The organism is Enterococcus haemoperoxidus ATCC BAA-382 (genome assembly GCF_000407165.1).
Lineage (GTDB): Bacteria > Bacillota > Bacilli > Lactobacillales > Enterococcaceae > Enterococcus_L > Enterococcus_L haemoperoxidus.
On record NZ_KE136479.1, the window covers coordinates 1 to 115,343 of the forward strand.

Sequence of the window (115,343 nt, forward strand, 5' to 3'; positions counted from 1 at the left end):
AGCGAAAGCGAGTCTGAATAGGGCGAATGAGTATGTAGTCGTAGACCCGAAACCATGTGATCTACCCATGGCCAGGTTGAAGGTGTGGTAAAACGCACTGGAGGACCGAACCCACGTACGTTGAAAAGTGCGGGGATGAGCTGTGGGTAGCGGAGAAATTCCAAACGAACTTGGAGATAGCTGGTTCTCTCCGAAATAGCTTTAGGGCTAGCCTCGGAATTAAGAATGATGGAGGTAGAGCACTGTTTGGACTAGGGGCCCATCTCGGGTTACCGAATTCAGATAAACTCCGAATGCCATTCATTTATATCCGGGAGTCAGACTGCGAGTGATAAGATCCGTAGTCGAAAGGGAAACAGCCCAGACCACCAGCTAAGGTCCCAAAATATATGTTAAGTGGAAAAGGATGTGGGGTTGCACAGACAACTAGGATGTTGGCTCAGAAGCAGCCACCATTTAAAGAGTGCGTAATAGCTCACTAGTCGAGTGACCCTGCGCCGAAAATGTACCGGGGCTAAACATATTACCGAAGCTGTGGATTACACCTCTGGTGTAATGGTAGGAGAGCGTTCTAAGGGCGTTGAAGGTCGATCGTGAGGACGGCTGGAGCGCTTAGAAGTGAGAATGCCGGTATGAGTAGCGAAAGACGGGTGAGAATCCCGTCCACCGTATGACTAAGGTTTCCTGGGGAAGGCTCGTCCGCCCAGGGTTAGTCGGGACCTAAGCCGAGGCCGATAGGCGTAGGCGATGGACAACAGGTTGATATTCCTGTACCAGTTGTTTTTGTTTGAGCAATGGAGGGACGCAGGAGGCTAAGGAATGCATGCGACTGGAAGTGCATGTCCAAGCAGTAAGTCTTGAGTAGAGTCAAATGCTTTACTCTATACGGACAAGCTGTGATGGGGAGGGAAATAATAGTACCGAAGTTCCTGATGTCACACTGTCAAGAAAAGCTTCTAGTGAGAAAACAACTGCCCGTACCGTAAACCGACACAGGTAGTCGAGGAGAGTATCCTAAGGTGAGCGAGCGAACTCTCGTTAAGGAACTCGGCAAAATGACCCCGTAACTTCGGGAGAAGGGGTGCTGACTTCGGTCAGCCGCAGTGAATAGGCCCAAGCGACTGTTTATCAAAAACACAGGTCTCTGCAAAATCGAAAGATGAAGTATAGGGGCTGACGCCTGCCCGGTGCTGGAAGGTTAAGAGGATGGGTTAGCTTCGGCGAAGCTCAGAATTGAAGCCCCAGTAAACGGCGGCCGTAACTATAACGGTCCTAAGGTAGCGAAATTCCTTGTCGGGTAAGTTCCGACCCGCACGAAAGGCGTAACGATTTGGGCACTGTCTCAACGAGAGACTCGGTGAAATTTTAGTACCTGTGAAGATGCAGGTTACCCGCGACAGGACGGAAAGACCCCATGGAGCTTTACTGTAGCTTGATATTGAGTGTTTGTACCACATGTACAGGATAGGTAGGAGCCGATGAACCCGGAACGCTAGTTTCGGTGGAGGCGCTGGTGGGATACTACCCTTGTGTTATGAACCCTCTAACCCGCACCACTTATCGTGGTGGGAGACAGTGTCAGGTGGGCAGTTTGACTGGGGCGGTCGCCTCCTAAAGAGTAACGGAGGCGCCCAAAGGTTCCCTCAGAATGGTTGGAAATCATTCGCAGAGTGTAAAGGCAGAAGGGAGCTTGACTGCGAGACTTACAAGTCGAGCAGGGACGAAAGTCGGGCTTAGTGATCCGGTGGTTCCGCATGGAAGGGCCATCGCTCAACGGATAAAAGCTACCCTGGGGATAACAGGCTTATCTCCCCCAAGAGTCCACATCGACGGGGAGGTTTGGCACCTCGATGTCGGCTCGTCGCATCCTGGGGCTGTAGTCGGTCCCAAGGGTTGGGCTGTTCGCCCATTAAAGCGGCACGCGAGCTGGGTTCAGAACGTCGTGAGACAGTTCGGTCCCTATCCGTCGCGGGCGTTGGAAATTTGAGAGGAGCTGTCCTTAGTACGAGAGGACCGGGATGGACTTACCGCTGGTGTACCAGTTGTTCTGCCAAGGGCATTGCTGGGTAGCTATGTAGGGAAGGGATAAACGCTGAAAGCATCTAAGTGTGAAGCCCACCTCAAGATGAGATTTCCCATTTCTTTAAGAAAGTAAGACCCCTGAGAGATGATCAGGTAGATAGGTTGGAAGTGGAAGTGCAGTGATGTACGGAGCGGACCAATACTAATCGGTCGAGGACTTAACCAAAGAAACGAAATAAAAAAGTTTTTCGGACTGTTTGATTACATTACTTCAATCCAGTTTTGAGTGAATAATCACTCAATTGAATAGCAACAACACCCAGTGTGGTGGCGATAGCGAGAAGGATACACCTGTTCCCATGCCGAACACAGAAGTTAAGCTTCTTAGCGCCGATTGTAGTGAAGGGTTTCCCTTTGTGAGAGTAGGACGTCGCCACGCTAAAGTGTTGTCTTGGAGGTTTAGCTCAGCTGGGAGAGCACCTGCCTTACAAGCAGGGGGTCGGCGGTTCGATCCCGTCAACCTCCATTTTTTGAGCCGTTAGCTCAGTTGGTAGAGCATCTGACTTTTAATCAGAGGGTCGCAGGTTCGAGCCCTGCACGGCTCATAGGAATATTTTGCGGGTGTGGCGGAATTGGCAGACGCACTAGATTTAGGATCTAGCGCCTTACGGCGTGGGGGTTCAAGTCCCTTCACCCGCATTTTTAGTCTCGTTTTATTACTAGGCGATTATAACGCCGGCTTAGCTCAGTTGGTAGAGCATCTGATTTGTAATCAGAGGGTCGAGGGTTCAAATCCTTTAGCCGGCATCCAGACTGCGGAAATAGCTCAGTGGTAGAGCACCACCTTGCCAAGGTGGGGGTCGCGGGTTCGAACCCCGTTTTCCGCTTAGCTTGTTCTTTCGCCGGGGTGGCGGAACTGGCAGACGCACAGGACTTAAAATCCTGCGGTGAGTGATCACCGTACCGGTTCGATTCCGGTCCTCGGCATAGAAATGTAGCACCCATAGCTCAACTGGATAGAGTGCTTGACTACGAATCAAGAGGTTAGGGGTTCGACTCCCTTTGGGTGCATTTGTAAATACGGGAAGTAGCTCAGCTTGGTAGAGCACTTGGTTTGGGACCAAGGGGTCGCAGGTTCGAATCCTGTCTTCCCGATTTATTTTGTGGGGCCTTAGCTCAGATGGGAGAGCGCCTGCTTTGCACGCAGGAGGTCAGCGGTTCGATCCCGCTAGGCTCCATTAGTACTTTATTATTTTCGCGGTGTAGCTCAGCTGGCTAGAGCGTCCGGTTCATACCCGGGAGGTCGGGGGTTCGATCCCCTTCGCCGCGATTACTTTTTAAGAGCCAAGGACCTTTAGCTCAGTTGGTTAGAGCAGACGGCTCATAACCGTCCGGTCGTAGGTTCGAGTCCTACAAGGTCCATTGTAGTGACAATTTATTTTATTCCGGAGGATTACCCAAGTCCGGCTGAAGGGAACGGTCTTGAAAACCGTCAGGCGGGTAAAACCGTGCAAGGGTTCGAATCCCTTATCCTCCTTTGTTGATAACCACAGTGTTTTAGCACTAATGCTTATCAATACTTGGCGAACATAGTGAGAGAAGTAACCTTACTAGGGATCACCAAGAATCATCACCTTTCTATAGTCAATAGACTATAATTATCGCGGGGTGGAGCAGTCAGGTAGCTCGTCGGGCTCATAACCCGAAGGTCGTAGGTTCAAATCCTGCCCCCGCAATTGCTTTTTAAAAGCATATGTAATATAGTGATGCAATACATTTATTTTGGTTTGGTAGTTCAGCTGGTTAGAATGCCTGCCTGTCACGCAGGAGGTCGCGGGTTCGAGTCCCGTCCAGACCGTTTTAAAGTATTGCGGGTGTAGTTTAGTGGTAAAACCACAGCCTTCCAAGCTGTTGTCGCGAGTTCGATTCTCGTCACCCGCTTTATGGGCCTATAGCTCAGCTGGTTAGAGCGCACGCCTGATAAGCGTGAGGTCGATGGTTCGAGTCCATTTAGGCCCATTTTTAAATATTTTTCTTGGGGAAGTACTCAAGTGGCTGAAGAGGCGCCCCTGCTAAGGGTGTAGGTCGGGAAACCGGCGCGAGGGTTCAAATCCCTCCTTCTCCGTTTCATAGCGGCCCGTTGGTCAAGCGGTTAAGACACCGCCCTTTCACGGCGGTATCACGGGTTCGATTCCCGTACGGGTCATGTTTTAATATTTATTCCGGAGGATTACCCAAGTCCGGCTGAAGGGAACGGTCTTGAAAACCGTCAGGCGGGTAAAACCGTGCAAGGGTTCGAATCCCTTATCCTCCTTTGTTGATAACCACAGTGTTTTAGCACTAATGCTTATCAATACTTGGCGAACATAGTGAGAGAAGTAACCTTACTAGGGATCACCAAGAATCATCACCTTTCTATAGTCAATAGACTATAATTATCGCGGGGTGGAGCAGTCAGGTAGCTCGTCGGGCTCATAACCCGAAGGTCGTAGGTTCAAATCCTGCCCCCGCAATTGCTTTTTAAAAGCATATGTAATATAGTGATGCAATACATTTATTTTGGTTTGGTAGTTCAGCTGGTTAGAATGCCTGCCTGTCACGCAGGAGGTCGCGGGTTCGAGTCCCGTCCAGACCGTTTTATTAGTTTTTGGCGCAGTAGCTCAGTTGGTAGAGCAACGGATTGAAGCTCCGTGTGTCGGCAGTTCGATTCTGTCTTGCGCCATTTGAAAGAAGAAACATGCGGGTGTAGTTTAGTGGTAAAACCACAGCCTTCCAAGCTGTTGTCGCGAGTTCGATTCTCGTCACCCGCTTTTTTTCTTTAAGGGCCTATAGCTCAGCTGGTTAGAGCGCACGCCTGATAAGCGTGAGGTCGATGGTTCGAGTCCATTTAGGCCCATAATTTTTAAAAGGCCCGTTGGTCAAGCGGTTAAGACACCGCCCTTTCACGGCGGTATCACGGGTTCGATTCCCGTACGGGTCATGCTTTGAAAACATTTAGCTATGTGCTGAATGTTTTTTTATTATTTTTAAAACAAATTTAATGAAAACGTTGACAATGCTATTATAATAGGGTATTCTATGCTTGTACACAACAAGTAAATAGATGGATAGTGATTGTTTAAATACAAGCTAAACCTAATTTTTCCAATGAGGAAGATATTCTTCTTTTTTGGAAAGGTTGGGTTTTTCTTTTTTACAATTAAAGGGGATAAGCGTGAAGAAGGGAGCGAAAAAATGGTTATTCAAAAAATTTTGAATAATAATGTTGTGATTACGTTGGATACAAATGAGCAGGAACAAATCGTGATGGGACGTGGTATTGCTTTTAAAAGAAAAATAGGTGATTTTATTCCAGAAGAACAAGTTGATCAAGTATTTCGGCTAGCAAACCAGGATACTTCTTTGAAATTCCAAGAGTTATTGGAAGAATTACCCTTAGAAGTAATGCAATTATCAGATGAAATTATAACATATGCTAAGACCAAACTGGGTAGACGACTAAATGATACAATCTTTATTTCTCTAACAGATCACCTTCATACGGCTTTAGAGCGTATGAGACAAGGAATTGAAGTGAAGAACTTTCTATTATGGGATATTAAGCGTTTTTTTTCAGATGAATACATCATTGGGAATAAGGCTGTCGAGATGGTTAAAGAGAAGTTTGATGTGCAACTACCAGAAGATGAGGCAGGATTTATTGCTTTACATATAGTCAATGCCGAAATGGATGAAGAAGTTGGAAATGTTTATGAACTAACAAAAATTATGCAAGAAATTACGAATATTGTGAAATATCATTTTAAAATTACTTTTAATGAAGACTCGGTCTATTTTTATCGTTTTAGTACTCATTTAAAATTTTTTGCTTATCGTTTATTAAATCATAAAGAATTACATGATGAAGATGATGGGGAACTATATGAAGTAATTAAAAAAAAGTATCGTAATGCCTACAATTGTGTGAATAAAATTTCTAAATTCTTAACTGAAGGCTATGACTATACTATTTCTAAAGAAGAGAAAATGTATCTGATTATTCACATTGCAAGAGTTATACAGACAAATGGTTAACAAGATTATCAAATCTAAGTATAGATTAGTAATGGAACGAAAGGTGGGGAGAAGAGTGGGAACCGCAAAGCAAGACCCCTTGGATAGTGACATTAAGTTGGCTAAACCTTCAAAAGTAATGGATTGAAAAAAACTAAACTTTGGAGGAACAAAAAATGGGAAAATATCATGATTTAGCAGAGAAAATTGTTAACAATGTAGGCGGAAAGGAAAATATCAATAGCTTGACACACTGTATTACACGCTTACGTTTTAAATTGAAAGACGAATCAAAAGCAAATGACGATGTTTTAAAAAACATGGATGGTGTCGTTACTGTAATGAAAAGCGGTGGACAATATCAAGTAGTAATTGGGAATCATGTCCCAGCTGTGTATGAAGATGTTGTAAGTATTGCTGGAATTTCAGCAGATGCAGAACAAGAATCATCTGGTGGGAATTTATTCAATCGTTTGATCGATATTTTAAGTGGCTGTTTCCAACCGTTCTTGGGAGCATTAGCTGCAGCTGGTATGGTAAAAGGTCTAAATGCTTTACTAGTTTTCTTGAAATTATATTCCGCTACTTCTGGGACATATACAATGTTAAATGGTATTGGCGATGCAATCTTCTATTTCATGCCAGTTATTTTAGGCTATACAGCAGCTAGAAAATTCAATTTAAACCCAATGGTGGGAATTGTTATTGGAGCAGCGCTTTGTTACCCAACTGTTCAAGGGTCTGCTTTACAAGCTGCTTTTGAAGCAACAGCAGGTGCAGGTGCTCCAGCGCCATATAGTCTATTAGGATTACCTGCTTATGACACATTTTTAGGTATTCCATGGGTTGGTGCTGGCTATACAAGTAGTGTTGTACCGATTATATTCATTGTTGCTTTTGCAGCCCAAATTCAAAAACTCTTCAAGAAACTTATTCCTGAAGTTGTTCAAACATTCTTGGTACCTTTCTTTGTACTATTGATTGCTTTACCAGTAGGTTTCTTAGTGATTGGTCCAATCATTAGTATGTTAACAGACTTACTAAGCGCTGGCTTCCAAGCTTTAATGGGCTTCTCACCAGCATTGTATGGTGTTATTCTTGGTTTCTTCTGGCAAGTATTGGTTATTTTCGGTTTGCACTGGAGTGTTGTGCCACTTGCAATCATGCAAATTACTCAAGAAGGAGCAAGCCAAGTATTAGTGGGGTCTTTTGCAGCAAGTTTTGCTCAAACAGCAGTAGTTATGGCAATGTTCTTTAAATTAAAAGATGCAAAAATGAAAGCTCTATGTCCTCCAGCAATCATTTCTGGGATTTTTGGAGTCACTGAACCTGCAATTTATGGTATTACTTTACCAAGAAAAACACCTTTTATTTTTTCAATGATCGGAGCTGCAGTCGGTGGATTGTACTTAATGATCAATGGCGTAACCTCTTATACAATGGGCGGATTGGGAATTTTCGGAGTATTAAACTTTATTAATGGTGACGATGCAAGTGGAATGATTCATTCTTTTGTCGCAATCTTGATTGCTGTCGTTATCGGATTTACATTAACATTCTTTTTCTGGAAAGATGATACAGTATTAGAAGAAATCACTGAAAATAAAAAAGCTCAAAAAGCATTAAAAGAAGCCGTTTTAAGTCCAGTTAAAGGACGTGTTTTACCTTTAAGCAAAGCAAGTGATCAAGCTTTCGCACAAGGTGCTTTAGGTAAAGGTGTTTTGATTGAACCGACAGAAGGCGTAGTTAGAGCACCGTTTGATGGCACAGTTATGACACTATTCCCAACGTTACATGCGATTGGTTTGATATCAGATCAAGGTATGGAATTGCTGATCCATATTGGTATGGACACTGTTCAGCTAGAAGGAACCGGATTTGAAGGAAAAGTGTCCCAAGGTGACAAAGTGAAAAAAGGGCAAGTTTTAGTTACATTTGATATAGAAGCGATTAAAGCAGCTGGCTATAGTGTAGAAACGCCGGTTATTGTTACAAATACTGGTGACTATCTAGATATCGTAGAAACGCAAGAACGCGAAGTAACTTCAAATGATACATTAATTACTGGATTAACTTAAAAATAATAGATAAGAATTGAGCTTGCAGTGAAGCAGGATAGGCTTTGCTGTAAGCTTTTCAAAGAAAGGAATTTTGATATGGCATTTAGAAAAGATTTTTTATGGGGCGGCGCAACAGCTGCCAATCAATGTGAAGGCGGTTATAACGAAGGAGGACGAGGTTTAGCGAACGTGGACTTAGCCCCAGTTGGACCAGATCGTTTCCCAGTAATCACTGGAGAGAAAAAAATGTTTGCATTTGATGATGAACATTTTTACCCAGCTCAAAATGCGATCGACATGTATCACCGTTATAAAGAAGATATCGCATTATTCGGCGAAATGGGCTTTAAGACTTACCGCCTATCAATTGCCTGGAGTCGTATTTTCCCTCTAGGAGACGAAACAGAGCCGAATGAAGAAGGCTTGAAGTTCTATGAAGATTTGTTCAAAGAATGCCGTAAACACAATATAGAGCCCCTTGTAACGATCACTCACTTTGATTGTCCAATGCACTTAGTGGAAAAATATGGTGCGTGGCGTAGTCGCGAGCTTGTTGGTTTTTATGAAAATCTATGTAATGTGATCTTCAACCGTTATAAAGGCTTAGTAAAATATTGGTTGACGTTCAACGAAATCAATATGATCTTACATGCACCATTTATGGGCGCGGGTCTTTACTTTGAAGAAGGCGAAAACAAAGAACAAGTCAAATATCAAGCAGCGCATCATGAATTATTGGCAAGTGCGATCGCAACGAAAATCGCTCATGAAGTCGACCCAGAAAACAAAGTCGGTTGTATGTTAGCAGCTGGTACAAACTATGCATATACATGTAAACCAGAAGATGTCTGGGCAGCACGTAAAGCCGATCGTGAGAATTTCTTCTTTATCGACGTTCAATCACGTGGCGAATACCCAGCGTATGCTCTTAAAGAATTAGAGCGTGAAGGTATCGAATTGCCAATTGAAGACGGTGATTTAGAATTATTGAAAGCACACACAGTAGACTTTATTTCATTCTCATACTACTCATCACGTGTTCAATCAACAGACCCAGCGGTTAATGAACAAACAGCTGGAAATATCTTTGCTTCAGTGAAAAACCCATATTTAGAAGCAAGTGAATGGGGCTGGCAAATCGATCCATTAGGATTACGTACAACAATGAATGATCTATATGATCGTTACCAAAAACCATTGTTTATCGTTGAAAATGGATTAGGTGCCGTCGATACACCAGACGAAAATGGCAACGTGATTGATGATTATCGTATTGACTACCTAGCTGCACACATTCAAGCAATGAAAGATGCGGTAGAGCTTGATGGCGTAGATTTACTCGGTTACACAACATGGGGCTGTATCGATTTAGTGTCAGCTGGAACAGGTGAAATGAAAAAACGTTACGGCTTCATTTATGTAGACCGTGACAATGAAGGGAATGGAACCTTAAAACGTTCGAAGAAAAAATCATTTGACTGGTATAAAAAAGTCATTGCGACTAATGGAGAAGATTTAACGAACGAATAAAATAGGGGGCTATCAAATGAAAAAAGTAGTAAAACTGTTAGGGGTTTTAATGTTAGGGTTATTAGTAGTTTCAGGATGTGGTAATGGTAACGTCAAAAAAGATGATGCATCAACAGCAAAAAAAGCACCGGAAGAATTGACATTGTACATTGTGCGTCATGGTAAAACAATGTTAAATACAACCGATCGAGTTCAAGGTTGGTCAGACGCAGTCTTAACGAAAGCTGGCGAAGACGTTGTAACAGCTGCAGGAGTTGGTTTAAAAGATATCGAATTCCAAAATGCTTATAGTAGTGATAGTGGTCGTGCAATTCAGACAGCAAATTTGATTGTAAAAGAAAACGAAAAATCATCTGATCTAAAAGTCATCACAGATGAGCGTTTAAGAGAATTTAATTTTGGAACTTACGAAGGCGATTTAAATCATACCATGTGGCAAGATATTGCGGATGATCAAGGCGTTACATTAGAAGAGTTTATGAAAAATATGACACCAGAATCATTTGCGAATAGCGTTGCTAAGTTAGATGCTAAAAATGTAGAAGAAGCTAAAGTCAATTGGCCAGCTGAAGATTACAAGACAATCACGACTCGACTTAAAGCAGGTCTTGATGATATCGTTGAAAAAGAAATGAAAAACGAAGGTTCTGGCAATGTCTTGATTGCTTCACACGGATTGAGCATTTCTGCTTTACTCGCTACATTATTTGATGACTATAAGATTCCAGAAGGCGGTTTAAAAAACGCCAGTGTTTGTACTGTAAAATATAAAGATGGGAAATACACGTTAGATAAGATCAATGATCTAAGTTATGTTGAAGCAGGGCAAAAAAAATAAACCAGAAACAGACAACTTCAACTTCATTTAAGCAAAAATTCGATCAAAGAAACATTTTTGATCGAATTTTGTGTATAATAAGAACAAAAAGAAGGAAAAGGGATAAAAATTATGGTGACTATTACAAATTTTCGTGATATCGGTGGTATTAAAAATAAAGCTGGCAAGGAAATTAAAAAAGATGTTTTTTTAAGATCAGGAGAGCTATCTAATTTAACAAAAGATGACGAACAGCGATTAGAAACAATCTATCGTTTAGGCAAAATCATTGATTTAAGAAGTGAAGCTGAAGTTGGAGAAAGGCCAGATATGTCTGTTCCTAAAGCAGAATACATCCATATTGATATTTTGGAAGATATCAAAGATGAAGGCGCGTCGATCGAAGATTTTGTTAAAATCGGATCTCCTGAGAAATCAGCCGCTTATATGGAAAAACTTTATGCTGATATTGCTTTAAATACGACATCACAAAAAGGCTACAATAAGTTTTTTGAAGAAATTTTAGCGTTACCACAAGAAGAAAGTATATTATTCCACTGCTTTGCAGGAAAAGATCGTACAGGAATTGCTGCATTATTAGTTTTAGAAACATTGGATGTACCAAGAGAAGCTATTTATACAGATTATCTGTTAACAAATAATTTAAGAAAAAAAGAAAATGCACAGATTTTAGAACAAGCTAAAAAAGCCCAGTTAGAAGAAGCAAATTTAGAAGCGTTACATGTTGCTTTAAATGTAGATAGTAGCTATCTAGATAATTTTTATCAGACCGTTGAAAAGCAGTATGGAGACGTCTCTGCTTATTTAAAACAAGCAATTGGCATCGATAAAGGAACAAAAGAAGTATTGAACCATCGCTTTGTTTTAGATTAAAACGTATGAGAGGTGAGGAATCAGTTATGACGAAAAATCAACATATTAAACTATTGAATCGCTGTATTGAAATTTCTCAAAAAGCTCGTGAACATGGCAATACGCCTTTTGGGGCTTTATTGGCCGATAAGGAAGGGAATATTCTTTTAGAGCAGGAAAATATCGAAATGACAGAAAATATCTGTACAGGACATGCGGAGACGACCTTAGCGGCAAGAGCTTCACAAAAATATAGCAAAGAATTTTTATGGGAGTGCTCGTTGTATACTACAGCAGAGCCATGTGCGATGTGTACTGGAACGATATACTGGGGAAATATTGGAACCATCGTATATGCAATGACTGAAAAACGTTTACTAGAACTAACTGGTGATAACGAACAAAATCCAACTTTTGACCTCCCTTCAAAAGAAATATTGCGTCATGGTCAAAAAAATATTCAAGTAATTGGCCCGTTTCCTGAAATTGAGCAAGCGGCAGCCGCTGTTCATGAAGGCTATTGGGGTTAATAAAAAAATTCCATTGTGAAAATAGTTATAGGGTGTGGGTCAAAACTGAATATCAGTATTGATCCGCACCTCTACTTTAAATAATTCTATTTTAACTTAAATTAAAATGTCAGAATTTTCAAAAATGTTATTGACTTATTGAAAACTTAAGGCAATAATAGATAAAATCACCTACAAAAAAAGGAGAGGTTATTAAAGTATGATTATCAAACCATCGCTGCCGCAAGAAATGACGATTTTTTTCGATGCAGAGAATCAACCAAATGAAAACGTCCAGATGGGTGTAGTTATTCTACAACCAGGAGAAAAAAGACCATTAGATGGTTTTGCTAGACATGATCAAGATGAATATTCTTATGTAGTTGCTGGTGAAGCTCATACAATTTTAGAAGATGGACAAGATTTAGTTGGAAAACCAGGTGATGCTCAGCTGATCGAAGCAGGTGAAGGACATATCAACTATAACGATGGGGACCAAGCGGCGGTTGTTGTTTGGATGTTAGTTGAACGCACGTAAAACAAACATAAGGGAGAAACGTATGAAAAAAGGAATTAAAGCAATTATCGGTCTAACACTTATGCTGACCATCATTTCGGGATGTTCTGGTGGAAAAGAAGCAACAAAATCACAAGAGACAAAACCATTAAATCTAATGTCACCTTCGGAATTAACCACGTTGGATACATCTGTTATGCTAGATTTTCCAGATGCAATTGTCCAAACCGCAGCGTTTGAAGGTTTATATGCACTAGATGACAAAGATCAACTAATTCCAGCAGCAGCAAAAGAAATGCCAGAAATTTCAGAAGACGGTAAAACCTATAAGATCAAGCTAAGAGAAGAGGCTAAATGGAGTAACGATGATCCAGTGACAGCAGCAGACTTTGAATATGCCTGGAAAAAAATGATTGATCCTAAAAATGGCTTTGTGTATAGTTTCCTAGTAGCAGATACAATTTTAAATGCTGAGGAAATTTCAAAAGGAGAAAAACCAGTTGATGAACTTGGGGTAAAAGCAATAGATGATCAAACACTAGAAATAAAATTAAAAGAAGCGAAACCTTATTTCACATCCGTTCTTGCTTTTCCAACCTTTTTCCCGCAAAATCAAAAATTTGTTGAAAAAATGGGAACGGATTACGGAACAACAAGTGAAAATGTTATTTACAATGGACCATTTACTGTGGCTAACTGGAAGCAAACAGATTTAAGCTGGGATTTAAAGAAAAATGAAAAATACTGGGATCAAGCAAATGTAAAATCAGATAAAATACATTATGAAGTAGTCAAAGAAGCTTCGACAGCATTGAACCTTTTTGAAGATGGGCAGTTGGATGTCGCGACAGTCACTGGTGAATTAGCGAAACAAAACCAAAGTAATCCAAACTATCATTCCTATCCAACAGCAACTATGAATTATATTCGCTTAAACCAAAAACGTAAAGATAAAGAGACACCTTTGAAAAATGAAAACTTAAGAAAAGCCTTAGCACTAGGTATCGATAAAGAGAATTTAGTGAATAATATTATTGCAGATGGATCAAAACCTTTGTATGGAGCGGTTACAGAAGGTTTTGTAAGTAATCCTGAAACAGGTGTAGATTTTAGAGAAGAAGCTGGCGATTTAATGACGTACAACAAAGATGAAGCTTTGAAATATTGGACACTAGCTAAAAAAGAATTAGGCGATAATATTACACTCGATTTAATGGTGACGGATGATGGCTCGTATAAAAAAATGGGAGAAAGTCTTCAAGGGAGCCTAGAAAAACTATTTGAAGGTCTCACAATCAACGTAACAGCATTGCCAACTGAAACAGCATTGAATCTTAGCCGTGAGAGTGATTACGATATGTTCTTGATTTACTGGACACCAGATTATCAAGATCCAATTTCAACACTGAACATGTTACGTACAGGAAATGATCGCAATTACTCAAATGCCAAGTATGATGCGTTGTTGGATGATGCTTCACAAAAATATGCGACTGATTTAGAAAAACGCTGGGAGACTTTGATCACTGCTGAAAAAGTAGGTATTGAAGATACAGCTGGAATGATTATTATCAGCCAAAATCAGCAATCAGTTTTACAAAATGAACAGGTTAAAGGGGTTAATTACCACACTTTTGCAGCACCTTTAACGTTAAAAAACATCTATAAAGAAGCTGAATAATGATAGAGCTAAAAAAGTCTTTCAAATGAAAGGCTTTTTTAGTCATATTAATATCAGAAATTATGTTCCGGTTGTATGATAGTAGTATGCAAAATAAGATAAAATAGAAAGAGCAACGATAAAAAGGAGTGAAGTGTCGTGGTTAAGCAAGAACATAAAAAGCATACGACTAGTAATGAAATGCCATTAAAGAATATAGAAGAAGAAATTCGACAATTTATTTTGAAACAGCGTCCAGATTTAACAGAAGATTCCGCTATTTTATTTCCAGAGCTTTTAAATTATCGTTTAGACTATATAAAGACAATGATTAAAAGTGATTCACAAACAATGGAAAAATTGAATGAGACAATTGTTGAAAATATCAAAAATAATGAAACAATCTCAAATAATTTAAATACGACTGTCGAAAAAAATTTAACATTAGGACAAAAAACAGCTGATAACATTGCTAAATTTGGTGGAAGTTGGCCATTCATTTTCTTATTTATTGCGGTATTAATTATTTGGATCGTCGTTAACTCAACGCAATTGCTTGGAAAACCATTTGATAGCTATCCGTTCATTCTGTTAAATTTAGCCTTATCTTGCTTAGCTGCAATTCAAGCACCAGTCATCATGATGAGTCAAAATCGTCAAGAAACAAGAGATCGAGAACAGGCAAACAATGATTATAAAGTGAATTTGAAAGCCGAAATAGAAGTCAACCTGTTACATGAAAAAATGGATTATTTAATCAATAGCCAATGGCAACACTTAGTTCAGATGCAGCATATGCAAATTGAACTGTTAAGTGAACTGCAAGAACAACTCAATGAATTGAGTGAAAAGAAAAGAGTTGATGCAGAGCGTTAGGGAAAAAGAACAAGTATGATAGGAGGATAACATGAATCAGCACCAAGCAACTGAAAATGAATACAGTAAACTAGTAGATATCTGGGCAAGATCTGTAAGACAAACTCATGATTTTTTGAAAGATGACGATTTTAAAACAATAAAATCTGAATTAGCGACTTATTTTCCTCATTTAGATGTAAGAGTGTGGACGGATGATGAAAAGATTATTGGTTTTTCTGGAGTGGATGGCACTAAATTAGAAATGCTGTTTCTAGATCCTGTATACATTGGAAAAGGATACGGAAAACAGGTAGTGACAAGTCTAGTAAAAGAAAATAATATTCAATTTGTCGACGTCAATGAACAAAATTACTCTGCAAAAGCTTTTTATTTCGCAATGGGGTTTGAAGAATATTCACGAAGTGAAGTGGATGATGCTGGAAGCGCGTATCCAATTTTACATTTAAAAAAAAGTACTAAGGAAAAGTAACGAATTCCTTAGTACTTTTTTCTTTCATACTAAAAATCAAATAGTCAATTTAGAACTTTGTTCGAACATCTTTTCAAGAAAAATTTTCCTTTGTTTGTCATTTAGATTTTTCAGGGAAGATAGTGAAAAATGTTTAACTTTTTTGATACCGGACATTTTTAATACCTGCTTTTTCAGAACAGTACCATAATCTTGTTGAAATAACGTTTTATACCATTTAGGTGCATCTTCTGTTGTGATGATCCAGGCTGATTTATTTTTTAAAAGACCTACGGGGAGATTCCCTTTATAAGTATAAGCAAATCCTTTACTAAACACTTTATCAATAAAACCTTTTAAAATGGCAGGCATGCCGCCCCACCAAATTGGAAATATAAAGATGATGTGGTCAGCCCATAAAATCTGTTCTCGATAAACAGCTGTTTCCTCGTCGAACTGCATATTTCTTCGTTTCTTTGTTTCGTTGAAAACTAATACAGGATCGAAATTTTCTTTATAAAGATCGATAATTTTGACAGTATTTTTTTGTTCAGCTCCTTGCTGGACATGATTCATGATAGAGTGGGTATAGCCTGTTGTATTAGGATAAGCATAGAGAATCAGTATATTCATTTGTAACGCCTCCGGATAATAAATTTAAGGATGCAGGTCTTCAAAGATTGTATCTGAAAATTCTGCTAGTTCTTTTTTCATTTGTTCGTAGTTTGTTTCACATTCTTCATAGGTTTCAGGGATTGGCAATGACTTTATTGAGTCAATGATCAATTGGTAATGTTTGATCGTTGTTTCTAGATCAGTGATCTTGTTCGCCATAAGTTCACGACTACGGTTGTTGCATTCTAAAGAGACGGGCTGATCAAATAATTGCAGTAATTCTTTCATCTCTTTTAAAGAAAAATGAGCATACTTCATAACCGAGATATACTTTAGACGCGCGAATTCATCTTGACCATAAAGCCGATAATTATTTTCCCCACGTTGAGGTTGGATCAATTGTTCTTTCTCATAATATCTGATCGTATCTTCGCTCAAATGGACTTGCTGAGAAATTTCTTTGATGGTTCGTCTTTTTTCCATTGCAATCACCTCAAAACTATCTTAACATTGGAGCATGCTCCAATGTCAATAACCCAAATTAGTTTTTTTGCTCAGTGAGCGTTATGGTTTTACAGATTCCTGATAATGTGTATAATTCTTATAAATAGATCAATATTTTTTTATCTTTATAATGAATAAAATCCTTAAATATGTAAAAATACGAGATAAATAGGTAATAAACCAAATAGAAAAATAATTGCATTTAGATAGTGTCAAAAAAAATAAAAAATGCTTAATTTCCTTATAAACACTGGGGAATGGGCTTTTTTTTTGTTTTAAAGTAGAAAAAAAATAGACATAGGAATGAAAAAAATGACAAATAAAATTCATTTTAATAGCATATTACTTGATATAAGAGATTGAGAGATACTATAATGAACTTAAGTCAGCGTTTTTAGCTGCTTAGATATGGGAGGAGAGAGCATTATGTTTAGTTACACGGATATGATTTTGTCAGTAATGCAACGAGTTGAAGTCTACAATGAGATTTTTAATGCCATTTCTAAGGAAGTACAAGAGAACAGCTGTAGCCAAGCCATTAACAGAAGAGGGAAAGATACGTATTTATTTTGCCGCAGTAATGTTAATCGGTTCTTTGTAGAAGAAGAAAGTTTTAGAAAAAACTTAGTATTTTATGGCGAAAAAGAAGCAACAAAAATCTTGTTAGAAGGCTTAGATGCCTATAAAGAAGGAATCTATTTTTGGTTGGAAGCATTAAACGACAAGTGTGAAGTGATTGATGAAATCAAGTACAAACGTGGTTTGAATAGTACAGAGAGTTCATTTGAATTAATTAATCAAGCATGTAAAGAAGCTTGTGGTGGTATTCAAAGTGCACATAGTGTACATAAAATGTAAATTAGATAGACATCCTATAAATTAGTAGAAAACATCGTTCAGTTGCCCTAATAAGTATCGAAAATTGATATCATCTGGTTTTAATTCCATTCATTTTGTAGTTTTTTTTAATTATTTATTTCAAAATAAATAAAATACCAAGGCAAGTATTCTGTTGGCTTTGGTATTTTTTTCTATATTTTTGTTAAGAATTTTTCTGTCAGTGAATCTAGTGCTTGGTCGATTACTTGAGCGTTCTTAGGATCTCGTTGTAAGAAAATTTGCGAGAAATATTACATACCAATCACTGTTAATGTGATCGCTTGCCCGTCGGCTATTGAAATCATAATTTGAGGTGTAACAACACTTTTACCACGGAGACCTAAACCGATATAAGCCAATTCTATCGTCTGTTTAATGATTGTTCTAATTCGATAATAACCATCTGTTATAAATTTTTTATCCTCATTAAAGCACTTCAATAAAGTATCAAGTTTCTTTTTTCTGTTCATTTTATCCTTCCTTTCTAATTATTGTAGCATTTCTCATAAATATGGATCAAGCATCGAGAGAATGTTATAAATCGCTATTATCTCCAATAAATATTTAAGAAAAACACTAGGAAAAACAATAGGAAACGATATAATACTCACATAATTCTCAAATATTTGTGTTATTTATCAAAAATATGATAAATAAAAGATTATAATTGTATAGACTTGGCAAATAAAATAGATTAAACTTATTTTAGTTTGGTAAGTATATTAATTTTATATTGAATTTATAACTTTTCTGACATTTATGTGGTACGAATATGCGTAATATCGATACAAATGGCTAATCTAATAACGAAATCATAAAGGGGAACTACTATATGTACAACATAGGTTTTGTCTTGCTTGACAACGAAGATGAACAAAAATACATAGATTCACTAAAAAGCACTCAATTAAATGTGTATCCAATCAATAAAAATGAAATTACTGAAAAAATTGGGCATTATGACGGTATTATACTTAACGAACAGAATGCACAAAATATTGGTGTGATTTGCGAACTGCTTCTTCTGTTAAAGAAAAAACAAGATCCTTTTATCTGGGTGATCTCACAACAGAGCAATAAAATGAATCATATTGTTTATTTACAACTGGGTGCTGACGGTATAATCGATCAAGAATGTGACCCAGAAGAGTGTAAGCTTTTGATGTTCAATGCATTCGATAGATATAATCGAGCATATCCGATTGCCGAAGAACCCACAGACAAGATGGTTGATACTCAAAAAATCCAATTACGTCCTTGTAATTATAGTGTCCTTTTAAATGGTGAAGAGATCAATTTAACAAAGTTAGAATTTAAAACGATTGAATTTCTAGAAACAAAAAAGGGTGTGGCAGTTTCTTATGAAGAGATTTACAAAAAAGTTTGGGAGAATGAAGGAAATGATAAGCAATATCGCGTATCAAATTTGATTTTCCATTTAAGACAAAAAATTGAAGAAGATGCTGCGCATCCAAAATATATTAAAACAGTTCGTTCAAAAGGCTATAAGTTAACTGTATAGTTTAATCCCTATTTATAGAATAATCTAATTAGAAAAGTAAGTAGAAATGTCATGGCGGTTGATCTAAAAAAACAAGACAATGACGGTGACAAAAAACAAAATATGTTTTCTTTTTTTCAAACCAACTGTTGATCATAACAAAATAGAGAAAATCAGTGCTCTTTTACTAACGTCTATATAGAGAACAGCCATTCTCCATAGACTAGTAAAAAAAATGAGCGCTAATTTTCCCCTGCATTGTGAATGTATCAAAAATTTAAACAATTGGCAAGAAAAATAGAAATAGATTGTACGTTCTTTTAAGACAGACGTACCAAAAATGTTAGGGGAGGAGTTGAGAATATATGAAAATCGGAAAAAAGTCTTATATTGTTTTTGGATTGGTTTTATTGGTGGGAATTCTCTGTACGGTTGTATGGCATAATACTACACTTACGAAAGCTTCAGAAGAAAAATTTTCCATTAAAACTGAATCAATAAATGAATCTGGGGAAATACCAGTAACATTAACGATTTCTGAACCGAAAAATGAACAGCTAAAGCTTTCGTTTGAAGGAGTTTATGAAGTAAAAGCCGATGAATTATTAGCTGGTCTTTCTGATAACTATGATGGGACAGTATCAATAGAAGCTGTGGATGAAACGAGTGTTAAACTTACAACCAAAAATTATGAGGAGTCTTTAAAAATCAGTTTTATAGTTAGGCCATTAAATCAGGCTGAAACAGGCAAGCTCGTACTGTCTAATTCAGCAGGGGAAGAGTTGGCAACTAGTAAACTAAGTTTTTCTGAAAAAAAGACTAAGCTAGATGAAAATATTTTAGCGGATAACCTATCTTTGCTTAAAACCACAAGAACTGGAATAACCAGAGATGAGATTAGCGGACCAATTCCAGCTACACCGGAAGAAAAGGCTGCAGCAAATGAAGCGGCTAATACTAGATTTGGTTTTGACCCATCACAAAATTCAGTAACAGTTGATACTTGGGCAGACTTTAAACTTGCTTATCAGAATAATGCTGTTACAAAAATTACGATGACAAATAATATCTCAAACAGAGCCGTGAGCGGAGCTGCTGGAAACCTGGGTGAAAGATCCAAGTCCATTGAAATTGATGGTGGTGGTTTTTTACTTGATTTAAATGATCAAACACTTCGTTTAGCAGGTACACCAACAGATGGAATTGGTTTTGTCCATGTGCATAACATGTCTATCAAGCAAAATGTAACTGATGCTGGTTACAATGGTGGAACTTATAGTTGGGCATTTATCATGGGAAATAATGGGACTGCTTCTGCAAGAAACTGGTACTTTAGAGTTGGAGATATTCGTAGTTTTGAAGAGGTCAATGGTGAAAAAATTGCCCGTTTGATTCGTGGTACACGTAGTGAAATCACAGTTTACGGGAAAATGACCCTATACACAACGTCTGAAAACTTTTATGCGGGAAGCGTCATTATTGAAGATGGGACAGAATGGTATGGCGTAAATACAACATCGCCTTGGTCTTTGGTCTGGTATGAGCAAAATTCCTCAGGAACAGATACGGGTGCGGCTCAGAAATATATTGTAGGAAAGCATAGTTATATTTACCTACAAAATAGAGGGAACAACCCGACTTATCCATCTGTATTCAGTTACTATAAAGAATTAGAGGTTGGAGAAAACTCGATTTATAATGCAAATATGGCTGGAAATTCTGTAAGATTCGATAATCCGGGAGTTATGACTGTAAAAGCAAATGCAGTAGTCAATTTGCTGAGTCGCGGAACAGGTGAAGTTCTTCAGTATTCTTCAAATGATGCTTCAGTAGTTGTTGAACCAACAGGAAGTTTATATGTTGTTGGGAATACGACTGGAGGAGTTGTTGGTTTAAATGGTGGAAACAATCGCTCACTAACGTTAAATTCACCTAAAGGATATGATATTCGAAACCGAAACAACAGTGGAAGAGCGATTGCAATGACAGCTGTTGCAACACAAACATTCAATATAAATGATTCTGATATTGACTTATGGACTGTTGGTAAGGATATGTCTGGACCTTCGCAAGAAACCTATGCTTTAGTTACAAACTTCACTTCTACTGGTACGAATGTGATTACTACTTCTGAACCAGGGTTACAAACGTTTAGATACGCAAACTATCGAAGAATTACAGGGATGAATTCTAAGCCTACGATGGAATGGACACCAGTGACTGATGCAGATAAAACATATCAAGCAAAGGTCAAAATTGGGATGACTCCGTCAGACGACTTTGATGAAAATGGTAACGTTGTTTTAGTTCCAGTGTATGCTTCTAAAGGTCAAGCATCTGTCACATATACAGATACTTTCAATGATGCACACACCGCGTCAACTTTAGATGATGGTTTAGCACCATTTACTGATACAAAATTCAATATTGCTGGTAAACAAATCAGTGCTCATGCAATTAGAGGTCCGTGGCTATCGGAACCTGATGAAGTAACAACAGTTATTGATGTTACACCTCCAGAACCGGCAGTTGTAACGGGTGGTAAGGTAACAAATGCAATGAAACAGCTAAGTGGTAAAGAGGCTGAACCAAAAGCAAAAATTTACCTTGATATCAACGGTGTTCGTCAGAGTGCGGTAGGCACTGTCAATGACGATGGAACATGGACATACAATCTACCTCATTATTTAGAAAAAGGCGATACAATCCAAATTTTCTTAGAAGATAATGCTGGGAGAGTTACTGAAACACTAACTCCAGCAGCACCATCAACTAATAGTGATACTGGTAATATCAATCCAGCAGCAAATATGACCTATCGTGATGCAACGTTTAAAGCTGCAACAAAGTATACAGTAGAAGATGTTCTTCCCGATAAACCACTGATGGAAAAAACAGTTACTTCTTCAGGAGGCGCTACAACGCAAGTTGGTGATAACTTGACGTACACGTTAACAGCTAAAAACAATAAAGAAGAGTCCTATACTACATTATGGGCGAATACTGTTGTGACAGATACGATTCCTTCAGGCTTAGATTTTGATCCAGCAACGGCTGAAATCAAAATTGACGGAGTTGCTGCTGAAACGCCAAAAGATTATTCCTATGATTCTAACTCACGAGTATTAACAGTTAAATTGGGAAATCTAGCATCTGGGGAATCATCAGTTATCACCTTTAAAGCCCAAGTTGCTTCTTCTGCTGTAGGGACTGTAATTAGTAATATAGCAGATATAGTTGGTGATTCACCAAGAGAAATGCCATTTGTTGAAGGTCCGATTGATCCAGATGCTAAACATGAAACTTACAATGCCACCTCTCAGGAAGCTAAAAACCCTGGTGGCACAGTCTTTGGTGTTCTAGAATTAGCTTCTGCACCAACAGAGATTGACTTTGGCAGCGTGAAGTATCAAGGGAAGAAGACTCGTATCAATTCTGCTGAACATCGTGGAGCAGATTTAGTGATCAAAGACAGCCGAGCCAATAAAAAAGGATGGTCATTGACTGCCAAACTTACAACGCCGATGACAAACCAGAATCCTGATGTACCAGAATACACATTGGATGGTGCGCTCAAATATGTTTACAAAAATAAGGAGATCACCTTGAATGGCGGTGCTCAGGATATTATGATACAAAATGCTAATGCTTCAACAGCAGAAACAACCTATAACATTAGTGATACGTGGTCTGAATCTGGAGATGGCTTCAAATTTGAAACCTCAGCTCAAGATGTAAAAGCATTAGGTACTTACCAAGGTGAGATTCTCTGGGAATTGGGCGATACTCCATAAGAGTAAAGGAGATTTTTAATTTATGAAAAAAATAATCAAATCTACAATCATCTCCTTTACTTTTGCGTTAACGTTGGCACTCACCTATCCACTGAATGCTGCGGCTAAAGCAAATGGAGGAGAAGTTCAAACTAATGGTGTCATCAGCTTTTATGAAGAGAGTTCTTCAACTGAAATCTCCAGTACAACAGAATCTTCTTCTATATTAGAACCATCAACAAGTGAACCAAAAGTGGTGAAACCTGTTGGTCGTTATCCAAGTACAGGTGAGATGGTGAAGACAAGTCTTGTCTTTACAGGGATTGCTTTAGTAGTGATTGGTTTACTTCTGTTTTTCTGGAAACGTAAGAAAGAGCATGAAGGGCGGGATGAATGATGGAAAAAAAATCTAAACTAATTTCGTCACTTATTTTATCGCTCGCAGTATTATCTTCATTATCATGGGGACACACTCAGGTTTATGCTGAAACGGGATCAATCAATGGTTCTGGCACCATTAAATTTGAGGGAGAATATCCTCAAAATATTGTTGACCCTGAAAAACCGGGTGAAATTGTTGATCCTGGTGAATCTCCTAAATTAGAGGGAGATTTAAGAATCGATTTTGTGCCAAGATTCGATTTTTACCAGAATAAAATTTCTAATAAAGATGAAGTCTATTACGCGAATGCCCAAAATTTCTTTGGTGCAACGAAGCCTAGAGGGAATTTTGTTCAGGTTACTGACTTGAGACAAAAGCCGACAGGTTGGACTTTACAGCTTCGTCAAGAAATGCAATTCACCAACAATGATACAAAAAATAAAGAAATCAAAGGCGCAATGCTTTCACTAGATAAATCTTGGGTGAATTCTACCAAAAACCTTATTGAGGCTCCACAGTTGTCAAAAGAAATTATTAACATAGACAATGTGGGCGCTTCATACAATTTAGCTCAAGCTAGTTCAGGACAGGGCAGTGGAACTTGGACAATTTCCTTTGGTGCATCAGAAGAAAATAATAGTAACCAAAAGAACACCTTAGAGCCAAGACTGGATAAGGAAGGGCAAGCAGTGCTTGATCCAATCTTTGATCAAAAACCTGTCTATCAAAATAGAGCAGTTTCATTATCGATACCGGGAACAGCGATAGTTGAGCCGGTACCGTACACTACGGTGTTAACTTGGATATTAGCCGAGTTGCCATAAATAACACACACACAAACACACACAATACTAGGAGGAAACACACATGAAAACAAAAACATTATGTTCAGTAGCTTTATTAGCAGTAGTAGGAGCAAGCTTATCTTTACCAGCAGCAGCAAACGCTGAAGCAAAATCACAAGCAGCAGAGGGTACAATGACTTTTACAGAAGATAACGATCCTAAAGATATAGTTGACCCGGAAGATCCAGAGAAACCAATCGTAGAACCAAAAGAACCAATCATCATTAACCCAGATCGCGGTTCATTCAGTATCGATGCTGTAACAAAATTGGATTTTGGTACTGATAAAGTTAAAGCTTTTGCAGAAAACCCTGAATATTATGCAGCAGCAATTCCAGCAAAAAATGCTGATGGCGATATCACTCGTGGAAACTTTGTTCAATTCACAGACGTACGTGGTACAGCAAACCATAAATATACAGTAAGTGCACAATTAACAAAACAATTTGAAGCGGGCGCAAATGCCGGTACTTTCTTGAAAGGTGCTACAATTGACTATTCAAATGCAGTAATCACTTCTAAAGATCCAGCGGCTCAATGGCCAGCGACTACAGTTGCAGGATTTCAATTAGCACCTGATGCAGCAGGAACAGGTACTGGAGATTCAGTTCCAGTATTAGAAAACAAAGATGCCTCAAAAGGTATCGGAACTTATACAATTGAATTTGGTCAATATGGTGACGGAACTGCTGATACAACAGCTGACTCTGTTAAATTAACTGTACCAAATACAAATATTTTATTAGCTGATACTTACACAGCTGAAATCACTTGGTCAATTGCTGAAGTATTATAATTTAAACTAAATAATAGGTTGGATTATAAATGATGCTTTAAGTAGTCATGTTTCAAATGAATGGCGAGACAGAAATTAAAAAGTATTTCTGTCTCTGCCTTTTTAAAGGGAGGGATATCGATGAATAAAAAGAATCTATTATTTTTATTAACAACAGTTATTATAGCAGTATTTCTGCCAGTCACAACCTATGCAGAAGACAGCAGTAGCGGCAACGCAACTGGCTTTACATATGAATCAATTAAACCGGACAATCAAAGAGATACAGGGGCAGGTTACTTTGATTTAAGGATGACGCCTGGTCAAAAACAAACGGTCAAAATCAAAATCAAAAATTTAGCTGCAGAAGAAATCGAAGTCTCTGTAAAACTCAATAGTACAAAAACAAATGCGAACGGAGTTGTAGAATACGGTCCAACGACAATAAAAAATGATAAGTCGCTAAAATATGATTTTGAAAAAATAGTTAAAGCACCTGAGACAGTTAAAGTACCAGCAAAAGGTGAACAGGATATTGACATAGAAATAAATATGCCAGAAGCCTCATTCGATGGAATGATTGCAGGTGGGATTCAACTTCAAAAAGTTGAAAAAGAACAGAAAAATGAACCGAAAAAAACAGGAGTTATCAACAAATATGCTTATGTTATTGGGATGATCCTTACGGAAACAGATAAAGAAATACTACCAAATTTAGAATTAAACAAAGTGTATGTTGATTTAAATAACTTTAGAAATACCTTTTTCGTCAACTTTTCTAATGTTGAAGCAGCTTATTTAGAAAACATGACAACACAAGTTCAGATCATGAAAGAGGATAGTGACGAAGTATTATATGAAACTAAACGTTCAGGTATGCGAATGGCACCCAATACATTGATCAATTTTCCAGTTAGTATGGAAGGAGATCGGATGGTAGCGGGAAATTACCGTGCGAAGATCCTTGTAACAGCTGGGGACAAAAAATGGAACTGGGATGAAAACTTTAAAATCACAGATGAGGAAGCAGATAAGTTCAATAATCAGGATGCTGGTTTAGAAGATGTTCAAACGTTCAACTGGAAATTAATCGCAGGGATTATCGGTGGGGTCGTTGTTTTAGCAGTAATTATTTTTCTAGTAATCAGAACGATCGTCAAAAAGAAACAAGCAAAAAAAAAGCTAGCAAGAAAAAAGAAGTCAAGAAAATAACTAAAACGGAGACAGTGAGGAGGTAAAGAAATGACAATATTAGATTGGTTTTTTATTATTTCTTTGTCTCTAGCCAGTATCGGTTTAGTATTCTCAGGTATTTCTTTTTATCTGATGACTCAAACGAAAAAGGCTTTGAAGAAAGTAAAAAGAACAAAAGTAAGTAAGAAAAAACGTAAACAAAAGAAATATAAAGTCAGAAAGTTGTTACAGAAAAGTAAAAAGCAGCGTAACTGGGGCACAGCCTTAATCATACTCTTTTTACTCTCTGGATTTACAGCAGGTTATTCTTTGTATTACCAAGCAATGCATTTAAGTCAGAAAGATTCTAAGGCGGTAGTTCAAGGGTACTACTTAATGGATAATCTAGAAAATGAACTGAAAACAGCAAAGGCGACAGAGAATGACGTGAAATCAGGGAAAAATATCAAGTTGCTAGCAGGACAGCTATCTAGTTATGGTATCTACAAAGCAACAATTAGAAACAGCGAGGCTGGACAAAAGAAATTGAACAAGTACTACAAATCAATGAAAGAGTTAGGGATTAATTTGTCCTCTCAACCAAACGATTTCTTTAAAAATGAGACTCTTTTGAATGAATTTGAAATGGATTTAGCCACAGTTAAGAAAAATCATGAAGAAGTTGTTCACTACTTTAATATTAATAAAAATGCGTTGGTAAATAAAAAATAGCCTGGTGATTTTATGGAAAAAACAACTCATAAAAAAGAGAATAGAGATGTTAAGAAGAAGTCAGGGCAAAAAAAATCAGTCAAAGTACCCCAAAGAATTTCTAAAAAAGCACAGAAGAACCAAAGGAACACTAGACCGAATAACCATAGGAAAAAGAAAGTAACGAAACGAAAAAAAAGATTTAAAAAATTAACTATTCTTTTTTTTGAAATAGTGTTAACTCTGATTGTGACACTGAGCATTTTATATATTACTTCTCTTTTTACATTCACTTTTGCAAGGGTAGAAGGTTATTCGATGAGTGAGACGTTAGAAGATGGCGATGTTGTTATAGTCAATAAAATGGCCCAAATAAAGCGGTTTGATCTTGTTTATATCAAGGTGCCAAATTCAAAGGATAAATCTGTCCGTCGAATTATCGGGTGTCCAGGTGATAGTTTATACTATAAAAATGGACAGCTCTTTATTGATGAACAAGAAAAAGACGAAAGCTTTATTGCAGATTATAAAAGACAATTTGAACAAGATGGAATGATTTATACAGAAGATTTTACATTAAAAGCATTGACTGGTGATCCAACTATTCCTAAAGGAAAGTACCTTGTTTTAGGAGACAACCGTCCTTATGCCACCGACAGTCGCTATTACAAATTAGTGGATGAAAAAGAGCTTATCGGAAAAGTGGAAATGAGGGTTTTACCGTTGCATAAGATTCAGAAAGTTAAATAACTTATAAGGAAACAAGGACCTGAAATACGCCTTGTAGTATGCATCATCGAATCACTTCGTTCTTCGTAAGATATGAAAATCTGATTGGGGTTTAATATGGTTGCTTTTTTTTACCATCGTTTATTTGGATTTTAAGGGGCTGGGATCTAACTCGAAGAGTTTTGTCCCAGCCTTATGTTTTTTAGTAAAAAAATAAAGTCAGTTAAAAAACGAGTTTTTTATAATGATATCTGTTATAATTGAAACGTTACAAGTTCCCGAAAGGATTTGTTTAGAGCTGTATAAAAGTATATGTAATGCTTTGATTGCTTGACAAAGATGCCTTGTAACCGAATATGATTAGGGGGAATACATTATGACAGAGAGACATTTATTTACATCAGAATCTGTTTCAGAAGGACATCCGGATAAGGTTGCTGACCAAGTGAGTGATGCAATACTAGATGCGATTTTAGAACAAGATCCTAAAGCCCGTGTGGCATGCGAAACAAGCGTTACAACTGGGTTAGTTTTAGTTTTTGGAGAGATTTCTACTACAGCTTATGTAGATATTCAAAAAGTCGTTCGTCAAACACTGAAAGATATTGGCTATACTCGAGCTAAATATGGTTTTGATGGAGACACTGTTGCAGTTCTGGTTGCAATTGATGAGCAATCGCCAGATATTGCACAAGGTGTAGATGATGCGCTAGAAACACGTGGTGACAAAGATACTAAAGATGATATTGGTGCTGGAGATCAAGGATTGATGTTTGGTTTTGCAGTAGATGAGACACCAGAACTAATGCCTTTACCGATTTCGTTAAGTCACAAACTTGTGCGCCGTTTAGCACAATTGCGTAAAGAAGAAAAACTTCCTTATTTACGCCCAGATGCAAAATCGCAAGTCACAGTGGAATACGATGAAAATGGTAAACCACAACGTGTAGATACCGTCGTGATCAGTACACAACATGATGAAGAAGCTACGCTGGAGCAGATTCAAGCAGACGTAAAAAAATTCGTTATTGAAGAAGTGATCCCAGCAGATTTATTAGATGAAGAAACAAAATACTTTATTAATCCGACAGGTCGCTTTGTTATTGGTGGACCACAAGGTGATGCTGGTTTGACCGGACGTAAAATAATTGTCGATACTTACGGAGGTTATGCTCGCCACGGTGGCGGTGCCTTTTCAGGTAAAGACGCGACAAAAGTCGATCGTTCTGCAAGCTATGCCGCTCGATACATTGCTAAAAATATCGTTGCAGCTGGTTTAGCTGGAAAAGTTGAAGTACAATTGGCTTATGCGATTGGTGTAGCACACCCCGTATCGATTTCAATCAATACTTTCGGGACAAGTAATGTACCAGAAAGCAAATTGATTAAAGCCGTTAGAGAAAACTTTGACCTGCGTCCAGCAGGAATAATTGAAATGCTTGATCTACGCCGTCCAATCTACAAGCAAACGGCAGCATATGGTCATTTTGGTCGTACAGACATTGAACTACCTTGGGAGCAGACGGATAAAGTCGATGCAATCAAGAAAAGCTTGATGGAGTAAACGAGGCGGCGCTACTAATGAAAATTAGTGGCGCCGTTTTGCTGCAAATCACTGCGACTGCTGCGCAGTGCAGAGCAGATGATGAGCAGTACTAGGCGACCAAAGGGAGCGTAGTTACCTTACTAGTGAATCACCAAACGCTGTAATCCCGAATAACCAATAGCAGTCAGCAACAGAAGTGCTTGTAACCACCAAACGCCATAAATAAAAAAACAAATAGAAGTCAACTAGCCATAAAACCATGAAGTAAGTAGCAACAAATCTAAAAACGCTAATAATAATGTAAAGCCTCACAATCGTACTAACAAAACTCTGTAAATGAATTTATAAGTAACTTTATTAAACAAAAAATATCAAAAAGGATGGAGATACATGGAAAGAAAAACAAACGTCAAACTTGTAACAATCAGCGTTTTCGTTGCAACGTTTATGACAGCAATCGAAGGAACGATCGTTTCAACAGCGATGCCAACGATCGTAGGATCACTGCACGGCATGGAAATTATGAACTGGGTCTTTTCTATTTACTTATTAACCAATGCAATGTTAACACCGATTTACGGAAAGCTAGCAGATAAAATTGGGCGTAAACCGATATTCATGATTGGAATTATTATTTTTATTATCGGTTCGTCACTTTGCGGCTTAGCACAAAATATGATTACCTTGATTATTGCTCGAGCAATTCAAGGAATCGGGGCAGGGGCAATAATGCCAGTTGCTTTGACGATTTTGGCTGATATCTATTCAATTGACAAGCGTGCAAAAATGTTAGGTCTGAATAGTGCAGCTTGGGGAATTGCCAGTATTTTTGGTCCGCTTGCAGGTGGATTTATTGTAGATACAGTTGGTTGGCATTGGATTTTCTTCATTAATGTACCGATAGGACTTGTCTTGATGGGCTTGATTGCTTATTTTTTAGTGGAGCCGAAAAGAGAGAAATCTAAAGTACCAATGGATATTTTAGGTAGTGTTCAGCTGATGTTCGTTTTATTAACGCTATTATTAGGATTCCAATTAATTGGTGATGGCGGTTTTAGTTTAAAAGTGTTCCTGTGTTTGGGGGCATCTGTTTTATTCTTCATTGGATTTATCTTTGTGGAAAAAAGAGCCAAAGATCCTGTTATCGATTTGATGCTATTTAAAAATTCCACGTTTGTGATCGTTAATATCGTAGCAGCTTTGATCAGCGGTTTTTTGATGGGTGTGGAAGTATATATTCCAATGTGGATGCAAGGCGTTTTAGGTAAAAGCGCAGGAATTGGTGGCTTGGTATTAGCACCAATGTCGATTTTATGGATGGTAGGATCGTTTATTGCCAGTAATTTAATGGAGAAACATACAACCAAAAGAGTGCTGACTATTGGCTTGAGTATTACTTTGTTAGGTGGTATTTTCTTAGTGTTGGTTCCAGCGACCATTTCATTTGTCTGGTTCTTCGCAATTTCTTCTGTTTTAGGAGTTGGCTTTGGGATTACGATCACAACAACAACTGTGACTGCTCAAAGTAGTGTGGATCCATCTGAGATGGGTGTTGCAACGTCATTTAACACATTGGCTAGAACCATCGGACAAACGTTGATGGTGTCGATTTTTGGGGTTATTATTAATGCAGTGACAACTTCAGAACTGGCGAAAAGTTCGTTAAAAGTCGATCCTGATGTGATGAATCAACTTGTTAATCCACATACGGCGAACACGATTTCAGCAGATTTATTAAAACCTTTGCGTGGTATGCTGTATGCAGGTCTTCATAATGTGTATGTAGTTGGAATTGGATTGATCATTGCTGCGATTATTTTAAATGTAAGTGTTAAAAAGAAAATAGCTAAGTAGAGGAGTTACTTTTTCTTTAGAAAAAAAGACCATATAATGCGTAATTTTGACATAAAAAGTTCATAGTTACTTTGTATGATTTAGCTATACCAAAAGCAAACAACTTTTAGCACAATTATTTTTCATTTTTAACTCCTCCTCTGCTCGTTCTTCTAAGAAGAACGAGTATTTTTTTAGTCAAAAAATACTCAAATTAATGCTACAATAAAAGAAAACAAAAAATGAGGGATGTTGAATGGCTTTTCTACAAGCAAATATTTATTCAAACGTATTAGAAATGGAAGTATCAATGAATGTTATCTTGCCTCAAAAAACGGAGAAAAAAATCGGTTCAGCGACAAAAGGAAATTCTACTGATGTCCCTGTTATGTATCTGCTTCATGGGATGGGTGGAAATCATAGTGTGTGGGAACGCCGGACATCAATAGAACGTTATGTTTCAGATTTAGGTTTGGCTGTGATCATGCCATCTACAGATCTTGGTTGGTACACGGATACAACTTATGAAATGAATTACTGGACGTTTATTTCGGAAGAACTGCCGGCTATCTGTCAGGAATTATTTCCCCAAATAACAACGAAAAGAGAAAAAACGTTTGCTGTAGGACTCTCAATGGGCGGATATGGTGCTCTAAAATTGGGACTAACTAAACCTGAAAACTTTGGTGCTGTGGCTTCCTTATCAGGTGCTGTGAATCTTGCTGACAGAATAGAAGATTTGTTAGCGGTCAAAGGGAGAAAGTTTTGGGAAGGAATTTTTGGTCCGTTAGAAAAGGTTCAAGGATCGATTAATGATCCCATGTTTTTACTAGATCAGTTAGCTGCAAGTGGTAAAAAAGTACCGAATATTTTTCTTTGCTGCGGTGAAGAGGATCTACTTTTACATGGAAATAAAAAAATGGCGGAAGCACTGACAGCTCATAATATCGAGTATACATTTGAAACAGGTCCTGGTAACCATGATTGGATTTTTTGGGATGCTTGGATTCAACGGGTGCTAGAGTGGCTACCTTTAGGGAAATAAATAAAAAATAGGCCGAGACAAAAGCGTTTAGCTCCGAGAAATAAGAGGGAATTCACGAAAATTGCTTTTCAAATTTTTGTGAATTTCAGCTTATTTCCGAAGGAGCTGCTTTTTTCTCGCCGTTTATTCGGATTTAGAGCGCGAAACAAAACTGTTTTTTAGTTTTGTTCCACGCTCTTTCTTACGATTAGATGAATGTATCTAACCCATTCAAAAACACTCGCAATGTTTTCATAAAAAAATCTTTTTGCTTTTCTTTTTGCCGATATTGAATACTTTCGCTGATATTATTCAGCTCATGTTCTTGAACATATTGTTTCATCAAGATAATTTGCTTTTTCAAATAGTCGTCGCCAGCCATGACTTTATTATATAATTTCTTCTCCTCGGCAGAATCCATCAGCATGCCAAATAGTAAATGCTGTAAAGAGGTGATTGTCATATAACTTAATTCGATGGAAAATCCAGCTTTATTAAGAATACCTAGAATGGCATCGAGATTTCTTAAACGAGAGGGGTATGAAGGAATTGTTTGAATTTCGATTTCAATAGCGCAAGGATATTGTTGATACAATTCATAGTAATTTTCCATATAAGCATATAGTGTTTCTTTCCAGTTTTCTTTCGGTTTTGGTGGTATAAAATGATTCTCTATCTCTTCGGCCATACTTTGAAGTAGCGCCTGTTTATTTTCTACATGCCAATAAATCGCAGGAGCTTGAATCCCAAGTTTTTGAGCGACTTTACGCATGGATAATTTTTCTAATTCAGGATTTTCACTTAATAATTGAAATGCTGCATGAACGATTTTTTCTTTTGATAATTTTTCTTCCAAATTTCTCATCCTTTTATCTAAAAATATAAGCTAACTTCTTGAATTTCATTTCTAAAAATGGTAAATTGTTATGCGGCCTAATTTTACAGTGTTAAGTTTGTGAAGTCAATGATGACAGCGCATCTAACATTACCACATAATAACATTAAATGATCGTTGAAAGTTGCACAACGAATCGGACAAGGCTAGTTTTACAAAGAAAGTTGGGATACAAGTGAGTATTATTATGGAACATGTAAAAAAGTACAAGCTGGAAGTTACCATAGCATTGATTACCGTTATTGTCATGGTCATGTCAGCGTTATGGCAGCCTAAACTATTACAAAAAGTGTTAGAAGCAATTATTAAAGATGATAAGAGTCAAATGAAAGAGCTTGGGTTATATTTAATTGGAATCGCAGGTCTAGGCTTGATCGCTGGTGTTTTCAATACGATTTATTCTGCAAAAGTTGCACAAGGTGTAAGTGCAGATATTCGTGAAGCAACATTTCGTAAGATCCAGACATTCTCATTTGGAAATATCGAAGAGTTTTCAGCGGGGAATTTAGTTGTTCGTTTAACAAATGATGTGACTCAAATTCAAAACGTGATCATGATCGCACTACAGTCATTATTTAGAATCCCGATTCTGTTTATCGGTAGTTTTATTCTAGCGATGATGACACTACCGCAATTATGGTGGGTGATTGTTTTACTAGTCATTGCAGTGTTCATTATCACAGCATTATCATTTTCTCAAATGGGCAAACATTTTATGATCATTCAAACATTGATCGATAAAGTAAATGGCTTAGCAAAAGAAAATCTTTTAGGGATTCGTGTAGTTAAATCTTTTGTACAAGAGAAAAATGAGTTAAATCGCTTCACCAAAGTCAGTGAAGAATTGACGAAACATAACTTAATCGTGGGTACGCTTTTTTCAGTAATGATTCCATCTTTTATGTTGGCAGCTAATCTAGCGGTCGTAGGATCGATTTTCCTAGTTAGTAACTTAGTCAAAGACGATCCAACCGTTATTGGCAGTATAGCGTCATTTATGAGTTACTTAATGCAAATCATGATGGCAATCATTATCGGTGGAATGATGATGATGATGACTTCTCGTGCAGCTGTTTCAATCAAACGGATCAAAGAAGTCATGGATACAGTACCAGCACTTACGTATAAAGATGTACCAGAACAAAATTTAGATGGCAGTGTAGTTTTTGAACATGTTAGTTTCCGTTATCCAGGAGATGATTCAGATACATTGAAAGATATTTCATTTTCTATAAAACCTGGTGAGATGGTCGGAATCGTAGGCGCTACTGGTGCAGGTAAATCAACCTTAGCTCAGTTGATTCCTAGATTATTTGATCCTTCTGAGGGGAAAGTAGAAGTCGGTGGTATCAATTTGAAAGAAGTCAATGAACACAGTTTACGTAAAGCTGTATCTTTCGTGTTACAAAAAGCGATTCTTTTCTCTGGCACGATTTCACAAAATCTGCGCCAAGGAAAAAGAGATGCCAGTGAATCTGATATGTCGCGGGCAACTGAGATTGCACAAGCAAAAGAATTCATCGAGAAGTTATCGTTACAATATGAAGCGCCAGTTGCTGAACGAAGTAATAACTTTTCGGGAGGACAAAAACAACGTTTATCTATTTCACGAGGTGTGATCGGAGATCCTAAGATCTTGATTTTAGACGACAGTACAAGTGCGTTAGATGCTCGTTCAGAACGGTTAGTTAGAGAAGCATTAGATAAAGATTTAAAAGAAACAACGACGATCGTGATTGCACAGAAGATTTCTTCAGTTGTTCACGCAGATCGTATTTTGGTTTTAGATAAAGGCCAATTAGTGGGTGAGGGAACGCATGAAGAATTAGCGAAAACAAACCCAATCTATCAAGAAATCTACGAAACACAAAAAGGAAAGGATGAAAATAATGACTGATTTAATAAGAGCTAGTAAATTCTTTTTTCATTATTTAAAGCGGTATAAACTTTCCTTCTTGTTTATCTTTGTGACAATTGTTATTGCAACCTATTTACAAGTTAAAGCACCTCAATTTGTTGGGGAAGCGATTCAAGAATTAGCCAATTATGTGGGTGCTTTGATGCAAGGAACAGATGATAAAAGCAAATTTATTGATATTATCTGGAAGTTATTGATTTTTTATGTGCTGACAAGTGCAGCAAATTTTATTTACAGCATACTATTTACTCAAGTTGTTGGAAAATCAACAAACCGGATGCGTATTGGATTATTCAATAAATTAGAAAAATTAACGATTCGTTTCTTTGACTCTCATCAAGATGGAGAAATTTTAAGTCGTTTTACTAGTGATTTGGATAATATTCAAAATAGTTTGAATCAAGCATTGCTTCAAGTTTTGACGAATGCTGCATTGTTTGTAGGAATTTTGATTGTGATGTTCCGTCAAAATGTTCAATTAGCCTGGGCGACGATTGCTTCTACACCTGTAGCGATCTTGATTGCTGTAGTTGTGATCAGCAAGGCACGAAAATATGTTGATATCCAACAAGATGAAGTCGGTAAATTAAACGGCTATATGGATGAAAAGATTAGTGGACAACGTGTGATCATCACAAATGGTTTACAAGAAGAAACAATCGATGGATTTTTAGAACATAATGAAACAGTGCGTAAGGCAACCTTTAAAGGTCAAGTATATTCTGGTCTACTATTCCCAATGATGCAGGGGATGTCCCTTGTAAATACCGCTATTGTGATTTTCTTTGGTGGTTGGTTAGCGCTAAATGGTGACTTGGAAAAAACAGTTGCTTTAGGTTTAGTAGTAACATTTGTTCAGTATTCACAACAATATTATCAACCGTTGATGCAAATTTCTTCTGGATACAGCATGATCCAGTTAGCAATCACAGGAGCTCGTCGTTTGAATGAAATGTTTGATGAGCCGGATGAAATTAATCCAAAAGATGGAAAAGAAATCGATGGCGTCAATGAATCAGTTTCCTTGAACCATGTTGATTTTGGTTATGATCCAGAAGTTCCGATCTTAAAAGATGTTACAATTAACGTTAAAAAAGGTGAAATGGTCGCTTTAGTTGGACCAACTGGCTCAGGTAAAACAACGATCATGAATTTATTGAATCGTTTTTATGATGTAAATAACGGTTCAGTTACCTTTGACGGAACAGATATTCGTGAGATCGATTTAAGTAGTTTACGCTCTCATGTGGGGATTGTATTGCAAGATTCAGTCTTATTTTCTGGAACGATTCGAGCAAATATTGCGTTTGGTAATCCGGATGCTTCAAATGAGGAAATCATAAATGCAGCTAAACAAGCGAATATCCATGAGTTTATCATGGAGTTAGAAAACGGCTATGATACAGAAATCACTGAAGAAAATAATGTTTTTAGTACAGGTCAAAAACAATTGATCAGTATTGCTAGAACCATCATTACGAATCCTTCATTATTGATTTTGGATGAGGCAACTAGTAACGTAGATACGGTGACAGAAGCCAAAATCCAAAAAGCAATGGATGAAGCAATCAAAGGCAGAACGAGCTTTGTGATTGCGCATCGCTTAAAAACAATTTTAAATGCAGATCGTATCGTCGTTCTAAGAAATGGTGAAGTGATCGAAGAAGGAAGCCATCATGAATTATTGAAACAAGAAGGTTTTTATTCGGAATTGTATCATAATCAATTTGTGTTTGAATAAAATAGTTAAGTGGTTTATTTTCTTTAAGAAAGCTTGAAAAAACAAGGTGATTCTTTTTTTGTAGGAGAATCACCTTGTTTTTCTATTTAGATTGTTAAGATAGATTTATTTTTTCTCAATACAAAATAAAATTGGTGGGTTATTTTTCTGATTGATAAACTGATAAGTCAATACGCTATAGGTTTCTTGCGGTAGCTCTTGGCAATAATTTTGTACAAGGGTTAATTCCATTTCACCACCAAGATGCCCATAATAAACGACTATAATAATTCGACCTTTGGGTGCTAAACGAGGAAGCAAGGCATCTAGAGCCTTTTTTGTTGTATCTGGTTTTGTGATAATTTGCTTATCACTTTTAGGAAGATAGCCTAAATTAAAAATAGCAGCAGTTAGTTGTGTTTTTTCTGGAATGGTTCGATTAATCGTTTCATGCCCTTTATGAACTAAAGACACGTGATCCGTTAAGCCTAGTTCTGTGAGTTTTTTTTCAGTATTTATCAGAGCTTGTTCTTGAATATCAAAAGCATAAACCAAACCAGTTGATCCAACAAGATCAGCTAGGAAAGCTGTATCGTTACCGTTTCCCATCGTAGCATCAACAACAGTATCTCCTTTTTGAATAACTTCTTTTAAAAGAGTGTGACTAAAACGAAGTGCGGTCTGTAACATTAATGCAGGACCTCCTTAGCCATACGAACATTCTGGCATCCTTGAAAACTATTCCGACGTTTCATTTCATCATCGATCGCATTTAATACTTCCCATTTTTTTAAACTCCACATAGGACCAACCAAAGTATCTGTTGGAGCATCACCAGTTAGGCGATGGATTACGATTTCTGGTGGAATCATTTCCAGTTGGTCACAAATAACATGGACATAGTTTTCACGTGTCATCAATTGCAAGCGTCCTTCGTGATAATCTCTTAACATCCGTGTATTTGTCATTAAGTGAAGTAGATGCAATTTGATTCCTTGAATATCAGAATCAAGAATTGTTCGGCGAACATTTTCTCTCATCATCTCTAAACTTTCACCAGGCAAGCCATTGATCAGATGCGTACAGACGCGAATATTGTGTTTTCGTAATTTTGCTACACCATCCAGATAAGTTTGGTAATCATGTGCTCTGTTGATTGTATTACTGGTATTCTCATAGGTAGTCTGTAAGCCTAATTCTACCCATAAATAATAGCGCTGGTTCAGTTCTGCTAAATACTCAACAACATCATCAGGCAGACAATCTGGGCGAGTACCAATCGAAATGCCGACAACGCCTTTTTCATTGACCACTTGCTCAAAACGATGTCGAATCACTTCAACAGGCGCGTGAGTATTTGTGAAATTTTGAAAATAGACGATATATTGGTCGACATTCGGCCACTTTTTGTGCATCATCTGAACTTCTTTTTGAAATTGAATGGGTAAAGGATCTTTAGGCGCTACGATCATATCGCCTGATCCTGAAACACTACAAAAAGTACAACCGCCCTTAGCTACCGTTCCATCTCGATTAGGACAATCAAAGCCACCATCTAAAGGGACTTTAAAAATTTTACCGCCAAATTGTTCGCGTAAGGCATAATTCCATGTATGATAACGTTTATTAGGATCTTCCGTATATAAAAATTTAGACATCGTTCTTCTTCTTTCTATTGTTGTTTACTTTTAAAGCGCCAGACAAAGCGTTTTTCTAAATAAATCGGGTAGGTCATCAATAACCAAGCTAAACCAAAACAAAAACCACCTAAAACATCACTAGGGAAATGAACACCAACGTAAATCCGGCTGATACCGATCAGAAAAATACCTAAACCTAAGATACTTTGTAAAAATAAACAAAGGTTTTTTTGCTTAATAAATTGTGGTAGCAATAAAATGATCGTTCCATATAACAGAACGCTTCCAGTTGAATGTCCACTAGGAAAACTATAGCTATGCTCAGTTACTAAATGATTTAGGGCCGGACGCGGGCGCATAAATAATAGCTTGATCAATGGGTTTGCGATGCCAGCGATCAATGCTGTATTGATTAAAAGCCAGAGAGTTTCAGCATAATATTTTCCTCTAAATAGTATAAACGCAGTGGCTAAAGTCAAAAGCCCAATGGTCAATGGATCAGCAAACTTTGTATACCAAATAAAAAATTGGTTCGCTGAAGGATATGGTGTTCGTACGATTGTTGTGATTGTTTGATCGAAACCTTTTAACCAACCAGAATAAAAACGCACTACATAGCCTAAAAACATAAAGACAACTAAAAAGCAGCTACCAGCAAATTGATAATATAATTTATTTTTCATGAAATATCCTTTCCAGATTAGATAAAGTTTATTATAACATCAAATAATTAAGAACACATCTGAGAATCACAAAAAAAGAAGCCTATACGAAAACTTTAAAAGTTCAAGTATAGGCTTTGAATTCAATAGAATGTTACCCCTCATCTCCATCTTGATAATCAGATGGACCTTCAACTGAAATATCTCCAGAATTTGTTTCCAAAGTGAGTGTTTTTGTACCTTTTCCTCGTTTGTAGGAAGTTCGCTCTTTTCCGAAAATCGTACTATCGCCCAACTTAGTTTTTGTTTTGATCATTACATCATATAAGATTTCTTCTGTGTGTAGATCAATACTTCCTTGTTGGGATTCAACGAGTAATTTTTGGGGAATTTCTGTTCCATATAACGAAAAATCACCATTGGTACTTTTAACTTTGACTTCGCCTTTAAGATCAGTTACCTGGATCTCACCATTTGTTGTCTCGATTGTAGCAATTCCTTTGACACTATTTATATAAATATCTCCAGAAGTACTAGCAGCAGACCAAGTAGATGCAGCAAAATCATTTAGTTGAATTTCGCCGTTTGTAGTTTTGAATGAAGCATCATCTGTTCGGACATCGGTATGAACATTAAGATTACCATTCGTTGTTTCGATTGTTAATTTTTCTGAATTACTATCACTAAGGTTGATATCCCCATTACTCATTGAGATGGATAAATCCTTTGTTCGAGTGTTTGAAAGATAGATTGCTCCGTTGGCTTTTCCGTCGATGACTATGCGTTCAGTATCATCAGGAATCGTTAAGGTTACAGCAGAACCACGATCGAAAATATCAAATTTTAATCCGTTTGACTCTTTCTTTTTTTTGCTACTATTTGCTGAAACAGTCAGTTGATTATTTTTTTCTTTAACGTCTAAGGAACTGTTAAGTGAAACAGGTACAGAACTTCGAGTGTTCATTGTGATTTTATTTGAATTTTCAGTGAGAATATAAAAATCTGCGTTGCCTGAAAGATCAAGATGAATTTCTTTTGTATTTTGTTTGTTTTTTATCTCATATGTTTGCGTTTTTGTGTCGGTCATAGAATTTTCAGCGCGTCTGAAATAGACAGCACTGCCGATTCCGCCGATGATCATGGCTAAAACCCCAATGGTTAGAAAAAAAGCAGTTGTCTTTTTCATGCTAAATCTCCCCTCTCAAAACGCGAATATTCCATTGTAAATAACGTTTGAATACTTTTCCAAAAAATTTTGTTAGCGGCGTTAGAATCAGCAAGCCAATAACACCCGCACCAGAAAGAAAAATACTGAGGAACAACTGGAACATCGTCCCGTCATTAAAGCCAGCAGAGACTGAAATTCCGCCTAAAACCGGTGAAAGTAAGAAAACAACCGCCACTAACCAACAAGAAAATAAAACCATAACAAATGCAAAAATAAGCCAAAACATCAAAAGAAAATTAAAAGAAAGAACACCAGCAATCTGACAAAATCGTGTAAATCCATTGTGTTGAGGACGTTCGTAAGAATGGTAAGTCTGCTCATAAGGGTGCTCAGGTACTTCTTCGTAGTAATAGTCTTTGTTTGCAACAGGCTCAATTTCTTGCCAACCATCACGCTCAAGTTTTTTTTCAGGGACAGTGATGTCAAATTCTTGTAAGATTTCTTCGGCGATGCCTCTTGGTTTTCCTAAACTTTTAGCGATCTCCTCTTCGGTTTCACCGACAGCTAAACGTTCTTCAAAGATTGCCTCATATTTATTCAAGATAAACACTTGCTGTTGGGCAGTTAAAGGTTTTAAATAGATCTTTAATTCGATTAAAAAGTGTTCCTTATTCATCTTGTTCCCCCATCTCATTTTCAAATCCGTTACTTCTTCTCAACTATAATTTTTTTTGGGTGTAATAACAAGCCTTTAATTAAAAAATCAGCCTAAGGTAAAGAGAGTAATCAGTCTTGAGACCTAGTCTCGTTGAAAATGAGGTATGATGATTGTGATAAAATCAAAAAGAAAGAAAAAAATTACATTTTTGTTTTAATAACTAATGAAGAAAAATCGAAAAATATTTCTATTTTCTTTAAAAAAGGGTATACTATAAATCAAAGAATACTTTTTTAGAAAATTCGGAGGATATATTATGGAGAAGTACAAAATATCAAGAAAAGAGCGGAGAAAAGCTGAACAGAATAAGATGACTTCTGATCAGCTAAAAAAAGGAACCACTATGCTTAGCTCTGCGATTGTTGTCTCATCAATTGCTGCACCTATTGTCGCGCCAAAAATTGCTGAAGCGTCTGAAGATAAAATTCCAAGTGAACAAGTAAGTTACTCAGATACCAACACACATACAGAAGTCGTTCAAACACAAACAACGGCGACTGATTCAAACAATTCGATGACACAAGACACTCAGTCAACAGCACCTGAGACATCTTCAAGCGAAGAAACGTCTGAAACACAAGAATCATCAGAATTAAATACATCAGAAACAGCACAAAGTACTGAGGTAACCGAATCTACAGAAGAATCAACTGAAGCGACTGATTCATCCTCCACTGAAACGGAAGAACCAAAAACTCCAGACCTTTCGATGCGTGCAGCTTTTTCTGCGCAATCTAGAAGTGTCAGCCCAAGTACCTTTATCGCTGAAATAGCCGGACACGCTCAATCTGTGGCTGCAGCGAACGATCTTTATGCTTCTGTAATGATGGCTCAAGCAATCCTGGAAAGTGACTGGGGGAAAAGCACATTAGCAGCAGCTCCAAACCATAATTTATTTGGAATTAAAGGAAGTTATCAAGGGCAATCTGTTACGATGAAGACGTGGGAAGTTATTAATGGTCAGTGGATTCAAGTAAACGCTGCTTTTAGAAAATACCCATCTTTTTCAGAGTCATTTGGGGACAATGCCTATGTTTTAAGAAATACTTCATTTCAAGCAGGAGTATATTATTATTCAGGCGCATGGAAGAGCAATACAAACTCTTACAGAGATGCAACAGCTTGGTTAACAGGTCGTTACGCGACAGATCCTAGTTATAATACTAAATTGAATAATATTATTACAACATACAATCTAACTCAATATGACTCACCTTCATCTGGAGGCGGTAATACAGGCGGTAATACCGGAGAAGGAAACACTGGTGGTAATACAGGGGGAAATAACGGTGGGAACACAGGAGGCGAAACAAGTGGTCAAGATGTGATTCACACCGTAAAAGCTGGCGATAGCTTATGGGCGTTATCTGCAAAATATGGCACCTCGATCGCTAACATCAAAAATTGGAATAAGCTTTCTGGTGATGTTATCTATGTAGGCCAAAAATTGATTGTGAAAAAAGGATCTGGCAATACTGGTGGAGGTAACACTGGAGGAAATACTGGTGGCTCAACAGGAAATACCGGCGGTTCTGGTAATGCAGGAACAACAAATTCTTATTACACAGTAAAATCGGGTGATTCGCTATGGGCAATAGCCAATGCAAATGGCATAAGTATTGCGAATTTACGTCAATGGAATAATTTAAATGGCGATATCATTTATCCAGGCCAAAAATTAATCGTGAAAAAAGGATCTGGCAATACTGGTGGAGGCAGCGCTGGAGGAAATACTGGCGGCTCAACAGGAAATACCGGCGGTTCTGGTAATGCAGGAACAACAAATTCTTATTACACAGTAAAATCAGGTGATTCACTATGGGCAATAGCCAATGCAAATGGCATAAGTATTGCGAATTTACGTCAATGGAATAATCTAAATAGCGATATCATTTATCCAGGTCAAAAACTGATCGTGAAAAAAGGATCTGGGACTACTGGTGGAGGCAACACAGGAGGTAATACCGGCGGCTCAACAGGAAATACCGGTGGTTCAAATACTGGATCAACCAGTAGTTCTTACACAGTAAAATCAGGTGACTCATTATGGGCGATTGCCAATGCAAATGGTATAAGCGTTGCAAATCTACGTCAATGGAACAATTTAAGTGGAGATATTATTTATCCAGGTCAAAAATTGATTGTGAAAAAAGGCCAAGGCGGCTCGTCAGGTTCTAGTAGTTCAACTGGTAATCAAGGTGGCAGTCAAACCGCGGGCTTACATACTGTGAAAAGCGGAGATACACTATGGGGACTTTCTCAAAAATATGGATCAAGCGTTCAAAAAATCAAACAAATGAACGGTTTATCTGGCGATATCATCTATATTGGTCAAAAGTTGAAAGTTAAATAAAACAATTGAAATTGACTGAAATATTTGGTAGTATGATAGCACATGACAGATATCTAAACAGTGAAGAGGAATAGTAGAAAGAACCATGTTTTAGAGAGCGTATGGTTGGTGAAAATACGCACAGAAGCTTTCGAACTCGCCTTTGAGTTATTTTACTGAATGAGTGCAGAATTGCTCTTTGAGCTTTTTCTGATACAGATGGATGACGAATAGTAATTCGATGATTCTCTAAACTTTACTAAGTAAGATCGGTGACGACCGTTAGCGCGTTGAGGCTTGTAATAATACAAGTAAATTTAGGTGGTACCACGTTGTAGATCACACGTCCTATAGGAATATTTTCCTGTAGGACTTTTTGTTGTTCATCACTACACTTCATTTTGATCTAATCAATTTCTAAGAGCTAATGCCCTAAAAATTGAGGATTTACGACGGGCTATGCCAGCACAGATGAAGAAAGACACAAGGTATAAAAAGGTATCAAACGAGTGAATCAATACCAAGTAAACATTCAACAAAGCGATTCTAAGAGAATGCAGAACCAGCGTCATCAAACATTATTAATAAAAATGCTACTTAAAATAGGAGGAAACAAACGTGAGTTACGATCATAAAGTAATTGAGAAAAAATGGCAAAAATATTGGGCTAAGCATAATAGTTTCACTACCCACGATGATGTTAGTAAAGAAAAATTTTATGCCCTAGATATGTTCCCTTATCCATCTGGGCAAGGTCTTCATGTTGGACATCCTGAAGGTTATACAGCAACAGATATTTTGTCTCGAATGAAAAGAAGCCAGGGATATAGTGTTTTACATCCAATGGGATGGGATGCTTTTGGTTTGCCAGCAGAACAATATGCTCTAGATACTGGTAATGATCCAGCTGAATTTACGAAAAAAAATATTGAAACATTTAAACGTCAAATCAATTCATTAGGATTCAGTTATGATTGGAATCGTGAAATTAATACGACAGATCCTGACTACTATAAATGGACCCAATGGATTTTCACAAAACTGTATGAACATGGTTTGGCTTATGAAGCAGAAGTAGCAGTCAACTGGGTGCCAGAGCTTGGAACAGTAATTTCAAATGAAGAAGTTATTGATGGAAAAAGTGAACGAGGCGGTTATGATGTTGTCAGAAAACCAATGCGTCAATGGATGCTGAAAATCACAGCGTATGCAGATCGCTTACTAGATGATTTAGATTTAGTTGATTGGCCAGAAAGTATTAAAGACATGCAGCGCAATTGGATTGGGCGTTCTGAAGGTGCCAATGTCACGTTTAAAGTAGCGGGGACAAAAGAGGAATTTACAGTATTTACGACTCGTCCAGATACATTATTTGGTGCAACTTATACCGTTTTAGCACCTGAATTAGAATTGGTGAAAAAAATTACTACACCTGAACAAAAAGAAGCTGTAGAAGCTTATATAGAAGCTGCTTCTAAAAAATCTGATTTAAATCGGACAGATTTAGCCAAAGAAAAAACTGGTGTCTTCACAGGTGCTTATGCAATCAATCCAGTTAATGGGGCTGAAATTCCAATCTGGATCGCAGATTATGTTTTAGCCTCTTATGGAACTGGCGCAATTATGGCTGTTCCTGCTCATGATGAGCGTGATTATGAATTCGCAAAAGCATTCAATATCGATATCATTCCAGTATTAGCAGGAGGGAATATCGAAGAAGCACCATTCACAGGCGATGGAGCACACATCAATTCTGAGTTTTTAGACGGTATGAATAAAGAAGAAGCAATAGCTAAAATAAATGAATGGCTAGAAGAAAATAAAGTAGGGAAAAAAGAAGTTAGCTATCGCTTACGTGATTGGTTGTTTTCTCGTCAACGATACTGGGGTGAGCCAATTCCTGTAATCCATTGGGAAGATGGGACAACAACAACTGTTCCAGAATCTGAATTACCTTTAAGATTGCCAAAAACAGATGATATCAAACCAAGTGGAACAGGAGAATCACCACTTGCGAATATTACTGAGTGGATCAATGTAGTCGATCCTGAAACAGGTAAAAAAGGCAAACGCGAAACCAACACGATGCCGCAATGGGCGGGAAGCTCATGGTATCATTTACGTTATATCGATCCACATAACAAAAATGAAATTGCTAATTATGAAAAACTAGAACGCTGGTTGCCAGTAGATATTTATATTGGTGGAGCGGAACATGCCGTACTTCACTTGTTATATGCACGTTTCTGGCATAAATTCTTATATGATATTGGTGTTGTACCAACAAAAGAACCATATCAAAAACTCTATAACCAAGGCATGATCTTAGGTCAAAGTTTCCGTGATAGTCGAGGAGTACTAGTCCCTACGAATATGGTTGAGAAACGTGATGGCGTTTGGGTGAATAGTGAAACGGGTGAAGAGCTAGAAGAAGCACCAGCTAAAATGAGTAAGTCATTGAAAAATGTTGTAAATCCTGATGATGTTGTCGAAAAATATGGTGCGGATACCCTGAGAATGTATGAAATGTTCATGGGTCCCCTTGACGCATCGATTGCTTGGAGTGAAAATGGGCTTGAAGGCAGCCGTAAATTCTTGGATCGTGTATGGCGTTTGATTGTAGATGAAAATAATAAAATGCGTGACCGCATCACGACTATCAACGACGGACGTCTAACTAAGGTTTATAATCAAACAGTGAAAAAAGTGACAGAAGATATGGAAAATCTCCATTTCAATACTGCAATTTCTCAATTGATGGTCTTTGTAAATGAAGCGAATAAAGTGGATGTTTTACCGTATGAATACATTGAAGGCTTTGTTCAATTACTAGCGCCAATCGCACCACATATCGGTGAAGAGCTATGGGCAATCCTTGGAAATGAAGAGAGCTTGACGAATGCACCTTGGCCAACATATGATGAAGCTGCATTGATCGAAGATGAGGTCGAAGTCGTTTTCCAAGTTAACGGAAAAGTTCGTACAAAATTAAATATCGCTCGAGGGTTGAGTAAGGAAGAGTTAGAAGAGAAAGCATTAGCAGCAGAAGAAATCCAATCGTTTATTGAAGGGAAAACAGTACGTAAAGTCATTGTTGTTCCAGATAAATTGGTGAATATTGTAGCGAATTAAATCTATTAGAAACAGAGGTGCTGAATAAAATCAGTATCTCTGTTTCACTATAAATAGGAATGTGAGGGAAAAAATGATCAGTCATATGACATTTATCGTTCGAGATTTAGAAAAAGCTACCCTGTTTTTTGAAACAATATTTTCTGCAAAAGAGATTTATTCAAGTGGAACAGCGATGTTTTCTGTAGCGCAAGAAAAATTTTTCCTGATCGATAATCTTTGGATAGCGATTATGCAAGGGGATTCTTTACCAACAAGGACATATGATCACATTGCATTTAAGATAGAAGAAAGTGAGTATGACAATTACTTAGCGAAAATCAACACTCTCGGATTAGAAATAAAAGCTGGCCGTTCACGAATTGAAGGCGAAGCAAGCTCTATTTATTTCTACGATTTTGATAATCACTTATTCGAACTGCACACAGGAACTCTGGAAGAACGATTAAAACGTTATCGACAAGGGGCTAAATAAACACATTTTGCACAAATAACAGCATCATGCTAAAATATACTTAAGAAATGACGAAGGTGGTGAATAAGTACAATGGTCAACATGCCAAAAATAACAACAGGTTTTTCATATATAATAGCGTACCTAGCTTTTTGTCATGTTATTATTTCCATTTTTTTATCTCAAGGGACAAGTGTGTCTAAAAAGGGATAAAAAATTAAATAAAACAGACCATTCAGACTTATTTACTTGAAACGAATCAGTCATAAAATAACAGAAGTATAGTGATTTTTTCGCTCATTTTAAACAGAAGTGTAGTGGAGAATCTCTCGCTAACAGTAAATAATGAAGGTTGAACGGAGAATTTTGTTCAGCTTTTTTGTGTACGCTAAAATTTAGTATAAAAGACGATAACGTTTATTGTCGTTGATCTGTCTGAATGGCAGAAAGAGGAAGAAATGTTAGTACAATTACAAAAAATAACTAAAAATTATGGAACGGAACCACTGTTTGAAGAATTGAATTTACAATTAAACAAGGGTGAAAAAATCGGATTGGTTGGTACAAATGGCTCGGGAAAATCAACAATTTTAAAAATCATCACAGGAATCGAAAACGTTGATTCAGGAACAGTCAGCTGCAAGAAAAACGCACGTATTGGCTATTTAGCTCAAATGCCAGATGTTTGCGAACAGAAAGTCAAAGACTACTTGCTAGAAACGTTCACATTACTAAATACGATTCAAAAGCAATTAACACATTTGGAAGAGCAAATGGCGACTACAGAATGTGACGTAGAAAAAATACTAGCACACTACGGTCAAAAACAAGAAGAATTTCAACAAGCTGGCGGTTACGAGATGGAAAATAAATTGGAGATGATCGCTAATGGTCTAATGATCAATTATTTGTTACCAAAAAAACTTTCGGAATTAAGCGGTGGGGAGCAAACGATTGTTTCATTGGCAAGAATTCTATTACAGGAAAATGATCTTGTACTGTTAGACGAACCAACGAATCACTTGGATGCCAAAAGAATTACCTGGCTGGAAGGCTATTTGACTCATGAGAAAACGGCTTATTTGATTGTTTCTCATGATCGATTATTTTTAGATCATACAGCTGAAAAAATTGTAGAACTAGAAGATGGCAGATTACTGGAATACAAAGGGAATTATACAGCTTATAAACGACAAAAAGAAGAGCAACTTGAGAAGCTTAGAAAAGATTTTGCCGAGCAGCAAAAGGAAATTCAGAAAATAAAGCTGGCCATACGTCGCTTTCGACAGTGGGGACACGAAGGCGATAATGAAAAATTCTTCAAAAAAGCCAAGCAACTTGAAAAAAGGTTAGAAAAAATTCGAAAAATCCCAAAACCTAAAGATGAAACAGCTAAAATAGGTAAAAAATTTAAAGATATAAATCGTTCAGGTAAAGAAGTTCTTCAATTTAAGGAAGTTAGCAAAAGCTACGCTGATCGAATAGTGTTTGATAAGGTTGAGTTTTCACTATTTTGGAAAGACCATTCGGCGATTATAGGGGAAAATGGTGTAGGCAAAAGCACCTTGCTAAAACTTGCACTAGCATTAGAACCCTTCGATAGCGGCGAAATCAAGCAAGGAACAAACCTTCAGGTAGGCTATTTGCCTCAAGTTATTCAATATGAAAATCCTAAACAAACAGTGCTGCAATCCTTCAGTGAAGGTTGTTCTTTAACAGAACAAGAAAGCCGTCGCGCACTTGCTAAGTACTCCTTTTATAGTGAGGATGTGATGAAACAGGTACGATTTTTAAGTGGCGGTGAAAAAATTCGTTTAGAATTAGCCAAATTGATGCATAATGAGGTCAATTTTTTAGTATTAGATGAACCAACGAACCATTTAGACATTGAGACGAGAGAAGAGATAGAAGAAATACTGGAAGAGTTTAAAGGAACAATGCTAGTAGTTTCACATGATCGCTTCTTTCTACAAAAAATGTTTGATTCGTTTTTAATTGTCGACCAACAGAAAATCAGAAAAGAAACGGGGACATACTTAGATGTACTTGCTTCTAAATAGATAAAGAAAAATATGGAAGAGTAGGCTAAAGGTTGGGACAGAAGAGTTTAACTCCGAGAACCAAGTAAGTATTGTGCAACAGCAGTTTACTATATTTACTGTGTTTTACAATAATTTCAGCATATTTCTCAAGGAGTTACTTCTGCTCCCACCTTTTATTCAGTCTTTTCTTTTTAGCATAGATGTCTAAAGAAAAAGTTAAGAGCTTTGAAAAAACTTAATAATTGTGAAGTATTAAACAAAAGTGCTTGAAACAGCGATGTAATATAAATATAGTTTGAAAGGAAAAGTTATAAACTGTGGAATAAATATATAATATTTTAAAAATATAAATATTAAATTGATATTTATATAGAATTGCAATACAATGTTATAAGTAATGTATATTATCGTTGTGTTTTATATAAAATAGTAAGGGAGGACTGTCATGAAAAAAAATATACACTTGATATTTACCTGTTTTATTATAGTAATAATTTTTCCGATTGATTGGTCCTACGCCATAGAAATTGAAAAACCTGCTATAGAGACATCGTCAACAACTGAAGTGATTGAAGAGGATGTAACATCAGATTCGTCAGAAATGCCAGTCAGTGATTCTTCATCTAGTCAGGAATCAACAATGGAAGAAGTTATAGAAAATGAAAAAATAACGGATAGTAATGATATAAATGACGATATTTCTGAAATAAACAGTAAAAATATGGTGAAAGCAGTTGCTACACAAGATGCAGATGGCTTCTGGTTAGTTGATTCAGCTGCTACTTTGACTGAATATTTAAAGGATAGTCAGAAGCTGAAATTTCGTTTAACCAATAATATCGACTTAGGCTCCACTGGTTATCAGCTTAAAGATGGTGTGATTATCGATGGTGCAAATCATATTATTACATATAATAAAGGGGCTTCAGCTACTAGTGGTTTTTATGCAAATCAAGCAAATGCCGTAATTGAGATTCGTAATACACAGTTTGGAAATCTTGATGGTTCAGGCGCAGTGGGGTATTATGGCTTTTTATCTGGAGGAGCCGCGGCTAATATGACATTTATCTTTGATGGTGTCGATTATTATTCAACAAATGGTCAAATGATCTATAACATAAACGGATCGGTCATTATGCGAGGGCAAAATACGATCGACCAAAGAGGAACAAGTACATATTCCCAAGAATGGGCAGAAATCAATTACGTAGAAATTCAAAGAGGTCATACTTCGATCAAACATTCTTCCAATCAAACAAGTGCATTTATTTGGTCAACTAGTAACTCTTCAGCTAATCCTTATGCAGGTAAATCCCAAATCATAGTTAGAGAAAATGCACAACTTGATATCCAAACAAACAGTAATATGACGTATGGCACGTTGTCGCCAAATTATATCGTTGAAAAAAATGCTGTTTTCAATTTGGACAAGGTGACACTTGCTACAGGAGGTGCAAGAAATCAATTTTTTGCATCGGCTCAAACACAACCAGTAACATTTGATTTCCAAGAAAATGCTCAAGTCGATTTTAAACTCCCTTCACCAATCAATCTCTATACGGCTAAAGGTGGAATGACAGTCGCTGAAAATGCAGATGTCTCACTAGATGTTGTTAGTGGCACTATCTTTTCAACTGCTTCGTCTAGTACATTTGCACTTAACATGAACAAAGCAAAAAAAGTGTCGCTTGCAGGAACGAGTCTGGGAACTTTGGGGCTAAATGGGGCAAATGGTGTAAAGAATTTATCTTTTACAAGTAACTTTTTACAAAAAATAGAAACCTTTTCAAGTAAAACAAGCAGTACACCGACACAAGAAATATTTAAAAAAGCTTCAGATTTGAGTGTTCAAGGAACGAACTTTACAAATATACAAGGTTCGAGTAATCCATTTAGTGCATCAGAAATACTTGCTTTAAAAAATGCACAGAAAATGGTGTTTAGCGAGTTTGTTGATGTTCCAGATCAATTAGGGCTATTTGCATATGATGCATCCGATACGTCAATTTCATTACATGGAAGCTCGGTGAATAATGGAAGTCAAGCAACAGAAGTAAAATTCTTTATTTTTTCTGCTGAAGAAGAGGCAAATGATCTAAGAAATGCAAGGCAAATCGTTACGTTAAGATCGTTTGATGATCAAGAAAACACAGCGCTTAATTCATATTATAATGTCACCGTAGATGGCTTAAATCCAAACACCGTTTATTGGGTTCAAATGATTGTTGTTAACCGAGCAGGGGAAAGTGAATTTTCTGATACTGAACTATTTGCTACCAAGCCACAACTAAGTACCCTTACAGCTAACGTCACAAACACTACCGCAATCATCAATGGTGAGCTAGCTAGTGATACAGGGAAGTGGACTGATTATTCAAATGGAGAAGCAGCAGCAATACCTGATCAACAGGCTTATTTTGGCGGTATGTATCGAAAAGTCACAATAGAGTATAGTAAAAATAAGGACTTTCCAGAAAATGAAACAAAAGCTCAAGTCGCTGATCTTTCTGGCAATAAGAATCAAAAATTTAGTACGAAATTAAAAGGACTCGAAGGCGAGGTCACTTATTATGTTCGTGTTAGAGTTGCAGGAGTTTATGGAGAAGAAGTTGTTTTGGCGATGAACCCTTTAACTGAATTTCAAACAGTGACAGAGATAATCAACGTTGAAGTTCCTATCGAAATGGCTTTTCAAACCCAAAATAAAGATTTAGGAACCTTAAATGAAGGCAATGTATCTTCAGCTGAATATCCTGTTATAAACAAAGGGAATACACCAACAAAAATATCCATAACCAATCTAACAAAAGAAAATACAGCAGCTAATCAACTGTTGCTATTAGATAGTCTTTCTGGAAATCCAGGCAAAGATGAACTAGCGCTGCAAATGCTAGTAAACAACAAACAGGAAGCACCACTTTTTTTAACGAGTGAATTATCTAAGAATCCTTTATCGATTGGCGTTTTAAACGTGAATGAAGAAAAAAAATTGAGCTTGCAAGGCAAGTACTTTAATCCAACGAAACAAGCAGTATTTCCAAACTACAAAGTGACTTTTAAAGTTGAAAAAAATGAAGAATGAGAGGAATTCTATGGATAAGACAAATCAAACAAATGAAGAGAAGAAGAAAAAGAAACGACTGCTGATTTTATTGCTGTTATTCTTGTTAGCTGTATCAGTAGGCGGGTTATATTATTATTTTTCAACTAAAACAGAACCTGTTCAAGTCGTTTCGGGAGAGTATTTGCCAGATACCAAAGGTGCTAAAAAAATGAGTGACAAAGAAGTTAAAGCAGCTGAACAAAAAGCTGTGGACGAAAGTAAATTCAATATGGTCATTAAATCAGAGGCTGTGTTTGAAACAAGTGACAGTGAAGGTAGCTTGTACATTCAAAATCCAGTCGAAAACGGTTATCCGATCAATGTGGTGATTCGTTTAGACAGCAATAATGAACAGGTTTATTCCTCTGGTGCAATTCAACCAGGTTATGAAATAAATGGAGCAAAACTAGAAAAAAAACTTGCTCAAGGAGATCATCCAGCAACTGCCACATTTGATATTTATGATTCAAAAACAAACAAGAAACGTGGACAAGTTCAAGCTGGAATTACAATTCGCATCAACAACTAATCTCGTTATTTAACAGATTTTCTGTTAAAAATAAATCATCTTACACATAGAAGGAGAAACAATATGAAAAAAACTAACTTTTTACTTGCTGCAATGATGCTAGGTCTAAGCGTATCAGGACTAACACAACTAGCTTCAGCAGAAACCATCGATGGAGAAAATTCAGCTGATGTTATCATCAACGGAACAATTGGTAAACTAGACAATACTGATCCAGATGCGACTATTCCAGAAGGTTCTGATGAATGGATCAACGTTACGGTCGATACAGCGACAGCATTTCATACAACGACTGCAAGTGCACACAAGAATATTCAGTCTGCTGATTATAGTATCGTGAATAATTCAGGTCGTGGTGTTGCTGTTACATTGAATAAAATGGAGGGAACACCTAAGTATGTCGATACGTTAACAATCAATGCAAAGGGGAGTGGTTTAGTTGCGACTCCTACTGCGACTAATTTGGTTGAAAACAATGCTTTAGTTGATTTGACAAGTGCGCCAGTTTGGATGCGTTTAGCTAATAAGGATGGGCGTTTAAATATCGCTAGTGACGCTGCTTCAGCATATGCAAATTCTGCAAAATTTAATTATACTGGGACAACAACCGCTAACTTGCCAATTGACGTCAATGAAAATGCAGCAAAAGAAAACTACACATTAACATTGAAATTCACATCGATCCAAAAAGACGGTACAACAATTGGTGTAACGCCATAATCAAACAAAGGTTGTGATATACAATGAAGCGATTTAGTTGTCACATCATTATATTCATTCTTTTGGCTGGCTGTGGTATCTTGTTTCAAGATTTTGCTTATGCTACTACTGATGTAGAGATCCATGGGCGAATCGGTGGAAATGAAAGGCACACACAGCCATCAAAGGAACCAGAATCAAAAACAGATACAAAATTAGCCCAACCAAAACAAACACATATAGAACTAACGAAATTTCCTAATACTGGCAGTATCATCGAACAGCTAACGCCCATAGGTTTATTGCTGTTGTTGATTTATTTATTGCTTAATCGATGGAAAGCACATAGACATAAACGTTTGGGATAGAGCTGTTGGATTCCAAACTATACTTAATGGGAAACCGGATAATGTAGAAAACGCATTATTTGGTTTTTGCATGATCAAAATAGATAATGCGTCATCGAGTTTTTTCAATAGGATCTATTTTTATAGGGTGGTTGATTAATAATCGAATTGACAGCGCTTTCTGTTGTGTTATAATTATATATAACGGAATGTAACTGAATTTTCAGGCATAACCATAATATAGTAAAGATGACAATTGATTTGTTGTGTTTATTCTATTATGGTTTTTCTATTTTCTAGTAAAAAATAGAGATATACAGTACTGATTATACGTTCTTTTATATGACTAAAATATGTTTCTTAAAAATTTATAGTAAGGAGAAATGACCAATGAGTAAATCAATATTTCCAGAAAATTTTTTATGGGGCGGCGCAACAGCAGCCAACCAATATGAAGGCGGCTATCTTTCAGGAGGCAAAGAATTAAGCACTTTAGATGCAATTACTGGAGGTAGCCATACAACGCCAAGAATGATCACCTATAAAACTAAAGAAGGTAAAGTTGAAACGTGTACTAGAGGAGAAGCTTTGCCAGAAGGTGCAGTGGGATATGTCGATCCTAACCAATATTACCCAAGTCATGTGGCAACGGATTTTTACCATCATTATAAGGAAGATATTGCTTTGTTTGCAGAGATGGGCTTTAAATGTTTTAGACTTTCAATTGCTTGGTCTAGAATTTGTCCAAAAGGAACGATGGAAATCAACGAAAAAGGTTTGGCATTTTATGATAAAGTTTTTGATGAATTGTTAAGTTACGGGATTGAACCGATCGTGACAATCAATCATTTTGATATTCCGATGTATTTAGCAGATGAATTAGACGGCTGGTCAAGTCGAAAAGTGATCGATTACTTCTTGTTTTTCTGTGAAACATTATTTAAGCGCTATAAAGATAAAGTCAAATACTGGATGACCTTTAATGAAATTAATTTCTTACGTAGCTGGACGCAAATCGGCATTCATCAAAATGGTCCACAAGAAAAATACCAAGCAGCGCATCATTTATTTGTAGCGAGTGCAAAAGCTGTTAAATTAGGACATGAAATCAATCCGGACTTTAATATAGGAATGATGGTAGCGTATATACCAAGTTATCCAATGAGTTGTAATCCGGAAGATGTAATGGAAGCAATCAAATTTAATCGTGAGCAAGAATTTTATATTGATGTTCAAGTTAAAGGATATTATCCAGCACACAAAATAAAAGAATTTGAACGAGAAAATGTTGTGATCAAAAAAGAAGCGGGAGATGATGAGCTTCTTAAAGAAGGAACCGTCGACTATATTGGCTTTAGCTATTATATGTCAACTGTTTCTGCGTCTAATCCGGATGAAGTGAAGTATGTAGGTGGTAATCAAATGCCAGCAGTCAAAAATCCATATTTACAAGAATCTGATTGGGGTTGGGCTGTCGATCCTCTAGGACTGCGTATTTCTTTATGTAAATTGTATGACCGCTACAATGTCCCATTATTTGTTGTAGAAAATGGTTTTGGAGCTGTTGATAAAATTGAAGCAGACGGTACGATTCAAGACGATTACCGCATTGATTATTTCAGTAAGCACGTAGCTGCGATGAAAGATGCAATTGAATTAGATGGTGTTGATTTAATTGGTTATACACCTTGGGGCTGTATTGATTTAGTGTCCGCTGGAACAGGAGAAATGAAAAAACGTTACGGGTTTATTTATGTCGACATGGACGATGAAGGAAATGGCACCTTGAACCGATCTAGAAAACAATCCTTCTATTGGTACAAAAATGTAATAGCAGCAAATGGTATACAAGAATAATAAAAAAGGGACGAGCGTGAGACGAAACTAAAAATCAGTTTTGTTTCACGCTCTTAAATTTGAATAAATGGTGAAAAAAAGCAGATTATACTCCATTCCGATCGCATCAACTTCTAAGAACTAAAGGATTAAGTGTTGTATGACCTCGGAAATAAGGTAAATGCTTTAGGTTCGCCTTTCTTTTTTTTTTAATAAAATTCACAAAAAAGACGTAAAATCTATGAATAGTGGTATACTGCTAATGAGGCAAATTTGCTGATTACGGAATTAAGCAATAGTAGTCAGATGTTTGAAAAAGCCGCAGGGGGAATAGTAATAAGATGAAAAGAGTATCGATCAAGGAATTAAAAGAATTAATTGAATTAACCGTCAATGAGCCAGTTTCGATCATTGATGTTCGAGAAGTGGAGGAATTTGCGGCAGGGCACATTCTCAATGCAAAGAATTATCCTTTGTCTACCTTACCAGAAGCAATGGCTCAGATCGATCATGAACAACCGCATTATGTTATTTGTCAGCATGGTGTGCGTTCTGAGCATGCGTGCTCTTTTCTTGAAAATTATGGATACAATGTGGTTTCTGTTTCAGAAGGTATGTCAGTTTGGGATGGAAAAGAAAATAATTACTAAAAAAAGTCGTAATGAGCCTGGTACTCATTACGACTTTTTTTGAAAAAACTGAGGGAAGAGTAAAGTTTGAAAAAAACTTACTTTTAATAAGTGAAAACTCTTGTAAATTCACTTACTTTTTGTTAGTATATAAATATAGATAAGAAAACAACAGTTATTGGAGGAAAAAATCATGACAACAAAATTATTAATTGCTTATTACAGTTCAACAGGAACAGGTACACAAATGGTAAAATGGGCCAAAGAAGCAGCGGAAGCAAATGGTGCAGAAGTTCGTTTGAGAAAAGTTCATGAGCTAGCACCAGATGTGGCAATCGATTCAAATCCAGCTTGGCGTAAAAACGTTGAAGCAAGTAAAGAAATCCCAGAAGTGACAAGTGACGATTTATTATGGGCAGATGCCTACATCTTCTCTTCACCTTCACGCTTTGGTGTAATGGCTAGCCAATTAAAACAATTCTTTGATTTACAAGGTGGACTTTGGGCACAAGGAAAATTAGCGAATAAATTTGTCACAGCATTCTCTTCTGCACAAAATCCAAATGGTGGACAAGAGCAAGTAATCCAAGGTATTTACACAGTAATGCAACACTGGGGCGCAATCATAGTCCCTGCAGGCTACGTAAATCCATCAACTTTTGCAGCTGGCGGTAATCCTTATGGAACAAGTGCTTCAATCGATGGAGAAGGAAATATGTTAAAAGCGGATGAAGTAAAAGCAGCTATTCAAGATCAAACAAAACGTTTGGTTGATGTGACTAGTAAATATCTAGGTTAATAAAAAAAGAATAATTCTAAAAAATACAGTACTTTTTAATAGGTTTACTAAAAAGCGGTATAAGCAACTCACAGATAAATGTTAACCCCCAAGAGAAGTGGTTTCTCTTGGGGGTTTTTATTATTTATACCACCTAATATGATTCTATTTCTTATATTTGGTAGTGAACCAATACTAAAAAAGGGAAATGGAATCTCGACAAGAATTGGATAGATACATGGGTATAGCAGGGAGATAAGCAAAATAAGAGATAATTCATCATAAAGAAATAGGTTTATTTCATCACATCTTCTCCAAACCATTCCTTAGAAATTTCAGCCAGTTTTCCAGATTTTCTTAACTGTTCAAAGCCGTTGTTGATTTTTTCAGCCAGTTTTTTATCAGATTTACGTAAGCCAACCGCAAAAGCCTCGCTTTCAAATTCTCCGCTAATAATTGAATAGTCAGCCAAATTATCCTCGTGAGAAAGATAATAATTCGCGTAAACACGATCAATCAATAAGCCATCGATTCGTCCTGATTTTAAATCCATAAAAGCTTCATTGAAACCATCATATAAAATAGCGGTCTGATCTTTAACAAAATTTTTCAAAATTTCAGGTTGCTGTTCAAAGCTGTTGTAGCCAGAAGATCCATTTTGAGCACCGAGGATTTTTCCTTTCATATCAGTGAAACTAGTGATATTATTTTTCTTCAAGGACACAACGACTTGTTCATTTTTCATATATTCATCACTGAAAAGAACTTTTTCTTCCCGTTCAGCACTTTTAGAGTAACCATTCCAAATCAAATCGATGGTTTGATTCTGTAACTCATTTTCTTTCATCGACCAATCAATTGGTTGAAAGTCCACGCTGATTCCATACAAATCAAACACTGCTCGAGCTAGATCAACATCAAACCCGATGATCTCCCCAGATTTATTTTGAAAGCCCATAGGGACAAAGGAATCATCAAGACCAACAATGATACGTTTTTCAGAATTGATTCGGGACCATTGATCGATGTCTGTTTTTTTTCTACCGCAAGCGGCTATAGATAGGACAGCAATTAATGCAGTTATGGTAAGAATTAGATAGTTTTTTTTCTTCATATAAAGTGTCCTTTCTACTGAACAGGTTTTACTGTTAGCAAGTTATCGGCAATATTTTCAGCAAAATTCATATCATGAGTGACGACGATTTGAGTCATGCCTTGAGCTTTTAGGGTTAAAATCACTTCTTCGACTTGTTGGCGAAGTTCAGGATCAAGCGCACTAGTTGGTTCGTCATAACCTAATACTTTAGGTTTCATAGAAAGAGCACGTGCGAGAGCAACTCGTTGCTTTTGACCCCCAGATAATTGATAAGGATACAAGCGCTCTTTACCACTGAGACCGAATTTTGTCAGTAAATCAATTGCTTCAGATTCACTTTCTTCTTTTGATTGTTTCAATGAAAGAATCGGTGCTAGTGTTATATTGTCTAAAACTGAAAGGTGAGGGAATAATTGGAAATCTTGAAACACGATTCCAACAACTTGATCTGCATTATCCATTTCAACAGGATTAAAAGGCACACCATCCATCGTCAGTTCACCAGAATCGATTGTTTCTAGACCAGCTAAACAACGTAATAAAGTTGTCTTTCCACCGCCAGAAGGTCCGACAATTGTCAATATTTCTCCATTTTTGATTTCTAAATTCAATTGATCGATGATACGACGACCATCGAAACTTTTAGTTAAATTTTTTATTCGTAACATGATTTTCCTCCTAAATTTAAAGGCGTAGCGGGCTCGTTTAGCTCTGATAGGAAAATAGGCCGCAAAGCCAGATAATATACGGTAACGATAATTCACTAATGAATGGAAGTAACCTTCTTTTTATTTGTAATATTGATAGTGTTTTTCCAATTTTTTTGAAGCTAAAGTCAACACGGCCGTTAATAGCAGATAAATAATACCAACTAAAACCAATGGTAATAAACTAACATCACGACTCATCGCAATTTTCCCAGCGCGTAATAAATCGCCTAAACCAAGTACATAAATCAATGAAGTATCCTTAACCAAATTAATCACTTCATTACCAATAGAAGGTAATACAACTTTGATTACTTGAGGTAAAATAATTCTTGAGACTGTTTGAAATCGTGTTAAGCGTAAAACTTTAGCCGCTTCATATTGCCCTTCTGGAATCGATTGAATCCCGCCGCGAAAAATTTCTGCAAAATAAGCTGCATAATTTAAAATAAAAGCGAACAAGGCTGCATCATATCGCTCGAAGACGATCCCGATCAATGGTAATCCGTAAAAAACAAAAATAAGTTGCAATAATAAAGGCGTTCCTCGCATTAACCAAATATAAATATTGATCAAAAAATTCAAGGGTTTAAAATTTGTCTGCAAGGCAAAGGCAACTAAAATCCCTAGCGGAATCGAGCCTAGTAGTGTAAAAATAAATACTTTCAATGTCATGAGTGCGCCGTCCAGTAAAGCCGGCATGATTTCTAAAACGTAGTTCATAATTTTTCCTCCAGTTTTTCCAATTTTTTTCTAAGAATAAATAAAAAGTCCTCTTGGCTGATTTGCCAAGAGGACGAAAGAATCGTGGTTCCACCTCAATTTGCTAATACCTCACAGTATTAACCTCATAGAATCTTTTGTAAGCTAAAGATTCTTTTCTGATAACGGAGAATGCCGCATCTTCTTACTTGATTCAGAAGATGACTGAAACAGATGTGTTCATCAAAGGTTTCCAGCTTTTTTTCTCAGCCAATAAAAAAGTCTCTGTCAGGAAATGGTCTGTGATTACTTGTTCTGTTTATACGTTTTGGTTTAGTTGATCATTTTATTTTGTATTAAGGTTAATGCCTAAATTTATGAGTAAACAAAAAGTCCTTTGGCAATTAAGCCAAAGGACGTAAAATTCGTGGTTCCACCTTTTTTTATTATCGCTTCACAACGATAACCTCATGAAGTCATAGACTTCTAATGCTATAACGGGCATGCCCGAACTTTCCTACTAATCTGTTCAAAAAGTTAACTCCCAGATGTGGTTCGCTTTATCTTTTTGTCTTTTTACACCAGCCAAAGACTCTCTTCAATAAAAAATAAAGGTACTCTTCTGTTCTTTGTTTTTTATAACTTTACCACCAGTTTTTCCACTTGTCAACAATTCTTTGTTTAGAAAATTCAGAAAATAAGATAGTTTAAGCATAAAAGTAACCAATCAAGGAAAGTTGGGGTAAAATAGAAATAGTTGTTTCCTATTAAAAAGTAAGTAAATAGCGATAGCGAAAAACTATCGCACCTTTTCTATTTATACTATCCTTTCATATATATATCTGATAAACTATGTACAATTATTGTCGGAAAGTAAAAAGGAGTGGTGTCGTTTGAGACGGCCTATTATTGGGATTGCAGCAAATGAAATTGAAGATGCAGGAGGGCGATTGTATCACCTACCAATCAGTTACACTCCTTGTGGTTATGTTAAAGCAGTTCAAAACGTGGGCGGCTTACCTATGATTTTGCCGGTTGGCGCTCCTGATTTGGCTAAAGAGTATATTAATCAGATCGATAAGTTGATTTTGGCTGGTGGACAGAATGTTTCACCAGCGTTGTATGGTGAATCAATTCAAGTTGAAGAAGCATCTTTATTTGAAGAAAGAGATCGATTTGAGTTGGCTTTGATTGAAGAAGCAATTATACAAAAGAAACCTATTTTTGCCGTTTGTCGTGGGTTGCAACTGGTTAATGTGGCACTTGGTGGTAGTTTATATCAAGATATCAGTCATTTGAATGATACGAAGATTGCTCATATGCAAGTACCAATATCTAGAGAAATTCCTACTCATCAGATTCGCACAGAAGATACGAGTATTTTACGTGAAATCTATGGTGAAAAAACAACGGTTAACTCGTTTCATTTTCAAGCGGTGAAAAAATTAGCAGAAAAACTAAGGGTTACAGCGCTTAGCGAAGATGGCATCATTGAAGGTGTGGAAAGTGATGATTCAAGTTTAGCATTTTTAGGAGTGCAGTGGCATCCTGATTTTGCTTATGATCATGTAGAACAAGAAATGGCCGTTTTTCGTTATGTCGTGGAAGAATTATAGATTTTCTAGATTGCTCAGGAACGAATTGTTCTGTTTAGCTTTAAGAAAGAGGAGGAATTAGATAATGAAGAAAAAGTTTGGTGTTTTTGTATTGGCGGCCAGTTTGTTATTGACTGCTTGTAGTGGGGGAAAAGGAACAAATACATCTGGTGAAAAAACAGATAGTGGTAAAATGGATCAAACACAAGTGATCAAAGTCGCTTCAGGTGGAGAATTATCAACATTGGATAGTGCTCACTATACAGATGTTTACAGTTCAGATATGATCGGTCAAGTTGTTGAAGGGCTATATCGTATGGATAAAAACCATGACCCTGAATTAGCAGTTGCTGCTAGTGAACCGACTGTTAGTGATGATGGATTAGTTTATACCTTCAAATTAAAAGAGATAAAATGGAGTAATGGGGATCCTGTTGTAGCGGGTGATTTTGTTTCTTCATTTAGAAATGTTGTGGATCCAAGCTTTGGTTCAAGTAGTAGTAACCAAATGGATATTTTCAAAAATGGACGAAAAATTCGTGAAGGACAAGCTAAATTGGATGAACTTGGTGTGAAAGCAATTGACGATCAGACCTTAGAAATGACGTTAGAATATCCAATCCCTTATTTAGCGCAAGTCTTAGTAGGAACACCCTTTATGCCTAAAAATGAAAAATTCGTCAAAGAAAAGGGCGAAGCGTATGGCACTTCAGCAGATAATTTTGTTGGCAATGGCCCATTTGTGATTTCTGGTTGGGATGGCAATACAGAAAATTGGAAATTATCGAAAAATAAAGACTACTGGGATCAAAAAAATGTCAAGTTAGATACGATCGATGTTCAAGTAGTCAAAGAGCTCGGTACAGGAACAAATCTGTTTGATGCAGGTGATTTAGATTACACTGTTTTAGCAGATACGTATGCGTTGCAATATAAAGATTCACCTCAAGCACATTTTACACCAAAAGCCATGGTTGGTTATTTAAGCCCTAACCATAAACGAGAAGTAACTGGGAATGTTAATGCTCGTAAAGCGATTTTACAAGCAATCGATAAAGAGACTTTCGCCAAAGATATTTTAGGGGATGGCTCAACTGCAATCAATGGTTTTGTACCAAAAGATTTTGCCAAAGATCCTGGAAGTGGTGAAGACTTCCGGAAGGAAAATGGTGATTTTCTTCCGTTTGATTTAAAAGCAGCTCAAAAAAGCTGGGAAACCGCTAAGAAAGAATTAGGCAAGGATGAAATTGAATTAGAATTACTTTCAGCCGATTCAGCACTTGCAAAAAAGACGATCGAATATGTTCAAGGACAGTTACAACAAAATCTACCCGGGTTAAAAATCACCTTAAAATCAATTCCATTACAAAACCGATTGGATTTACAAACAGCTGGTAATTTTGACTTAGTTTTTGGTACATGGACACCAGATTATGCTGATCCGATCAACTTCTTAGAATTTTATGATTCTAAGAGCGGTTTGAATACAGCGGGCTATAACAATCCTGAATATGATAAAGGATTGAATGATGCCAGGATCACATTAGCCAACGATCCAGAAAAACGTTGGGATAAATTGAAAGAATTAGAAGAAACACTGATCGAAAAAGATGCTGCTGTTTTACCGCTTTACCAAGGAGCAATCGGTTATCTAAAAGCGGATCAATTAAAAGAACTGCAAGTTTTTCCTTTTGGGAGAACAGTATCTTATCGTTTAGCCTATGTTGAATAATAGTTAACCAATTAAAAAGTAAGTTGATGTTTAAGGTATTTATCTTATAGCTCAACTTACTTTTTTTATTCGTTAAAATGAAGTGCTAAATATGTTGATACCAGTATTTATAGCGTATAGAATGTGAGAAAATAATAGGAAAATCCAATAAAGAGTATGCGTATCTTTTGTAATTGTTGGATAATGCGTTTAACATTAAATATGTAGACAGGAAAACTTTTGCAAAAGAACAAACAACGTTGGAGGGAAAAACGATGCGAGTGATCAAAGGATTTATCTCTTTATTATTAATAGCTGGTATTTTTGGGATCGTCGGTTTATATTCTCAAATGGTGGATTTAGGCGTTGTGTCTACGTTTTTCAATAATTTACTATTTCAATATGACTGGTTGTTTTACTTTTATCAGGTTGTACTTTTTGTTTTACTAGCAGTCTTGTTGTTGACTTTTTTGATGATTCTATTCAAACCAATCGCAAAAAAACAAATCCACATAAAAAAAGACACAGGACAGGTCAACTTGCCGTTGAACACACTGGAATCAATTGCTAAATCTTCATTACATGGCATTGTAAATGTTGATGATGCACAGGTGAAAGTAAGATTGACAAAGAAACAAACTGCCGATGTAGAAGTCACCATAGCAGATGAAAAACAGCAGCAGTTCTTAAGTCGTGGGAAACAAATTCAAGAATTGATTCCACAAGCGTTGCAAAACATGGCAATGATCGAGACGAATAAGATAAAAGTTATTTTCAAAAAGAAAAAAGCAGAATCTTCCTTGTTGCCACTGTCAAGCAGTAAAAAAGAGTCACGTGTGGTTTAAAGGAGGAAGTATAATGAAAAAACAACTACCATTAGCTCCTTACCGCAATCAGATTGTCTTCACCACTTTAGCCGTCTTAGTTGCCATACTTTTTATGACAATCGGCTTTTGGAAAACCGTTTTGCTTGTCGCTTTAACAGGAATCGGCTATCTTATTGGCAAAACGAAAGATGAAAAACGCTCTATCTCTTCAATTTTAGCTTCTATACAAGCTTTTTTTGAAAGGTAAAATAAATTGAATCAAAATCAGAAAGGTTGAGAAGAAAATGGATAACAAAGCAAATGGAAACACAACTGAGGCAACAAATGCAAATGGGATCAAAACAAAATTAACATTTGACGATCAAGTCGTGAAAAAAATTGCTGGTATCGCCGTATCAGAAATCCCAGGTATTTTGGGATTAAGCGGAAATGCAATTACAAACTTGACCGATAAATTTACGAATGGAAACAACCCAACTAAAGGAATCAGTGCAGAAGTTGGAACAAAACAAGTAGCAATCGATTTAGACGTAATTGGGGAATATGGTAAAAATATTGCTCAAGTATTTGATACAGCAACTAAAAAAGTTGCAGATGAAGTAAAAAATATGACGGGTTTGGATGTTATTGAATTTAACATGAATGTTGATGATGTCATGTCAAAAGAACAATACGAAGAAAAATTTGAAAACAAGAAAAAAGATGATAACGAAAATGAGAAAAAACAAGAAAATAATACACGTGGATTACAATAATATTTCGCTGTATTTGAATTAGAGGAGGACATTTAATATGTTTAGTTTTATTTGGTCATTGATTGTAGGTGGTGTGCTAGGAGCCATCGCTGGAGCAATTTTAGGTAGAGATGTACCGGGTGGTGTGATTGGTAATATCATCGTTGGATTTATTGGTAGCTGGGTAGGTACAATGCTTTTAGGAAACTTTGGTCCGATTATCGGCGGTTTCCCAATTATTTCCGCACTGATCGGTGCAGTGATTTGTATTGCGATTTATTCATTTATTGCAAAACGAATGGCATAATCGAAAAAAAGAGGACGAGACAAAAGCGTTTATTTCCGAAGCCATCAAATCTTAGTGCTTTAGCACTTAGATTTTGATGTGATCAAAGCTAATCATAGTAGCTGCTTTTTTCTCGCCGTTTATACGAATTTAGAGCGTGGTTAAAACTAATCTTTAGTTTTATCCACGCTCTTTTTTGTTGAGTTGAAGTTGTTATTCCAACATTTCTGCCGGAAGTAAAATCGTTTCTTTATTGCCATCATCAAAAGCAAAGACTTGAGATGGATATTCTTCATAATAAGGGAAAGGCAAGTCAACGGCCATTTGAACGTCGCTGATTTCTTGTGAAAAATGAACGGTCACGTTTCCGCCATTATCGATCAAATCAAAATACAGCATATTCGTGAGCGGAATAACGCCTTTCAAATCTAAATCAATGATTAGCCAGATACTGTCGATCAAAGCCGCAGGTAAGCTTTCAACTACACCTAAAGAAGCATACCGACTACGTTCACTATCAAAACTTTCAACCATTTATATGACCTCCTTTATCTATCTGATATCACCAGTATACCTTATTTAGTAAAAACTCGCTTCTGTCATGTTTCATAAAAAAAGCAAATATAAAGCTTGCGATTCGCTGTAGTAAAAAAGAGACAAGGTCAAAAGACCTCATCTCCCTAAATCTATTTTAAGCAATTATTTATTCTGGTTTTTCACCAATTACTGTAGGTTCAGCAGCTTCTCCAGAGCTTTCTTCTTCTGTTGCAGATTTGGCTTCTGTAACGGCTAAGATTTGCTCTTCACCATCGGTAATAATATCGTAATCTTTGCTTTTTGGTAAGTCAGCGACTGTAATTGCATCGCCGATTGCTAGTTTAGTAATATCGACTTCTACACGTTCTGGTAACTTATCTGGCGTAGCTGAAACTAAAACATTATATAAGTTTTGTGTTAGTTCGCCACCGGATTTAACTCCTTCTGATTCACCAACAAGAACGATCTCAGCTTCCACTTCAGTTGTTTCTTTCATGTTTACAGCTAGAAATTCGACATGCTTCATTTGATTTGTGAAAGTGTCCAATTGTGCTTTAAACAGCAATGTATTGATTTTTTTACCACCAATAGTCATTGTAATTACAGCATTGGCACCATTATCTCGTAAAATTTTTGTTAATTCTTTTTGATCAACTGAAATAGGTGTACTTTCAATTTCAAATCCATAAACGACGGCGGGAACTTGACCTGTGTGACGTAGTTGATTTCTTAGTGAACGTGGACGGACAGCTCTTTCTTTAACTTCTAATGATACTGACATAACCTAAATTCCTCCTTGATTTAAAAGCCGAACGAGCGCATTTAGTCTCCACTAATTTCCGAGAGACTAGCTCGTGAAGCTAGATAAATAAAATGAATTTATATTTGGTTATCTGCAAAACGCAACATGATGGAAAAAAGGAGTTTTGTTGACGCAGATTGTAAACATGTAAAAGCATAAACTTAGCTAAGGTTTTCCTGTTCAAATTTGAAACGAACAAGCAGCTTCTACAAACGAACAACAAAAACAAAAAATCCCGAATAATTGTGCACAATTATCCAGGGGAAAATTCCATATGATACCTTATTCTCTCCCAGGTCATTACGCTGTTTTTGAGAAACCTTATTCACTTTCTATATCAACCATAACGCGAATCCAAAGTTAAGTCAAGGGAAGTGAAAGAAGAATAGACGTCTTTTAAACAGTACTTAACGTTTTGTTTAGGTGAAAATGAACCGTTTTCTTAGCCTGTTTGCTTTTCATTCTCTCACTTTTATACTAGAATGTTAGTTGAAATGAGGAAAGTAAATGCGTTTAGATAAATTATTAGAACAAGAAAAAATCGGATCGAAAAGAAAAGTCAAAGCCTTGATACGCAGTAAACAGGTCACGGTCGATGGACAGGTCATGATGGATGAGAGCTTAAATGTAGATGCAGCTTTACAAGATATTTTTGTTGGAGATAAAAAAATCCAGCAACAAACCCATGTTTATTATATGCTGAATAAACCTCAAGGTGTTGTGACAGCTGTTAAAGACGCTCAGTATCAAACGGTTATTGATTTAATCAAGACAAGTGATCAAAGAGCAGGACTTTATCCTATCGGCCGCTTAGATCGTGATACAGAAGGGTTACTGTTGATTACGGATAATGGTCAGTTAGGCTATCAGCTATTGTTGCCTCATAAAAAAGTCTCAAAGCGTTATGAAGTTATCGTTAATGAACAGTTAACATCGCGTGATTGTGAAGCCTTTGCTGAGGGAATCGTGTTTTCTGATGGTAAGCGCTGTAAGCCGGCAGAACTCATTATTTTGTCTTCGACAGAAAATAAAAGTAATGCTTATTTAGATATCACAGAAGGGAAATTCCATCAGGTCAAAAAAATGTTTTTGTCTGTAGGCAAAAAAGTGATTTATTTAAAACGGTTATCGATGGGACCAATCCAGCTAGATCAGACACTTGATTTAGGTGAATACCGTTCTTTAAACAAAGAAGAATTACAGGCATTACTCCCTTATTTTACGATTCATAAAAAAGAAAAGAGTGTGGAACATGAAATTTAAAACATTATTATTTGATGTTGATGATACATTACTAGACTTTCAACTAACAGAAAAAAAAGCACTGCAGGCGCTTTTTCAACAAGAAGAACTGACCTTAACAGATGAAATAGAAGCAACATATAAAAAGATCAACAGTCAATTGTGGCGGGACTTTGAGCAAGGGAAGACAGATAAAAAGACGGTTACAGATACTCGGTTTAGTTTATTATTTGCTGAGTTGGATAAAAAAGTGGACGGGAAAAAAATGGGTGAGCAGTATCGCTATCATTTAAGTCAAGGACACGATTTACTGGGAAATAGTAAAGAAATTATTGAACGACTTAAACCAGATTATGAGTTGTATATTGTGACAAATGGTGTGGCTAAAACACAGTATCAGCGATTGAACGATTCTAATATGACAGCTTTTTTCAACGATATTTTTGTATCAGAAGAAGTGGGGTATCAAAAACCGATGAAGGAATATTTTGATTTTGTTTTTGAACGAATTCCTAGTTTTGATCGGGAAAAAACATTGATTATTGGGGATTCACTAGCTTCAGATATTCAGGGAGGTAATTTGGCTAAGATTCAGACTCTTTGGTTAAATCCATCAAAACAACCAGCAACGAAAGAGATTCAACCAACTTATGAAATTAGTCGTTTAGACGATATATTTAATGTTTTAGAATAATATTAAAACAGTGATCAAGAGGATTCTCAGAACCACTTGATCACTGTTTTTACTAGTTATACATCAATGCTCAATCGCACCATATCTTTCAAAACTAACTTATTTTCAATAATTTCTTCTTCATAATGACGTAGAAAAAAATCACGATCAATACTTGTCATACGAAAGCCACATTTTTGATACAGATACAATTGCCCAAAGCTAGTACTGCCAGTGCCAATTTCAACTGTTTGATAGTGATGATTTTTAGCATGAGCTAATGCAAACTGGATCAATGTTTTTCCTATTCCTTGACCTTGAGATGTTTCAGAGACAGCAATGTTGACGATCTCCAATGTTTTAGGACGTGTGGGAAGCAAGACTAAAACACCTACGATTACTCCGTTGGAAAGAGCTTCAAAACATAAGCCGCGTTTTACATAACCGTCAACTAAATGTTCATCTGGATCAGCTAATAATAATAAATCATAGTGAGCTGCTTGAAGTACTTGAATTTTTCTAATCGTCATACTATTATTTCCTTTCCGATTAAACTGTCAAAAAATCCACAGATTTCAAAAAATAAATAGATAAAACTGTAGCTTTCTTTCTAGTTTCTATTATAATAGAAAAAGGTTATTATGACTATTACACATAAGAGAGAGGTTTCGTTGAATGAAAAATACTCAACCAATCGTGATTGGTGTTACTGGCGGTTCCGGCAGTGGGAAAACTAGTGTCAGTCGGGCGATTTTCAATCATTTTCCCAATCATTCTATCATGATGTTGGAACAAGATTCTTATTATAAAGATCAAAGCCATCTAAGTTTTGAAGAAAGATTAACCACTAATTATGATCATCCGTTTGCTTTTGATACGGATTTGCTGATCGAGCATTTACAACAACTGATAAACTATCAAACAATTGAAAAACCAGTGTATGATTATGTTGCGCATACACGTAGTTCTGATATTATCATTCAAGAACCAAAAGAAGTTATTATTTTAGAAGGTATTTTGATTTTGGAGGATATCCGTTTAAGAGAGTTAATGGATATTAAACTTTATGTTGACACAGATGATGATATCCGCATCATCCGCAGAATCAAACGTGATATGGAAGAGCGTGGAAGAACCTTAGATTCTGTTATTGAACAATATCTAACAGTAGTAAAACCCATGTATCATCAATTTATTGAACCAACGAAACGTTACGCAGATGTGATCGTTCCAGAAGGTGGAGAAAATCATGTGGCAATTGATTTAATCACAACAAAAGTAGCAAGTATTTTAAATGAATTATAAATAGATCGTTATTTTATAAAAACAACAATTGTATTTGATCATATCGAATACGATTGTTGTTTTTGTTATTTTATTCTAGTTTAGTAAAAGGAAACATGGACAAATCATTCTTAGATATAGTATCTTATGAGATAACTATTGACTCGGACATCAGTTAGCTCAGAGAGGAACGTGTTAGATGAGAATTTTAATTATTGAGGACAATCGTGAACTGGCATTGTCAGTGCAAAAAGGATTAGAACGGGAAAAATTCTTAGTAGATCTGGCTTTTTCTGGATTAGAAGGAGAAGAAAAAGCCTACGTGAATAACTATGATGCTATATTATTAGATTTGAATTTACCTGATAAAGATGGGTTATCGATTTTAAATTTTTTAAGAGATTCAACTATAGATACGCCAATCATTATCATTACAGCGAGAGATGAAATTGAAGAAAGAGCAAAAGGACTTGATTTTGGAGCGGATGATTATTTAGTAAAACCATTTGAATTATTGGAATTAGTTGCGCGCATCCGTGCGGTTATTAGGCGTTTTCATGGACGATCATCGCCTAATATCAAGATCGATCAATTGATGATCGATCCTGTAAAGCGTTTTGTTTTGTATGGGGAGACAGAAGTTGTGTTAAAGCCAAAAGAGTTTGATATTTTATTATGTATTGCTCAACAGCATCCAGCAGTAGTATCCACAGAGGTGATTGCCGAACATGTCTATGATGAAAATTTTGATCCATTTTCTTCTGTCTTGCGTGTCCATCTTGCCAGGTTAAAAAAACAACTTGCCTTAGCATCTGGAAAAGAATTACTTAAAACCATTCGTGCGAAAGGATATCAATTATGCGAGTAAATTTTAAAATCAGTTTAACTGTGTTGACCTTTGCTTTTTTTGTTATTTTGATTATCACTGGTGGCTTTTTTGCAGTAAAAAGTAACTGGAGTTCACTGAATATCGGTCAATCGATCGGTTCAGCAATTTATATTGTAAACGATGCAAATGAAACCATTGCCCAAACACAACCGGCAGCCTCGATTGAACTTAAAGCGTCTGAATTAGTCAGCACACAAGCGCTGGATGATATTTATTTGAATAGTTTATTAAAGTATTTGCCAATGATTGTTCTAGCGGTGTGCTCAGCTATTTTAGTGTTGACTATGACATTATGGTTTGTTTTGCGACGAATCTATACGAAGCAAATGGTTACGATCATTCATGATCTACAGTTTTTAGAAAAATTTTCAGAAGATAAAGTTGAAGATAAATCCGTTGCTAAAGCATTCAAACAGTTAAAAGATAAATTTGACGGGAACTTAGAAGATTATAAGAGACTTAGTAGTTATCTTACTCATGAACAGAAAAATGCCATTGCGATTTTAAGAGCTAATTTGGAATTAGAACACAATGAAACGGGCAATCTACATATTCTCGATCGTCTGACGGATAGTATCGATGATATCTTAACTCTTTCAAACAGTACGGAAGAAGTAATGAGTGAACAGGTCGATGTTTCATTGATCTGTGCTGAAGTTTGTGATACGTATCGTAAAAGTTATCCTGAGCTTACATTTTCTTTTGATGAAATCGAATCGACCTTGATCATTGGCAAAAATCGTTGGATCTATCGGGCAGTATCAAATTTAGTAGATAATGCAATCAAGTATGGTAACGGCAAACCTATAGAAGTTTCTGTCAATAACCAAAAAGGTAGTGTTATTGTTGAGATCAAAGATCATGGAAAAGGAATTGATCCAGAAGTCCATGCAACTATTTTTAATCATAATTATCGAATCAACGGACTAAAACAAGATGGTTATGGTATCGGATTATCAGTCGTGTCCCATGTATGTGATTTATGCCAAGGCTTTGTTTACGTCGAAAGTAAACAAAATCAAGGCTCTACTTTTTATCTATCATTTCCACAAATTATCGAAAGTTAACATTCAGTTAACAATTGGTTTGGTATTGTAGTATCAAGAAAGGGGGAGAGCAAGAACATGTTCGTCTTTAAACATGCTTTCTTAAATCTTAGAAGACATATTTGGAATTATTTACTAGTCGGTGTCATGTTATTTCTTTTGATTTTTGGGACAATGGTTACAAACACCATCTATACTTCTGCTAAACTATTTACAAAAAATTACAGTAAGCAGTTTAAGACCATAGTAACAATTCTAGAACCAGATTTAAGTAATTTAACGCATGAAAAAAAACTAACAAAAGAACAATATATCAAATTTGGAGAGTCTAAGTATGTAAATGGAATGAAAATGATTGGTACAACTCCTATTTCATTTGACACGTTAAAAGCAATCCCAAGCTCATTCCCGTTTCAAAATGTGAAGGGGATTGAAAGCGAAGAGCATTACGATCAAGCCACTGCTAATTGGATTGGTGCTGAATCGGCTGATCTTGTAAAAGAGCTCACCGAAAGTGGGATGGAAATCAGTGCAGGAAGCAATGTCCTAAAACACAATGAGTGTTTGGTCAATAGTGAATTTGCTCAGTTGAATCAACTTAAAATAGGAGATTCGATTCAAGTATTTTTAACAGGAAATGAAAAAACGGAGAAACAAACACTGGTAATTGCCGGAATGTATCAACCGAATAAACAAGTCCAAGCATCTGGAACAAGTCAGTTGACGAGGGCTAAGGGAAATGATATTTTTACGAATTGGGAAACGTTAGATGCTATGAAAGAGTTTGATTACTCAGGTTATAACAGCGTATCGTATGAATTAAAAAACGCGGATATGTTGGATGAATTTTTAAAAGAAATGAAAGCCAACGGTTTGCCTAGTGAGTACCAAGTGATGACCAATGAAGCGAACATGAAACTATTTTTAAGTCCTATTAATGGATTAGGGACACTGGCAGGAACAATTCTGCTGGGATTCTTAATTTTCGGTAACTTTGGGTTAGCATTATTTTCAATTCGGAAGTTTAAACAACGGCAAACAGAAATTTATGTGTTCCGTAGTATTGGAATAACCAATCAACAAATAATCAAAAGTCGAGCAATTGAATTAGTGATAGTTACGTGCGTTAGTTTTAGTTTAGCGTTTGTGGCTGTAAAAGAATTCGTACAACCAATTGCTGATTGGCAATTAGGAAATCAAAGACGATTGACGGGGAATATTGACCAGCTATTTAGTTTAGTGGCTAGTGAAAAAAAAGAATCCATAACGTCTATTCCTATGGTGATCGATGCTAATTCTTTCATCACTATTTTTGGAATTACCAGCTTATTTTTGATTACGATCATGTCTATTGACTGCTATAAAGTATTTAAATTTGAATCAATTGAATTTTTGTTAGAAAGGAAATTAGACGAGTGATGATTCTCTCTCTTAAAAATATAGTATATACGTATAAGAAAAACAACATGACTGTACTGGATGGTACAACGATCGGTTTTTCATCTGGAAAGGTTTATGGCATTTTAGGGAAAAGCGGCGCAGGAAAAACTACCTTGCTTGCATTGCTTGCAGGCCTTGATAAAGTCAATTCAGGTGGCATTTTTTTTAAAAACCAAAATCTTGAGAACATTGATCGAGACAATTATCGTCGGCATGAAATTGGCACAGTTTTTCAACAGTACAATGTACTTTCAAATGAAACAGCTTTGACAGCACTTAAATTATGCGCGTCAAGCTCTGTTACACAAGGAAACGATTATTTCTATGATGCCTTAAAAAAAGTAGGAATCGATGAGAAGGTGGCCAATCAAAAAATCAAAAAAATATCTGTTTCCAACCAGCAAAGGGTTTATTTGGCCAAAGCAATAGTTAATGATCCAGAAATCGTCTTGATTGACGAACCCGCTGAGTCATTAAGTGAACTTTCATTAGATATGGTCATGGAGTACATACGTATATACGCAAAAAATGAAAATAAGTGCATCATCATCAGCTCTCAATCAAAAGCGATTGCTGGATATGTTGACGAATTATGGGGATTGAATGGTGGGAAACTATCATTTATCAAAGACAATGTAGAACAAGATAAGCTTTAGCATTTATCAAAGAGTGTTGTTGACTCAACTGAATAGTGTGATGGTATCTGCCGAAGTTAATTCTTCATTGTTTTAAGTAGGAAGGAAGAATATATGAACTATTGGAATCGAGCGCTGTGCAGTGTTGCAAGAAGAAAAGGGAAATCAGTTATTTTATTTGCAGTTATTTTTATATTAGGAAATGTTATTGCAGGATCAATCGCAATTCAGCAATCTACTGCAAATGTCGAAAAGAAAATCAAACATGACCTAGGTGCAACCGTGAGTGTCGAGATGGATTATCAAAAGATAATGGATGAAGGTCAATCATCTTCACCCTCAGCTTTAAAGGTTGAGGACATTAAAAAAATGGGTGAATCGACCTACGTAAAAGAATTTGACTATAACGTGCAGACAAATCTTTTTGTGAAAAAAATCAAAACTTATGAAATGGAAAATGCGTCGACTATGGGCGGTATGCCCCAGACGCTGAGCCTTAAAGGAACTAACTTACTAGAACCATTGGATTTTAAAGATAAAAAGGTAAATCTTGTTGAAGGTCGAATGTTTAAGCAAGATGAAATCAACAGTGGTAAAGATGTTGCGGTCGTCTCAAAGAAATTTGCGGAAGCAAATGGGTTCAACGTAGGGGACAAAGTAGTATTAGATAGCTCAGTCATGGATTTTAAACAAGATGGATCGACGGAAGAGTTAGCATCTCAAGACCACCCTGTAGAGATTATTGGTATATTTGAACCTACGAGTGTTGAAAAGAAAAAATCAGATGGAAAAGATCAAAAAGGCGGTATCCAAGAGCAGTTCATGGAAACAGCGCAATTTAATACATTATACATGCCAAATGATGCTGTAATGAATATCAACAAAATAGAATTTGAAAAAGGGAAAGAACTAGTACCAGATCGCTATAAAAAAGCAGATGGTACAGATATGTCAGTTGAAGATATGAATCAAATCACGCCTGTATACGTACTAAAAGCGCCAGAGGATATTGAAGCCTTTAAAGAAGAAGTAAAATCAATGATTCCAGACGGATATAAGTTAACAGCTTCAAGTGATCAATATGATCAAGTAGGCGGAACATTTAAAAAAATGTCTCAAATCTCTGGCTACGTAGTGCTTTTAGCCATCGGTGCCACTTTGTTGATCATTTCGTTAGTGGTCATCCTCTTCTTACGTGACCGTAAACATGAATTAGGAATCTATCTATCATTGGGCGAAACAAGAGCGAAAGTGATGCAACAAATTCTGATTGAATTATTACTCATTAGTCTAGTTGCTATGTGTTTGTCCTTAGTTACAGGGAATATTCTTGGAAAATTAGTTTCAGAATCTTTGATTGCCAGTGATGCATTTTCACAAACTAGCGATGCAGCAAGCCAAGGTGGTGCGATGGTGGTTGGTGGTGGAATGAATATGCCAACATTAACAACGGAAGATGTATCGAGTGCTTATGAAGTGAAATTCTCAATTAGTTATATCGTGACGTTCTTGATTGCAGGATTAAGTACAGTTTTATTATCTGCGATTTTACCTTTAACGTATGTTTTGCGGTTAAATCCAAAGAAAATCATGATGTAGGAGGAAACGATTATGACTATTTTACAAACAAAAAACGTAAGCTACTTTTATCAAGATGGAGACAAGCGGCGAATGATTTTACAAGATACATCGATCAATTTTGAACAAGGGCAATTTTATACGATTCTAGGCCAATCTGGTTCAGGAAAAACAACATTCCTTTCGTTGATCAGTGCATTGGATGAACCCAAATCTGGCGAAGTTTTATACAAGGGACAAAATATCAATAAAATTGGACTGGAAAAATATCGCCGAGACTATATCAGTATTATTTTTCAAAGTTACAATTTAGTTCCGTATCTAACAGCATTAGAAAATGTTTTAGTGGCGATGTCGATCACAGACAATGATATGCCAAAAGATAATCGTGAAGTAGCATATAATTTATTGGATTATATCGGAATCAATAAAGCGAAAGCTGATCGCTTGGTGGGACAACTATCAGGTGGTGAACAGCAACGTGTGGCAATCGCTAGAGCTTTAGCAACGAATGTCGATATTATTCTTGCTGATGAGCCGACAGGGAATTTAGATGAAGGAATGGAACAAGAAATCGTGGATATTTTTAAAGATTTGGCTGAAACTCATAATAAATGTGTGGTTGTTGTAACCCACTCGAATGAAATAGCAAAACAGTCAGATAAAACCTATTTTCTTAAGCAAGGTGAGTTGATGCTGAATGAGTGATTTTTTATCTAATTTCAATAAATCGAATTACGATAATACCAAAGAAAAAAAGATACAGGAAGACACTGATAAAGAAGAGCTAACGAATCAGAGAGCAACAGGATCTTCACTAAATGAACCGATTGATAAAAGAACGAGTGAGCCGCCAAACAAAATAGGACCAGTCAATGTAGCTGAACCTAAAGGAGATACTCCTAATACGGAACAAGAAACAACTTCTCAAACACGTAGAAGTCAGTCAGCAGATGAAACAGAAATAGACCCGACCTATCATAAGAAAAGGAAACGAAAGTTTTTACTGATTGGAATTGGGAGCTTTTTAGTGCTGTGTATCTTGTATTTTGGTTATTATCAAATGACACATGTTGCTCTTCCAGATTTTACTGGAAAAGAGTTGGCCGAAGCACGAACTTGGGCAACTGAAAATAAAGTGAAATTAAAAGTGGATCAAACTTATAGTAAAGAAGTAGAAGCGAATAAAGTAATCTCACAAAAAGTAAAAAAAGGCAGCAAAATCAAAAAAGGTGCTGAATTAACGATCAACGTAAGTACAGGTGCTGACCCAGAAGAAAAATTGAAGTTGCCTGATTTTATGACGATGAAAAAATCAGAAGTTGAAAAATGGATTAAAGATAATAAAGCAGAAAATATTTCTTTAATCGATGAATACAGTGATTCCTTGGAAAAAGGCAAAGCTGCGCGCTTTGAAATCGTCAATAAAGAAGTGACAAAAGAAAATTATAAGCGCAAAGATAAAGCCAATATGTATTATTCTAAAGGTAAAGAAACCTTTGAAAAAAATATCTCAGTTCCTGATTTTACGAAAAAAATGAAGACCGAAGTTGAAAGTTGGGCCAAAACAAATGACATAAAAGTGACGTATGAAGAAGCAAGCTCAGCCGAAATTCCAGCAGAAAGTATCATTTCTCAGAGTATTGCTAAAGATCAAAAAGTTGCTAAAAAAGACAGTTTGACCGTGACAGTCTCTTTAGGCAAAGGCTACACTGTTCCGAACTTTGCAGACTATACCCAAGAAGAAGCTGGGACAGCAATAGAAGGACTGACAGTTCAAGCGAAAAGTGTCTTTACGAATAATGTTCCGTATGGGCAATTGATTTCTCAAAGTGTTGAAGCAGGAACCCAGTTAACAAGCAAAGATGATTTGAAAGTAAAAGTTTACTATTCAGCTGGACAACCTTATCTTAAAGATTTAAGAGGGAGTACAGTGGAAGGCGATTTGCAAAAGCAATTTTATGACGAATTCCAATCAAAAGGCGCTAATATTCAATACACTGTCAGATATGTTGACTCTGCAGAACCTAAAGGCACAGTGGTGGGCATGAGTGCTTATAATTTATATGTACCATTGGAATACACTGTATCGTTGGATGTCAGCTTAGGAAATTTAGCAGGTGCGTCAAACTACGCGCCTAAATCTTCTGAAAAAGGTCCTGAAAGTGGGCCTTCCCCCAAAAATGAGGCTAAATAAAGTAAAATAAGACTAAAGAAAGAAACTAGGATAAATTATTTCCTAGTTTCTTTCTTTTTGTCAGGCAAAGAGTGGCAAAAAACAAATAAAAGTTTGGTGAGAATTGTTTTTTTTGAACAATTGATTAATAAATCAAATTTATTTTTTTAAATGGGTATATTTAGATCTAAATCATATTTTTTGTATAATTAGAAAAAAGTACGGTTTATTTGATTCTTTTGATTTTGTTATTTTTTAGTTTTATTAGGTTGCTATATAACATTTCCGTGGAAGGTTATTAATATTTTTATGATTTTTATTTGTATTTATGCAGTTTAATCTATAATGTTTGTTATTTAAAAATAAAAAATAGAGATTACTATTCTATTTTTTTTAAAGGAGAAAGGCTCGTTTTTTTTCTCATGGAATCCTCTTTTTTATAGAGTTTATCAAAGTTTTTATGAGTTGCGACAAAATATGGAAACATTCTACTGAAAAAGCATGATATAATTTACACGAAAACAGTTTTGTTAGTTAGGGGTGATAAAGTATTATGATGCGAAGGGGAGAAATCTTTTATGCAAATCTCTCGCCTGTTGTTGGTTCAGAGCAAGGAGGAATTAGACCAGTATTGATTATTCAAAATAATAAGGGAAACTTATTTAGTCCAACGTTGATTGTTGCACCTATAACTAGGAATGTGAATAAGAAAATGCAGCCAACACAGGTTAAGGTGGATATACCGCATGACGAAAGAATGACACCGTCATTGATATTATTAGAGCAAATCCGAACATTGGATAAAGAACGAATCCTTCATAAAATTTGTCAACTTCATGAAGACGATATGTTAAAGGTTAACCAGGCACTGAAAATAAGTATTGGTATTCGTTAATGGGAGTAGTACATAGGTAAAGATATACATAAATATTCGTAAATAAAGAAGTAAAAAATTAGGTCGAATGTTTTGCGAATATGTTTTTTTGGATTATGAAAAAATAAGAGGCCGAGACGAAAGATCTGCTTTTTTCTCGCCGTTTATTCGGATTTAGAGCGCGAAACAAAACTGTTTTTTAGTTTTGTCTCACGCTCTTATTTTTATTCAAAATCATCGAATGTAAATAAATAGAGAAGAAATCCCTTTGAAATTTTTAGGATTTATAGCTATAGTAGGTTCAAAGGAGTCGATAAGAATGGAAAAAATCCGCTATGGAATTTTAAGCACAGCTCAAATCGTTCCGCGTTTTGTTGAAGGAATCAATAAAAGTAGCGCAGGAGAAGCTGTCGCAATTGCTTCAAGAAGTTTGGATAAAGCCGAACAAATGGCAAAACAATTGAATATTCCAAGAGCTTATGGTAGTTACGAGGAATTATGTAAGAATGAAGAAATTGATATTGTTTATGTCGCTACATATAACAAAGGACATTATGAAGCAGCCAAATTGGCGTTGACATATCATAAGCATGTCTTACTTGAAAAGCCATTTACCTTAAAACTAGCGCAAGCAAAAGAACTTTTTGACTTAGCCGAAAAAAATGGCTGTTTCTTAATGGAAGCCCAAAAAGCTGTTTTTTTACCGATTAGCGTACAAGTAAAAAAAGCAATTCAGCAAAATAAAATTGGGAAAGTCCAATGGCTACAATCTGTAACGACATATCCCAACGTTGACCACATCTCTTGGTTCCATTCACTAGAGGCAGGTGGTGGAACGCTACATGGGTCAGGAAGTTACCCTATCCAATATATGCAGTTTATATTAGATCAAGAGATTGAAGAGTGCCATGGTAGTTCTACAAGAAGAAAAGGTGCAACAGATGATCAGGTAAATTTGGCTCTGAAGTTTGATGAACAAGCTTTGGCTACTATTTTTATTTCAGTAAAAATTGATATTCCAAGTAAAATGATCATTTACGGAGAAACAGGGCGTATAGAAATTCCGTATTTTTGGAAAACGAAACAAGCAATCATCTACTATGAAGATGGAAATCAAGAAAAATTGATTGGTGAGTTTGATAGTGAATTTGTTTTTGAAGTCGAACATGTTAATGAATGCCTTCAAAATAAGTGGCTAGAAAGTCCTATTATGACTAAAAAAATGACTTTAGGCACAGTAGAGCTAGTAGAACAACTTTATAGAGAATGGCTAAAAACGGATGAGTTGATATAGAAGAAGTTGCAATTGATGCTTATCTGTGTTAAAGTAATCCTCATGCGACGAGTTGACTCAATCAGATAGCTTCGGCTGTTCCGTTTTGACGGCTAGTGATTGACAAAACAGCAGAGGCACATATGTTAGATCATACCTACCGGATGTAGGCGTGTCGGATAAATATTTTTGTGGAGAAGATGTTATCTATTTATTTTTATAAATACTGCGTCAAAAAAGAAGACTTCGGTCTTCTTTTTTGTTGTGAAATATATCGTATTTTCTTGTTATCTATCTCCATGGCAAAAATGGTTGCACTAGTTGGTGCAAAAAGTATTCAATAATGGATAATTTATATTGCACTAAGTAAAAATGGCGTCAAACCGTACTATTTCGCTTGAAATATAAGAAGGATGTCATATAAAATAACGTTTCGAGCAATACAAATATTTCAAATATAATAGTATACTAAGAAAGTTGCACTTGTGTAAGTGCAACTTTTTTGTGTTGTTATGCAATAAAAATCAAGCTATAGTTCAAGTGTAAGGGAAAGAAAGTTGGTGAGTATATGTCACTGCACTTATCAAAACGAGAAATAAAAATCTTGTTATTGCTTTTAGATTTAGAAGACAGTGTTACAACAAAAGAATTGGCAGAAACCTTCCATGTCAGTGTGCGGACAATCAAATATGATTTAGAAAATGTCCGCGATTGGTTCAAAGAACAAAATGTTTTACTCAAAACGCGGCGTAATAAAGGAATTTGGCTAGAGATACCCGATTCAGAAAGATTGACTTTGAAAAATGAAATTATTGAAGTAGAGCGATTTGAAACGTATCCTGATCAAGAGTTGAGAGTCAATCAGTTGATTTTTCGCTTGTTATTAGCCTCTAACTATTTAACTTCACAAGAATTGGCAGATGATCTTCAAGTGAGTCGTAATACGATCATTAGTGATTTAGATCGTGTGGAAGAATTGATCCACAATTATGAACTTGCACTTAATCGCCAAAGTCGCCAGGGATTTTCTATTGTTGGGGAAGAGAGCAAAATTCGTTTGTTGATGGAATATATCACGCAAAAAGAAATAACTGAATATGATATTTACCAGATTATGAGTTATTTTGTTCAATCAGGACAACAAAAGAAAATGCAGGAAGTTCACGTTGGGGTCAATACGATTTTTCAGAAAATCTATCAAGTTGCGTTAAAAGAAATGACAGGTCTGTTAGATCCTTCTTTGTTTGATCAATTTAATTACGCTGAAATACTCTCGATTACATTACGTGTGGCAATTGCGGCATCCAGAATGCAGCTCCATCACACGGTTGGTGGCTATAAAATGCTCACGAATCAAAAAGTATTACAGCAAAAGCAAGAATTACCGTTTTTATTGATGAAGAAAGTTTTCAATCATTATGAATTACCACTTTTAGCAGATGAATATTTCTATATCTATAGTGATGTGTTCGTTGCAAATAATCAAAAGGACATTGTTGGCCTGACGGAAGAGTTGATCAAAGATGTGTCTGAAGAAATCAATTTTCCTTTTTATCGTGATCGTCAACTATTTACAAATCTTTTCGCACATTTATCCTTACGACTAACAAAGAAACATCTTTTTATAAATGAGTATAATCCCTTTGTTGATGATATCAAGGCTAAGTATCCACAATTGTTTTCAGCGATTCAGCTTGCCAGCCAAAGTGATATCGAAGGTTCAGTCTTGTTGATCAATGATTCATTTATTGCCTATATTGCTTTGCACTTTTTGGTTGCGTATGAAAAAAATCTACATGAAGTCAATGTGGTCAGGATCGTGTATGTATGTTCAACTGGTCTAGGTGTGACGAGTTTGATTGAACAAAAAATCATGGAAGACGTTTCAAATGTTGAAATTGCTGGATTTGCATCCGTTTTAAATGCAGTAGATGTAATAGAAGAAAAAAATCCAGATTTGGTTTTAAGTATTTTTCCAATCGAAATTGTAAATCGTCCTTTTGTTAAAGTGAATCCGCTACCGACAGAAGCAGATATTCATAGTATTCAAGAGGAAGTCAATAAAATTTTGACGCATACAAAAACAGGCAAGGTCCCACGATTGATCCCTCGTCAACAAATAAAAGAAAAACAAGGAATCGAAGCGGAAAGTAGAGATATTCTTGTACGGACCTATGTAATCTATGAAGAATTACTTAAAGCATTTGCTGAAAAATTGACGCAAGAATATAAAGAAGCGTTTTTACTTCATGTGATGCTGATGGTCCATCGAATCACTTTTGATAGTCAATACGAAAGTGAAGGGAATATTGTTAAAGAGACTTTGTTGGCACAGCAAGAATTAGTTGAACAAATAGAACGAATTTTTGCTAAAAACGATCTAATGGTTAATCAAGCAGAAATTACTGCTTTATTGAATTATATAAGAGAGGAGGGGCACGCATGAAGTTAAATGACGATGCTCAAAAAATCATTGATGAAAGCCCAAATAGAGTTGAGTTGGAAGCATCACTGGAAAAAATCAATACATTGTTAGTAGAACAAGCAATTCAGCCGACTGAATTACAATGGACGATTTTGATCAATCATGTCAATGAAATGATCAAACGCTCGATTGCAGATGAAAAAATGTCTGGCGTTGATCCAATAATGTTTGAAGAAGTATCTAAAGAAGCGTTAGCGATTGCAGATCAAGTTGTTCAGCATATTGGAAATCTACCGCAAGACGAGATGTATGTATTATCGATCCATTTTGAAGCAGCAAGACAAAATGAAGCATAAGAGAAAATAGAAGCATCAATGATGCACGTTTAAATAAAAAATTGGAGGAATAAATCATGATAACAGTAGTAATTGCAGATCGTTTAGGTAAAGGTCAAAATGTTGCAAAAGGGGTAGAAGCAGCTGGCGGCAAAGCAGTTGTTGTGCCGGGAATGGGTGCAGATATGCGTTTAGGAGATGTCATGCAACAAGAAAATGCGGATCTAGGGATTTCATTTTGCGGAAGCGGTGGTGCAGGTGCATTAACAGCTGCTACAAAATATGGCTACCCAGAACGTCACGGTATGCGTTCTATTGATGAAGGTGTGACAGCAATTAATGATGGTAAAACGGTATTAGGTTTTGGTTTTATGGATCAAGAAGAATTAGGGAAACGTATAGTGGAAGCGTATCTGAAAAAGAACGCCTAACATTAAAACTGGAGGGGGAGAACCAAATGGAAAAAGTAACAATTAAAAAGCGTCAGGTCATTCAGGTCGAAGGGACAGGAAAAGAAAAAAATCTGGCTTTTGCAAATGCGTTGAATCAAATCCATAATCGTGTATTAAAAGAAAAAGATGATGTGATCGTTCGAATTGAACCGCTGGATATTCAAATCGTAAAAGCAGAACAAGAAACCTTTACAGAGCGCTTTTTCTTTTTCTTTTTACCTCGTACACGTGCAGATTATCGTGTATTGTTGGATGTTGAAGTTGAAATTACATTGATTGAAATGGAAACAATTCCGTTTATTGAAAAAAGAGTTACTGATCCAAATGGTCTTCCAATCCCTTTTGGAAAGAAAAACAGAATGCATAAGGGGGCAAATTAAATGGATGTTTTAGTCGTTTTACTCAAGTCACTATTGATTGGGGGATTAGTTGGATTTGCAGCAGGAGCAGGAGCTGCAAGAATGTTCCATGCGCCAAGCACACAAGGACTCGGTGCTTTTAGAACGTTAGGTGAAATGAACGCTTGTGAAGGAGATGCGGCCAGTCATTTTTCATTTGGACTAGGATTCTTCTTTAATGCTTGGGCATCAACTGTTGGAGCAGGAGCATTTACTCAAGATGTGGATCACCGTGTGATTCCTAACTGGGCAGCAGCAGCATTATTAGTAAAAAATAAAAATGTTTCTGAAACAATGCATAACCCGAAAAAAATGGGGATTTCAGGTGCAATTGTTGGGATGCTAGTCGTGGCTTTCTTGAATACGACGGCTTCTGCAATTCCAGAATCATTACAAGTAACTGCGGTTGCAGTTTTAGTACCGGCAGCAAATTTATTGATCAATACAGTAATGCCAGTTTTATTCTGGTTAGCAGCGATTGATGCTGGAAAACGCTCTGGACTTTGGGCAACAATTTTTGGTGGTCTTGCAACGATGATCATGGGAAATGCAGTTCCAGGTGTTGTACTAGGAATTCTAATTGGTAAAGGTGTCGATGAAATCGGCTGGAACAAAGTAACGAAAAGCATGATGGCAGCAGTTATTCTATTATTTGTACTTAGTGCTTTTTTCCGAGGATTCGATTTACAAATGATCGAAAGTTTCCGTTTACAGATTCCAGGTTGGCTGCAAAATATGCATGATGTTTTTAGTATCGGCAAGTAACTAAATAGAAAGTGGGGAACCTTAATGGATGAAATAGTAGAATTAGAAAAAAAGAATTTTTGGTTTGCTGATTGGTCATTTCCGATTTTAGTCGGGTTATTATCAGCAGGTGTGTTTGCTGGAACGCATATGTATATAGAGCATGGCGTGGGAGCTTTTAATGAAGTGGCAATCGTTGCGATGTTAAAAGCTGGAATGGACGGCGGCTCTTATGGTGCAGCTGCGGCATTTGGGGCAAGTTTCTTGTTTGCACGTATTTTGGAAGGGTCATTAGTCGGTATTTTAGATATTGGCGGAGCGATTTTAACTGGAGTTGGGATTGGGGTTCCAGCGATTCTTTTAAGTATGGGAATCACAGCACCCGTTGAAAACTTTGGACTTTCCTTACTAACTGGGATGGTTCTTGGATTGATTATCGGTGGAATTATTATTATGATTCGGAAATTTACAATCAATCAGTCAAATTCTACATTTGGTGCGGATGTCATGATGGGAGCTGGAAATGCTTCTGGCCGTTTCTTAGGTCCTTTGATCATTATTAGTGCATGTGGGGCTTCGGCTCCAATCGGTATTGGCTCAATTATCGGGGCTGTAATTTTCTATGTGTGGAAAAAACCAATTGCTGGTGGTGCGATTTTAGGTGCAATGATATTTGGTGCAATATTCCCAGTTGATTTACCTAGTTAAAGTCAATTAAAATTGCACTATTCTTTTGAAAACCGTTTACATTATAATGTTACCATGTTATTATGAATGGGAAATAATTTGATTTTTTATTCATACTAATTTTTTGAACGGAGGACAAAAGAAATGAATGGTTTTGTGCAATGGATGGAAGTAAAATTGATGCCGATCGCCAATAAATTTGGCTCTCAAAGGCATATGACGGCGATCAGAAAGGGCCTTATTGCAACTATGCCTTTGACGATCGTGGGTGCTTTTTTCACAGTATTTCAGAATATTCCAATCGATGCTTACATGAAATTTATTGAACCCTATCAAGCAGTTTTAGATATTCCATCTCGGTATACAATGGGGATTTTAGCTCTGTATGCAACATTTGGTATTGCCTCTTCTTTGGCGACGAGTTATAAATTAGATTCTTTAACTTGTGGGATCTTAGCAGTGATGGCCTTTTTGGTCACAGCAGCTCCACCAACTCGTGTTTTTGAAGACGTAAAAGATGTTATTGGTGCAGGCCGTTACATTAATTTAGCTAATATAGGTTCTGCTTCATTGTTTGGAGCGATTGTTACAGCGCTAGTTTCTGTAGAAATCTACCGCTTCTTTATTCAAAAGGATATTACGATAAAAATGCCTGATGGTGTTCCACCAGAAGTTTCCAATTCGTTTATCGCGCTGATTCCTGGCGCTGTGATTTTATTGTTATTCTGGGTGATTCGTCATGTGATTGGTTTTGACTTAAATGGTTTCTTGAGTACGTTATTAATGCCTTTGAAAGATACCTTAGCTGGAAACAGCTTATTTGGTGGGCTACTTACCGTCTTCTTGATTTGTTTCTTCTGGGTTTTAGGGATTCACGGACCGGCAATTATGGGACCTGTCATCAGACCATTTTGGGATATGTCGATTGCAGAGAATACACTTGCTTTCCAAGAAGGTGCATCGGTTCATAATTTGCCAAATATCTTTACTGAACAATTTTTACAGTGGTTTATCTGGATCGGTGGCGCCGGTACTACTTTAGCTTTAGTCGTTTTAATGATGTTTTCTAAATCAACATACTTGAAAAGTTTAGGACGTTTGTCCTTCCTACCAGGATTATTTAATATTAATGAACCAGTGATTTTTGGTACACCGATCGTAATGAACCCAATATTAGGGATTCCGTTTATCGTGGCACCGTTGATCACAACAACTTTTTCTTATTTCTTAACTGTGACAAATGTGATCCCAATGATGGCAGCGCGTTTACCATTTGCCATACCTGCGCCGATTGCCGCTTGGATGAGTACAAACTGGAGCGTACCAGCAGCACTGCTTGTTTGCGTTAATTTCGCGATTACTTTGGCGATTTACTACCCATTCTTCAAAGTATATGAAAAACAACAGTTAGACAAAGAAGCAGAAGAGCTGGCGGCTGAACAAAAAGCAAAATCAGCTGCTTAATTAAGAAGAGAGGGAGGGTAGTAGTGTTACTATCCTCTTTGGTGATTAAGGTCATGATAATTTGGTTTATTGTATTTTTTATTCTTAGTCAAGTAATGATTGAAAAGAAGTGGCTACCTGCAAAATTTATGGAATTGAGATTATTATATTTGTGTATAGCTTCGATTGGGTTGATTTTCTTATCAATCGTGATTGGAATTTTAATCAAACAACCTGTATTCATAGTAGGGACCGTAACCATATTGTGCAGCTCAGTACTTTCTTTTAAATATCGTAATAAATTCGACCATATAAAGCGAGGGTAAAAGCCATGAAAAGAGCATTAGGTGTATCTGTATATCCAGATCATAGTGATACAGAAAAAGATAAAGCGTATTTGAAAAAGGCCAGTGAATGTGGGTTTTCACGAATCTTTATGAGTATGTTGGAAGTAACAGAAGGCAAAGAAGTTGTAAAAGAAAAGTTCAAATCGTTGATTGCTTTTGCAAAAGAGTTAGGGTATGAAACGATTTTAGATGTGGCACCGAATATTTTTGATGAATTACAAATTTCATATGATGATTTAACGTTCTTTTATGAGACTGGTGCTGACGGTATTCGGTTAGATGCTGGATTTGATGGCAACAAGGAAGCGAAGCTGACGTTTAATCCATTTGATTTAGCGATTGAACTGAATATGAGTAACGATGTGGCGTATCTTGATAATATTTTGACCTATGAAGCCAACGTTCCATTTCTTTATGGATGTCACAACTTTTATCCGCAGGAAGGGACAGCTTTGCCGTATGATTTCTTTGAGCGCTGTAGTGTTCGTTTTAAAAAACATGGGATTCGAACAGCGGCATTTATCAATTCTCAAGCAGGCAAGATTGGTCCTTGGGATGTGAATGATGGATTGCCAACATTAGAAATGCACCGACATTTACCAGTAGATATCCAAACAAAACATTTATTTGCAACGGGCTTGATTGATGATGTGATTATTGGAAATGCCTATGCATCAGATGAAGAATTAGAATTACTAGGCAGCTTAAATCGTTATCAATTAGAATTCGCTGTTGAATTTAAAGAGGATGCAAACAAGGTTGAAAAGGAGATTATATTGAATGAACAGCACTTCCGTCGTGGGGACATTACGGATCAAGTGGTTCGTTCAACCGAAGTACGTAAAAAATACAAGAATGAAGCCAATCCAGCACATGACAATACAGAAGGATTTCAAGTTGGAGATGTTGTGATCGGCAATGATGCGTTTGGGAAATACAAAAATGAGCTGCAAATTGTTTTACAGCCGCATTCAGATGACCGTAAAAATAAAGTAGGTCAAATAACAGAGAAAGAATTGTTGTTGTTGGATTTTGTAAAACCCTGGACAAAATTTAGATTTAAAGAAAAGTAGGGGATAAAATGAGTTACGACTTAATTATAAAAAATGGGCAAACCATTGAAGGTAGACCAATAGAAATAGCAATTAATGCTGGGAAAATTGCAAAAGTTGCCGATAAAATCGAAGCAGATAGTAAGAAAGTTGTTGAATTATCAGCGGACACTTATGTATCCGCTGGTTGGATCGATGATCATGTCCATTGTTTTGAAAAAATGACTTTGTATTATGATTTTCCAGATGAAATTGGTGTTAAAAAAGGCGTAACGACCGTAATTGATGCGGGTACGACAGGTGCAGAAAATATCCATGAATTTTATGACTTAGCCAAAAAAGCGAAAACCAATGTTTATGCTTTAGTGAATATTTCAAAATGGGGGATCGTTGAACAAGACGAATTGGCAGATCTTAGTAAGGTGAAAGAAGAATTAGTTCATAAAGTATTGACTGAACTGCCAGATTTTGTTGTAGGAATAAAGGCCCGCATGAGTAAAACGGTGATCGGGGACAATGGGATCACTCCTTTAGAAATGGCTAAGAAGATTCAAAAAGCAAACAATGATCTGCCTCTGATGGTGCATATTGGATCGGCTCCACCAGAATTGGATGAAATCCTAGCACATATGTCTAAAGGTGATGTACTGACCCATTGTTTCAATGGCAAACCAAACGGGATTTTGGATCAATCAACAGATAAGATTAAAGAATTTGCATGGGAAGCCTATGATAAAGGGATTGTTTTTGATATTGGTCACGGAACGGACAGTTTCAATTTTCATGTTGCTGAAACGGCATTATCTGAAGGAATGAAAGCAACATCAATCAGTACAGATATTTATATCCGTAACCGTGAAAAAGGACCTGTGCATGATTTAGCTACTACAATGGAAAAATTACGTGTAGTTGGTTATGACTGGTCTGAAATCATTGAAAAAGTAACCATTGCTCCTGCTGAAAATTTCCGATTTGAGTCAAAAGGTCAGTTGAAAGAAGGATATGATGCTGATATCACGATCTTTACAATTGAAGCAGGTCAAAAGACCTTGACAGATTCCAACGGATTTACCAGAGAAGCAAAAGAATTGATCAAACCTGTAAAAACCATTATTGGAGGAACAGTCTATGACAATTAGTTATGAAAAATTCAACCTAAAAGAAGTCATCAATGCCTCAGGTAGAATGACGATTTTAGGGGTATCAAAAGTGTCAGAAAATGTCTTAGCTGCTCAAAAATTTGGCGGCGAACATTTCTTTGAAATGAGTGAGTTAAGTATTCAAACAGGTGCTTATTTAGCGAAACTTTTAGGAGTTGAAGATGCCCAAGTCGTTTCTTCCGCATCTGCTGGTATCGCACAAAGTGTGGCTGCTTTGATTGGTGAGGGTTCTGTTTATCATGCTTATCATCCCTACACAGATAAAATCACTAAGCGGGAAATAATTCTACCTAAAGGGCACAATGTAGATTATGGGACGCCTGTTGAAGTGATGGTCGAACAAGGTGGTGGTCAAGTTATAGAGGCTGGTTACGCTAATATGTGTTCACCAGAACATATCGAAATGATGATTACGGATCAAACGGCTGCGATTCTTTATATCAAGAGTCATCATACTGTTCAAAAAAGTATGTTAAGTGTTGAAGAAGCAGCAACCGTAGCGCAGAAACATAAGCTACCATTGATTGTGGATGCCGCAGCAGAAGAGGACCTGTTCAAATACATCAAAGCAGGTGCAGATCTAGTGATTTATAGTGGTGCAAAGGCTATCGAAGGTCCAAGTGCAGGACTTGTGATTGGGAAAAAAGACTATATCGAATGGATTCGCCTGCAAGGAAAAGGAATCGGAAGAGCGATGAAAATCGGTAAAGATAACATTCTAGGATTTACCCAAGCGGTAGAGGATTATGTGAAAAATGGTAGTGAAGCAGGGGATTCAATGCAAGCACGATTAACACCATTTATCGATAGTCTAAATAAAATCACAAATATTGAAGCTAAAATCGTTCAGGACGGTGCAGGTAGAGATATTTATCGTGCTAGTATCAAAGTAAGTGGCGTAAAATCAGCTAAAGAAGTCATCCAAGAACTAAGAGCTGAGAGCCCTGCAATATATACTCGTGAATACCAAGCAAACAACGGTATCATCGAATTCGATATCCGTTCAGTCAATGAAGAAGAAATGAATAAAATCGTGACTCGTTTAACCGAAATCATGAAATAAAAAAATTATAAACAGGAGTGAATCAATCATGACATTAACACCAAATTATTTAGAAAACCGTATTTGCCTAAACGTCCTAGCTAACTCAGTAGAAAATGCGAAAGACTGTTATGAAGCAGCAGAAGGACACATTGTATTAGGTGTATTATCTAAAAACTATCCAACTGACGAAGCTGCGATTGAAGACATGAAAAAATATGCCGCAGAAACGAACAACGCATTATCTGTTGGTTTAGGTGCAGGTGATCCAAATCAAAGCCAAATGGTATCAAGAATTTCAAAAGAATTACAACCCCAACATGTCAACCAAGTCTTTACAGGTGTAGGTACATCACGTGCATTATTAGGTCAAAACGAAACAATCGTCAATGGCTTAGTATCACCAACAGGTAAAGTCGGCATTGTCAATATCGCTACAGGTCCATTAAGCTCACAAACACCAGCTGGCGAAGTTACGATCGAAACAGCGATTCGTTTATTACAAGATATGGGGGGCAGCTCAATCAAATTCTTCCCAATGAAAGGCTTAGCACATATCGAAGAATATAAGGCAGTCGCTGAAGCATGTGCTAAATATGACTTCTACCTAGAGCCAACAGGGGGAATCGATTTAGAAAACTTTGAAGAAATCGTACAAATCGCAGTAGATGCCGGAGTGAAGAAAATCATCCCTCACGTGTATAGCTCAATCATCGATTCAACAACAGGAGATACAAGACCAGAAGATGTCAAAACATTACTTGGGATGATCAAAAATACATTAAAAAAATAAAAGCTGAGTGAGCTCGTTCAGCGTTGACAGAAAAATAGGAAAATATGACTGAGGCGAAATGTGCCTCATTCATATTTTGTCTTTTTTCCGAAACGCAAGCTCACAAAGCTAGATAAAAATAAAAGCTGAACGAACTCGTGAAGCTAAGAAATAGGCAGGGATCGACATGAGAATTGCAGCATTTGGTGAAATAATGATGCGCTTGACGCCACCAGAATATCTGATGTTGGAACAAACCAAAGAATTACGTTTAGACTTTACAGGAACAGGAGTTAATATTTTAAGTAACCTCGCTCATTTTGGCTGTCAAACAAGTTTACTGACAAATCTTCCTAACAACCGATTAGGTGAAGCAGCTAAAGCAAGTGTCCGTCAGTTAGGGATTCAAGATCGTTGGATCGGTTTTTCTGGTGATCATATTGGTTCTTATTTTGCAGAAATGGGGTTTGGACCAAGACCGACACAAGTAACGTATCAAAATCGTCGAAACAGTTCATTTGGTGTGAGTGGAGCTTCTAAGTATAATTTCGATATATTTTTAGCTGAAACCGATTTAGTGCATATTTGTGGAATTTCATTAAGTTTGACAGAAGAAACTCGTGAGGCTGCGTTTGTTTTAGCCGAAAAGGCGCATGCTCTAGGAAAGAAAGTCTGTTTCGACTTTAATTTTCGACCTAGTTTAAATGAAGTGCATGGTACTTCATTTATGAAGGAACAATATGAAAAAATACTACCATATTGCGATTTAGTTTTTGGTAGTCAACGTGATTTAACAGACTTATTGGGAATGAAGCTTGATGAAACAGTGGAACCGTCTAAACAGTTTGAAGCATTAATTCACCAATTTATGCTGGAATATCAGATTGAACGCTTTGCTGGGACGATTCGTCAAGGCGAAGGGAATAAACATTATTTAACTGGTTTTTTATTCGATTTAGAAAGCTATGTTCAATCAGCTCCCCGCGAGATTATTAATTTGGATCGAATCGGTGCAGGTGACGGTTATGCTGCAGGGATTTTGCTTGGATATAGTGAATCATGGTCATTACTAGAAACAGTAGAATTTGCCACTGCCAATGGCGTTTTGGCGCATACAATTCAAGGAGATGTTCCGCTGACAACGCGAAAACAAGTTAGACATATCATGGAACAACCAACGGTAGATTTGATCCGCTAGAGGAAAGATTAGAATGAAAAAGTGTAAATGCGTTTATACTACTTTCGTTCTAGTCTTTTTTTCATTATAATGAGTATGAGCTGGAATTTAGCGAAACCATTTACGTAGCTGGGATAAATTGGTATGCTAAAGGAGTAGTGAATACATACATGTTATTTTTTTTAAAAGTCTGTTTGTAGGAGGAGATCAACGTGACCGATGAAAATATTTGGAAAGCACTAGACGATGATGTTTTGAAAGATAGTATTCGAAAACGACCAGGTATGTACATTGGTGGAATTGGTTCGACAGGCTTGGAAAGTATGGTGCTGCAAGTGCTGGATCATTTGCTGCAATTGGCAGTTGATCTAAAGCAGACAGAACTGTCGATCGAACTTTCAAAGACGCAATTCATTTTTTCTTTTTTTAGTAAAAAAGGGTTATTTTTAGATAAAAGTCCTGAAGAACAGTATACACCGCCTTATCTTTTTCTTTCTGTCGTCAATGCGTTGTCAGAACAATTAGGTTTTGGGGTAGAAAAATTAGGGAAGCGAACGATTCAAATCTATCAAAATGGACAGCTGAATAAAAAAGCGCTGATTCCTTCGGAAGATGAAGGGCAAAGAATCGAGCTGGCCTTTACACCAGATGAGACATTATTTGGCAATAAGCCGGTATCCTATTTTGTTTTATTTAACCGATGTCAAGAACTAGCAATGCTAAATAGCGGGTTGACTATTTCGTTGACCGATGGTAAAAAACAGAAAAATTATTTTCATTATGAGCAAGGTCTCGTAGATTATATTTTTCAAAAAGATGACAGTATCACGCGCAGCGGTCAACCATTGAGCATTAATACGATCAGTGAAGGTGTGACGATTCAAGCTGTCATCTCAAAAAATGGTTCGACGAGTATTAAAGACAGTTTCGTCAACGGTCATTTACCTTCTGATGGCGGAACACATCTTGATGGATTTGTGCAAGGGACTGTTGACGCAATCAATCAATTTTTAGAGGAAACGAATCGCTTGAAATACTTAACAACAGATAATTTTTCAGAACGTTTTGACGTCGTTTTGTCAATTCAAGTCAAACGACCAAGATACACTGGGGCGATCAAGAAGAAAATCAGAAATCCTGAGCTGTATAAAATCGTGAAAGAAGCGGTATTCACTGAAGTTTCTATCTTCTTAAAACGACATCCTGCTTGGTATTTAAACTAAGATCAAAGCACTGAAAGGAAACGAGGATGAAAATTTTTGTCGATGGTGATGGTTCACCGGTAAAAGATACTACAATTGAAGTTGCCTTAACTTATTCACTTGAGGTTGTGATCGTAACGAGTATCGATCATTATTCTTTGAAAGAGTATCCTAAAAACGTTTCATTTGTTTATGTTGACAAAGGGGCTGATGCTGCTGATTTTAGAATTGTTCAACTGATCAAAAGAGAGGACCTTTTAGTGACACAAGATTATGGGTTAGCTTCATTAGTTTTGCCTAAAGGTGTGTGCGTACTTCATCAGTTGGGCTATCAATACACAGAAGCAAACATCGATGGATTATTAGAACAACGATATTTTAGTGCGAAAGTTCGCAAAAGTGGTGGTCATACAAAGGGACCTAAAGCATTTACAGCAGAAGATCGTGCGACCTTTAAAGGGAAGTTAATCGAAGTAATCGAGGCGAAAAAAGAGGATTTATATGTAGAATAAGGCATACTTAATTGAATGCTTTATTTTTTTATATCTTTCATATCAGGCAAATCAATGCACTTTTCTCGATTAAAAGAATACCATGGCTGAAAAACTTCCTTGATTTAATGATTTGTTTCTATTCGGACTGTGGCTTTTATGCTAAAATATGAAAGAGCTATTTCGAATTTCTCTGTTGATGCAACAGTATAGAAGAAAATTTAGGAGGAAAAGCATTTGAAGATTATTTTGCTATATGGTGGGAGAAGTGAAGAACATGATGTTTCTATACTATCTGCCTATTCCGTTTTAAATGCGATTTATTATAATTACTATCAAGTCCAACTGGTCTTTATTAGTAAAGAGGGACAATGGGTCAAAGGACCGATCCTAACAGAAAAACCTGAAAGTAAGGATATTCTTAAACTAACTTGGTCTGAGGATGGGGAAATAGATAAATGGGGTGAATTTACTGGTAAAGTGATTCAACCTTGTGATATTCAAGAAGAAGATGCAATCGTCTTCCCAGTATTGCACGGGCCAAATGGTGAGGATGGAACGATTCAAGGCTTTTTAGAAACGATTGGAATGCCCTATGTCGGAGCTGGCGTATTAGCTAGTGCTAATGCAATGGACAAGATTATGACGAAGTATTTGCTTCAAACAGCAGGTATCCCTCAAGTACCATATGTTCCAGTTTTAAAAAGCAATTGGAAAGAAAATCCTAAGAAGGTTTTTGAACAGTGTGAAGGCTCTTTGATTTATCCTGTTTTCGTCAAACCTGCTAACATGGGTTCTAGTGTGGGAATCAGCAAAGCCGAAAATCGTGAAGAGTTACAAAATGCTTTAGAAGAAGCGTATCGCTATGATTCACGTGCAATTGTTGAACAAGGGATCGAAGCACGCGAAATCGAAGTGGCTATTTTAGGAAATGAAGATGTACGGACAACACAACCTGGTGAAATTGTAAAAGATGTTGAATTTTATGATTACAACTCAAAATATATCGATAATCAAATCACAATGCAAATTCCAGCAGAAGTGCCAGATGAAGTTCATCAAAAAGCACAGGAATATGCTAAAAAAGCCTATACTATATTAGATGGTAGTGGATTGAGTCGCTGTGATTTCTTTTTAACAAGTAAGAATGAATTATTCTTAAATGAATTAAATACTATGCCTGGTTTTACTCAATTTAGCATGTATCCATTGCTATGGGAAAATATGGGGTTGAAGTATAGTGATTTAATTGAAGAGTTGATACAATTAGCGTTAAATCGTTTTAAACAAAGACAAAGTTTTTTCGAAAGATAAAAAATAGGGAGGAGATAAAACCGTAGAAGTTTTGTCTCAGCCCTTTTCTGGTTAAGAGTACTAAAAAATAATTGTATCTGATTGAACTTGATCGATCGCACAATTAAGAAGGAGAACAAAACAATGAAACTAACTTTCTGGGAAGCGGCCGAAGCAATCAAAGCAACCAATGATTGGAAACAATGGCCTGATTTCGACTTGACTGGCATTGAATTTGATAGTCGTTTGATTCAGTCGAATAATCTGTTTGTGCCACTAAAAGGAGAAAATGATGGACATTCATTTATTGAGAGTGCCATAGAAAAAGGCGTGGGTGCTACACTTTGGAGTGCAACAAAAGCGGCACCAGAGAAATTACCGACTCTACAAGTTTCGGATACTTTAAAAGCTATGCAGGATTTAGCAGTTTATTATTTAAAAAAAATGAAGCCAACGGTCATTGCGATTACTGGAAGTAACGGTAAAACAACAACAAAAGATATGACTGAAGCTGTTTTGGCGCAACAATTTAAAACGTATAAAACGCAAGGCAACTATAATAATGACATCGGTTTACCCTATACTATTTTACATATGCCAGACGAAACAGAGAAACTAATTTTAGAGATGGGTATGGATCACGCAAATGAAATTGATTTTCTATCGAGACTGGCTCAGCCAGATGTGGCAGCCATTACAATGATTGGTGAGGCGCATATTGAAAATCTTGGTTCAAGAGCAGGAATTGCAAAAGCAAAAATGGAAATCACTGCAGGACTTGCTAAGAGCGGTCTGTTGATTATTCCAGCAGATGAACCATTATTATTGCCATTGACAAAAGAGTTACCGCAAGCGATCAAAACATTTGGTCTGGTACAAGCGGACTGTATGGCTGAGATCATTGAAGCGCAAAAAGAATTTACATCGTTTAAAATAAGCGGTTCAAACACATTATTTACGATTCCTGTTCTAGGTGAATATAACGTAGGAAATGCCTTGATTGCCATTAGTATTGGTCAGTGGTTTGAACTTTCAGAAGAAAAAATCAAAATTGGCTTAGCTGATTTTAAATTAACTAAAAATCGCACAGAATGGCTAAAAAGCAGTACAGGTATTGAAATTTTAAGTGATGTTTATAATGCGAATCCCACAGCAATGAATTTAGTGCTGGATAGTTTTAGTCAAATGCCTACACAAGGAAAACGAGTGGCTGTTTTAGGGGATATGCTTGAGCTAGGGCCTGATTCTGCTAGTATGCACGCTTCTGTGAGTGAACATTTAAAGCCAACAGAAATCGATGAAGTTGTTCTTTATGGATCTGAAATGCAAGCATTATATGATAGTCTGACGACAAAATATGAAAAAAAATATCTCCATTATTTCAAAAAAACAGAAAAAGCAGCGTTAACGGATACATTAAAAGAAATTCTTGAACCAAAAGATATGGTTATTTTAAAAGCAAGTAACGGGATGGGGTTAAATGAAGTAGTCACTAAACTTCTCGAAATTTAGCAAGCTTTCATAAAACTTGCTGAAAATGTAAATCTATGCTAAAATAACCTATTGCCGAAAGATCGAAGTAGATAAAACGAAAGTACCTATTGAAGATACTTTTCTATCATATAAAGATTAAAAAAGCTGAACGAACTCGTTTGGCTTTTCTAGTGCCTGTAGCTTCATAAGGTGGATTTTTCGGTAACGCTAATGAGAAAATAAACTAAACCTATGTTGAAGGTTTACTGACTCCATGAACATTTTCGAAATTAGTGAAAGTCAAATCACCTGTAACACTATTAAATTAGAAGAATCACTTTCTTCTGCAACAAACACTATTAGGAGGATATCATTTGAAATTTAAAGAACTAGGTTTAGAAACAGATTTATTGGCAGCAATCGAGCGCTCAGGATTCGAAGAAGCAACACCCATCCAAGAGGAAACAATCCCTCTAGCATTAGCAGGAAAAGACGTAATTGGACAAGCACAAACTGGTACTGGTAAAACTGCTGCGTTCGGCTTACCAATGTTGCAAAAAATTGATACATCAAACCGTGTCTTGCAAGGAATTGTTATTGCACCAACACGTGAATTAGCGATCCAAACACAAGAAGAATTATACCGTTTAGGCCGCGACAAAAAAATCCGTGTACAAGCAGTTTATGGCGGAGCTGATATTGGCCGTCAAATTCGTGGATTAAAAGAAAATCCACATGTTGTTGTCGGAACACCTGGACGTTTATTGGATCACATCAATCGCCGCACATTAAAACTAGATACAATTGAAACATTAGTTTTAGATGAAGCAGACGAAATGTTGAACATGGGATTCTTAGAAGATATCGAAAAAATCATCTCTAAAATTCCGTCAGCACGTCAAACATTACTATTTTCAGCAACAATGCCGCCAGCAATCAAAAATATTGGCGTGAAATTCATGAAAGAACCAGAACACGTGAAAATCAAAGCAAAAGAAATGACTGCAGATTTGATCGATCAATATTACGTACGTTCAAAAGACTTTGAAAAATTCGATGTGATGACGCGTTTATTGGACGTTCAAACTCCAGAATTAACCATTGTTTTTGGTCGTACAAAACGTCGTGTAGATGAATTAGCTCGTGGTCTAGAAGCTCGTGGATATAAAGCTGAAGGAATTCATGGGGATTTATCTCAACAAAAACGTATGAGTGTTTTACGTTCATTCAAGAGTGGAAACTTAGATATCTTAGTAGCAACAGACGTTGCAGCTCGTGGGTTAGACATTTCTGGTGTAACACATGTTTATAACTACGATATCCCACAAGATCCAGAAAGCTATGTTCACCGTATCGGCCGTACTGGTCGTGCTGGTAAAGGCGGAATGTCAGTGACTTTCGTTACACCAAACGAAATGGGCTACTTGCATGTTATCGAAGAATTGACGAAAAAACGTATGACACCATTACGTCCACCAAATGAACAAGAAGCATTTAAAGGACAATTAGGTGCAGCAATCGAAACAGTCGAAGAAAAAATGGCAGAAAATGGTCTAGATAATTACTTGCCTGCTGCTAAAGATCTTTTAGAAAAGTACTCTGCTGAAGATTTAGCAGCATTACTACTAAAAACTATTTCTAAAGACCCATCAGATGCTGTTCCAGTTAAAATTACACCAGAACGTCCATTACCATCAAATAAAAAAGGTTTCAACAAAAATAATCGCAGCGGAGGCGGCGGAAATAGCCGTAATCGTAATAAAAACGGTGGTGGCGGCTATCGTGGTAACAAGAATAACAAAGGTACAGGCGGCGGCACTGGAAACGGTGGCGGCTACAATAAGAGCAAAGATAATCGTTCAGCAAAACGCCACAACGATAAAAAACGTAGCTTTGTTATTAGAGACAACTCAAATTAATGAATCCATAAAGGCTAGAAATCAGAACTACTTATTTATTTCGTAGTATTTGCTGGATTTTAAGAGGGTGGAACAAAGCATATACGCTTTGTTCCACCCTCTTTTATTTGATTTTATCTCATTAGAAAAAAGATAAAACTTGACTGAGGAAAGAGGTGCCTCAGTCCCATTTTTCTCTTTTTCGGTCGAGATAAAATGAGTTCATTCAGCTTTTTATTAATTTTTCCATTATTATGTGGAAAAATTGCTAAAATTTGATAGAATAAGAGTAATTTATAAAATAAAAAAAGAGGGCTCTGAAGAATGATAAAAGGAATTGGTATAGACATGGTAGAACTTTCAAGAATCGATAAAATTATCGGCAATAAATCTTCTTTTGTACAACGAGTTCTCACCGATAATGAATATGCGCTCTTTCAAAAATTACCACATAAACGTCAAGTAGAGTTTTTAGCGGGGCGTTTCGCTTGTAAAGAGGCTTTTTCTAAAGCTTGGGGAACTGGAATAGGAAGTTTGGGATTACGTGATGTTGAGATTTTAAAAGAAGATAACGGAGCGCCTAAAGTGACAAAATCTCCCCATGAAGGAAATGTATTTGTGTCTATCTCACATACAGACACACATGCTGTTGCTCAAATTATTTTGGAGACGAGTTAAACGAGAACGCATTTTATCTATAAAATTTGAATAAAGGTCCAGATAAATCCTCTGAACTGATAGACTTGGTTCTTTTCAGTTTGAGATGTGACTTAGATCGTTTGACTATTTTGATTCGACTTTAAAAGAAAGAAGGATACATATGGCTGTAGGATGGCATCGCCCCACAAAGTTAGTAATCGATACACAGGCAATTAAAGAAAATGTTTGCAATGAAGTAAAACGTATGCCCGAAGGAACAGAGTTATTTGCTGTAGTCAAAGCAAACGGCTACGGACATGGAGCTGTTCAGACGGCACAAGCGGCCATCAAAGGAGGCGCTACTGGGTTTTGCGTGGCACTCTTGGATGAAGCTGTAGAACTACGAGAAGCCGGTATTACAGAGCCGATACTCATTTTAAGTGTCGTAGATGTTTCTTACATAGACTTGTTGCTAAAATACGATTTATCTGTCACTGTAGCAACTCAAGAATGGTTGGAGCAGGCAATCGATCAATTGAACCATATAGAAACACAAACACCATTGAAAATACATATAAAAGTCGATACAGGGATGGGACGTATTGGATTTACTACGCCTGAAGCTGTTAAACAAGTAGTTGAATTAGTACAATCGACTCAATTCTTTATTTGGGAAGGGTTGTTTACTCATTTTTCTACTGCAGATGAAAAAAACGGATGCTACTTTGAAAAACAGACACAACGTTTTCAAGCAATATTATCAGTATTGATTGAATTGCCAAAATATGTTCATGTAAGCAATAGTGCAACGGCCCTTTGGCATCCTGATAATGTGGGAAATATGATTCGATTTGGTATAGCTATGTATGGATTAAATCCTTCAGGCCGGGCATTGCCAGAAGTTTATCCGTTAAAACCTGCATTAAGTTTATTCTCCTCTCTAATTCAAGTGAAACAACTTTCTGCTGGAGAAGGAATAGGTTACGGCAATACGTATACGACAACTGAAAAAGAATGGATTGGCACGGTACCGATTGGTTATGCTGACGGATGGCTACGTCACCTGCAAGGTTTTTCAGTATTGGTTAATGGCAAAAAATGTGAGATCGTTGGAAGAATCTGTATGGATCAATGCATGATTCGTTTGCCTAAAAAAACAGCAGTAGGAACGCAAGTCACACTGATCGGACACGATCACGGAGAACAGATCACAATGCAGATGGTGGCAGATAAATTAGAGACGATCCACTATGAGGTGGCATGTACGTTTTCTGAACGCATGCCAAGGGAGTATAAATAGAATAGGAGGCTTCAAATGGTCAAAAGGGGTGACATATATTTTGCAGACTTATCCCCTGTTGTAGGATCAGAACAAGGGGGAGTACGTCCAGTACTAGTCATACAAAATAATTTAGGCAATCATTTTAGTCCAACCATTATTGTCGCTGCAATAACAGCGAAGATGGCAAAGCCAAAATTGCCTACACATATAGGAATTAATTCTGAAGAAACAGGAATTGAGCGCGATTCAGTTATTTTACTGGAACAGATCCGCACCATTGACAAAATACGTTTAAAAGAAAAAGTTTGCCATCTAGGTATAGAAATTATGGATTCTGTCGACCGAGCATTAGGAGTTAGCGTAGGGATTTTTGAGGCAGAACTAGAAGAAGAAAATCTTGGTACATATCGTTAAGAGCATCAGGCTATTTAAAATAGAACATAAAACCTATTCTATCTTCAGAATAGCTGTTTCAGACAACATAAGATGAAATAGAGAAACCTTACTAATTACTTATGAGCTGTTATTTTTTCTTGCTTTTTAATGAATAGAAAAAATACGGATATCAAGAACAAAATACTGTAAAACAATCACATATATATAATTTCCTTTAGCTTAAATAATAAAAAAATACTTAATTTTGAGAATCACCCTATTGTTTTTATTGACTTTTAACTATGTTTATAAAAAAAAGTTGGCAATAACGTAACGTAATGTTACAATAAACTATGTATAATTGGGTGGAAAGTGGATAACTTTCAAAAAAATAGATATATTGAGTGTTTTTTTATTAAGGGATAAAGGAGTTTATATTTGATGACAATTTTCATGTTTGTATTAGTAGCAATACTGTTTCTTTTTTTCAGTTATCAGTTGTATGTTCGTTTTCAATTGGAGAGTCTAGATTCTGATAGTCCAAAAATGAAACGCAAGATTAATTTTTATAAGTATCAAGAGAATAATCGATCATTATTATTTTTGATGATTGCAGCAATTATTTTTTGTCTAATACTTTTTGGGATACTTTATAATCAAGATGCTTTAAGAAAAGATAATAAAGATTTAGAATTGAAAATAGGGGAAATTAAGGATGCCAGAGGCGGAGCTTCTGGTGCTGAAATTGAGAGCTATAAAGAAAATTCATTGAAATTGACGGAATTCCCTTGGAAAAAAGTCGTTGAAAGTCGCGATGCTCAAACGCTAGATAACTATGAACTTCAATTTTTGAGAGATTGGCAACCCTTTTTTGGAGAGGCAAACGTGGCAATCATGATCAGTCAAAAAACGGAAACATTGACAATCTCAGTCTTTCCAACAGCATTGACATTTAGTGATTTCCAAACTGCTGAAAAAAATATCGAGACATTTATTAAAGAGTTACAGCCAGTAAAAGAAATCACAATGATTGATTTTAACTTTACATATCGAGATAAAACGAACAAACTATCTAAAAAATCGATCGTTTATACAAGAGAATCGAAAGAGAGTAACTTAGAAAAGGTAGTATTAGAAAAATAGAGTAGAGAAATAAAAGACGGGGTGTAAAACACATGGCAAAGAGACGGTTAATTAAGAAAATTAACGAAGTTTCCGAAGAAGAATTAACACAAGAGGTAGATTTTAATTCGGAAAATGAAGAGAGACCATCTACAGTAACAACAAATAATAGTAGTTTATTGGCTGAACAAGAGCAAGAGATCACACGCTTAAGAGAATTGATCGAAGAATATAGATTGCAAGAAACTGAATTTGAACAAAATAAAGAAGAAAATTTTCGTTTATCTCAACAAAATAAACAGTTAGTAATCAAGGTTGAAAGCAATCAAGATGAACTTGAATTGTTAAAAGAGAAAAATGATGAATTGGCAACACAACTGAATCAAAAAGAAACTGAAATTTTTGAATTGGAAGATGTGAATGAAACAGCTGGCTCTTCTGAAGAAATCACAAGTTTAAAAGCTCAAATCGAAGAATTAAAAAAAGAAAACGTCAGTGGACAAGAACAAATTGCTTACTTGGAAACAGCCCTTGTTGAAAAAGAAAAAGCATTAGAAACACAAATTCTTGAAAAAGAAAAAGAAGTACAACAATTACAAGCTGATTTAGCTGCCCGAGGAACAATCGGAGAAAAACAAGAAGCATTGGAGACGGTGAAGATGGAATTAGAATCATTGAATGAAAAACTTCAAACTACTGATAAAGAAAATCAAGAGTTGACACAAAAACTTGCTGATCTTCAAGAGCAAATGCACCAATTACAACAAGAAAACCAAGAATTAAAAGAAAAAGAAATCACTCTATCAACAAATAGTGATGCTTCTGTTGATAACAGCCGCGTTGAAGAACTAAAAAGAGAATTAGAATCTGTTCTAAAAGATAAGAGCGAATTAGAAACAAGCTTAGGACGTATCCAAGGTTTGAATGATAAGTATTCGATTCAAAAAAATGTATTTGAATCTGAATTAGCTGGCTTAAGAAGCATCTATAAAGAAAAAGAAGAAGAGTTAGAAAACTTAAATGCTGAACTTGAAACAATGCGCAGCATGTCTGCAACAGGTGAAGCAACAGGAAATCAATTAGCTGAACTATTACAAGCAAAACAACAAATCAATGATTTATTATTGAAAAACCAATCATTGCAAGAAGAAGCCTTGAAATCACAACAAGAAATCGGTGAAGTAATGGTTTCTGCTAAAAAAGAAGCAAATCGTATTATCAGTGAAGCTCAAGTTGAAGCAAAACACATGGTCAACTCAGCTGAACTTGAAATGCTAAATATTGGAAATCGCGCGAAAAATATTTCTAATGAAGTAGAAGAGTCTAAAAATGAAGTAATGACGATCTATCGCGAATTAGAAGAACGTTTAAGTAAACTATCACGTTTGGACAAATCTGGAAACTAAATGACCACAAAACAAATGAAGGGAAGAACAATATGAAAAAACGAATCAATAAAAAAAATTCTATACTGTTGATTTTTTCTGCAATATTGTTTAGTACTGCTATCTACTTTATGTCTAGTTCATTGGTTTTAGGAGCATCAGTCGGAGGCTCTTCACCAGTAACTGCTGGTGGGGAAGAAGTGGTTTTACCTACTCCAACGCCTGCGCCTATTGCGCCAGAATCAGAACAACAGAAAGAAACAACAAATGAGAATACTGTTGCTGAACAAAAGGAAAAAGAAGCGCCTAAAGAAGTCTATATTGTAAAGACGGGTCAAACTTTATGGGAAATTGCTCAAGATTCAGGCCTATCGATCCAAAACTTAATGAACAAAAATCAGCTTAGTAGTAGTGTCATTGTTGAAGGACAAGAATTAGTATTTGATTAATAATCGATAGTATCGTATAGGTACTCAAAAAGTATTGACTGAATTATAGGTGAGTGAAGTAAAACTTTTAGAGTTTTACCTCACTCGCTTTTTTCAATATAAAAAGCAGTAAACGAATAAAGAGACACTGAAAATAGCTGAGAACAAATCAGCATGTTTTTGCTAGGGTATAGAGGAAGTCTGGATGCTTTTCATACTTCCCGAGTTTTGTATGGAAAAATGGACAGCAGTCTGTTATTCTTAATTAAGAGTATTAATTGGTAGGATTGAGGTGTACCATGGATGAGGTAAAAAAGCGTTTTGAACGACTAAAACGCCAATTAAATAGGAAATTCAATAAAAATAAAAAATCAAAAAATAGAACTAAAAATAGAGAACATTCGCAAGCTGTAGTTAAAAAGAAACGACCGCAACCTAGAGAACGAGTGGTACCAATAAAAGAAGATATTCAAGCTAAATCAAGACTTAAAGAAGAGCAAGCTAGAAAAAATCCTCCGACTAATAAAAAGAGAAAAAAGAAAAAATTAACGAAAGAAGAATTCGAAAAAAGAAAAAAGAAAAAAAGAAAAGAAAGCATTATTGAAATCGTCAAATTTATGCTCCCAGTTGTTTTTTTTGCAATTTTTGTTTTTTTCTTTATCTTAAATACGTCACCCCATATGGTTGATGGAGACTCAATGAAACCAACGTTATTAAATAAAGATCGCGTTATTGTTCGACGTACGAAAGAGCCAAAGAGATATGAGGTTATCACATTTAAACCACCTGTGAAAAGTGATTTTCAATATGTAAAACGTATCATAGGGATGCCAGGAGACTTGGTTTGGACAGAGGGGACTGATTTATTCATCAATCATCAGGCCGAATCATTACCAAAAAGCTCAGAATTCTCCGCTGCTAGCGAATTACCGGATGGAACGATCAAAATAAATGTATCGGAAGATTGTTTGAACCAGATGTCACAATTGAAAAAAATCCCTAAAGGACATTATTTTGTATTAGGAGACAATCGAAATAATTCCAGCGATAGTAGAGCGTTTGGATTAGTGGACGGTCAAGCAATCGAAGGGGTGGTTTCCTTTAGATTTGCTCCGTTTGATAACATAGGTTGGATAAAATAAAAAAAACGATATTTTTATATCGTTTTTTTTTGTTTTTGTAAATGAACTAAAAAAGATTAATATTTGCAAAAAATGTAGAAATATTTATAAACAAAAATGCGAAAAAATAGCTCAAATTTATGATTATTCTCATTAAATTTAATAGATATCAAGAAAACGGAGAACATCAAGAGCATGTTCTCTGCTATAATTTCATTAGTAGTATATGAATAAAAAATTGTTTTATCTAGTATCAATCAGCTGAATGATCAGTTTTTCGATTTCAGTCATATCATAACTATTCCCAATATCTGAAAAGATATAGACTAATTCTTGTTTTTCAGAGATCACTTCACTATAAATATTAGAAAGTAATATATCATAGTGACTATCTTCTTTGAAAGCTTCTGCTTTGATGGGATATTTGTGTCCTAAAACATTTGTTAAGTGCTGGATAACTAATTCACCAATAAATGGATTCAGTGAATGATATACACCAATCGCAATTTTTTCTTCATTTAATTCAGCAATGTGATTTAATATGATCGTATAGTGAATTTCGGTAAATTTATTTTTATAGCTACCTTTTTCACCATCTTGATCAAACTTTTTAGTCGCAATATCCATCAATTCAAAAACTTCATTACCCGAAAACGGATGACGATGTGCATTGACTATGGATTTTATAGTCCAACTATCAAAAGGCAGGATAAAACCATCAAAGTAATAAAGTTGAGAATGAAGTTGGAACAATAGATTTTCAATATACAATAATCGAGCGGATGAAGCATAGCTCGATAAATAACCTTGTTGCTTTAGATATTTTAAGATCACTTTATTCATATAGTTTAAATAAGAACTTTCCCTGCGTTGTTTTTCTGCCAATCTAAACGCAAAAGAAGAGTTCGGAGAAAAATTATGCATAGAACAAAAGAAGTCATAAAACATGTATGCTTCATAAATAGTATATGGACGGTCGATTTTTTTCATATATGTATGTAAGGCTAGATTGATTTCTTCAAATAACGGTCGATCGGGATAATCATAATTCGGACTGATGACAGGATTGTATTCAGTAGTCAGCCGCCTGAACGATATTTTCATCCACAATTTAATTTGCAATACTTCAGTTGGATCAAACACTAGGTTAAGAGAATCCTTTAAAATATCTACAAAGCCAAGATACTGATTAGCAGTCTCTTTTTCCAAGCTTGTCTTATCTTCAAAAAGAAACCAAAAGAAACTAAAGAAAAAATAGCGTATTTGTTTTTCTTCGCCAATAAGTTTTCCGCGTTTGATTTGCAAGCGAAATTCCTTTAAAAGGTCATTTAGTTCAGTGATCTTACGATAATACGTTGCGGAGCTGATTGCATAGTTCAACTGAAAATAGTCACAGGTTAGCTCCCCTTTATTGAATAATTGATTGATCATTTGAAATTTAATTGATTTTTCTAGAAAAAGAACAACGACTTTCTTTAATGGAAAAGTTGGTTGTTTTTTCAACGAAATATTTTCACCGTTTAATGTTATTTCTACTTGCTCACTTACTTGGTTCTCTTCAAGGAAACTTTGCAAGAAAGACAGGTATTCATTTAATGTTGGTAAGCTAATTTGAAATTCAGTGACTAGCTCATTTTTTGTCGCTTTGCCTTGATTGTTGTATAAAAATAATAATATATCATTCATATAATCGAAGGGCTTTTCTAAAAAATCTCGTTTTAGCATAATAGACACCTCACTTTAAGGATACTTGATTCATAAGAAAATGGCAATACGCAACCTATAAAAAGAAATTTACTACTTAATTATTATTTAAAAAAATCAAATTTTTATATATAATGGGATAGAATGTTGCTTATATTTATGCAATTATATAAATAGGTTATTTGATCGAAAGGAGAAGAACCTTAGTGAAAGTGGTAATTATCGGAGCCTCACATGGTGGGCTTCATGCAGCATTAACATTGAAGAAATTAAATCCTCAAACTGAGGTTATTCTAATTGAAAAAAGAAATGAGGTTAGTTTTGTTTCAAGTGGAATCATATTGAGAATGAATCAATTAGTCGATGAATTAGATAAAGTGAGATATCTTACATCAGAAGAATTGGATAAAAAAGGCATAGACGTTTTACTTAATGCAACAGTTACTACGATCCATCCTGATAAAAAGACAATTATTTATGAAGATATCCATAAAAACACAAGGGAAGTCAGTTACGAGAAATTAATTCTTGCAACGGGGTCAAATCAATTTTCAACAAATCTGACATTGCCAAGTAAAGACAAAGTAACGGTTTTTAAAAGCTACCCCAGTTCAGTGGAAGTCCTGAAAAAATTAGAAAAAGCAAAATCGATTTCAATTGTCGGAGGCGGCTATATTGGAGTAGAGTTATGTGATGCATTGAAAGGAAAAGGAAAAGAAATTCACTTGATCGAAAGCGCAGACTCAGTCCTTTTTCGATATTTAGGTAAGGAACTATCTGAACTAATTGAACAAAAAATAAGAGATTCGGGGGTCAAACTTCATTTAAATGAAAGTGTTATTGGTTTTTCTAACATAGATGAAGAGACGTTTATCACAAAAACAACGAATGAGGAAATCAGAAATGATTATGTGATTGTGGCAGTAAATGCTCGTCCAGATACTACTTTAGTGAAAGAATTTTTAGATTTAAATGCGAATGGAACAGTTCGGGTCAATGAGCATATGCAAACAAGCGATCCTGATATTTTTGCATTAGGTGACGTTATTTCTTATCCAGTTCGTAATAGTTACCGTAAATCATTTATTCCATTAGTGAATAATGTTGTACGAAGTGCAACCGTTGCGGCTATGAATGTATTGGGCCATCCGATGAAATACAATATGACGCAAAAGACAACTGCGACAAAAATTTTTAACAGCTACGTTGCTAGCACAGGACTTACAGAAGTCGAGGCTAAATTCGAAGGCATTGAAGTTGAAAGTACCTTTTTAACATTACCATGTCAATTACCTTTTCTTGAATTACAAGAAGAAGTACATATCAAAATGGTTTTCGAAAAAGGATCGCACAAATTAATCGGCGGTCAGTTGATGTCTGAAAAAGATATTACCCAATCAATCAACACATTGTCACTAGCAATTGATAAAGAAACAACACTGGAAGAATTAGTTACAATGGATTTCTACTTTAATCCAGGAATCAACCAGCCAATGGGGATCATAAGTCGAGCAGCGTATGAATTTTTAATTGAAAAGTATAAAGTTTAAAAGATCGACGAGCAATTAATGATTTTTGGATCAGTTTTCAAAACAAGGAGATAAAGCTGGTGTTTGTTTATTTTGTTTTTTCACATAATTCTATTTTAGGATGATAAAAGCAAATCACTTCTACTTATTGTTATTTAAGTTTATAATAGAATAAAATTCTAGGAGGCATAAGCGATGAAAGCAGACGAAAAGAAATTTTATGACTTCATAATGGATCGAACAACAGCGGAGCATCAAGAAGACATGAAACATTTACTAGCAGAATTGATGGAAAGAAAATCAACGGATAAGCTAGATAAGATGTATCTTATGAGTGTGGTTCCTAGAGCACTTTCCTACTTAGATCCTGATTCAGTGAACGAAGTTAAAAAAGTAGTATCAGAGTTTTCAGCAAAACTATAAACAGTTAAGGTAAAGACAAGCTGATTCAGTCGGATGAGTTTGTCTTTTTTTAGGTGTCAGAAAGGCTCCGCTAAATACATAGAAGAAATCTCTACGACAATTTGAGAGACCTGTCGTAGAAATGGACAAAAAAATGATTTTTCATTTGTTATTGATAAAAAGATTATGCTAAAGTAAATCAGTCATTAAAAAGAGTGGGTGAACAGGATGAAACACATAAAAAATACATTGAAGTTATTTAAATTAGATTGGCAACGCATTTTTAAAAACCCAATTGCTACATTTTTGATTATTGCACTGATGATTATTCCATCACTTTATGCATGGTTCAATATTAAAGCCTTATGGGATCCTTATGCAAACACAGGAGAATTACCGATTGCAGTCTACAGCGACGACAAAGCAGCAACCTTCAAAGACAAAGAGGTCAATATTGGTGATGAAGTTCTTAAAAATCTTCATAAGAATAAGCAATTAGGTTGGAAATTCGTAGACTCGAAACAGGAATTAGATAAAGGGGTAAGATCTGGTAAGTATTATGCGGGTATTTATTTACCAAAAGATTTCTCTAAAGATTTGTTGAGTTTCACGACGGGGGAAATTACTAAGCCTAAAATAGATTATTCAATCAATGAGAAAATCAATGCGATTGCTCCTAAAATTGCAGAAAAAGGTGCGTCTTCTTTACAAGCACAAATTACAGATGAATTCACTAAAACAGCCAGCGGCACATTAGTTAGTGTGTTTAACGATATTGGTTACAATTTAGATTCTAATCTAGTTAGTATCACTAAAGTGAAGAACATGATTCTTTCAACAGATGAGAATATCGATCAAATCGATAAGTATACACAAGAAGTTGTAGATTTACATGGTAAAATGCCAGAGCTGAAAACAAAACTAGCTAAAGCAAATGAATTTGTGGAATACTTACCTCAAGTCGATGCATTAGGTGCAAAACTAGTCGACTTAAATAGTAAGATGCCGACGATCAAAGAACAAGCCAAAGTTATTTTAACCTTACAGCAAAAAATTCCGGAAATTCAAAATGCCGGTAAACAGTTAGCGATGATCGATGAGGACTTCGCTTCAGTTGAACAAACAATGACTGAAGGAATCAATGAAGCAAAACAAGGACTAACAATTATTCAAGGGGTACAAACAGCTTTACCAGATATTCAAAAGCTGGGTGATCAAGCAGATAGTTTAGCGACAGCAACTTCTGAAGGGGCGGCTAAACTACAAGAAGCGCTACCAGGCATCGCCAGTAGCATGAAAGTAACTTTACAAGCAATTGGAACCATTAGCTCAAGCGTTGCCTCTGTGGTAGAACAACTGCGTGACAATCGTTTGACACCAGAAGAACGTGAAGTATTGAAACAACAGTTATCAAATAGTTTAGGGCAACAACAAGCGGTCATTCAACAATTGATCCAAACCTTGACTCAGATACAAGAATCGGCTGGAAATCAAGATTTACAGCCTACTATTGATAAGCTAAATACAGTTAGTAATTTGATTTCGACTTTAAAAGCTAAAGTGGATAGTTTAGACGTCAATGCAATCACGGATGCTGATTTGGAAGCTATTCAAAATGGTGCAAATGAAATTGCTGCAACAGCTTCAAGTATTGATGTTGATGCAGTTTCAACGATGGTCAATGATATTTTAACTAAATTAATCGCAACGATCGGCACGGCTCAAGGTTTACTAGATAAAGCAAAACAAATCGATTTTGCTACATTACTAAATTCAACAGAGGGCACAGTCGCTAATGCGATCGGTATCTTAGAGAAATACCAAGCTGAATTACCTGCAATCAAACAAGAAGTCCACGATGCCAATGTTCTATTGAACGGTCATATGGATACGATCGTAAATGGTATCAATAAAGGGGCAGACCTTTACAATAACGAATTACCAGTTATAGAAGAAAAATTAGGTTTAGCAGCTGGATTTATTCAAAATGATTATCCAGGAATCAAAGAAAACATCACAAGTACTTTAAAAACAGTCAATGAAAAAATGCCTGATCTTGAAGCCGCTTTGGATAAAGCCAATGACCTTGTTCAAAATGACTGGCCAAACATCAAAACAGGTCTTCATAAAGCCGCTGAAGCAATCCGTAAAGGGGAAAAGGATGTTGACCTTGGTCAAGTGATAAAGTTGCTTAAACTGGATGCTAATGCTGAAAGTGACTTTTTTGCTAAACCAGTTGAAGTTTCTGAAAATAAAATTTATCCTATCGCCAATAACGGATCAGCAAGCACACCATTTTATACAGCTCTTTGTTTATGGGTGGGGGCCGTTTTATTTTCAAGTGTTGCAACAACCGACTTTCATTTAGACGAAAAAGACCGCGGAAAATATTCTAAACGAGAACAATTTTCTGCAAGGATGTTAACATTCTTAGTCATGGGACTAGCTCAAGCTTTGATTGTGACATTAGGAAATTACTTCTTATTGGGCGTAGATGTAAGGCAACCATTTTACAGTGTCTTGTTTGCGCTATTGATCGCCTTTGCCTTTATGATGATGGTTTATGTACTTGTAGCCTTGTTCGGCAATGTCGGAAAAGGAGCTGCAATCATTATTCTAGTACTTTCTATTTCCGGAGGTGGAGGAAATTATCCAATTCAAGTCTCTGGTAAATTCTTCCAATTTATCAATCCATTTTTACCATTTACGCATGCGGTGAACTTATTGCGTGAATCTGCTGGAGGAATATACTGGCCTAATGCTTGGAAGGCGATCATTATCTTAAGTTGTATTTCAATTGTATTTTGTGTATTAGGGATTTTCTTCTACCCTTATATCGAAGAAAAAACGAAAAAATTGGCGAAGGTTTCACACGAAAGTCATATTTTCCATTAAAATTCAGTAGTGATCTATAGCAAAAGATTGAGGCGACGTTCTAATAAGTCAGCTTCAATCTTTTGCTATTTAGTGACGATCAAAACATGATATAAGTCATTATTTTCTTTCAAGGCATCCCTAATAAAAAAACAAAGAAGTCCAATCAATCAACTTGGGTCTTTCTAAACAATAAAAAGTCACTAATAAAAGCTCCTTTTCACTATACAAATTTCTGAAATCATTTTATAGTCTTAAGATATGCTAAAAACGAGGTAGGGAATATGATGATAAATTTTTTAATTGATCGCTTTGAAAAAAAACAACAAAAAAGTGCTGATCTTAGAACGGCATTTGGAATTTTTGCCGGGATCATCGGCTTATTATCCAACTTGCTGCTTTTTGTCAGTAAATTATTGATTGGGTTAGTTTCAGGAAGTGTGTCGATCATGGCCGATGCGATGAACAACCTGTCAGATACAGTGTCTTCGGTTTTGACACTCGTTGGTTTTTATATTTCTGGGAAACCAGCAGACGAAGAACACCCGTATGGACATGAACGTTTTGAATATATCAGTGGTATGTTAGTGTCATTGTTGATCACGTTTGTAGGATTTCAATTTTTTATGACATCTATCGAACGAATCAAAGACCCGCAAAGTATCAAGGTAACACCTGTGATTTTGATCGTGTTGTTATTGTCTATTTTGATCAAAGTTTGGCAAAGTGTTTTTTACAAACGAGTTGCTAAGAGAATTGATTCGAATACCCTGATCGCAACTGCTAAAGATAGCTTAAATGATGTATTCACAACAATTGCTGTTTTAGTTTCAGCTTCGGTTGAAGGACTTACTGGATTGAGAATCGATGGAATCGTGGGACTAGTAATTGCTTGTTATATTATTTTTAGTGGGTTGCAGTTGATTCGAGAGTTTGTAAATGAATTGATGGGGCTACGGCCTAATCAAGAGGCTATCGATAAAATGAAACTTTATTTATCTTCCGTTCCGGAAATCATAGGGTATCATGATTTGCTGATTCATCAATACGGACCGAATAAAACCTTTGCTTCGGTGCATATTGAAATCGATGATCGCTGGGATTTGACACAGGCCCATGAAACAATTGATGAGATTGAAAAGAAATTTAAAGAGCAGTTAGATGTGGATCTTGTTTGCCATATCGATCCGGTAAACTTACACGATCAAACACAACAGTTCATTCACCAAGAACTAAAGAAAATCATTAAAGGGATCAATGGCGAATTAAAAGGACATGATATTCGTTTAGTTGATCATGGTGGGAAACAACGTATTTTATTTGATTTAGTTGTTCCAAATCATTTTAAGGCAACAGATCAAGAACTAAGGATTCGTCTACAAGAACAAGTGTATAGAAACATTGGTGATTATATCGTAGAAGTGACCTTTGATCACAATTATTTACTTTAAATATATAATAAAAGATAAAAAATATAATAATATATTAATTTTTCTCAAAAAAATATCTAAAACCAGTAGTTTTTACTAAAAAAATGAAAAAATATGGACTTCTAACATGGTAACATAGTGATGGGATTGTTAGGAGGAATTATAAATGGATACAAATTTAGTAATGGTGCTGTATTTTTTAGTGGTCGTAATCGTTGTTTTGACCTTGGTCATTGTTAGAGAAAAACATTTTTTAGAGAATTTATTGGGTAAAAAGGATATACAACAAGAGGAAATCATGGATTTAAAGTTAGAAAAAATCCGTTTGAAACATATAATAAAAATGCAGGATGAAACAATTTCTCATATGTTGACAGCAAATGCTCAGTATTCTAAATCAATAGAATTTGAGTATCCTAAAAGGAATACTTTAGAAGAACCTGCAGTACAAGAATGGCACTTAGATGAATATGAAAGTATGAATAGAGACTATTATCAATTATAAAAATAAATAACGAGCACGAAACAAAAGCGTTTAGCTCCGAGTAATAAGAAGAAATTCACGAAAATTATTTTTCAAATTTATGTGAATTTCAGCTTGTTTCTCGGAGCTGCTTTTTTCTATCCGGTTATTCAGCCTTGTTGCTTTTGGATTTTCGAAAGTACGAGTCAATTGTGTTTACTCTTTTCCTTGTAAGTAAATATACAAAACCCTATACTAAAATTAAAAGGAGGATGTTGAATGGAGGCTCAATTGATTGTAATAGGATTTATCGGACTGATTATGTTGATTATTATTATAATGGAAATACATAATCGTTTGAAATTAAAGACAATGGTAAAAAGGAAATGGGGAACATTTCCCAGCGGGCGTTTTTTTGATAAAGAAGAGAGCTTAAAACTTGCGTGGCAAAAAGCTAAAAAGTATAGGACTTACGATAGTGAGGTCGATGATATTACTTGGTATGATTTAGACGGATTTGCTTTGTTTGAACGAATCAATGGAACGTATTCGAGTATTGGTTCCCAAGCGCTGTATCAACGCTTAAGGAATTTCAACTTTTCTGAAAAAAGTCACGATCGTTTGGAAATGCTGATCAACTACTATCAACAAAATCCTGATATTCGTGAAGCAGTTCAATTTCAATTTGCCTGTTTAGGTAAACAAGATAATAATCATGTAGAAAGTTATCTAAGTGAAACAAGAAGCCAAGAGTTACCAAATACAGCATTATACTTAGTGTGCGGATTATTGCCGATTGCAGCTTTAGTATTGCTACTAGTATTTCCAACAACACTATCCATTGTATTGCTTTTAGGGTCAGTTTTATTTAATGTGATCTATTATCAGATAAAAAAAGAAACCTTACAACGTGAGTTGATTTGTATGGGCTACCTAGTTCAAACGGTTGTTTGTGCAAAGAAATTGGTGAAAATAAAAACTCCTTTTCAAGAAGAGTTAATGAAAAATCTACAACCACTTAGCTCAATGACTAAATTTGGTATTTCTTTCAGAATGAAGTCTAATAGTGAAGCTGAGATGATGTTTGACTACTTAGCAATGATTTTCATGTTGCCATTTATTTCGTATAATTTTGTTTTGAAAAAGTTATCAAATTATGAGATTCAGGCAAAAGAAATGTGGCGTCTACTTGGAGAATTAGAAGTTGCAGCGGCTGTTTTAAACTTTCGAACAGTAATGCCTGATACAAGCCAACCCATCTTTTCCGATGAAATCGTGGTAACTGGAACAGAAGTTTACCACCCCTTATTAGCGACACCTATGCCGAATGATGTGGATTGGAGGAAAAACACTCTTGTAACAGGTTCAAATGCTTCAGGCAAGTCAACTTACGTCAAAAGTGTCGCAATCAGTTGTATCCTTTCTGCAACGATTCACACGGCTTTAGCCACTGAGTTTCAATTACCATTTGGACATATCTTGACCTCAATGGCTGTTGAAGATAATATTTTTGAAGGAGACAGTTATTTTGTGGCAGAAACTAAGTCTGTTAAACGAGTGCTGGACTTTGCCGAAACGAGAGTTCCTTGTCTGTGTTTCATTGATGAAATATTAAAAGGAACAAATACGATTGAACGAATAGCCGCTTCATCTAGTATGATTCATTGGTTAAATCATTACCCATCGCTCGCTTTTGTAGCAACTCATGATATCGAGCTAACAGAAATTTTGAAAGAATCGTGCGAAAATGTTCATTTTGAAGAACAAGTAACGAAAGAACAGGGCGTGACTTTTGATTACCGCTTGAAACAAGGGCCTTCAACAACGAGAAATGCTATTCAACTTTTGCATGTACTGAATTATCCAGAAAGCGTCGTTGAACAGGCGAAAAGAGAAGCTGATTATTTTGATAACTATCGCACTTGGCAAACGTTAGAATAATCTTGAAGACATGGACAGCTATTAAGGCTGGTCGTGTCTTTTTTGCACGATCAAAAATAGGATAATCGAAATGTTTTTTTTGAAAAGAGAATCTTGATAAAATGAAGAAAATAAAAGGTTTGAGAGTTTCTTTAATAGATAAAGAGGAAGGAATGAATATTTCAAGAGTTTAGCAGATAAATAATTGACAATTGTAATTTATGAGAGTAGCATATGTCATTGTTTGTGGAAAAAATATAGTTTTTTTCTGAAAATAGGATAGAAAAAATCAGAGAAGGAGAGAGTAAAAAAGTGGACTATTTAAAACGATTGTTTATCGGAAAGCCCTTAAAATCTACTGAAAACGATGAGCATAAATTAAGTCGATTTGCAGCACTGGCGTTATTGTCATCTGATGCTTTGTCTTCGATTGCTTATGGTACTGAACAGATCGTTGTTGTACTTGTTACATTATCCGCTGCTGCCATATGGTATTCGTTACCGATCGCTGCTTTTGTTATTATTTTACTTATTTCATTAACGTTATCTTATCGGCAAATCATTCATGCGTATCCTCATGGCGGCGGTGCTTATGTTGTCAGTAGTGAAAATTTAGGAAAGAATGCAGGTTTAGTGGCTGGCGGATCACTACTAGTTGATTATATGCTGACAGTTGCTGTTTCTGTTTCTGCAGGATCTGAGGCAATAATTTCAGCAGTGCCTGCATTGTATGGGCATCAAGTAGCCATTTCAATCGTCATTGTTTTGTTGATTATGTTGATGAATCTGCGAGGTTTAAGAGAATCGGCTAGTTTTTTGATGTTTCCTGTGTATAGTTTTATAGCTGTAATCACCTTGTTGATTGCAACAGGTTTGTTTAAAATCATGACAGGAGTCGTGCCGTTGCATGCAACCGCCATACCTGGAACCGTTGTACCCGGCATTACGGTAGCCTTGATTTTACGAGCATTTTCTTCTGGTTCGTCTTCATTGACAGGGGTTGAAGCAATTAGTAATGCAGTGCCTTTTTTTAAAAAGCCTAGAGCAAAAAATGCGGCAGGTACGTTAACATTGATGGCGGCAATTTTAGGGTTTTTCTTTGTTGGGATTACATTCATAAATTATTGGTATGGAATTGTTCCTCAAACTGAAGTGACTGTGTTGGCTCAAATCGGAAAAGCAGTTTTTGGGCAAAATATACTTTATTATGTCTTGCAATTTACGACAGCACTAATTTTAGCTGTAGCCGCCAATACGGGATTTTCAGCCTTTCCAGTGCTAGCCTATAATTTAGCGAAAGATAAATTTATGCCGCATATGTATATGGACCGGGGGGATCGTTTAGGCTATTCAAATGGTATTTTGACCTTAGCTGCGGGTTCTGTTGTGTTACTATTGATTTTTCAAGGGTCAACTGAACGATTGATTCCGCTCTATTCAATTGGTGTATTTATTCCATTTGCACTATCTCAGACTGGGATGGTTATTAAGTGGCGGAAAGAGACTGAAAAATGGTTATCAAAATCGATTGCTAATATTGTGGGTGCTTTGATTTCTTATGCGATCATCGTTATCTTATTCATGTATCGTTTAGGCGATATCTGGCCTTTCTTTATAATTATGCCAGTTTTGATTTTTGTTTTTTACAGTATTCATGCTCATTACCAAAACGTAGCCGAACAATTACGTTTAGAAGAAACGGTGAAGCAACAGGCGTTTCATGGCAATACAGTGATTGTTTTAGTAGGTAATGCGACCCAAGCAAATGTGGGGGCAGTGAATTATGCACGTTCAATCGGTGATTATGTGGTTGCGATGCATGTGTCACTAGACGAAAATATCGAAAAAGAAAAGGAAATTGAAGCGGAGTTTAAACAACAATTTCCTGATATTCGTTTTTCTATTGTTCAT

General features: G+C 36.3%; 101 protein-coding genes, 25 tRNA genes, 2 rRNA genes, 1 riboswitch and 3 other annotated features (1 of these 132 running past the window's edge). Of the genes, 112 read left to right on the forward strand and 16 right to left on the reverse strand.

From position 1 onward, the window contains the following. The 37 genes from I583_RS00005 to I583_RS00185 all read left to right on the forward strand — a co-directional run. Positions 1 to 2,248 (forward strand): 23S ribosomal RNA (locus I583_RS00005); the annotation flags it as partial. Between the two features lie 97 nt (positions 2,249 to 2,345). Next, positions 2,346 to 2,461 (forward strand): 5S ribosomal RNA (gene rrf, locus I583_RS00010). A 14-nt stretch (positions 2,462 to 2,475) separates the two neighbouring features. Next, positions 2,476 to 2,548, forward strand: a tRNA-Val gene (locus tag I583_RS00015). Between the two features lie 6 nt (positions 2,549 to 2,554). After that, positions 2,555 to 2,627: transfer RNA gene (locus I583_RS00020), tRNA-Lys, on the forward strand. A 12-nt stretch (positions 2,628 to 2,639) separates the two neighbouring features. Next, positions 2,640 to 2,721: transfer RNA gene (locus tag I583_RS00025), tRNA-Leu, on the forward strand. Positions 2,722 to 2,756: 35 nt separating this feature from the next. After that, a tRNA-Thr gene (locus tag I583_RS00030) sits at positions 2,757 to 2,829 on the forward strand. Positions 2,830 to 2,837: 8 nt separating this feature from the next. Continuing rightward, positions 2,838 to 2,909: transfer RNA gene (locus I583_RS00035), tRNA-Gly, on the forward strand. 14 nt (positions 2,910 to 2,923) lie between these two features. After that, positions 2,924 to 3,009 (forward strand) — tRNA-Leu (locus I583_RS00040). 10 nt (positions 3,010 to 3,019) lie between these two features. Continuing rightward, positions 3,020 to 3,093: transfer RNA gene (locus I583_RS00045), tRNA-Arg, on the forward strand. A gap of 10 nt (positions 3,094 to 3,103) precedes the next feature. Further along, a tRNA-Pro gene (locus I583_RS00050) sits at positions 3,104 to 3,177 on the forward strand. A 10-nt stretch (positions 3,178 to 3,187) separates the two neighbouring features. Beyond that, positions 3,188 to 3,260 (forward strand) — tRNA-Ala (locus tag I583_RS00055). A gap of 18 nt (positions 3,261 to 3,278) precedes the next feature. Next, positions 3,279 to 3,352, forward strand: a tRNA-Met gene (locus tag I583_RS00060). Positions 3,353 to 3,370: 18 nt separating this feature from the next. Beyond that, positions 3,371 to 3,444, forward strand: a tRNA-Ile gene (locus I583_RS00065). Positions 3,445 to 3,469: 25 nt separating this feature from the next. Beyond that, positions 3,470 to 3,559, forward strand: a tRNA-Ser gene (locus tag I583_RS00070). A gap of 125 nt (positions 3,560 to 3,684) precedes the next feature. Continuing rightward, positions 3,685 to 3,758 (forward strand) — tRNA-Met (locus I583_RS00075). Positions 3,759 to 3,806: 48 nt separating this feature from the next. Continuing rightward, positions 3,807 to 3,880, forward strand: a tRNA-Asp gene (locus I583_RS00080). 12 nt (positions 3,881 to 3,892) lie between these two features. After that, positions 3,893 to 3,963, forward strand: a tRNA-Gly gene (locus I583_RS00085). Positions 3,964 to 3,967: 4 nt separating this feature from the next. After that, positions 3,968 to 4,041: transfer RNA gene (locus I583_RS00090), tRNA-Ile, on the forward strand. A gap of 18 nt (positions 4,042 to 4,059) precedes the next feature. Beyond that, positions 4,060 to 4,147: transfer RNA gene (locus I583_RS00095), tRNA-Ser, on the forward strand. A 9-nt stretch (positions 4,148 to 4,156) separates the two neighbouring features. Further along, positions 4,157 to 4,228, forward strand: a tRNA-Glu gene (locus tag I583_RS00100). Between the two features lie 18 nt (positions 4,229 to 4,246). Beyond that, positions 4,247 to 4,336 (forward strand) — tRNA-Ser (locus I583_RS00105). A gap of 125 nt (positions 4,337 to 4,461) precedes the next feature. Beyond that, positions 4,462 to 4,535 (forward strand) — tRNA-Met (locus I583_RS00110). Positions 4,536 to 4,583: 48 nt separating this feature from the next. Continuing rightward, a tRNA-Asp gene (locus I583_RS00115) sits at positions 4,584 to 4,657 on the forward strand. A gap of 14 nt (positions 4,658 to 4,671) precedes the next feature. After that, positions 4,672 to 4,744, forward strand: a tRNA-Phe gene (locus tag I583_RS00120). 17 nt (positions 4,745 to 4,761) lie between these two features. Continuing rightward, positions 4,762 to 4,832, forward strand: a tRNA-Gly gene (locus I583_RS00125). Positions 4,833 to 4,844: 12 nt separating this feature from the next. Further along, a tRNA-Ile gene (locus I583_RS00130) sits at positions 4,845 to 4,918 on the forward strand. Positions 4,919 to 4,930: 12 nt separating this feature from the next. After that, a tRNA-Glu gene (locus tag I583_RS00135) sits at positions 4,931 to 5,002 on the forward strand. A gap of 254 nt (positions 5,003 to 5,256) precedes the next feature. Beyond that, positions 5,257 to 6,096, forward strand: coding sequence for a BglG family transcription antiterminator LicT (licT, locus tag I583_RS00140; RefSeq protein WP_010762503.1), 840 nt, complete (start codon positions 5,257 to 5,259; stop codon positions 6,094 to 6,096). Positions 6,097 to 6,251: 155 nt separating this feature from the next. Further along, positions 6,252 to 8,153: a beta-glucoside-specific PTS transporter subunit IIABC gene (locus I583_RS00145; RefSeq protein ID WP_010762504.1), complete on the forward strand. Its 1,902-nt coding sequence runs from the start codon at positions 6,252 to 6,254 to the stop codon at positions 8,151 to 8,153. Positions 8,154 to 8,231: 78 nt separating this feature from the next. Next, complete coding sequence (locus I583_RS00150; protein ID WP_010762505.1) at positions 8,232 to 9,665, forward strand: 6-phospho-beta-glucosidase; 1,434 nt, start codon at positions 8,232 to 8,234, stop codon at positions 9,663 to 9,665. Positions 9,666 to 9,681: 16 nt separating this feature from the next. Beyond that, positions 9,682 to 10,503, forward strand: a complete 822-nt coding sequence (locus tag I583_RS00155; protein ID WP_010762506.1) for a histidine phosphatase family protein — start codon at positions 9,682 to 9,684, stop codon at positions 10,501 to 10,503. 111 nt (positions 10,504 to 10,614) lie between these two features. Continuing rightward, a complete protein-coding gene (locus I583_RS00160) occupies positions 10,615 to 11,376 on the forward strand; it encodes a tyrosine-protein phosphatase (RefSeq protein ID WP_010762507.1) in 762 nt (253 codons plus the stop codon). Between the two features lie 26 nt (positions 11,377 to 11,402). After that, positions 11,403 to 11,885: a nucleoside deaminase gene (locus I583_RS00165; protein WP_010762508.1), complete on the forward strand. Its 483-nt coding sequence runs from the start codon at positions 11,403 to 11,405 to the stop codon at positions 11,883 to 11,885. Positions 11,886 to 12,084: 199 nt separating this feature from the next. After that, positions 12,085 to 12,402, forward strand: a complete 318-nt coding sequence (locus I583_RS00170; protein ID WP_010762509.1) for a cupin domain-containing protein — start codon at positions 12,085 to 12,087, stop codon at positions 12,400 to 12,402. Positions 12,403 to 12,424: 22 nt separating this feature from the next. Next, positions 12,425 to 14,062, forward strand: coding sequence for a peptide ABC transporter substrate-binding protein (locus I583_RS00175; protein WP_010762510.1), 1,638 nt, complete (start codon positions 12,425 to 12,427; stop codon positions 14,060 to 14,062). A gap of 180 nt (positions 14,063 to 14,242) precedes the next feature. Beyond that, positions 14,243 to 14,917, forward strand: coding sequence for a DUF1003 domain-containing protein (locus I583_RS00180; protein WP_051094843.1), 675 nt, complete (start codon positions 14,243 to 14,245; stop codon positions 14,915 to 14,917). A 31-nt stretch (positions 14,918 to 14,948) separates the two neighbouring features. Further along, positions 14,949 to 15,389 carry a GNAT family N-acetyltransferase gene (locus tag I583_RS00185; RefSeq protein ID WP_010762512.1) on the forward strand — a complete coding sequence of 147 codons (441 nt, stop codon included), beginning with the start codon at positions 14,949 to 14,951 and terminating at the stop codon, positions 15,387 to 15,389. Between the two features lie 36 nt (positions 15,390 to 15,425). On the opposite strand, the gene I583_RS00190 is transcribed toward I583_RS00185, so the two are convergent. Continuing rightward, positions 15,426 to 16,001 carry an NAD(P)H-dependent oxidoreductase gene (locus tag I583_RS00190; RefSeq protein WP_010762513.1) on the reverse strand — a complete coding sequence of 192 codons (576 nt, stop codon included), beginning with the start codon at positions 15,999 to 16,001 and terminating at the stop codon, positions 15,426 to 15,428. Between the two features lie 24 nt (positions 16,002 to 16,025). Then, positions 16,026 to 16,466 (reverse strand): MerR family transcriptional regulator, encoded by a 441-nt coding sequence (locus I583_RS00195; protein WP_010762514.1) that lies wholly within the window; start codon positions 16,464 to 16,466, stop codon positions 16,026 to 16,028. A gap of 447 nt (positions 16,467 to 16,913) precedes the next feature. On the opposite strand from I583_RS00195, the gene I583_RS00200 reads away from it, so the two are divergent. Beyond that, a complete protein-coding gene (locus tag I583_RS00200) occupies positions 16,914 to 17,345 on the forward strand; it encodes a hypothetical protein (RefSeq protein WP_010762515.1) in 432 nt (143 codons plus the stop codon). A gap of 272 nt (positions 17,346 to 17,617) precedes the next feature. Here I583_RS00200 and I583_RS00205 read toward each other — a convergent pair whose 3' ends face one another. Next, positions 17,618 to 17,836, reverse strand: coding sequence for a hypothetical protein (locus I583_RS00205; RefSeq protein WP_010762516.1), 219 nt, complete (start codon positions 17,834 to 17,836; stop codon positions 17,618 to 17,620). Between the two features lie 362 nt (positions 17,837 to 18,198). On the opposite strand from I583_RS00205, the gene I583_RS00210 reads away from it, so the two are divergent. From I583_RS00210 to I583_RS00260, 11 genes are all read left to right on the forward strand, one after another. Further along, positions 18,199 to 18,888 carry a winged helix-turn-helix domain-containing protein gene (locus I583_RS00210; RefSeq protein WP_010762517.1) on the forward strand — a complete coding sequence of 230 codons (690 nt, stop codon included), beginning with the start codon at positions 18,199 to 18,201 and terminating at the stop codon, positions 18,886 to 18,888. Between the two features lie 344 nt (positions 18,889 to 19,232). Continuing rightward, complete coding sequence (locus I583_RS00215) at positions 19,233 to 22,661, forward strand: isopeptide-forming domain-containing fimbrial protein (protein ID WP_010762518.1); 3,429 nt, start codon at positions 19,233 to 19,235, stop codon at positions 22,659 to 22,661. A gap of 22 nt (positions 22,662 to 22,683) precedes the next feature. Beyond that, positions 22,684 to 23,037 carry an LPXTG cell wall anchor domain-containing protein gene (locus tag I583_RS00220; protein ID WP_010762519.1) on the forward strand — a complete coding sequence of 118 codons (354 nt, stop codon included), beginning with the start codon at positions 22,684 to 22,686 and terminating at the stop codon, positions 23,035 to 23,037. Next, the gene (locus I583_RS00225) at positions 23,037 to 23,846 is read left to right on the forward strand and encodes a WxL domain-containing protein (protein WP_010762520.1); all 810 of its coding nucleotides are present in this window, start codon (positions 23,037 to 23,039) and stop codon (positions 23,844 to 23,846) included. Before I583_RS00220 ends, I583_RS00225 begins: the two co-directional genes overlap by 1 nt. Before the next feature lie 43 nt (positions 23,847 to 23,889). Next, positions 23,890 to 24,663 carry a WxL domain-containing protein gene (locus tag I583_RS00230; RefSeq protein ID WP_010762521.1) on the forward strand — a complete coding sequence of 258 codons (774 nt, stop codon included), beginning with the start codon at positions 23,890 to 23,892 and terminating at the stop codon, positions 24,661 to 24,663. Between the two features lie 120 nt (positions 24,664 to 24,783). Further along, positions 24,784 to 25,854 (forward strand): WxLIP family cell surface protein, encoded by a 1,071-nt coding sequence (locus tag I583_RS00235; RefSeq protein WP_010762522.1) that lies wholly within the window; start codon positions 24,784 to 24,786, stop codon positions 25,852 to 25,854. A gap of 30 nt (positions 25,855 to 25,884) precedes the next feature. Next, positions 25,885 to 26,547 (forward strand): hypothetical protein, encoded by a 663-nt coding sequence (locus I583_RS00240; RefSeq protein ID WP_010762523.1) that lies wholly within the window; start codon positions 25,885 to 25,887, stop codon positions 26,545 to 26,547. A gap of 12 nt (positions 26,548 to 26,559) precedes the next feature. After that, positions 26,560 to 27,276: a signal peptidase I gene (gene lepB / locus I583_RS00245; protein ID WP_244264852.1), complete on the forward strand. Its 717-nt coding sequence runs from the start codon at positions 26,560 to 26,562 to the stop codon at positions 27,274 to 27,276. A 242-nt stretch (positions 27,277 to 27,518) separates the two neighbouring features. After that, a riboswitch (SMK box riboswitch) is annotated at positions 27,519 to 27,634 on the forward strand. After that, positions 27,632 to 28,819, forward strand: coding sequence for a methionine adenosyltransferase (gene metK / locus I583_RS00250; RefSeq protein ID WP_010762525.1), 1,188 nt, complete (start codon positions 27,632 to 27,634; stop codon positions 28,817 to 28,819). (Overlaps the previous riboswitch by 3 nt.) 372 nt (positions 28,820 to 29,191) lie before the next feature. After that, complete coding sequence (locus tag I583_RS00255; RefSeq protein ID WP_010762526.1) at positions 29,192 to 30,655, forward strand: MDR family MFS transporter; 1,464 nt, start codon at positions 29,192 to 29,194, stop codon at positions 30,653 to 30,655. Between the two features lie 235 nt (positions 30,656 to 30,890). Continuing rightward, the gene (locus I583_RS00260; protein WP_010762527.1) at positions 30,891 to 31,679 is read left to right on the forward strand and encodes an alpha/beta hydrolase; all 789 of its coding nucleotides are present in this window, start codon (positions 30,891 to 30,893) and stop codon (positions 31,677 to 31,679) included. A 187-nt stretch (positions 31,680 to 31,866) separates the two neighbouring features. Here I583_RS00260 and I583_RS00265 read toward each other — a convergent pair whose 3' ends face one another. Continuing rightward, complete coding sequence (locus tag I583_RS00265; protein ID WP_010762528.1) at positions 31,867 to 32,514, reverse strand: TetR/AcrR family transcriptional regulator C-terminal domain-containing protein; 648 nt, start codon at positions 32,512 to 32,514, stop codon at positions 31,867 to 31,869. Between the two features lie 226 nt (positions 32,515 to 32,740). Here I583_RS00265 and I583_RS00270 point away from each other — a divergent pair, with 226 nt between their 5' ends. Next, positions 32,741 to 34,450: an ABC transporter ATP-binding protein gene (locus I583_RS00270; protein ID WP_010762529.1), complete on the forward strand. Its 1,710-nt coding sequence runs from the start codon at positions 32,741 to 32,743 to the stop codon at positions 34,448 to 34,450. Further along, positions 34,443 to 36,212, forward strand: a complete 1,770-nt coding sequence (locus I583_RS00275) for an ABC transporter ATP-binding protein (RefSeq protein WP_010762530.1) — start codon at positions 34,443 to 34,445, stop codon at positions 36,210 to 36,212. Before I583_RS00270 ends, I583_RS00275 begins: the two co-directional genes overlap by 8 nt. A gap of 105 nt (positions 36,213 to 36,317) precedes the next feature. Here the strand turns inward: I583_RS00275 and mnmM are convergent, their stop codons facing one another. From mnmM to I583_RS00300, 5 genes are all read right to left on the reverse strand, one after another. Then, the gene (mnmM, locus tag I583_RS00280; protein ID WP_010762531.1) at positions 36,318 to 36,881 is read right to left on the reverse strand and encodes a tRNA 5-(aminomethyl)-2-thiouridylate-methyltransferase MnmM; all 564 of its coding nucleotides are present in this window, start codon (positions 36,879 to 36,881) and stop codon (positions 36,318 to 36,320) included. Then, on the reverse strand, positions 36,881 to 37,849 hold the full coding sequence (gene mnmL, locus I583_RS00285; RefSeq protein ID WP_010762532.1) for a tRNA modification radical SAM protein MnmL/YtqA: 969 nt from the start codon (positions 37,847 to 37,849) through the stop codon (positions 36,881 to 36,883). The genes mnmM and mnmL overlap by 1 nt, the downstream gene beginning before the upstream one ends. Before the next feature lie 14 nt (positions 37,850 to 37,863). Continuing rightward, positions 37,864 to 38,514, reverse strand: a complete 651-nt coding sequence (locus I583_RS00290; protein WP_010762533.1) for a phosphatase PAP2 family protein — start codon at positions 38,512 to 38,514, stop codon at positions 37,864 to 37,866. A gap of 133 nt (positions 38,515 to 38,647) precedes the next feature. Beyond that, entirely contained in the window at positions 38,648 to 39,679 is a 1,032-nt protein-coding gene (locus I583_RS00295; protein WP_010762534.1) for a DUF4097 family beta strand repeat-containing protein, read from the reverse strand. A gap of 1 nt (position 39,680) precedes the next feature. Continuing rightward, positions 39,681 to 40,337: a DUF1700 domain-containing protein gene (locus tag I583_RS00300; RefSeq protein WP_010762535.1), complete on the reverse strand. Its 657-nt coding sequence runs from the start codon at positions 40,335 to 40,337 to the stop codon at positions 39,681 to 39,683. Between the two features lie 298 nt (positions 40,338 to 40,635). Here I583_RS00300 and I583_RS00305 point away from each other — a divergent pair, with 298 nt between their 5' ends. The 11 genes from I583_RS00305 to wrbA all read left to right on the forward strand — a co-directional run bounded on the left by I583_RS00305 (position 40,636) and on the right by wrbA (position 56,281). After that, on the forward strand, positions 40,636 to 42,732 hold the full coding sequence (locus I583_RS00305; RefSeq protein WP_016249884.1) for a muramidase family protein: 2,097 nt from the start codon (positions 40,636 to 40,638) through the stop codon (positions 42,730 to 42,732). 51 nt (positions 42,733 to 42,783) lie between these two features. After that, positions 42,784 to 43,065, forward strand: a binding site (T-box leader). 264 nt (positions 43,066 to 43,329) lie between these two features. Then, entirely contained in the window at positions 43,330 to 45,843 is a 2,514-nt protein-coding gene (gene leuS / locus I583_RS00310) for a leucine--tRNA ligase (protein ID WP_010762538.1), read from the forward strand. A gap of 73 nt (positions 45,844 to 45,916) precedes the next feature. Then, the gene (gene fosX / locus I583_RS00315) at positions 45,917 to 46,318 is read left to right on the forward strand and encodes a FosX/FosE/FosI family fosfomycin resistance hydrolase (protein WP_010762539.1); all 402 of its coding nucleotides are present in this window, start codon (positions 45,917 to 45,919) and stop codon (positions 46,316 to 46,318) included. Between the two features lie 437 nt (positions 46,319 to 46,755). Continuing rightward, complete coding sequence (abc-f, locus tag I583_RS00320) at positions 46,756 to 48,357, forward strand: ribosomal protection-like ABC-F family protein (protein ID WP_010762541.1); 1,602 nt, start codon at positions 46,756 to 46,758, stop codon at positions 48,355 to 48,357. A 427-nt stretch (positions 48,358 to 48,784) separates the two neighbouring features. After that, complete coding sequence (locus tag I583_RS00325; protein ID WP_010762542.1) at positions 48,785 to 51,421, forward strand: fibronectin type III domain-containing protein; 2,637 nt, start codon at positions 48,785 to 48,787, stop codon at positions 51,419 to 51,421. A 10-nt stretch (positions 51,422 to 51,431) separates the two neighbouring features. After that, the gene (locus tag I583_RS00330; RefSeq protein ID WP_010762543.1) at positions 51,432 to 51,971 is read left to right on the forward strand and encodes a hypothetical protein; all 540 of its coding nucleotides are present in this window, start codon (positions 51,432 to 51,434) and stop codon (positions 51,969 to 51,971) included. Positions 51,972 to 52,034: 63 nt separating this feature from the next. Continuing rightward, entirely contained in the window at positions 52,035 to 52,691 is a 657-nt protein-coding gene (locus I583_RS00335) for a hypothetical protein (protein WP_010762544.1), read from the forward strand. Positions 52,692 to 52,714: 23 nt separating this feature from the next. Further along, on the forward strand, positions 52,715 to 53,038 hold the full coding sequence (locus I583_RS00340; protein ID WP_010762545.1) for a hypothetical protein: 324 nt from the start codon (positions 52,715 to 52,717) through the stop codon (positions 53,036 to 53,038). Between the two features lie 369 nt (positions 53,039 to 53,407). Then, positions 53,408 to 54,874, forward strand: coding sequence for a glycoside hydrolase family 1 protein (locus I583_RS00345; protein WP_010762546.1), 1,467 nt, complete (start codon positions 53,408 to 53,410; stop codon positions 54,872 to 54,874). 320 nt (positions 54,875 to 55,194) lie between these two features. Continuing rightward, positions 55,195 to 55,503 (forward strand): rhodanese-like domain-containing protein, encoded by a 309-nt coding sequence (locus I583_RS00350; protein WP_010762547.1) that lies wholly within the window; start codon positions 55,195 to 55,197, stop codon positions 55,501 to 55,503. 172 nt (positions 55,504 to 55,675) lie between these two features. Then, entirely contained in the window at positions 55,676 to 56,281 is a 606-nt protein-coding gene (gene wrbA / locus I583_RS00355) for an NAD(P)H:quinone oxidoreductase type IV (RefSeq protein ID WP_010762548.1), read from the forward strand. 274 nt (positions 56,282 to 56,555) lie between these two features. Here wrbA and I583_RS00360 read toward each other — a convergent pair whose 3' ends face one another. The 3 genes from I583_RS00360 to I583_RS00370 all read right to left on the reverse strand — a co-directional run bounded on the left by I583_RS00360 (position 56,556) and on the right by I583_RS00370 (position 58,786). Then, positions 56,556 to 57,374: an amino acid ABC transporter substrate-binding protein gene (locus I583_RS00360; RefSeq protein WP_010762549.1), complete on the reverse strand. Its 819-nt coding sequence runs from the start codon at positions 57,372 to 57,374 to the stop codon at positions 56,556 to 56,558. A 14-nt stretch (positions 57,375 to 57,388) separates the two neighbouring features. Beyond that, positions 57,389 to 58,024 carry an amino acid ABC transporter ATP-binding protein gene (locus tag I583_RS00365; protein WP_010762550.1) on the reverse strand — a complete coding sequence of 212 codons (636 nt, stop codon included), beginning with the start codon at positions 58,022 to 58,024 and terminating at the stop codon, positions 57,389 to 57,391. A gap of 120 nt (positions 58,025 to 58,144) precedes the next feature. Further along, on the reverse strand, positions 58,145 to 58,786 hold the full coding sequence (locus tag I583_RS00370) for an amino acid ABC transporter permease (RefSeq protein WP_010762551.1): 642 nt from the start codon (positions 58,784 to 58,786) through the stop codon (positions 58,145 to 58,147). A gap of 66 nt (positions 58,787 to 58,852) precedes the next feature. Continuing rightward, positions 58,853 to 59,097, reverse strand: a binding site (T-box leader). A 77-nt stretch (positions 59,098 to 59,174) separates the two neighbouring features. Beyond that, positions 59,175 to 59,404 (reverse strand) — a binding site (T-box leader). 254 nt (positions 59,405 to 59,658) lie between these two features. Here I583_RS00370 and I583_RS00375 point away from each other — a divergent pair. The 6 genes from I583_RS00375 to I583_RS00400 all read left to right on the forward strand — a co-directional run bounded on the left by I583_RS00375 (position 59,659) and on the right by I583_RS00400 (position 63,939). Beyond that, on the forward strand, positions 59,659 to 60,381 hold the full coding sequence (locus I583_RS00375; RefSeq protein WP_010762552.1) for a gamma-glutamyl-gamma-aminobutyrate hydrolase family protein: 723 nt from the start codon (positions 59,659 to 59,661) through the stop codon (positions 60,379 to 60,381). Positions 60,382 to 60,445: 64 nt separating this feature from the next. Next, a complete protein-coding gene (locus I583_RS00380) occupies positions 60,446 to 62,092 on the forward strand; it encodes a peptide ABC transporter substrate-binding protein (protein ID WP_010762553.1) in 1,647 nt (548 codons plus the stop codon). 254 nt (positions 62,093 to 62,346) lie between these two features. Further along, complete coding sequence (amaP, locus tag I583_RS00385) at positions 62,347 to 62,916, forward strand: alkaline shock response membrane anchor protein AmaP (protein WP_010762554.1); 570 nt, start codon at positions 62,347 to 62,349, stop codon at positions 62,914 to 62,916. A 13-nt stretch (positions 62,917 to 62,929) separates the two neighbouring features. Beyond that, positions 62,930 to 63,145, forward strand: coding sequence for a DUF2273 domain-containing protein (locus I583_RS00390; protein ID WP_010762555.1), 216 nt, complete (start codon positions 62,930 to 62,932; stop codon positions 63,143 to 63,145). A gap of 37 nt (positions 63,146 to 63,182) precedes the next feature. After that, complete coding sequence (locus tag I583_RS00395; protein ID WP_010762556.1) at positions 63,183 to 63,653, forward strand: Asp23/Gls24 family envelope stress response protein; 471 nt, start codon at positions 63,183 to 63,185, stop codon at positions 63,651 to 63,653. A gap of 37 nt (positions 63,654 to 63,690) precedes the next feature. Then, positions 63,691 to 63,939, forward strand: a complete 249-nt coding sequence (locus I583_RS00400; RefSeq protein ID WP_010762557.1) for a GlsB/YeaQ/YmgE family stress response membrane protein — start codon at positions 63,691 to 63,693, stop codon at positions 63,937 to 63,939. 192 nt (positions 63,940 to 64,131) lie between these two features. On the opposite strand, the gene I583_RS00405 is transcribed toward I583_RS00400, so the two are convergent. After that, complete coding sequence (locus I583_RS00405; protein ID WP_010762558.1) at positions 64,132 to 64,452, reverse strand: DUF960 domain-containing protein; 321 nt, start codon at positions 64,450 to 64,452, stop codon at positions 64,132 to 64,134. Positions 64,453 to 64,621: 169 nt separating this feature from the next. Beyond that, the gene (locus I583_RS00410; protein ID WP_010762559.1) at positions 64,622 to 65,236 is read right to left on the reverse strand and encodes a 50S ribosomal protein L25/general stress protein Ctc; all 615 of its coding nucleotides are present in this window, start codon (positions 65,234 to 65,236) and stop codon (positions 64,622 to 64,624) included. A gap of 528 nt (positions 65,237 to 65,764) precedes the next feature. On the opposite strand from I583_RS00410, the gene I583_RS00415 reads away from it, so the two are divergent. Together I583_RS00415 and I583_RS00420 are read left to right on the forward strand one after the other, a co-directional pair. Further along, complete coding sequence (locus I583_RS00415) at positions 65,765 to 66,520, forward strand: 16S rRNA pseudouridine(516) synthase (RefSeq protein ID WP_010762560.1); 756 nt, start codon at positions 65,765 to 65,767, stop codon at positions 66,518 to 66,520. Further along, complete coding sequence (locus I583_RS00420; protein ID WP_010762561.1) at positions 66,510 to 67,193, forward strand: YjjG family noncanonical pyrimidine nucleotidase; 684 nt, start codon at positions 66,510 to 66,512, stop codon at positions 67,191 to 67,193. The genes I583_RS00415 and I583_RS00420 overlap by 11 nt, the downstream gene beginning before the upstream one ends. A 56-nt stretch (positions 67,194 to 67,249) precedes the next feature. Here the strand turns inward: I583_RS00420 and I583_RS00425 are convergent, their stop codons facing one another. Continuing rightward, positions 67,250 to 67,702, reverse strand: a complete 453-nt coding sequence (locus I583_RS00425; RefSeq protein WP_010762562.1) for a GNAT family N-acetyltransferase — start codon at positions 67,700 to 67,702, stop codon at positions 67,250 to 67,252. 145 nt (positions 67,703 to 67,847) lie between these two features. Between I583_RS00425 and udk the strand changes: the two genes are divergently transcribed. The 34 genes from udk (at position 67,848) to lepB (I583_RS00600) (ending at position 103,131) form a co-directional block, all read left to right on the forward strand. Beyond that, positions 67,848 to 68,477 (forward strand): uridine kinase, encoded by a 630-nt coding sequence (gene udk, locus I583_RS00430; RefSeq protein WP_010762563.1) that lies wholly within the window; start codon positions 67,848 to 67,850, stop codon positions 68,475 to 68,477. A 178-nt stretch (positions 68,478 to 68,655) separates the two neighbouring features. Further along, a complete protein-coding gene (locus I583_RS00435) occupies positions 68,656 to 69,324 on the forward strand; it encodes a response regulator transcription factor (RefSeq protein ID WP_010762564.1) in 669 nt (222 codons plus the stop codon). Then, a complete protein-coding gene (locus I583_RS00440) occupies positions 69,315 to 70,412 on the forward strand; it encodes a sensor histidine kinase (RefSeq protein ID WP_010762565.1) in 1,098 nt (365 codons plus the stop codon). Before I583_RS00435 ends, I583_RS00440 begins: the two co-directional genes overlap by 10 nt. 57 nt (positions 70,413 to 70,469) lie before the next feature. After that, a complete protein-coding gene (locus tag I583_RS00445) occupies positions 70,470 to 71,810 on the forward strand; it encodes an ABC transporter permease (protein ID WP_010762566.1) in 1,341 nt (446 codons plus the stop codon). Positions 71,811 to 71,857: 47 nt separating this feature from the next. Further along, positions 71,858 to 72,487, forward strand: a complete 630-nt coding sequence (locus tag I583_RS00450; RefSeq protein WP_244264853.1) for an ATP-binding cassette domain-containing protein — start codon at positions 71,858 to 71,860, stop codon at positions 72,485 to 72,487. A gap of 93 nt (positions 72,488 to 72,580) precedes the next feature. Continuing rightward, complete coding sequence (locus I583_RS00455; RefSeq protein ID WP_010762568.1) at positions 72,581 to 74,065, forward strand: ABC transporter permease; 1,485 nt, start codon at positions 72,581 to 72,583, stop codon at positions 74,063 to 74,065. A 12-nt stretch (positions 74,066 to 74,077) separates the two neighbouring features. After that, the gene (locus I583_RS00460; protein ID WP_010762569.1) at positions 74,078 to 74,752 is read left to right on the forward strand and encodes an ABC transporter ATP-binding protein; all 675 of its coding nucleotides are present in this window, start codon (positions 74,078 to 74,080) and stop codon (positions 74,750 to 74,752) included. Then, positions 74,745 to 76,241: a PASTA domain-containing protein gene (locus tag I583_RS00465; protein WP_010762570.1), complete on the forward strand. Its 1,497-nt coding sequence runs from the start codon at positions 74,745 to 74,747 to the stop codon at positions 76,239 to 76,241. Before I583_RS00460 ends, I583_RS00465 begins: the two co-directional genes overlap by 8 nt. Before the next feature lie 532 nt (positions 76,242 to 76,773). After that, on the forward strand, positions 76,774 to 77,115 hold the full coding sequence (locus tag I583_RS00470; protein ID WP_010762571.1) for a type II toxin-antitoxin system PemK/MazF family toxin: 342 nt from the start codon (positions 76,774 to 76,776) through the stop codon (positions 77,113 to 77,115). Between the two features lie 298 nt (positions 77,116 to 77,413). Next, positions 77,414 to 78,388, forward strand: coding sequence for a Gfo/Idh/MocA family protein (locus tag I583_RS00475; protein ID WP_010762572.1), 975 nt, complete (start codon positions 77,414 to 77,416; stop codon positions 78,386 to 78,388). Between the two features lie 547 nt (positions 78,389 to 78,935). Next, positions 78,936 to 80,813: a BglG family transcription antiterminator gene (locus tag I583_RS00480; protein WP_010762573.1), complete on the forward strand. Its 1,878-nt coding sequence runs from the start codon at positions 78,936 to 78,938 to the stop codon at positions 80,811 to 80,813. Further along, positions 80,810 to 81,148 (forward strand): PRD domain-containing protein, encoded by a 339-nt coding sequence (locus I583_RS00485; protein ID WP_010762574.1) that lies wholly within the window; start codon positions 80,810 to 80,812, stop codon positions 81,146 to 81,148. Before I583_RS00480 ends, I583_RS00485 begins: the two co-directional genes overlap by 4 nt. A gap of 56 nt (positions 81,149 to 81,204) precedes the next feature. Continuing rightward, complete coding sequence (locus I583_RS00490) at positions 81,205 to 81,558, forward strand: glycine-rich SFCGS family protein (protein ID WP_010762575.1); 354 nt, start codon at positions 81,205 to 81,207, stop codon at positions 81,556 to 81,558. A 26-nt stretch (positions 81,559 to 81,584) separates the two neighbouring features. Then, positions 81,585 to 81,959: a DUF4312 family protein gene (locus I583_RS00495; protein WP_010762576.1), complete on the forward strand. Its 375-nt coding sequence runs from the start codon at positions 81,585 to 81,587 to the stop codon at positions 81,957 to 81,959. Further along, positions 81,960 to 82,742: a DUF4311 domain-containing protein gene (locus I583_RS00500; RefSeq protein WP_010762577.1), complete on the forward strand. Its 783-nt coding sequence runs from the start codon at positions 81,960 to 81,962 to the stop codon at positions 82,740 to 82,742. It abuts the gene before it with no gap. Between the two features lie 24 nt (positions 82,743 to 82,766). Beyond that, positions 82,767 to 83,429, forward strand: a complete 663-nt coding sequence (locus I583_RS00505; protein WP_010762578.1) for a DUF4310 family protein — start codon at positions 82,767 to 82,769, stop codon at positions 83,427 to 83,429. A gap of 123 nt (positions 83,430 to 83,552) precedes the next feature. Next, positions 83,553 to 84,872 carry a PTS sugar transporter subunit IIC gene (locus tag I583_RS00510; RefSeq protein WP_010762579.1) on the forward strand — a complete coding sequence of 440 codons (1,320 nt, stop codon included), beginning with the start codon at positions 83,553 to 83,555 and terminating at the stop codon, positions 84,870 to 84,872. A gap of 310 nt (positions 84,873 to 85,182) precedes the next feature. Next, on the forward strand, positions 85,183 to 86,271 hold the full coding sequence (locus I583_RS00520) for a DUF871 domain-containing protein (protein ID WP_010762581.1): 1,089 nt from the start codon (positions 85,183 to 85,185) through the stop codon (positions 86,269 to 86,271). Between the two features lie 8 nt (positions 86,272 to 86,279). After that, a complete protein-coding gene (locus I583_RS00525) occupies positions 86,280 to 87,389 on the forward strand; it encodes an amidohydrolase/deacetylase family metallohydrolase (RefSeq protein WP_010762582.1) in 1,110 nt (369 codons plus the stop codon). Beyond that, positions 87,379 to 88,473 (forward strand): DgaE family pyridoxal phosphate-dependent ammonia lyase, encoded by a 1,095-nt coding sequence (locus tag I583_RS00530; RefSeq protein ID WP_010762583.1) that lies wholly within the window; start codon positions 87,379 to 87,381, stop codon positions 88,471 to 88,473. Before I583_RS00525 ends, I583_RS00530 begins: the two co-directional genes overlap by 11 nt. 28 nt (positions 88,474 to 88,501) lie before the next feature. Further along, positions 88,502 to 89,245 carry a 2-dehydro-3-deoxy-phosphogluconate aldolase gene (gene dagF / locus I583_RS00535; RefSeq protein WP_010762584.1) on the forward strand — a complete coding sequence of 248 codons (744 nt, stop codon included), beginning with the start codon at positions 88,502 to 88,504 and terminating at the stop codon, positions 89,243 to 89,245. Positions 89,246 to 89,411: 166 nt separating this feature from the next. Further along, positions 89,412 to 90,422, forward strand: a complete 1,011-nt coding sequence (locus tag I583_RS00540; protein ID WP_010762585.1) for a sugar kinase — start codon at positions 89,412 to 89,414, stop codon at positions 90,420 to 90,422. 191 nt (positions 90,423 to 90,613) lie between these two features. Then, entirely contained in the window at positions 90,614 to 91,624 is a 1,011-nt protein-coding gene (locus tag I583_RS00545; protein ID WP_010762586.1) for a DNA topoisomerase IV subunit B family protein, read from the forward strand. 26 nt (positions 91,625 to 91,650) lie between these two features. Then, entirely contained in the window at positions 91,651 to 92,115 is a 465-nt protein-coding gene (locus I583_RS00550; protein ID WP_010762587.1) for a YaiI/YqxD family protein, read from the forward strand. Positions 92,116 to 92,331: 216 nt separating this feature from the next. Further along, the gene (locus I583_RS00555; protein WP_010762588.1) at positions 92,332 to 93,408 is read left to right on the forward strand and encodes a D-alanine--D-alanine ligase; all 1,077 of its coding nucleotides are present in this window, start codon (positions 92,332 to 92,334) and stop codon (positions 93,406 to 93,408) included. A gap of 123 nt (positions 93,409 to 93,531) precedes the next feature. Beyond that, the gene (locus I583_RS00560) at positions 93,532 to 94,899 is read left to right on the forward strand and encodes a UDP-N-acetylmuramoyl-tripeptide--D-alanyl-D-alanine ligase (protein ID WP_010762589.1); all 1,368 of its coding nucleotides are present in this window, start codon (positions 93,532 to 93,534) and stop codon (positions 94,897 to 94,899) included. 335 nt (positions 94,900 to 95,234) lie between these two features. Beyond that, entirely contained in the window at positions 95,235 to 96,779 is a 1,545-nt protein-coding gene (gene cshA / locus I583_RS00565; protein WP_010762590.1) for a degradosome RNA helicase CshA, read from the forward strand. A gap of 303 nt (positions 96,780 to 97,082) precedes the next feature. Next, positions 97,083 to 97,436, forward strand: coding sequence for a holo-ACP synthase (gene acpS / locus I583_RS00570; RefSeq protein WP_010762591.1), 354 nt, complete (start codon positions 97,083 to 97,085; stop codon positions 97,434 to 97,436). Between the two features lie 142 nt (positions 97,437 to 97,578). Then, positions 97,579 to 98,697, forward strand: coding sequence for an alanine racemase (gene alr, locus I583_RS00575; protein ID WP_010762592.1), 1,119 nt, complete (start codon positions 97,579 to 97,581; stop codon positions 98,695 to 98,697). 15 nt (positions 98,698 to 98,712) lie between these two features. Further along, positions 98,713 to 99,093, forward strand: coding sequence for a type II toxin-antitoxin system PemK/MazF family toxin (locus I583_RS00580; RefSeq protein WP_010762593.1), 381 nt, complete (start codon positions 98,713 to 98,715; stop codon positions 99,091 to 99,093). 402 nt (positions 99,094 to 99,495) lie between these two features. Beyond that, the gene (locus I583_RS00585) at positions 99,496 to 100,197 is read left to right on the forward strand and encodes an MFS transporter (RefSeq protein WP_010762594.1); all 702 of its coding nucleotides are present in this window, start codon (positions 99,496 to 99,498) and stop codon (positions 100,195 to 100,197) included. 32 nt (positions 100,198 to 100,229) lie between these two features. Beyond that, on the forward strand, positions 100,230 to 101,582 hold the full coding sequence (locus tag I583_RS00590) for a coiled-coil domain-containing protein (protein ID WP_010762595.1): 1,353 nt from the start codon (positions 100,230 to 100,232) through the stop codon (positions 101,580 to 101,582). A 32-nt stretch (positions 101,583 to 101,614) separates the two neighbouring features. Beyond that, complete coding sequence (locus tag I583_RS00595; RefSeq protein ID WP_010762596.1) at positions 101,615 to 102,010, forward strand: LysM peptidoglycan-binding domain-containing protein; 396 nt, start codon at positions 101,615 to 101,617, stop codon at positions 102,008 to 102,010. 278 nt (positions 102,011 to 102,288) lie between these two features. After that, positions 102,289 to 103,131 carry a signal peptidase I gene (lepB, locus tag I583_RS00600; RefSeq protein WP_010762597.1) on the forward strand — a complete coding sequence of 281 codons (843 nt, stop codon included), beginning with the start codon at positions 102,289 to 102,291 and terminating at the stop codon, positions 103,129 to 103,131. Positions 103,132 to 103,353: 222 nt separating this feature from the next. On the opposite strand, the gene I583_RS00605 is transcribed toward lepB (I583_RS00600), so the two are convergent. Next, positions 103,354 to 104,835: an AcpB/EbpR/MafR family transcriptional regulator gene (locus tag I583_RS00605; RefSeq protein ID WP_010762598.1), complete on the reverse strand. Its 1,482-nt coding sequence runs from the start codon at positions 104,833 to 104,835 to the stop codon at positions 103,354 to 103,356. A 185-nt stretch (positions 104,836 to 105,020) separates the two neighbouring features. Between I583_RS00605 and I583_RS00610 the strand changes: the two genes are divergently transcribed. The 8 genes from I583_RS00610 to I583_RS00640 form a co-directional block, all read left to right on the forward strand. Beyond that, entirely contained in the window at positions 105,021 to 106,364 is a 1,344-nt protein-coding gene (locus I583_RS00610) for an FAD-dependent oxidoreductase (protein WP_010762599.1), read from the forward strand. Between the two features lie 174 nt (positions 106,365 to 106,538). After that, a complete protein-coding gene (locus tag I583_RS00615; protein WP_010762600.1) occupies positions 106,539 to 106,766 on the forward strand; it encodes a hypothetical protein in 228 nt (75 codons plus the stop codon). A 207-nt stretch (positions 106,767 to 106,973) separates the two neighbouring features. After that, positions 106,974 to 109,640, forward strand: coding sequence for a YhgE/Pip domain-containing protein (locus I583_RS00620; protein ID WP_010762601.1), 2,667 nt, complete (start codon positions 106,974 to 106,976; stop codon positions 109,638 to 109,640). 266 nt (positions 109,641 to 109,906) lie between these two features. Beyond that, positions 109,907 to 111,070, forward strand: coding sequence for a cation diffusion facilitator family transporter (locus I583_RS00625; RefSeq protein ID WP_034682979.1), 1,164 nt, complete (start codon positions 109,907 to 109,909; stop codon positions 111,068 to 111,070). Positions 111,071 to 111,215: 145 nt separating this feature from the next. Then, positions 111,216 to 111,554 carry a hypothetical protein gene (locus tag I583_RS00630; protein WP_010762603.1) on the forward strand — a complete coding sequence of 113 codons (339 nt, stop codon included), beginning with the start codon at positions 111,216 to 111,218 and terminating at the stop codon, positions 111,552 to 111,554. 6 nt (positions 111,555 to 111,560) lie between these two features. Then, positions 111,561 to 111,746 (forward strand): hypothetical protein, encoded by a 186-nt coding sequence (locus tag I583_RS17085; RefSeq protein ID WP_341853146.1) that lies wholly within the window; start codon positions 111,561 to 111,563, stop codon positions 111,744 to 111,746. A gap of 45 nt (positions 111,747 to 111,791) precedes the next feature. After that, on the forward strand, positions 111,792 to 113,453 hold the full coding sequence (locus I583_RS00635) for a MutS-related protein (protein WP_010762604.1): 1,662 nt from the start codon (positions 111,792 to 111,794) through the stop codon (positions 113,451 to 113,453). Positions 113,454 to 113,744: 291 nt separating this feature from the next. Continuing rightward, positions 113,745 to 115,343, forward strand: the 5' portion of a protein-coding gene (locus I583_RS00640; RefSeq protein WP_010762605.1) for an APC family permease. The gene runs 225 nt beyond the window's last position; the window shows 1,599 of its 1,824 coding nt (coding positions 1-1,599); its start codon is at positions 113,745 to 113,747; its stop codon lies off the right edge, out of view.

Excerpts from the sequence above, each read along its gene's own strand:
- licT (WP_010762503.1), top strand. The coding sequence starts at position 5,257 with ATGGTTATTCAAAAAATTTTGAATAATAATGTTGTGATTACGTTGGAT.
- I583_RS00145 (WP_010762504.1), top strand. The coding sequence starts at position 6,252 with ATGGGAAAATATCATGATTTAGCAGAGAAAATTGTTAACAATGTAGGC.
- I583_RS00150 (WP_010762505.1), top strand. The coding sequence starts at position 8,232 with ATGGCATTTAGAAAAGATTTTTTATGGGGCGGCGCAACAGCTGCCAAT.
- I583_RS00155 (WP_010762506.1), top strand. The coding sequence starts at position 9,682 with ATGAAAAAAGTAGTAAAACTGTTAGGGGTTTTAATGTTAGGGTTATTA.
- I583_RS00160 (WP_010762507.1), top strand. The coding sequence starts at position 10,615 with ATGGTGACTATTACAAATTTTCGTGATATCGGTGGTATTAAAAATAAA.
- I583_RS00165 (WP_010762508.1), top strand. The coding sequence starts at position 11,403 with ATGACGAAAAATCAACATATTAAACTATTGAATCGCTGTATTGAAATT.
- I583_RS00170 (WP_010762509.1), top strand. The coding sequence starts at position 12,085 with ATGATTATCAAACCATCGCTGCCGCAAGAAATGACGATTTTTTTCGAT.
- I583_RS00175 (WP_010762510.1), top strand. The coding sequence starts at position 12,425 with ATGAAAAAAGGAATTAAAGCAATTATCGGTCTAACACTTATGCTGACC.
- I583_RS00180 (WP_051094843.1), top strand. The coding sequence starts at position 14,243 with ATGCCATTAAAGAATATAGAAGAAGAAATTCGACAATTTATTTTGAAA.
- I583_RS00185 (WP_010762512.1), top strand. The coding sequence starts at position 14,949 with ATGAATCAGCACCAAGCAACTGAAAATGAATACAGTAAACTAGTAGAT.
- I583_RS00190 (WP_010762513.1), bottom strand. The coding sequence starts at position 16,001 with ATGAATATACTGATTCTCTATGCTTATCCTAATACAACAGGCTATACC.
- I583_RS00195 (WP_010762514.1), bottom strand. The coding sequence starts at position 16,466 with ATGGAAAAAAGACGAACCATCAAAGAAATTTCTCAGCAAGTCCATTTG.
- I583_RS00200 (WP_010762515.1), top strand. The coding sequence starts at position 16,914 with ATGTTTAGTTACACGGATATGATTTTGTCAGTAATGCAACGAGTTGAA.
- I583_RS00205 (WP_010762516.1), bottom strand. The coding sequence starts at position 17,836 with ATGAACAGAAAAAAGAAACTTGATACTTTATTGAAGTGCTTTAATGAG.
- I583_RS00210 (WP_010762517.1), top strand. The coding sequence starts at position 18,199 with ATGTACAACATAGGTTTTGTCTTGCTTGACAACGAAGATGAACAAAAA.
- I583_RS00215 (WP_010762518.1), top strand. The coding sequence starts at position 19,233 with ATGAAAATCGGAAAAAAGTCTTATATTGTTTTTGGATTGGTTTTATTG.
- I583_RS00220 (WP_010762519.1), top strand. The coding sequence starts at position 22,684 with ATGAAAAAAATAATCAAATCTACAATCATCTCCTTTACTTTTGCGTTA.
- I583_RS00225 (WP_010762520.1), top strand. The coding sequence starts at position 23,037 with ATGGAAAAAAAATCTAAACTAATTTCGTCACTTATTTTATCGCTCGCA.
- I583_RS00230 (WP_010762521.1), top strand. The coding sequence starts at position 23,890 with ATGAAAACAAAAACATTATGTTCAGTAGCTTTATTAGCAGTAGTAGGA.
- I583_RS00235 (WP_010762522.1), top strand. The coding sequence starts at position 24,784 with ATGAATAAAAAGAATCTATTATTTTTATTAACAACAGTTATTATAGCA.
- I583_RS00240 (WP_010762523.1), top strand. The coding sequence starts at position 25,885 with ATGACAATATTAGATTGGTTTTTTATTATTTCTTTGTCTCTAGCCAGT.
- lepB (WP_244264852.1), top strand. The coding sequence starts at position 26,560 with ATGGAAAAAACAACTCATAAAAAAGAGAATAGAGATGTTAAGAAGAAG.
- metK (WP_010762525.1), top strand. The coding sequence starts at position 27,632 with ATGACAGAGAGACATTTATTTACATCAGAATCTGTTTCAGAAGGACAT.
- I583_RS00255 (WP_010762526.1), top strand. The coding sequence starts at position 29,192 with ATGGAAAGAAAAACAAACGTCAAACTTGTAACAATCAGCGTTTTCGTT.
- I583_RS00260 (WP_010762527.1), top strand. The coding sequence starts at position 30,891 with ATGGCTTTTCTACAAGCAAATATTTATTCAAACGTATTAGAAATGGAA.
- I583_RS00270 (WP_010762529.1), top strand. The coding sequence starts at position 32,741 with ATGGAACATGTAAAAAAGTACAAGCTGGAAGTTACCATAGCATTGATT.
- I583_RS00275 (WP_010762530.1), top strand. The coding sequence starts at position 34,443 with ATGACTGATTTAATAAGAGCTAGTAAATTCTTTTTTCATTATTTAAAG.
- mnmM (WP_010762531.1), bottom strand. The coding sequence starts at position 36,881 with ATGTTACAGACCGCACTTCGTTTTAGTCACACTCTTTTAAAAGAAGTT.
- mnmL (WP_010762532.1), bottom strand. The coding sequence starts at position 37,849 with ATGTCTAAATTTTTATATACGGAAGATCCTAATAAACGTTATCATACA.
- I583_RS00290 (WP_010762533.1), bottom strand. The coding sequence starts at position 38,514 with ATGAAAAATAAATTATATTATCAATTTGCTGGTAGCTGCTTTTTAGTT.
- I583_RS00295 (WP_010762534.1), bottom strand. The coding sequence starts at position 39,679 with ATGAAAAAGACAACTGCTTTTTTTCTAACCATTGGGGTTTTAGCCATG.
- I583_RS00300 (WP_010762535.1), bottom strand. The coding sequence starts at position 40,337 with ATGAATAAGGAACACTTTTTAATCGAATTAAAGATCTATTTAAAACCT.
- I583_RS00305 (WP_016249884.1), top strand. The coding sequence starts at position 40,636 with ATGGAGAAGTACAAAATATCAAGAAAAGAGCGGAGAAAAGCTGAACAG.
- fosX (WP_010762539.1), top strand. The coding sequence starts at position 45,917 with ATGATCAGTCATATGACATTTATCGTTCGAGATTTAGAAAAAGCTACC.
- abc-f (WP_010762541.1), top strand. The coding sequence starts at position 46,756 with ATGTTAGTACAATTACAAAAAATAACTAAAAATTATGGAACGGAACCA.
- I583_RS00325 (WP_010762542.1), top strand. The coding sequence starts at position 48,785 with ATGAAAAAAAATATACACTTGATATTTACCTGTTTTATTATAGTAATA.
- I583_RS00330 (WP_010762543.1), top strand. The coding sequence starts at position 51,432 with ATGGATAAGACAAATCAAACAAATGAAGAGAAGAAGAAAAAGAAACGA.
- I583_RS00335 (WP_010762544.1), top strand. The coding sequence starts at position 52,035 with ATGAAAAAAACTAACTTTTTACTTGCTGCAATGATGCTAGGTCTAAGC.
- I583_RS00340 (WP_010762545.1), top strand. The coding sequence starts at position 52,715 with ATGAAGCGATTTAGTTGTCACATCATTATATTCATTCTTTTGGCTGGC.
- I583_RS00345 (WP_010762546.1), top strand. The coding sequence starts at position 53,408 with ATGAGTAAATCAATATTTCCAGAAAATTTTTTATGGGGCGGCGCAACA.
- I583_RS00350 (WP_010762547.1), top strand. The coding sequence starts at position 55,195 with ATGAAAAGAGTATCGATCAAGGAATTAAAAGAATTAATTGAATTAACC.
- wrbA (WP_010762548.1), top strand. The coding sequence starts at position 55,676 with ATGACAACAAAATTATTAATTGCTTATTACAGTTCAACAGGAACAGGT.
- I583_RS00360 (WP_010762549.1), bottom strand. The coding sequence starts at position 57,374 with ATGAAGAAAAAAAACTATCTAATTCTTACCATAACTGCATTAATTGCT.
- I583_RS00365 (WP_010762550.1), bottom strand. The coding sequence starts at position 58,024 with ATGTTACGAATAAAAAATTTAACTAAAAGTTTCGATGGTCGTCGTATC.
- I583_RS00370 (WP_010762551.1), bottom strand. The coding sequence starts at position 58,786 with ATGAACTACGTTTTAGAAATCATGCCGGCTTTACTGGACGGCGCACTC.
- I583_RS00380 (WP_010762553.1), top strand. The coding sequence starts at position 60,446 with ATGAAGAAAAAGTTTGGTGTTTTTGTATTGGCGGCCAGTTTGTTATTG.
- amaP (WP_010762554.1), top strand. The coding sequence starts at position 62,347 with ATGCGAGTGATCAAAGGATTTATCTCTTTATTATTAATAGCTGGTATT.
- I583_RS00390 (WP_010762555.1), top strand. The coding sequence starts at position 62,930 with ATGAAAAAACAACTACCATTAGCTCCTTACCGCAATCAGATTGTCTTC.
- I583_RS00395 (WP_010762556.1), top strand. The coding sequence starts at position 63,183 with ATGGATAACAAAGCAAATGGAAACACAACTGAGGCAACAAATGCAAAT.
- I583_RS00400 (WP_010762557.1), top strand. The coding sequence starts at position 63,691 with ATGTTTAGTTTTATTTGGTCATTGATTGTAGGTGGTGTGCTAGGAGCC.
- I583_RS00405 (WP_010762558.1), bottom strand. The coding sequence starts at position 64,452 with ATGGTTGAAAGTTTTGATAGTGAACGTAGTCGGTATGCTTCTTTAGGT.
- I583_RS00410 (WP_010762559.1), bottom strand. The coding sequence starts at position 65,236 with ATGTCAGTATCATTAGAAGTTAAAGAAAGAGCTGTCCGTCCACGTTCA.
- I583_RS00415 (WP_010762560.1), top strand. The coding sequence starts at position 65,765 with ATGCGTTTAGATAAATTATTAGAACAAGAAAAAATCGGATCGAAAAGA.
- I583_RS00420 (WP_010762561.1), top strand. The coding sequence starts at position 66,510 with ATGAAATTTAAAACATTATTATTTGATGTTGATGATACATTACTAGAC.
- I583_RS00425 (WP_010762562.1), bottom strand. The coding sequence starts at position 67,702 with ATGACGATTAGAAAAATTCAAGTACTTCAAGCAGCTCACTATGATTTA.
- udk (WP_010762563.1), top strand. The coding sequence starts at position 67,848 with ATGAAAAATACTCAACCAATCGTGATTGGTGTTACTGGCGGTTCCGGC.
- I583_RS00435 (WP_010762564.1), top strand. The coding sequence starts at position 68,656 with ATGAGAATTTTAATTATTGAGGACAATCGTGAACTGGCATTGTCAGTG.
- I583_RS00440 (WP_010762565.1), top strand. The coding sequence starts at position 69,315 with ATGCGAGTAAATTTTAAAATCAGTTTAACTGTGTTGACCTTTGCTTTT.
- I583_RS00445 (WP_010762566.1), top strand. The coding sequence starts at position 70,470 with ATGTTCGTCTTTAAACATGCTTTCTTAAATCTTAGAAGACATATTTGG.
- I583_RS00450 (WP_244264853.1), top strand. The coding sequence starts at position 71,858 with ATGACTGTACTGGATGGTACAACGATCGGTTTTTCATCTGGAAAGGTT.
- I583_RS00455 (WP_010762568.1), top strand. The coding sequence starts at position 72,581 with ATGAACTATTGGAATCGAGCGCTGTGCAGTGTTGCAAGAAGAAAAGGG.
- I583_RS00460 (WP_010762569.1), top strand. The coding sequence starts at position 74,078 with ATGACTATTTTACAAACAAAAAACGTAAGCTACTTTTATCAAGATGGA.
- I583_RS00465 (WP_010762570.1), top strand. The coding sequence starts at position 74,745 with ATGAGTGATTTTTTATCTAATTTCAATAAATCGAATTACGATAATACC.
- I583_RS00470 (WP_010762571.1), top strand. The coding sequence starts at position 76,774 with ATGATGCGAAGGGGAGAAATCTTTTATGCAAATCTCTCGCCTGTTGTT.
- I583_RS00475 (WP_010762572.1), top strand. The coding sequence starts at position 77,414 with ATGGAAAAAATCCGCTATGGAATTTTAAGCACAGCTCAAATCGTTCCG.
- I583_RS00480 (WP_010762573.1), top strand. The coding sequence starts at position 78,936 with ATGTCACTGCACTTATCAAAACGAGAAATAAAAATCTTGTTATTGCTT.
- I583_RS00485 (WP_010762574.1), top strand. The coding sequence starts at position 80,810 with ATGAAGTTAAATGACGATGCTCAAAAAATCATTGATGAAAGCCCAAAT.
- I583_RS00490 (WP_010762575.1), top strand. The coding sequence starts at position 81,205 with ATGATAACAGTAGTAATTGCAGATCGTTTAGGTAAAGGTCAAAATGTT.
- I583_RS00495 (WP_010762576.1), top strand. The coding sequence starts at position 81,585 with ATGGAAAAAGTAACAATTAAAAAGCGTCAGGTCATTCAGGTCGAAGGG.
- I583_RS00500 (WP_010762577.1), top strand. The coding sequence starts at position 81,960 with ATGGATGTTTTAGTCGTTTTACTCAAGTCACTATTGATTGGGGGATTA.
- I583_RS00505 (WP_010762578.1), top strand. The coding sequence starts at position 82,767 with ATGGATGAAATAGTAGAATTAGAAAAAAAGAATTTTTGGTTTGCTGAT.
- I583_RS00510 (WP_010762579.1), top strand. The coding sequence starts at position 83,553 with ATGAATGGTTTTGTGCAATGGATGGAAGTAAAATTGATGCCGATCGCC.
- I583_RS00520 (WP_010762581.1), top strand. The coding sequence starts at position 85,183 with ATGAAAAGAGCATTAGGTGTATCTGTATATCCAGATCATAGTGATACA.
- I583_RS00525 (WP_010762582.1), top strand. The coding sequence starts at position 86,280 with ATGAGTTACGACTTAATTATAAAAAATGGGCAAACCATTGAAGGTAGA.
- I583_RS00530 (WP_010762583.1), top strand. The coding sequence starts at position 87,379 with ATGACAATTAGTTATGAAAAATTCAACCTAAAAGAAGTCATCAATGCC.
- dagF (WP_010762584.1), top strand. The coding sequence starts at position 88,502 with ATGACATTAACACCAAATTATTTAGAAAACCGTATTTGCCTAAACGTC.
- I583_RS00540 (WP_010762585.1), top strand. The coding sequence starts at position 89,412 with ATGAGAATTGCAGCATTTGGTGAAATAATGATGCGCTTGACGCCACCA.
- I583_RS00550 (WP_010762587.1), top strand. The coding sequence starts at position 91,651 with ATGAAAATTTTTGTCGATGGTGATGGTTCACCGGTAAAAGATACTACA.
- I583_RS00560 (WP_010762589.1), top strand. The coding sequence starts at position 93,532 with ATGAAACTAACTTTCTGGGAAGCGGCCGAAGCAATCAAAGCAACCAAT.
- acpS (WP_010762591.1), top strand. The coding sequence starts at position 97,083 with ATGATAAAAGGAATTGGTATAGACATGGTAGAACTTTCAAGAATCGAT.
- alr (WP_010762592.1), top strand. The coding sequence starts at position 97,579 with ATGGCTGTAGGATGGCATCGCCCCACAAAGTTAGTAATCGATACACAG.
- I583_RS00580 (WP_010762593.1), top strand. The coding sequence starts at position 98,713 with ATGGTCAAAAGGGGTGACATATATTTTGCAGACTTATCCCCTGTTGTA.
- I583_RS00585 (WP_010762594.1), top strand. The coding sequence starts at position 99,496 with ATGACAATTTTCATGTTTGTATTAGTAGCAATACTGTTTCTTTTTTTC.
- I583_RS00590 (WP_010762595.1), top strand. The coding sequence starts at position 100,230 with ATGGCAAAGAGACGGTTAATTAAGAAAATTAACGAAGTTTCCGAAGAA.
- I583_RS00595 (WP_010762596.1), top strand. The coding sequence starts at position 101,615 with ATGAAAAAACGAATCAATAAAAAAAATTCTATACTGTTGATTTTTTCT.
- lepB (WP_010762597.1), top strand. The coding sequence starts at position 102,289 with ATGGATGAGGTAAAAAAGCGTTTTGAACGACTAAAACGCCAATTAAAT.
- I583_RS00605 (WP_010762598.1), bottom strand. The coding sequence starts at position 104,835 with ATGCTAAAACGAGATTTTTTAGAAAAGCCCTTCGATTATATGAATGAT.
- I583_RS00615 (WP_010762600.1), top strand. The coding sequence starts at position 106,539 with ATGAAAGCAGACGAAAAGAAATTTTATGACTTCATAATGGATCGAACA.
- I583_RS00620 (WP_010762601.1), top strand. The coding sequence starts at position 106,974 with ATGAAACACATAAAAAATACATTGAAGTTATTTAAATTAGATTGGCAA.
- I583_RS00625 (WP_034682979.1), top strand. The coding sequence starts at position 109,907 with ATGATAAATTTTTTAATTGATCGCTTTGAAAAAAAACAACAAAAAAGT.
- I583_RS00630 (WP_010762603.1), top strand. The coding sequence starts at position 111,216 with ATGGATACAAATTTAGTAATGGTGCTGTATTTTTTAGTGGTCGTAATC.
- I583_RS00635 (WP_010762604.1), top strand. The coding sequence starts at position 111,792 with ATGGAGGCTCAATTGATTGTAATAGGATTTATCGGACTGATTATGTTG.